The sequence below is a fragment of the Natronomonas gomsonensis genome (assembly GCF_024300825.1).
GTDB lineage: Archaea > Halobacteriota > Halobacteria > Halobacteriales > Haloarculaceae > Natronomonas > Natronomonas gomsonensis.
Genome location: NZ_CP101323.1, coordinates 1,434,503 through 1,543,364 on the forward strand (window position 1 = coordinate 1,434,503; position 108,862 = coordinate 1,543,364).

The 108,862-nt window shown below is 64.5% G+C and carries 120 protein-coding genes and 1 tRNA gene (2 of these 121 cut by a window edge); 50 read left to right on the top strand and 71 right to left on the bottom strand.

Annotated features, from left to right (window positions below; translation table 11 throughout):
* Window positions 1-824 carry the 5' portion of an ABC transporter ATP-binding protein gene (locus tag NMP98_RS07860; protein ID WP_254860963.1) on the bottom strand. The gene continues 88 nt to the left of window position 1, outside the view, so the window shows 824 of its 912 coding nt (coding positions 1-824); its start codon is at window positions 822-824; its stop codon lies beyond the left edge, outside the window.
* Window positions 825-971: 147 nt separating this feature from the next.
* The gene (locus NMP98_RS07865) at window positions 972-3,752 is read right to left on the bottom strand and encodes a DNA-directed DNA polymerase (protein WP_411911614.1); all 2,781 of its coding nucleotides are present in this window, start codon (window positions 3,750-3,752) and stop codon (window positions 972-974) included.
* A 160-nt stretch (window positions 3,753-3,912) separates the two neighbouring features.
* Here NMP98_RS07865 and NMP98_RS07870 point away from each other — a divergent pair, with 160 nt between their 5' ends.
* Genes NMP98_RS07870 through NMP98_RS07880 form a run of 3 tightly spaced genes read left to right on the top strand, consistent with a single transcriptional unit; the run spans window position 3,913 to window position 4,894 of the window.
* On the top strand, window positions 3,913-4,104 hold the full coding sequence (locus NMP98_RS07870) for a DUF7331 family protein (RefSeq protein ID WP_254860965.1): 192 nt from the start codon (window positions 3,913-3,915) through the stop codon (window positions 4,102-4,104).
* A gap of 29 nt (window positions 4,105-4,133) precedes the next feature.
* Window positions 4,134-4,484, top strand: a complete 351-nt coding sequence (locus tag NMP98_RS07875) for a DUF7322 domain-containing protein (RefSeq protein ID WP_254860966.1) — start codon at window positions 4,134-4,136, stop codon at window positions 4,482-4,484.
* Entirely contained in the window at window positions 4,481-4,894 is a 414-nt protein-coding gene (locus NMP98_RS07880; RefSeq protein ID WP_254860967.1) for a DUF7346 family protein, read from the top strand. Before NMP98_RS07875 ends, NMP98_RS07880 begins: the two co-directional genes overlap by 4 nt.
* A gap of 1 nt (window position 4,895) precedes the next feature.
* Here NMP98_RS07880 and rad50 read toward each other — a convergent pair whose 3' ends face one another.
* Genes rad50 through NMP98_RS07900 form a run of 4 tightly spaced genes read right to left on the bottom strand, consistent with a single transcriptional unit; the run spans window position 4,896 to window position 9,517 of the window.
* Complete coding sequence (gene rad50 / locus NMP98_RS07885) at window positions 4,896-7,559, bottom strand: DNA double-strand break repair ATPase Rad50 (RefSeq protein ID WP_254860968.1); 2,664 nt, start codon at window positions 7,557-7,559, stop codon at window positions 4,896-4,898.
* On the bottom strand, window positions 7,556-8,884 hold the full coding sequence (mre11, locus tag NMP98_RS07890; RefSeq protein ID WP_254860969.1) for a DNA double-strand break repair protein Mre11: 1,329 nt from the start codon (window positions 8,882-8,884) through the stop codon (window positions 7,556-7,558). Before mre11 ends, rad50 begins: the two co-directional genes overlap by 4 nt.
* Window positions 8,881-9,213 carry a DUF7966 family protein gene (locus tag NMP98_RS07895; protein WP_254860970.1) on the bottom strand — a complete coding sequence of 111 codons (333 nt, stop codon included), beginning with the start codon at window positions 9,211-9,213 and terminating at the stop codon, window positions 8,881-8,883. Before NMP98_RS07895 ends, mre11 begins: the two co-directional genes overlap by 4 nt.
* A 46-nt stretch (window positions 9,214-9,259) precedes the next feature.
* Window positions 9,260-9,517: a winged helix-turn-helix domain-containing protein gene (locus NMP98_RS07900; protein ID WP_156710386.1), complete on the bottom strand. Its 258-nt coding sequence runs from the start codon at window positions 9,515-9,517 to the stop codon at window positions 9,260-9,262.
* A 169-nt stretch (window positions 9,518-9,686) separates the two neighbouring features.
* Between NMP98_RS07900 and pan1 the strand changes: the two genes are divergently transcribed.
* Complete coding sequence (pan1, locus tag NMP98_RS07905; RefSeq protein WP_254860971.1) at window positions 9,687-10,901, top strand: proteasome-activating nucleotidase Pan1; 1,215 nt, start codon at window positions 9,687-9,689, stop codon at window positions 10,899-10,901.
* Window positions 10,902-11,191: 290 nt separating this feature from the next.
* Window positions 11,192-11,338 (top strand): hypothetical protein, encoded by a 147-nt coding sequence (locus tag NMP98_RS07910; protein ID WP_254860972.1) that lies wholly within the window; start codon window positions 11,192-11,194, stop codon window positions 11,336-11,338.
* Here NMP98_RS07910 and NMP98_RS07915 read toward each other — a convergent pair.
* The 3 genes from NMP98_RS07915 to NMP98_RS07925 are packed head-to-tail and all read right to left on the bottom strand — an operon-like array spanning window position 11,325 to window position 13,928.
* Window positions 11,325-12,089: an ABC transporter ATP-binding protein gene (locus NMP98_RS07915; protein ID WP_367997254.1), complete on the bottom strand. Its 765-nt coding sequence runs from the start codon at window positions 12,087-12,089 to the stop codon at window positions 11,325-11,327. The genes NMP98_RS07910 and NMP98_RS07915 overlap by 14 nt on opposite strands.
* On the bottom strand, window positions 12,080-12,886 hold the full coding sequence (locus tag NMP98_RS07920; protein WP_254860973.1) for an ABC transporter permease: 807 nt from the start codon (window positions 12,884-12,886) through the stop codon (window positions 12,080-12,082). Before NMP98_RS07920 ends, NMP98_RS07915 begins: the two co-directional genes overlap by 10 nt.
* Window positions 12,887-12,905: 19 nt before the next feature.
* On the bottom strand, window positions 12,906-13,928 hold the full coding sequence (locus NMP98_RS07925; protein ID WP_254860974.1) for an ABC transporter substrate-binding protein: 1,023 nt from the start codon (window positions 13,926-13,928) through the stop codon (window positions 12,906-12,908).
* A 233-nt stretch (window positions 13,929-14,161) separates the two neighbouring features.
* Between NMP98_RS07925 and NMP98_RS07930 the strand changes: the two genes are divergently transcribed.
* Complete coding sequence (locus NMP98_RS07930) at window positions 14,162-15,283, top strand: pyridoxal phosphate-dependent aminotransferase (RefSeq protein WP_254860975.1); 1,122 nt, start codon at window positions 14,162-14,164, stop codon at window positions 15,281-15,283.
* Between the two features lie 80 nt (window positions 15,284-15,363).
* Window positions 15,364-16,212, top strand: a complete 849-nt coding sequence (locus NMP98_RS07935) for a UbiA family prenyltransferase (RefSeq protein ID WP_254860976.1) — start codon at window positions 15,364-15,366, stop codon at window positions 16,210-16,212.
* Here the strand turns inward: NMP98_RS07935 and NMP98_RS07940 are convergent, their stop codons facing one another.
* From NMP98_RS07940 to NMP98_RS07950, 3 genes are all read right to left on the bottom strand, one after another.
* Entirely contained in the window at window positions 16,213-17,394 is a 1,182-nt protein-coding gene (locus NMP98_RS07940; RefSeq protein ID WP_254860977.1) for a redox-regulated ATPase YchF, read from the bottom strand.
* 139 nt (window positions 17,395-17,533) lie between these two features.
* Window positions 17,534-17,785 (bottom strand): hypothetical protein, encoded by a 252-nt coding sequence (locus NMP98_RS07945; RefSeq protein ID WP_254860978.1) that lies wholly within the window; start codon window positions 17,783-17,785, stop codon window positions 17,534-17,536.
* A gap of 42 nt (window positions 17,786-17,827) precedes the next feature.
* A complete protein-coding gene (locus tag NMP98_RS07950) occupies window positions 17,828-19,042 on the bottom strand; it encodes a polymer-forming cytoskeletal protein (RefSeq protein WP_254860979.1) in 1,215 nt (404 codons plus the stop codon).
* A 180-nt stretch (window positions 19,043-19,222) separates the two neighbouring features.
* Here NMP98_RS07950 and NMP98_RS07955 point away from each other — a divergent pair, with 180 nt between their 5' ends.
* The 3 genes from NMP98_RS07955 (at window position 19,223) to NMP98_RS07965 (ending at window position 20,674) form a co-directional block, all read left to right on the top strand.
* Window positions 19,223-19,420 carry a DUF5800 family protein gene (locus NMP98_RS07955; RefSeq protein WP_254860980.1) on the top strand — a complete coding sequence of 66 codons (198 nt, stop codon included), beginning with the start codon at window positions 19,223-19,225 and terminating at the stop codon, window positions 19,418-19,420.
* A 67-nt stretch (window positions 19,421-19,487) separates the two neighbouring features.
* On the top strand, window positions 19,488-20,483 hold the full coding sequence (locus tag NMP98_RS07960; RefSeq protein ID WP_254860981.1) for an alcohol dehydrogenase catalytic domain-containing protein: 996 nt from the start codon (window positions 19,488-19,490) through the stop codon (window positions 20,481-20,483).
* 47 nt (window positions 20,484-20,530) lie between these two features.
* On the top strand, window positions 20,531-20,674 hold the full coding sequence (locus tag NMP98_RS07965; protein ID WP_254860982.1) for a hypothetical protein: 144 nt from the start codon (window positions 20,531-20,533) through the stop codon (window positions 20,672-20,674).
* A 313-nt stretch (window positions 20,675-20,987) separates the two neighbouring features.
* On the opposite strand, the gene NMP98_RS07970 is transcribed toward NMP98_RS07965, so the two are convergent.
* The gene (locus NMP98_RS07970; protein ID WP_254860983.1) at window positions 20,988-21,956 is read right to left on the bottom strand and encodes a phosphoadenosine phosphosulfate reductase family protein; all 969 of its coding nucleotides are present in this window, start codon (window positions 21,954-21,956) and stop codon (window positions 20,988-20,990) included.
* A 157-nt stretch (window positions 21,957-22,113) separates the two neighbouring features.
* Here NMP98_RS07970 and NMP98_RS07975 point away from each other — a divergent pair, with 157 nt between their 5' ends.
* Window positions 22,114-22,323, top strand: a complete 210-nt coding sequence (locus NMP98_RS07975; protein WP_254860984.1) for a hypothetical protein — start codon at window positions 22,114-22,116, stop codon at window positions 22,321-22,323.
* A gap of 58 nt (window positions 22,324-22,381) precedes the next feature.
* On the opposite strand, the gene NMP98_RS07980 is transcribed toward NMP98_RS07975, so the two are convergent.
* Both NMP98_RS07980 and NMP98_RS07985 read right to left on the bottom strand, forming a co-directional pair.
* Window positions 22,382-23,029: a DUF7110 family protein gene (locus NMP98_RS07980; protein ID WP_254860985.1), complete on the bottom strand. Its 648-nt coding sequence runs from the start codon at window positions 23,027-23,029 to the stop codon at window positions 22,382-22,384.
* A 126-nt stretch (window positions 23,030-23,155) separates the two neighbouring features.
* Window positions 23,156-23,500 (bottom strand): glutaredoxin family protein, encoded by a 345-nt coding sequence (locus NMP98_RS07985; protein WP_254860986.1) that lies wholly within the window; start codon window positions 23,498-23,500, stop codon window positions 23,156-23,158.
* Between the two features lie 119 nt (window positions 23,501-23,619).
* On the opposite strand from NMP98_RS07985, the gene NMP98_RS07990 reads away from it, so the two are divergent.
* A complete protein-coding gene (locus NMP98_RS07990) occupies window positions 23,620-24,654 on the top strand; it encodes an NAD(P)/FAD-dependent oxidoreductase (protein WP_254860987.1) in 1,035 nt (344 codons plus the stop codon).
* A gap of 106 nt (window positions 24,655-24,760) precedes the next feature.
* Window positions 24,761-25,795 (top strand): phosphate signaling complex PhoU family protein, encoded by a 1,035-nt coding sequence (locus NMP98_RS07995; protein ID WP_254860988.1) that lies wholly within the window; start codon window positions 24,761-24,763, stop codon window positions 25,793-25,795.
* Between the two features lie 16 nt (window positions 25,796-25,811).
* Here NMP98_RS07995 and NMP98_RS08000 read toward each other — a convergent pair whose 3' ends face one another.
* Window positions 25,812-26,963: an LEA/WHy family protein gene (locus NMP98_RS08000; RefSeq protein ID WP_254860989.1), complete on the bottom strand. Its 1,152-nt coding sequence runs from the start codon at window positions 26,961-26,963 to the stop codon at window positions 25,812-25,814.
* Window positions 26,964-27,057: 94 nt separating this feature from the next.
* On the opposite strand from NMP98_RS08000, the gene NMP98_RS08005 reads away from it, so the two are divergent.
* From NMP98_RS08005 to NMP98_RS08020, 4 genes are read left to right on the top strand one after another with little or no spacing between them, the layout of a single operon-like run.
* A complete protein-coding gene (locus NMP98_RS08005; RefSeq protein WP_254860990.1) occupies window positions 27,058-27,246 on the top strand; it encodes a DUF7525 family protein in 189 nt (62 codons plus the stop codon).
* A 38-nt stretch (window positions 27,247-27,284) separates the two neighbouring features.
* Window positions 27,285-27,509 (top strand): DUF7123 family protein, encoded by a 225-nt coding sequence (locus NMP98_RS08010; protein ID WP_254860991.1) that lies wholly within the window; start codon window positions 27,285-27,287, stop codon window positions 27,507-27,509.
* A gap of 57 nt (window positions 27,510-27,566) precedes the next feature.
* A complete protein-coding gene (locus NMP98_RS08015; RefSeq protein WP_254860992.1) occupies window positions 27,567-27,989 on the top strand; it encodes an SRPBCC family protein in 423 nt (140 codons plus the stop codon).
* Window positions 27,986-28,792, top strand: coding sequence for a carbon-nitrogen family hydrolase (locus NMP98_RS08020; RefSeq protein ID WP_254860993.1), 807 nt, complete (start codon window positions 27,986-27,988; stop codon window positions 28,790-28,792). The genes NMP98_RS08015 and NMP98_RS08020 overlap by 4 nt, the downstream gene beginning before the upstream one ends.
* Window positions 28,793-28,997: 205 nt before the next feature.
* Here NMP98_RS08020 and NMP98_RS08025 read toward each other — a convergent pair whose 3' ends face one another.
* On the bottom strand, window positions 28,998-30,509 hold the full coding sequence (locus tag NMP98_RS08025) for an aldehyde dehydrogenase family protein (protein WP_254860994.1): 1,512 nt from the start codon (window positions 30,507-30,509) through the stop codon (window positions 28,998-29,000).
* 36 nt (window positions 30,510-30,545) lie between these two features.
* Entirely contained in the window at window positions 30,546-31,022 is a 477-nt protein-coding gene (locus tag NMP98_RS08030) for a hypothetical protein (RefSeq protein ID WP_254860995.1), read from the bottom strand.
* Window positions 31,023-31,097: 75 nt separating this feature from the next.
* On the opposite strand from NMP98_RS08030, the gene NMP98_RS08035 reads away from it, so the two are divergent.
* A complete protein-coding gene (locus tag NMP98_RS08035) occupies window positions 31,098-32,126 on the top strand; it encodes a DUF5787 family protein (protein ID WP_254860996.1) in 1,029 nt (342 codons plus the stop codon).
* Here NMP98_RS08035 and NMP98_RS08040 read toward each other — a convergent pair.
* On the bottom strand, window positions 32,123-32,608 hold the full coding sequence (locus NMP98_RS08040) for a DUF5797 family protein (RefSeq protein WP_254860997.1): 486 nt from the start codon (window positions 32,606-32,608) through the stop codon (window positions 32,123-32,125). The two genes, NMP98_RS08035 and NMP98_RS08040, sit on opposite strands and share 4 nt — an antisense overlap.
* Before the next feature lie 234 nt (window positions 32,609-32,842).
* On the opposite strand from NMP98_RS08040, the gene NMP98_RS08045 reads away from it, so the two are divergent.
* On the top strand, window positions 32,843-34,462 hold the full coding sequence (locus NMP98_RS08045) for a hydroxymethylglutaryl-CoA reductase (RefSeq protein ID WP_254860998.1): 1,620 nt from the start codon (window positions 32,843-32,845) through the stop codon (window positions 34,460-34,462).
* Between the two features lie 22 nt (window positions 34,463-34,484).
* On the opposite strand, the gene NMP98_RS08050 is transcribed toward NMP98_RS08045, so the two are convergent.
* On the bottom strand, window positions 34,485-35,768 hold the full coding sequence (locus tag NMP98_RS08050; protein ID WP_254860999.1) for an MFS transporter: 1,284 nt from the start codon (window positions 35,766-35,768) through the stop codon (window positions 34,485-34,487).
* A gap of 140 nt (window positions 35,769-35,908) precedes the next feature.
* Here NMP98_RS08050 and NMP98_RS08055 point away from each other — a divergent pair, with 140 nt between their 5' ends.
* Entirely contained in the window at window positions 35,909-36,235 is a 327-nt protein-coding gene (locus NMP98_RS08055) for a transcription factor S (RefSeq protein WP_254861000.1), read from the top strand.
* Window positions 36,236-36,248: 13 nt separating this feature from the next.
* Here the strand turns inward: NMP98_RS08055 and NMP98_RS08060 are convergent, their stop codons facing one another.
* A complete protein-coding gene (locus NMP98_RS08060; protein WP_254861001.1) occupies window positions 36,249-37,523 on the bottom strand; it encodes an amidohydrolase in 1,275 nt (424 codons plus the stop codon).
* A 93-nt stretch (window positions 37,524-37,616) separates the two neighbouring features.
* On the opposite strand from NMP98_RS08060, the gene NMP98_RS08065 reads away from it, so the two are divergent.
* Window positions 37,617-38,051: an Ig-like domain-containing protein gene (locus NMP98_RS08065; protein ID WP_254861002.1), complete on the top strand. Its 435-nt coding sequence runs from the start codon at window positions 37,617-37,619 to the stop codon at window positions 38,049-38,051.
* Here the strand turns inward: NMP98_RS08065 and NMP98_RS08070 are convergent.
* Entirely contained in the window at window positions 38,048-38,377 is a 330-nt protein-coding gene (locus NMP98_RS08070; protein ID WP_254861003.1) for an uS10/mL48 family ribosomal protein, read from the bottom strand. The genes NMP98_RS08065 and NMP98_RS08070 overlap by 4 nt on opposite strands.
* Window positions 38,378-38,517: 140 nt before the next feature.
* On the opposite strand from NMP98_RS08070, the gene NMP98_RS08075 reads away from it, so the two are divergent.
* A complete protein-coding gene (locus tag NMP98_RS08075; RefSeq protein ID WP_156709702.1) occupies window positions 38,518-38,952 on the top strand; it encodes a bis(5'-nucleosyl)-tetraphosphatase in 435 nt (144 codons plus the stop codon).
* A 9-nt stretch (window positions 38,953-38,961) separates the two neighbouring features.
* Here NMP98_RS08075 and NMP98_RS08080 read toward each other — a convergent pair whose 3' ends face one another.
* Entirely contained in the window at window positions 38,962-39,774 is an 813-nt protein-coding gene (locus NMP98_RS08080; protein ID WP_254861004.1) for an RIO1 family regulatory kinase/ATPase domain-containing protein, read from the bottom strand.
* A 120-nt stretch (window positions 39,775-39,894) separates the two neighbouring features.
* Between NMP98_RS08080 and NMP98_RS08085 the strand changes: the two genes are divergently transcribed.
* The gene (locus NMP98_RS08085; protein ID WP_254861005.1) at window positions 39,895-41,037 is read left to right on the top strand and encodes an acyl-CoA dehydrogenase family protein; all 1,143 of its coding nucleotides are present in this window, start codon (window positions 39,895-39,897) and stop codon (window positions 41,035-41,037) included.
* Between the two features lie 15 nt (window positions 41,038-41,052).
* On the opposite strand, the gene NMP98_RS08090 is transcribed toward NMP98_RS08085, so the two are convergent.
* Window positions 41,053-41,775 (bottom strand): GNAT family N-acetyltransferase, encoded by a 723-nt coding sequence (locus tag NMP98_RS08090; protein ID WP_254861006.1) that lies wholly within the window; start codon window positions 41,773-41,775, stop codon window positions 41,053-41,055.
* 111 nt (window positions 41,776-41,886) lie between these two features.
* A complete protein-coding gene (locus NMP98_RS08095) occupies window positions 41,887-42,492 on the bottom strand; it encodes a metal-dependent hydrolase (protein WP_254861007.1) in 606 nt (201 codons plus the stop codon).
* A gap of 167 nt (window positions 42,493-42,659) precedes the next feature.
* Here NMP98_RS08095 and NMP98_RS08100 point away from each other — a divergent pair, with 167 nt between their 5' ends.
* Entirely contained in the window at window positions 42,660-43,358 is a 699-nt protein-coding gene (locus NMP98_RS08100; protein WP_254861008.1) for an HD domain-containing protein, read from the top strand.
* Here the strand turns inward: NMP98_RS08100 and NMP98_RS08105 are convergent.
* Both NMP98_RS08105 and NMP98_RS08110 read right to left on the bottom strand, forming a co-directional pair.
* Window positions 43,353-44,018 (bottom strand): LysE family translocator, encoded by a 666-nt coding sequence (locus NMP98_RS08105; RefSeq protein WP_254861009.1) that lies wholly within the window; start codon window positions 44,016-44,018, stop codon window positions 43,353-43,355. The genes NMP98_RS08100 and NMP98_RS08105 overlap by 6 nt on opposite strands.
* Before the next feature lie 94 nt (window positions 44,019-44,112).
* Window positions 44,113-45,291, bottom strand: a complete 1,179-nt coding sequence (locus NMP98_RS08110) for a threonine synthase (protein WP_254861010.1) — start codon at window positions 45,289-45,291, stop codon at window positions 44,113-44,115.
* Between the two features lie 115 nt (window positions 45,292-45,406).
* Here NMP98_RS08110 and NMP98_RS08115 point away from each other — a divergent pair, with 115 nt between their 5' ends.
* Entirely contained in the window at window positions 45,407-46,666 is a 1,260-nt protein-coding gene (locus tag NMP98_RS08115) for an FAD-dependent oxidoreductase (protein WP_254861011.1), read from the top strand.
* Here NMP98_RS08115 and NMP98_RS08120 read toward each other — a convergent pair whose 3' ends face one another.
* Window positions 46,667-47,359, bottom strand: coding sequence for a metallophosphoesterase (locus NMP98_RS08120; RefSeq protein ID WP_254861012.1), 693 nt, complete (start codon window positions 47,357-47,359; stop codon window positions 46,667-46,669).
* An 80-nt stretch (window positions 47,360-47,439) separates the two neighbouring features.
* Here NMP98_RS08120 and NMP98_RS08125 point away from each other — a divergent pair, with 80 nt between their 5' ends.
* Window positions 47,440-48,213, top strand: a complete 774-nt coding sequence (locus tag NMP98_RS08125) for a DUF7839 domain-containing protein (RefSeq protein WP_254861013.1) — start codon at window positions 47,440-47,442, stop codon at window positions 48,211-48,213.
* A gap of 7 nt (window positions 48,214-48,220) precedes the next feature.
* Here NMP98_RS08125 and NMP98_RS08130 read toward each other — a convergent pair whose 3' ends face one another.
* From NMP98_RS08130 to NMP98_RS08160, 7 genes are read right to left on the bottom strand one after another with little or no spacing between them, the layout of a single operon-like run.
* Complete coding sequence (locus tag NMP98_RS08130) at window positions 48,221-48,424, bottom strand: hypothetical protein (RefSeq protein ID WP_254861014.1); 204 nt, start codon at window positions 48,422-48,424, stop codon at window positions 48,221-48,223.
* On the bottom strand, window positions 48,421-49,080 hold the full coding sequence (locus NMP98_RS08135; RefSeq protein WP_411911623.1) for a J domain-containing protein: 660 nt from the start codon (window positions 49,078-49,080) through the stop codon (window positions 48,421-48,423). Before NMP98_RS08135 ends, NMP98_RS08130 begins: the two co-directional genes overlap by 4 nt.
* A 47-nt stretch (window positions 49,081-49,127) precedes the next feature.
* Window positions 49,128-49,877 (bottom strand): proteasome assembly chaperone family protein, encoded by a 750-nt coding sequence (locus NMP98_RS08140; RefSeq protein WP_254861016.1) that lies wholly within the window; start codon window positions 49,875-49,877, stop codon window positions 49,128-49,130.
* A 50-nt stretch (window positions 49,878-49,927) separates the two neighbouring features.
* Window positions 49,928-50,107: an RNA-protein complex protein Nop10 gene (locus NMP98_RS08145; protein ID WP_156710115.1), complete on the bottom strand. Its 180-nt coding sequence runs from the start codon at window positions 50,105-50,107 to the stop codon at window positions 49,928-49,930.
* Window positions 50,108-50,908, bottom strand: coding sequence for a translation initiation factor IF-2 subunit alpha (locus NMP98_RS08150; RefSeq protein WP_254861017.1), 801 nt, complete (start codon window positions 50,906-50,908; stop codon window positions 50,108-50,110). It abuts the gene before it with no gap.
* A gap of 56 nt (window positions 50,909-50,964) precedes the next feature.
* Window positions 50,965-51,138, bottom strand: a complete 174-nt coding sequence (locus NMP98_RS08155; protein WP_254861018.1) for a 30S ribosomal protein S27e — start codon at window positions 51,136-51,138, stop codon at window positions 50,965-50,967.
* 3 nt (window positions 51,139-51,141) lie between these two features.
* Entirely contained in the window at window positions 51,142-51,423 is a 282-nt protein-coding gene (locus NMP98_RS08160) for a 50S ribosomal protein L44e (RefSeq protein WP_156710118.1), read from the bottom strand.
* 129 nt (window positions 51,424-51,552) lie between these two features.
* Here NMP98_RS08160 and NMP98_RS08165 point away from each other — a divergent pair, with 129 nt between their 5' ends.
* Window positions 51,553-51,822 (top strand): HAH_0734 family protein, encoded by a 270-nt coding sequence (locus NMP98_RS08165; protein WP_254861019.1) that lies wholly within the window; start codon window positions 51,553-51,555, stop codon window positions 51,820-51,822.
* Window positions 51,823-51,961: 139 nt separating this feature from the next.
* On the opposite strand, the gene NMP98_RS08170 is transcribed toward NMP98_RS08165, so the two are convergent.
* The gene (locus tag NMP98_RS08170; protein WP_254861020.1) at window positions 51,962-54,217 is read right to left on the bottom strand and encodes a DUF2298 domain-containing protein; all 2,256 of its coding nucleotides are present in this window, start codon (window positions 54,215-54,217) and stop codon (window positions 51,962-51,964) included.
* A gap of 95 nt (window positions 54,218-54,312) precedes the next feature.
* Between NMP98_RS08170 and NMP98_RS08175 the strand changes: the two genes are divergently transcribed.
* The 4 genes from NMP98_RS08175 (at window position 54,313) to NMP98_RS08190 (ending at window position 56,244) form a co-directional block, all read left to right on the top strand.
* Window positions 54,313-55,101, top strand: a complete 789-nt coding sequence (locus NMP98_RS08175; protein WP_254861021.1) for a glycosyltransferase — start codon at window positions 54,313-54,315, stop codon at window positions 55,099-55,101.
* Window positions 55,101-55,640 carry a GtrA family protein gene (locus NMP98_RS08180; protein ID WP_254861022.1) on the top strand — a complete coding sequence of 180 codons (540 nt, stop codon included), beginning with the start codon at window positions 55,101-55,103 and terminating at the stop codon, window positions 55,638-55,640. Before NMP98_RS08175 ends, NMP98_RS08180 begins: the two co-directional genes overlap by 1 nt.
* Window positions 55,641-55,700: 60 nt before the next feature.
* Window positions 55,701-55,775, top strand: a tRNA-Met gene (locus tag NMP98_RS08185).
* 268 nt (window positions 55,776-56,043) lie between these two features.
* Window positions 56,044-56,244 carry a hypothetical protein gene (locus NMP98_RS08190; protein WP_254861023.1) on the top strand — a complete coding sequence of 67 codons (201 nt, stop codon included), beginning with the start codon at window positions 56,044-56,046 and terminating at the stop codon, window positions 56,242-56,244.
* Here the strand turns inward: NMP98_RS08190 and NMP98_RS19660 are convergent.
* The 6 genes from NMP98_RS19660 to coaBC all read right to left on the bottom strand — a co-directional run bounded on the left by NMP98_RS19660 (window position 56,241) and on the right by coaBC (window position 61,443).
* Window positions 56,241-56,741, bottom strand: coding sequence for a DUF8106 domain-containing protein (locus NMP98_RS19660; RefSeq protein ID WP_497007563.1), 501 nt, complete (start codon window positions 56,739-56,741; stop codon window positions 56,241-56,243). The genes NMP98_RS08190 and NMP98_RS19660 overlap by 4 nt on opposite strands.
* A gap of 176 nt (window positions 56,742-56,917) precedes the next feature.
* A complete protein-coding gene (gene hpt / locus NMP98_RS08195) occupies window positions 56,918-57,487 on the bottom strand; it encodes a hypoxanthine/guanine phosphoribosyltransferase (protein ID WP_254861024.1) in 570 nt (189 codons plus the stop codon).
* Window positions 57,488-57,531: 44 nt separating this feature from the next.
* Complete coding sequence (locus NMP98_RS08200) at window positions 57,532-59,304, bottom strand: hypothetical protein (protein ID WP_254861025.1); 1,773 nt, start codon at window positions 59,302-59,304, stop codon at window positions 57,532-57,534.
* On the bottom strand, window positions 59,301-59,783 hold the full coding sequence (locus NMP98_RS08205) for a hypothetical protein (protein WP_254861026.1): 483 nt from the start codon (window positions 59,781-59,783) through the stop codon (window positions 59,301-59,303). The genes NMP98_RS08200 and NMP98_RS08205 overlap by 4 nt, the downstream gene beginning before the upstream one ends.
* Before the next feature lie 43 nt (window positions 59,784-59,826).
* Window positions 59,827-60,282, bottom strand: coding sequence for a type IV pilin domain-containing protein (locus NMP98_RS08210; RefSeq protein ID WP_254861027.1), 456 nt, complete (start codon window positions 60,280-60,282; stop codon window positions 59,827-59,829).
* Window positions 60,283-60,285: 3 nt separating this feature from the next.
* Window positions 60,286-61,443: a bifunctional phosphopantothenoylcysteine decarboxylase/phosphopantothenate--cysteine ligase CoaBC gene (coaBC, locus tag NMP98_RS08215; RefSeq protein ID WP_254861028.1), complete on the bottom strand. Its 1,158-nt coding sequence runs from the start codon at window positions 61,441-61,443 to the stop codon at window positions 60,286-60,288.
* Between the two features lie 147 nt (window positions 61,444-61,590).
* On the opposite strand from coaBC, the gene NMP98_RS08220 reads away from it, so the two are divergent.
* Window positions 61,591-62,022 carry an SCP2 sterol-binding domain-containing protein gene (locus NMP98_RS08220; RefSeq protein WP_254861029.1) on the top strand — a complete coding sequence of 144 codons (432 nt, stop codon included), beginning with the start codon at window positions 61,591-61,593 and terminating at the stop codon, window positions 62,020-62,022.
* A gap of 5 nt (window positions 62,023-62,027) precedes the next feature.
* On the opposite strand, the gene NMP98_RS08225 is transcribed toward NMP98_RS08220, so the two are convergent.
* Window positions 62,028-62,792 carry an FAD-dependent oxidoreductase gene (locus tag NMP98_RS08225; protein WP_254861030.1) on the bottom strand — a complete coding sequence of 255 codons (765 nt, stop codon included), beginning with the start codon at window positions 62,790-62,792 and terminating at the stop codon, window positions 62,028-62,030.
* Between the two features lie 84 nt (window positions 62,793-62,876).
* Between NMP98_RS08225 and NMP98_RS08230 the strand changes: the two genes are divergently transcribed.
* Entirely contained in the window at window positions 62,877-63,812 is a 936-nt protein-coding gene (locus NMP98_RS08230; protein ID WP_254861031.1) for an ArsA family ATPase, read from the top strand.
* 40 nt (window positions 63,813-63,852) lie between these two features.
* Window positions 63,853-64,353, top strand: coding sequence for an SRPBCC family protein (locus tag NMP98_RS08235; protein WP_254861032.1), 501 nt, complete (start codon window positions 63,853-63,855; stop codon window positions 64,351-64,353).
* A 25-nt stretch (window positions 64,354-64,378) separates the two neighbouring features.
* On the opposite strand, the gene NMP98_RS08240 is transcribed toward NMP98_RS08235, so the two are convergent.
* The 3 genes from NMP98_RS08240 to NMP98_RS08250 all read right to left on the bottom strand — a co-directional run bounded on the left by NMP98_RS08240 (window position 64,379) and on the right by NMP98_RS08250 (window position 67,060).
* Complete coding sequence (locus tag NMP98_RS08240) at window positions 64,379-64,996, bottom strand: halocyanin domain-containing protein (RefSeq protein ID WP_254861033.1); 618 nt, start codon at window positions 64,994-64,996, stop codon at window positions 64,379-64,381.
* Window positions 64,997-65,246: 250 nt separating this feature from the next.
* On the bottom strand, window positions 65,247-66,296 hold the full coding sequence (locus tag NMP98_RS08245; protein ID WP_254861034.1) for a M42 family metallopeptidase: 1,050 nt from the start codon (window positions 66,294-66,296) through the stop codon (window positions 65,247-65,249).
* A gap of 47 nt (window positions 66,297-66,343) precedes the next feature.
* Window positions 66,344-67,060, bottom strand: a complete 717-nt coding sequence (locus tag NMP98_RS08250) for an NAD(+)/NADH kinase (protein WP_254861035.1) — start codon at window positions 67,058-67,060, stop codon at window positions 66,344-66,346.
* 92 nt (window positions 67,061-67,152) lie between these two features.
* On the opposite strand from NMP98_RS08250, the gene NMP98_RS08255 reads away from it, so the two are divergent.
* Both NMP98_RS08255 and NMP98_RS08260 read left to right on the top strand, forming a co-directional pair.
* Window positions 67,153-68,214 carry a polyprenyl synthetase family protein gene (locus NMP98_RS08255; protein ID WP_254861036.1) on the top strand — a complete coding sequence of 354 codons (1,062 nt, stop codon included), beginning with the start codon at window positions 67,153-67,155 and terminating at the stop codon, window positions 68,212-68,214.
* 49 nt (window positions 68,215-68,263) lie between these two features.
* On the top strand, window positions 68,264-68,701 hold the full coding sequence (locus NMP98_RS08260) for a DUF7313 family protein (RefSeq protein ID WP_254861037.1): 438 nt from the start codon (window positions 68,264-68,266) through the stop codon (window positions 68,699-68,701).
* A 208-nt stretch (window positions 68,702-68,909) separates the two neighbouring features.
* On the opposite strand, the gene NMP98_RS08265 is transcribed toward NMP98_RS08260, so the two are convergent.
* From NMP98_RS08265 to NMP98_RS08300, 8 genes are all read right to left on the bottom strand, one after another.
* On the bottom strand, window positions 68,910-69,182 hold the full coding sequence (locus tag NMP98_RS08265) for a DUF7314 family protein (protein WP_254861038.1): 273 nt from the start codon (window positions 69,180-69,182) through the stop codon (window positions 68,910-68,912).
* Window positions 69,175-69,549 carry a DUF7315 family membrane protein gene (locus tag NMP98_RS08270; RefSeq protein ID WP_326494485.1) on the bottom strand — a complete coding sequence of 125 codons (375 nt, stop codon included), beginning with the start codon at window positions 69,547-69,549 and terminating at the stop codon, window positions 69,175-69,177. The genes NMP98_RS08265 and NMP98_RS08270 overlap by 8 nt, the downstream gene beginning before the upstream one ends.
* Window positions 69,550-69,576: 27 nt before the next feature.
* A complete protein-coding gene (locus tag NMP98_RS08275; protein WP_254861039.1) occupies window positions 69,577-70,359 on the bottom strand; it encodes a cytochrome b family protein in 783 nt (260 codons plus the stop codon).
* A gap of 4 nt (window positions 70,360-70,363) precedes the next feature.
* On the bottom strand, window positions 70,364-71,173 hold the full coding sequence (locus NMP98_RS08280) for a cytochrome b (RefSeq protein ID WP_254861040.1): 810 nt from the start codon (window positions 71,171-71,173) through the stop codon (window positions 70,364-70,366).
* A gap of 5 nt (window positions 71,174-71,178) precedes the next feature.
* Entirely contained in the window at window positions 71,179-72,027 is an 849-nt protein-coding gene (locus tag NMP98_RS08285) for a QcrA and Rieske domain-containing protein (RefSeq protein ID WP_367997267.1), read from the bottom strand.
* Complete coding sequence (locus NMP98_RS08290) at window positions 72,024-72,425, bottom strand: DUF7318 family protein (protein WP_367997268.1); 402 nt, start codon at window positions 72,423-72,425, stop codon at window positions 72,024-72,026. Before NMP98_RS08290 ends, NMP98_RS08285 begins: the two co-directional genes overlap by 4 nt.
* Window positions 72,422-73,087 carry a halocyanin domain-containing protein gene (locus NMP98_RS08295; RefSeq protein ID WP_254861043.1) on the bottom strand — a complete coding sequence of 222 codons (666 nt, stop codon included), beginning with the start codon at window positions 73,085-73,087 and terminating at the stop codon, window positions 72,422-72,424. Before NMP98_RS08295 ends, NMP98_RS08290 begins: the two co-directional genes overlap by 4 nt.
* Before the next feature lie 120 nt (window positions 73,088-73,207).
* Window positions 73,208-74,143, bottom strand: coding sequence for a DUF7319 domain-containing protein (locus tag NMP98_RS08300; RefSeq protein ID WP_254861044.1), 936 nt, complete (start codon window positions 74,141-74,143; stop codon window positions 73,208-73,210).
* Window positions 74,144-74,230: 87 nt separating this feature from the next.
* On the opposite strand from NMP98_RS08300, the gene NMP98_RS08305 reads away from it, so the two are divergent.
* A complete protein-coding gene (locus NMP98_RS08305; RefSeq protein ID WP_254861045.1) occupies window positions 74,231-74,713 on the top strand; it encodes a DUF7321 family protein in 483 nt (160 codons plus the stop codon).
* Between the two features lies 1 nt (window position 74,714).
* On the opposite strand, the gene nth is transcribed toward NMP98_RS08305, so the two are convergent.
* Window positions 74,715-75,398, bottom strand: a complete 684-nt coding sequence (gene nth, locus NMP98_RS08310; protein WP_254861046.1) for an endonuclease III — start codon at window positions 75,396-75,398, stop codon at window positions 74,715-74,717.
* A 110-nt stretch (window positions 75,399-75,508) separates the two neighbouring features.
* On the opposite strand from nth, the gene NMP98_RS08315 reads away from it, so the two are divergent.
* Window positions 75,509-76,033: a GNAT family N-acetyltransferase gene (locus NMP98_RS08315; protein ID WP_254861047.1), complete on the top strand. Its 525-nt coding sequence runs from the start codon at window positions 75,509-75,511 to the stop codon at window positions 76,031-76,033.
* Here the strand turns inward: NMP98_RS08315 and NMP98_RS08320 are convergent.
* From NMP98_RS08320 to NMP98_RS08350, 7 genes are all read right to left on the bottom strand, one after another.
* Window positions 76,030-76,500 carry an NUDIX hydrolase gene (locus NMP98_RS08320; protein ID WP_254861048.1) on the bottom strand — a complete coding sequence of 157 codons (471 nt, stop codon included), beginning with the start codon at window positions 76,498-76,500 and terminating at the stop codon, window positions 76,030-76,032. The two genes, NMP98_RS08315 and NMP98_RS08320, sit on opposite strands and share 4 nt — an antisense overlap.
* 48 nt (window positions 76,501-76,548) lie before the next feature.
* Entirely contained in the window at window positions 76,549-77,607 is a 1,059-nt protein-coding gene (locus tag NMP98_RS08325) for an NAD(P)-dependent glycerol-1-phosphate dehydrogenase (RefSeq protein WP_254861049.1), read from the bottom strand.
* A 37-nt stretch (window positions 77,608-77,644) separates the two neighbouring features.
* Window positions 77,645-78,640 carry an NAD-dependent epimerase/dehydratase family protein gene (locus NMP98_RS08330; RefSeq protein WP_254861050.1) on the bottom strand — a complete coding sequence of 332 codons (996 nt, stop codon included), beginning with the start codon at window positions 78,638-78,640 and terminating at the stop codon, window positions 77,645-77,647.
* Between the two features lie 51 nt (window positions 78,641-78,691).
* Complete coding sequence (locus NMP98_RS08335) at window positions 78,692-82,003, bottom strand: M14 family metallopeptidase (RefSeq protein WP_254861051.1); 3,312 nt, start codon at window positions 82,001-82,003, stop codon at window positions 78,692-78,694.
* Window positions 82,004-82,490: 487 nt separating this feature from the next.
* A complete protein-coding gene (gene gltB, locus NMP98_RS08340) occupies window positions 82,491-87,023 on the bottom strand; it encodes a glutamate synthase large subunit (RefSeq protein ID WP_254861052.1) in 4,533 nt (1,510 codons plus the stop codon).
* Between the two features lie 122 nt (window positions 87,024-87,145).
* On the bottom strand, window positions 87,146-87,802 hold the full coding sequence (locus NMP98_RS08345; RefSeq protein WP_254861053.1) for a DUF7344 domain-containing protein: 657 nt from the start codon (window positions 87,800-87,802) through the stop codon (window positions 87,146-87,148).
* Window positions 87,803-87,895: 93 nt separating this feature from the next.
* On the bottom strand, window positions 87,896-88,453 hold the full coding sequence (locus tag NMP98_RS08350; RefSeq protein WP_254861054.1) for a DUF7344 domain-containing protein: 558 nt from the start codon (window positions 88,451-88,453) through the stop codon (window positions 87,896-87,898).
* Between the two features lie 285 nt (window positions 88,454-88,738).
* On the opposite strand from NMP98_RS08350, the gene NMP98_RS08355 reads away from it, so the two are divergent.
* The 8 genes from NMP98_RS08355 to NMP98_RS08390 all read left to right on the top strand — a co-directional run bounded on the left by NMP98_RS08355 (window position 88,739) and on the right by NMP98_RS08390 (window position 96,966).
* Window positions 88,739-89,629, top strand: coding sequence for a SipW-dependent-type signal peptide-containing protein (locus tag NMP98_RS08355; protein WP_254861055.1), 891 nt, complete (start codon window positions 88,739-88,741; stop codon window positions 89,627-89,629).
* Window positions 89,630-89,655: 26 nt separating this feature from the next.
* On the top strand, window positions 89,656-91,377 hold the full coding sequence (locus NMP98_RS08360) for a SipW-dependent-type signal peptide and vWA domain-containing protein (RefSeq protein WP_254861056.1): 1,722 nt from the start codon (window positions 89,656-89,658) through the stop codon (window positions 91,375-91,377).
* Between the two features lie 88 nt (window positions 91,378-91,465).
* Window positions 91,466-92,797: a laminin B domain-containing protein gene (locus NMP98_RS08365; protein ID WP_254861057.1), complete on the top strand. Its 1,332-nt coding sequence runs from the start codon at window positions 91,466-91,468 to the stop codon at window positions 92,795-92,797.
* A 139-nt stretch (window positions 92,798-92,936) separates the two neighbouring features.
* A complete protein-coding gene (locus NMP98_RS08370) occupies window positions 92,937-93,722 on the top strand; it encodes a hypothetical protein (RefSeq protein WP_254861058.1) in 786 nt (261 codons plus the stop codon).
* A complete protein-coding gene (locus tag NMP98_RS08375) occupies window positions 93,719-94,786 on the top strand; it encodes a hypothetical protein (protein ID WP_254861059.1) in 1,068 nt (355 codons plus the stop codon). Before NMP98_RS08370 ends, NMP98_RS08375 begins: the two co-directional genes overlap by 4 nt.
* Entirely contained in the window at window positions 94,783-95,739 is a 957-nt protein-coding gene (locus NMP98_RS08380) for a signal peptidase I (protein ID WP_254861060.1), read from the top strand. The genes NMP98_RS08375 and NMP98_RS08380 overlap by 4 nt, the downstream gene beginning before the upstream one ends.
* Window position 95,740: 1 nt before the next feature.
* Complete coding sequence (locus tag NMP98_RS08385) at window positions 95,741-96,829, top strand: midas domain-containing protein (RefSeq protein WP_254861061.1); 1,089 nt, start codon at window positions 95,741-95,743, stop codon at window positions 96,827-96,829.
* The gene (locus tag NMP98_RS08390) at window positions 96,829-96,966 is read left to right on the top strand and encodes a hypothetical protein (RefSeq protein WP_254861062.1); all 138 of its coding nucleotides are present in this window, start codon (window positions 96,829-96,831) and stop codon (window positions 96,964-96,966) included. The genes NMP98_RS08385 and NMP98_RS08390 overlap by 1 nt, the downstream gene beginning before the upstream one ends.
* A gap of 28 nt (window positions 96,967-96,994) precedes the next feature.
* On the opposite strand, the gene proS is transcribed toward NMP98_RS08390, so the two are convergent.
* From proS to NMP98_RS08425, 7 genes are all read right to left on the bottom strand, one after another.
* On the bottom strand, window positions 96,995-98,446 hold the full coding sequence (proS, locus tag NMP98_RS08395; protein ID WP_254861063.1) for a proline--tRNA ligase: 1,452 nt from the start codon (window positions 98,444-98,446) through the stop codon (window positions 96,995-96,997).
* A gap of 52 nt (window positions 98,447-98,498) precedes the next feature.
* Window positions 98,499-98,720 carry a DUF2061 domain-containing protein gene (locus tag NMP98_RS08400; RefSeq protein WP_254861064.1) on the bottom strand — a complete coding sequence of 74 codons (222 nt, stop codon included), beginning with the start codon at window positions 98,718-98,720 and terminating at the stop codon, window positions 98,499-98,501.
* Between the two features lie 75 nt (window positions 98,721-98,795).
* Window positions 98,796-99,125: an AzlD domain-containing protein gene (locus tag NMP98_RS08405; RefSeq protein ID WP_254861065.1), complete on the bottom strand. Its 330-nt coding sequence runs from the start codon at window positions 99,123-99,125 to the stop codon at window positions 98,796-98,798.
* Window positions 99,122-99,808 carry an AzlC family ABC transporter permease gene (locus tag NMP98_RS08410; RefSeq protein WP_254861066.1) on the bottom strand — a complete coding sequence of 229 codons (687 nt, stop codon included), beginning with the start codon at window positions 99,806-99,808 and terminating at the stop codon, window positions 99,122-99,124. Before NMP98_RS08410 ends, NMP98_RS08405 begins: the two co-directional genes overlap by 4 nt.
* A 63-nt stretch (window positions 99,809-99,871) precedes the next feature.
* On the bottom strand, window positions 99,872-100,438 hold the full coding sequence (locus tag NMP98_RS08415) for a DUF4382 domain-containing protein (RefSeq protein ID WP_254861067.1): 567 nt from the start codon (window positions 100,436-100,438) through the stop codon (window positions 99,872-99,874).
* A 67-nt stretch (window positions 100,439-100,505) separates the two neighbouring features.
* Complete coding sequence (locus NMP98_RS08420) at window positions 100,506-100,988, bottom strand: cupin domain-containing protein (RefSeq protein ID WP_254861068.1); 483 nt, start codon at window positions 100,986-100,988, stop codon at window positions 100,506-100,508.
* Between the two features lie 30 nt (window positions 100,989-101,018).
* Window positions 101,019-101,498, bottom strand: a complete 480-nt coding sequence (locus NMP98_RS08425) for a DUF7984 family protein (protein WP_254861069.1) — start codon at window positions 101,496-101,498, stop codon at window positions 101,019-101,021.
* Between the two features lie 211 nt (window positions 101,499-101,709).
* Between NMP98_RS08425 and NMP98_RS08430 the strand changes: the two genes are divergently transcribed.
* Both NMP98_RS08430 and NMP98_RS08435 read left to right on the top strand, forming a co-directional pair.
* Window positions 101,710-103,629 (top strand): beta-CASP ribonuclease aCPSF1, encoded by a 1,920-nt coding sequence (locus NMP98_RS08430; protein ID WP_254861070.1) that lies wholly within the window; start codon window positions 101,710-101,712, stop codon window positions 103,627-103,629.
* 121 nt (window positions 103,630-103,750) lie between these two features.
* Window positions 103,751-104,275, top strand: a complete 525-nt coding sequence (locus NMP98_RS08435; RefSeq protein ID WP_254861302.1) for a YqaA family protein — start codon at window positions 103,751-103,753, stop codon at window positions 104,273-104,275.
* Window positions 104,276-104,395: 120 nt separating this feature from the next.
* Here the strand turns inward: NMP98_RS08435 and NMP98_RS08440 are convergent, their stop codons facing one another.
* Together NMP98_RS08440 and NMP98_RS08445 are read right to left on the bottom strand one after the other, a co-directional pair.
* A complete protein-coding gene (locus tag NMP98_RS08440; protein WP_254861071.1) occupies window positions 104,396-106,171 on the bottom strand; it encodes a hypothetical protein in 1,776 nt (591 codons plus the stop codon).
* A 62-nt stretch (window positions 106,172-106,233) separates the two neighbouring features.
* Window positions 106,234-107,580, bottom strand: coding sequence for a DEAD/DEAH box helicase (locus NMP98_RS08445; RefSeq protein WP_254861072.1), 1,347 nt, complete (start codon window positions 107,578-107,580; stop codon window positions 106,234-106,236).
* 99 nt (window positions 107,581-107,679) lie between these two features.
* On the opposite strand from NMP98_RS08445, the gene NMP98_RS08450 reads away from it, so the two are divergent.
* Window positions 107,680-108,309 carry a nucleotide exchange factor GrpE gene (locus NMP98_RS08450; RefSeq protein WP_254861073.1) on the top strand — a complete coding sequence of 210 codons (630 nt, stop codon included), beginning with the start codon at window positions 107,680-107,682 and terminating at the stop codon, window positions 108,307-108,309.
* A gap of 133 nt (window positions 108,310-108,442) precedes the next feature.
* A protein-coding gene (dnaK, locus tag NMP98_RS08455; RefSeq protein ID WP_254861074.1) for a molecular chaperone DnaK crosses the window boundary here: on the top strand, window positions 108,443-108,862 show its start. It continues 1,527 nt past the right edge of the window; the window shows 420 of its 1,947 coding nt (coding positions 1-420); its start codon is at window positions 108,443-108,445; the stop codon falls past the right edge of the window.

Consider the following 108,862-nt stretch of genomic DNA (forward strand, 5'->3'; position numbering starts at 1 on the left):
ATTTGGCCGTCGAGCATCACGTGAACGTGGTCCGGTTCGACGTAATCGAGGATGCGCTGGTAGTGGGTAATCTGGAGGATGCCGGTGCCCTGCTCGTCTCGGAGGGCGTTGATGCCGTCGGAGACGTCCTGCAGACGGTCGATGTCGAGCCCCGAGTCGATTTCGTCCAGCACCGCGATGGACGGTTCGAGGATGGCTGCTTGCAGTACCTCGTTTTGTTTCTTCTCGCCGCCGGAGAAGCCGGCGTTGAGATAACGGTGGGCGAACTTCTCGTCCATGTCGAGCAGTTCCATCTTCTCGGCGAGCAGTTCCTGGAACTCGGCGACGCCGACGGCGCCATCATCCATGTTGCCCTCCATCGGGGAGGTGTCGTAGCCGGCTTCGTCGTCGTCTTCGGCGTCTTCGTCGTCCTCGCCCTCGAACAGTTCCTCACGCTCCTCGAGTTTGGCGTTGAGTGCCGTTCGGAGGAAGTTGACCATCGTGACGCCTTCGATTTCGGCGGGGTACTGGAAGCCGAGGAAGATACCGAGCGCGGCGCGCTCGTTGGGTTCCAACTCCAGGAGGTTCCACGTCAACTGGTCGTCGTCGACGTCGATGCCCTCGAACTCGTCTTCCTCGATGTGGAGGAGTACTTCCCCGTCGGTGACCTCGTAGGCAGGGTGGCCAGCGATGATCTTCGCTGTCGTCGACTTCCCGGAGCCGTTGGGGCCCATCAGGGCGTGAATCTCACCGGATTTTACCTCGAGATCGACGCCGCGGAGGATGGTCTCCCCACCCTCTTCGGCGACCTCTGCGTGCAGATTGCTGATTTCTAACGTCGCCATAGTAGATGCTGACTGAACATGGGGGCGTGACGCTGATAATGGTTTCGGGTTCTGGTGGTTTGGGTTGTGGATTCGAAAAATAATTTTTCTTTGAGATAAGTCACCACGCCACGAACACAGCCGGAAACGACCCAGAGACAGACCTCGTCAGAAGTAGTTGCCCAACCCGGTCTGGGTCTGTCCGGTCTTGACCTCGTCCCATGAGATATCGAGGGCTTCGAGGATGCGGGCGATTGGGCCTTTCAGCGTCTTATCGAGCATCTTCTCGTAATCTACCTCGAAGGCGTCGGGAACCTGGTCGTCGAACTCGAAACAGATGACGTCCGGGTCGCGTTTGAACTCCCCGTAGAGGGGGTCCTCCGAGGGGTCGAGTCCCATCTCGGCCTCTACCTCCCGGAAGAACTCCGGGTGGACTTTCTTCAGATACAGCCGTTTCGGCTTCGACCCGCTGGCGAAGTTCGTCCCAAGGAGGAGGTTCGCGTACTTCGCGCCCCGCACCTGGGCCGTGTCGGTGTCGTAGTTGTCGAGTTTCTTCCCGATGCCGCCCGGAATCCCGATTTCGTCGAGGCTCACGTCGCCGGCCTGCACGCGCTCGATGACTTCATGGACGTACTCCTTGATGTCCTCGGGGTCGGCCCCGGTGACAATCATCTCCAAGACGCGCTTTTGGACCTCCTTCGTTATCGGCGCGATGTCCGAGCGCTTGTACTCGAAGCCCGTGATGTCGATGTCGTCGACGTCTTTGCCCTCCTTCCAGACGATGTGGCCGGCGTAGCGTTTCTTTTTGCCCGCCTGGAAGAACCGCCGGTACAGTTTCTCGAACTCGATTTGGAAGCGGTGGGAGTCGGCGTTGAGCTCCGCCGCGAACTCGTCGTAGGCGTCGTTGATGTGTTCCTCTATCTCGAAGGACTGCTCGATGGCCTCCTCTTTGGAGATGTCGTGCTCTAGTTCGAGCATGACGCTGTCAGTGTCACCGTAGATGACCTCCTTGTCGAGGTCGGCGGCAGCGGACTCAGTGAACTCGATGACATCCCGGCCGGTGGCGGTCACGGCCGCGCCCATCTCCTTGTCGTAGAGCCTGAATCGGTCCCATCCCAAAACGCCGTACAGTGAATTCATAATAACCTTGACAGCTGCCTGCTGTCGGTCGTAGGTCTCGTAGGCGTCGGTTCCGGGGTCGTTGTCGTTGCGGAGCGATTTCTTCTCCTCGCGCTCTTCGAGGAGTTCGTCGACCATCGCCCGTATCATGCCGTCCGGCTCTTTTCGGAAGTGGGTGCCGTTGGGAGCGACGTAGGTCTCACCGTCGTAGGATTGGGGGTTGACCTTCGTCTCAGGAGACGCGTTGATGGTCACCATACACATCGGGTAGAGTGACTTCAGGTCCAGCACGGAGACCATCTCCTTGACGCCCGAAATCGGGTCGAAGACGGCGCCACCTTCGTACTCCTCGGCGTCGACGGCGCCTTTCGAGGGGAGTGCGTACTCGCCGTGAATCTTGTGGAGGACGTACATGTCGACGGCGTCGCCGGGCGTCGTCGCGTCTTCGAGTTTACAGCCGACGAAGGAGGCGACCTCCTCCCAGAAGTCGACGATGTTCTGTTTGCGGTCCAACTCGACGCACAACTCCACGTCCCGGAGATTGTACTCCAGCAGGCGCTCGGGGTCATCCTCCCAGAGGTCGCCGATGTCGCCGGGGTAGCGCTCCTTGCCGACACCCAACTCCTCCTCGCCGACGGCGTCGAGGCGGTAGGAGTCGAGTTCGGAGAACTGCGTGCGCTGGTAGGCGTACAGGAGGTCGAAGACGACCCGTCCCTTTACGTTCGGGCCGCCCCATCCGGAGTCCCACACCTCGTTCACCCGGGAAAGACGGTTGGAGTTCAGTCGGTCATGTCGGGAGGCGAGACGGTCGATGCGGTCGATGAGGTATGGGGCGTCGAAGTCGTCGAAGTTCCACCCGGTCAGCACGTCGGGGTCGGTCTCGTCGATATAATCGAGATAGTCGACGAGCATTTCGGCCTCTTCGGAGAACGTACGGAGGTCGACGGCGATGTCGCCGTCGCCGATGGGGTCGTACTCGTCGACTGCTTCCGGCCCGGGGACGCCTTCCGGCGATTCGTACAGCCAAACGACGTACTCGTCGTCGAAGGAGTCGTGGGCGGTGAGACAGATGATGGTCTGTTCGCCGTCCTCGGGGAAGCCGTGGCGGTCGTCGACCTCGATGTCGAGGGTGTGGACGCGGGGCGTAACGGAGTAGTCGACAGCCTCCAGTTCGGTGTGATGTACTTTCAGACTGCCGTCGTCGAGTTCCCGGACCGGAATCCGAACGCCGCTGGTGATGTCCTTGTCGATGAGCAGGCGGTTGGGAAAGAGGATGTCCGCTTCGTAGTGGTCGAATCGGTCACGGAGTTGGCCCACGTCACGGGGCGTCTGGCCGAACACCTTACACAGTTTCTCGCCGCGGATGGACTCGTAGACGACGACCTCTTGTTCGTCGTGGGCACCGATGTCCTCGCCAGCGGCGGCACGGTCGCCGTAGGTTTCGACACCGGTCAGGCGGTCGTGGTCGAGCCTAGAATCGACGATGTCGGGGTCGGTCAGCGGGTCGTCGGCGTCGACCGCGAGGTCGAGGTCCGTGATTGGCGTATAAAAGTACGGCCGGAATCCGTAGACTCGGACGTGGACGGTGTCGTCGTCGGTGCGGCCGAAGACGTGGAGCACGGGATGTTCGTCGTCACCGCTTCCCTCGATGGTGTAGTCGACCTGCGTGACACAGCACTCGACGTGACCGTCGGCATCGGGAAACCGGTGGTCGGAGATGTCGATTACGTCGGCGCCAGTCTCCGACGATTCCGCGACGGCGGCGGCCTCCTCAGCGGGGCGGGCGTCGTCGCTCCCGCCACCGAAACTTCCGAGCGTTCCCTGCTCCATGCCCTGTTCCATAGGTTGACTGCTTCGCCCTCACCGGTAAAACCTCGGTGTTCTATCGGAGAAACATAAGCTATTCGCCCAACACAGCGCCCGTGTCACCGCATGTCACAGCCACAAGGGCTTTACAATGACACATCCTACCAAAGTTCGGTGACACACCATGCCCGAACCCAATGCGACGTCTGAGCAGGACAGTGCGGGCGCTTCCGAGCGCCCCGAACCGGTGGTTGCCGACGCCGTCGAGACGACGGAGTCGTACGAGACAGAGGAGGGCGTGGTGTTCTACGACGCGGAGAACCCCCTTGCGTGGATACAGACGGAACACGTCCTCGACCTCGACGAGGTCGCGTAGTTTTTGCTTTCGGGGGCCATTATCCCGCTGTGGACCCGTTCAGCGACGACGAACCGTGGCCCGACGAACCCGAAGAGTTCGACCCCGACAGCCTCGGCCCCGACGCACCCGACGCGACCGACATCGACGCGGAGACCTTAGAATCAGTCCCCGAGGGGTTGTTCCGGGCGTTCGTCGGCAGCGCGATTATGCTCAACGTCGCGCTGTTCGGCCTCTCGCTCGGCGCGCTGTTGATTTACTTCCGCGGCGACACTGAGGTCGGCGGCGCGGCGCTGGCCGCCGGCGGTGCCGCCGCCGTCTTCGCCGGGCGCTACTACTGGCAGTACAAACGCGGGGAGTTCACCGACGGTACGACTACCGACGGCGGTGATGAGTCGTGAAAGCCGTCGAACACGGCGGCGACCGTTATCTGCTCGTCAAGCAATCCGGCGAGTCGAGTCTCGTTTACGACCCCGAAACCGGCGAAGAGCGGTACCTCCCGAACGAGGAACTGACCATGACCGGCGACTCGCCGCTGGAACTCGCCGCAGGCGCCGTGCCCGAGGCGTCCCGACGAATCCTCACCGCCGTTCACTCCGAACAGGCGCTCGGGCTTCTCGTCGAGTTGGACGAGCGCGGCCCGATGTCCGTCCGGGAAGTTCTCGGCACGTACGACCTCTGTGAGTCCGACCTCCACGGCCTCTTCGGCGAACTCCGAGCGGCCGGATTGGTCGCCGAGGCCGACGTGGTCGGCGAGCGCGGCTACCAACTTACCGACCTCGCACGCGACGGACTGGCCGAACTCCGGTAGCCTACGACAGCGCCTCGACGGTCGCCGAGCGCTCGACAGAGGAGCGATTCGTCGTGGGATCTTTCCGTACCGCCACGAGGTCGTCGGCCGCACCGACCAACTCCTCGTCGTGGCTGACGACGACGATTTGGTCGACACCGTGGTCGGTCATCGATTCGACCAATTCGACGAGTTTCGAGACGTGACCCGAATCGAGGAACACCGTCGGCTCGTCGAGGATGAGCGGTGGCGTCGGTGCCTCGCCCTCGATGCCCTCCGACAGCAGCCGATAGATGGCACACCGCAGCGAGAGGTTGAACAGCGCCCGCTCGCCGCCGGAGAGTTGGTCGGGGTCAAGTGGCGTCCCGTCCTTCTGGTAGACGGTGAGTTCGTAATCGCCGTGGAGTTCGATGCGCGCATACGAGTCGTTCTGATACACCAACTCGAAGGTCTCGTTGAGCATCGCCTCCAATCTCTGAACGTTTCGCTGTCGGAGTTCCGCACGAAGGTCGGCGTAGGTCTGCTGGAGTTCGTGGGCCTCCTCGTACAGCGACTGGAGTCGGTCGACCGTTCGTTGGAGTTCCTCGCGCCGGTCCCGGAGTTCTTCGAGCTCCGACAGTTCGTTCTCGACCGCACCGATGGCGTTCTGGAGTTCGTCCCGGCGTTCGCGTTTCTCCTCCAGATACGGCTCTACGTCGTCGAGGTAACTCTCGGCTTTCTTCTTGTCCTGTTTGGCCCCTTTCATCGCCGATTCGTCGAAGGCCTCTTCGAGTTCGGCCTTCCGGTCGCGTTTGTCGGCCAACTGCTCGCGTCGGAGGTCGTTCTGTTCGGCCTTGTTGTCCCGCTCGGTCCGAAGCCGTTCGACCTCGCGTTCATTTTCGTCGATATCGTCGAGCAACTCCGCGACCCGTTGGAGCCGCTGGCGCCGTTCGTCCAGCGTCGCCTTCTCGGCGTTCAACTCTCCGATTGCTTCTCGGGCCTGCTGTGCCTTCTCCTCGGCGGTCTCGGCCGCCTCGATTGCCTCCTCGGCAGCCGTCTCGTGGTCGTCGGCCTCCGTCCTGAGTTCCTCGACGCGGTTTGTCTTCTCCTCGACCGATTCGGCCTTCTGTTCGACCAGCGTCTCGACGCTTTCCTTCGAGTCTTCGAGTCGGGAAAGCTCGGTTTCGGTTTCGACCAACTCGACGGCCCGCGTACGCTTCCGGGTCAGTTCCTCGACACGCTCCTCGGCGGCCTCCAGTTCGGATTCGAGTTCCTCGACGCGCTCTCGGTCCTCGTCGATGGTTTCGACGTGTGGCGAACCATCGACTGGCTGGCCACATTCGGGACATTTGCCCTCCTCCAGCAAGCGTTCGGCCTCGGCGACCGTTTCGCGGGCGTTCTTCAGGTCGGTCCGCAACTCCGCGACGCGCTCCTTGGCGGCCGTCAGTTCCTCGTCGATGTCGTCGCGGTGGGACTCGACGTTCTCGCGAGCGACCGGCGCGTCGGTCAGTTCCTCGCGTAGCGCCTCGATTTCCTCGCCGAGTTCGGCCACCTCCTCTCGTTTGGTCTCGAGTTCCTCCGTGGCCGTCTCGACTTCGGCTTCGAGTTCTTCGGCCCGTTCGCGGGCCTCGCTGGCTGCCTCGCGGTGTTCGCTGGCCCGTTCGCGGCTGGTTTCGGCGTCGCCCGCGTGGTCTTGGGCTTCGAGTCGACGCTCCTCGATAGCATCTCGGATGTCTTCGGCCTCGCCGTCGAGCGCCTCGAGGCGGTCCTCGACTGCCTCGGGGTCGGCCGCCTCGAGTTCGGTCTCGGCGAGTGTGGAGTCGAGTTCCTCGCGTAGCGTCTCCGTCGCCTCGCGAAGCGACCGGATTCGTTCGCTCAGGGCTTCGCGTTCCCCTTCCGTCTCCGAGATTGTCGAGGCGAGCGATTCGATTTCCTCGCCGAGGTCGTCTATCTCCTCGCGGCGCTGTTCGTACTCCTCGAGGACGCTCTCGGCATCTTCGAGCGTCTGGCGGGCCTCGTCGCGGTTTTCCTCCTTGTCGGCGATGTCGTCTTGGACCTCCGCCAACTCGCTTTGCAGCGCGTTGAGTCGGTCGTGGAGGTCCTTGTCCTCTTTCGCCTCGATTTGTTCTTCGATTTGGGTGAGCGCACCCTGTTTGTCGTCGCGGACGCGGCCGACGCCGACGCGGGCGTCGCTGGCGCGCTCGCGGTACTCCTCCAGTTTCCCCAACTGGAGGAGGTCGTCTATCATGTCCTGTCGCTCGCTCGGGGAGGCGTTGATGAGTTTGTTCACCTCGCCCTGCCGGACGTACGCGCAGTTGACGAACGCCTCGGCGTCCATCCGGAGCAACTGCTCGATGTGGCCCTCGACGGCCGTCACCTGCTCGATGGGTCCGTCCGGGGTTTCGAGGACACACGTCGTCGTCTGTGCAGTATCGCCGCGGAGTTTCACCTCCCGCTCGACGCGGTACTCCGAGCCGTTGTGCGTAAACCACAACTCGACGAGCATCTCCTCGGCGTCGTTGGAGATGACGCCGTCGAGCGTGCCGTCGATGGCGTCGGTGCCGTACAGTGCGAAGAAACACGCCTCCAACAGCGAGGACTTCCCGCTGCCGTTGACGCCGTGGATGACTGTCACGCCGGAGCGAAGCGACAGGTCAGTGTCGGCGTAGCACTTAAAGTTCCGGAGACGGACGCGTTCGAACCTCACAGATAATCCTCCATGGACGACTGACCGTCACCGTCGGCTGTGGCCGGTCCGGTATCCGTCGCGGTCGGTTCTGTCGGCGTGGCGTCGGCATCATCGGGCATCTCCTCGACTACTTCCGGGTCGGAACTGGGACCATCGTCGGCCTCGGTGTCGTCGCTATCGCCGTCCTCGAGTCGGTCGGCAACCGTTTCGGGGTCGGAGTCGGAAGCGGCGTCGAACGCTTCGGGAGTCTCCAGCAGTTCGCCGACCCGTCGTTCGACTTCGTCGGCGACGTTTGAGTCGGCCACCTTGCTCGCACGGATGGTCTCGTCGAGGTTTCGTGCGGCGTCGCTGAGTCCGAGTTCGCGAACCCGCTCTCGGACCGCCTCGTCGGGGTCGGCGAATGACACCTCCACGTCGGGGTCGTCGCTGACCTCCCGGCGGTCGTTGACGCGGGCGACGAGCGCCCCCCGCTCGTCGGCGAACTCCTCGATGCGAGCTGCCGAGACGTCCTCGCCGTCGCCGGCGAGGTCGACGATGACGACCGCGCCGTCGAGGTCCTGTTCGCGGAGGCGCTCGCGGACGCGCTCGAACCCCTCGCTTTCGGAGAGTTCGAGGTCGACGAAGACGAACTCCCGGGTATCGATGCCTCGCCGTGAGAGGTGGACCTCGCCGTCGAACTCGACGATGTTGTAGCCGCGCTCTTCGCGCTCACTGGCGCTGGCGCGTTCAGTGGAGCCACAGTAGGTGACCCAGACGCCGTCGACCTCCTGTCGAGTCGCGGCGTGTTCGTCGCCGAGCAACATCGCGTCGAAGTCGACGTTCGACGCCGCGAGGACTTCCGCGGCGTTCCACTCGACGTTGCCGTAGTTGGGGACGAGCGGTTCGAACAGCCCGTGGGAGACGAGCGCCGCGTGGTCGGCGTCGTGGGAGTCGAACTCGTATTCGAGGTCCTCCCGCTGGGCGCGCGGGACGAAATCGAGACCGTAGAAGGCGGTGTCACCTATCGTCACGGGCGCCGAGCCGAGTCGCGTCGCCAGCCCCATCGCCTCGAAGAGGTCCAGCCACTGGGCTTCGCGTTTCGTCTCGTGGTTGCCCACGATTGCGAGAAACGGGATATCGGCGTCGTCGAGCGTCTCGAGTACGTCGATGGTGCCGAGCAGGTCCCCCAGTCCGGGCCGGCGGTCGTGAAAGAGGTCGCCGGCGTGGACGACGGCGTCGACGCCGAGTTCGACCGCGTCCTCGGCGACCCGGCGGAAGGCCTCGAGGAAGTCCCGTTGGCGCTCCGGTCGGTGGTACTGCCGGTAGCCGAGGTGGGTGTCGCCGGTGTGAATCACCCGTGTCATTGGAACGGAGGTTCGCCGTCACGTCTTAAATCGGTTCCGCGACCGCGGTGAAAGTGGTCGGCGTCGAGGTCGCCGGCGGCCGCTCGCCGGAACCGACGGAACGCACGGAGCGCCCGCTTTCCGCGGGCTACCCGTGTGGGGTCCTCGGCGCGCTCGATGGCACACTCCAGTTCGGCCACGCCGACGGATTCGACAAACGCGAGTGCCGCATCGAGGTCGTCCGTGGCGGCGTCGGCGCGCTCGATGACCTGCTCCTCACGCGCTACGAGTCGGCGCAGCGCCGACCTGACGCGTTCGCTGTCGGTGTCTCGGGTATCGTCGGGCGCCACGGGCGCTGTGGCTGCGGCTTCGAATAAAAGCCGTCGGGCCGAGGTGTCACTCGGCGAGGGCGTAAACGCGCTTGCGCGCGTCGGTAAAGGAGAACCGCGAGTCGACTGCATCGACTTCCTCGAGCCGCGTGAGTGCGTATCGGACGGTACGGGGCGGAAGCATCGTCTCCTCGGCGAGTTGACTCTGCGTGAGCCGGTCGTTGTACTCGAGGACCTTCGCCACCAGTTTCGCGCTCGGTGGCAGGTCAGCGACGGCCTCCCAGTCGACCGCGTCTGCCTTCGACTGCACGTCGGTTACGCTCATCGTACCACCACCTATCCAATGATAGCGGATAATACTTACTATCCCAAAATATTCCCGATAGTAATCCTCCGTTTCGGTGGCTCGTTTTTCGTAACGAGGAGATTCGCCGGCATGCACCGGGTGTACCTACCCGAAACCTCTTATGACTACGGGCGCTACCGATGGGGTGATGACCGATACTGTTGACGACGTCGACCTCCCCTACGAGGACGGCGCGTCACAGCAGGAGAAAGTGGAGGCGCTGGAGGAGCGGCTCGAAATCCTCGAACAGCAGAACGAGGAAATGCGCGACAAGCTCCTCGATGCGAACGCAGAGAACAACAAGTACCAACAGAAGCTCGAGCGGCTGACCCACGAGAACAAGAAGCTCAAGCAGTCGCCGCTGTTCGTCGCCACCGTCCAAGAGATTACCGACGAGGGCGTCATCATCAAACAGCACGGCAACAACCAGGAGGCGCTCACCGAGGTCACCGACGAGATGCGCGAAGAACTCACGCCGGACTCCCGCGTCGCCGTGAACAACTCGCTGTCCGTCGTCAAGAAACTCGACTCCGAGACGGACGTGCGCGCCCGCGTGATGCAGGTCGAACAGTCCCCCGACGTGGCCTACGAGGACATCGGCGGCATCGACGAGCAGATGGAGGAGGTCCGAGAGACCGTCGAGATGCCCATCGAGAGCCCCGAGATGTTCGACGAAGTGGGCATCGACCCGCCGTCGGGCGTCCTGTTGCACGGGCCGCCAGGCACCGGGAAGACGATGCTGGCGAAGGCCGTCGCCAACCAGACCGACGCCACCTTCATCAAGATGGCCGGCTCCGAGTTGGTCCACAAGTTCATCGGAGAGGGTGCAAAACTCGTCCGCGACCTCTTCGAACTCGCTCGACAGGAGGAACCCGCCGTCGTCTTCATCGACGAAATCGACGCCATCGCCGCAAAGCGGACCGACTCCAAGACCTCCGGTGACGCCGAGGTCCAGCGGACGATGATGCAACTGCTCTCCGAGATGGACGGCTTCGAGGACCGCGGCCAGATTTCGATCATCGCGGCGACGAACCGCTTCGACATGCTCGACCGCGCTATCCTCCGTCCCGGCCGCTTCGACCGCCTCATCGAGGTCCCCAAACCCGACGCCGAGGGTCGCGAACTCATCTTCCAGATTCACACCCGCGACATGAACATCGCGGACGAGGTCGACTTCGCGGAACTCGCCGAGGAGACCCAGGAGGCCTCCGGCGCCGACGTCAAGGCCATCACCACCGAGGCCGGCATGTTCGCCATCCGCGACGACCGCAAGGAAGTGTGGATGCAGGACTTCCTCGACGCATGGGATAAAATCAAACAGACCGAAGAGGAAAGCGACGAAGTCTCGAAGACTTTCGCCTGAAACTTTTTGCACGGCACGCTGCGCGCGCCGGCAAAAACGTTCATGAAAAAGACACGGCGGCCCTCCCTCAGGAAGACTCCCTTCGGTCGTCTTCCAACGCTCCCGCTCACTTCGTTCGCGGGACCTACGGTCGGGCCTTGGTCCTGTGCGTGGCGGCCTGCGGCCGCCACGACAGTTCGGTTGCGGGCCTGCCCGCAACCCGCGCGCTTTGCACGCAGAGAACCGCTCGCGCCTTCGTCGCTCGCGGATGCTTGCGGTGATTTTTCCGTCCTGAGCGCAGAGACGAACGCATGACCGACAGCGACGCAGTCGAGGCGTTCCTCGAACAGGCCGATTCAACCTACGAAGAGTACGAACAGGGCTACGCCGACGCGGACGCGACGCTCCGACGTCTGGAGAAACACATCGAAGAGTTGCGGGACGCTACTCGCGAATGAGTCCGAGGACGCGCTCGTAGTAGGCGCCGAAGTCGGCGTCGGACCGCGACCGGGGCCGCGGAAGGTCGACCTCGATGACATCCCGGATGCGTCCCGGTTCCTTCGCCATCACGACGACTCGGTCGGCGAGTTTCACCGCCTCTTCGACGTCGTGTGTGACGAACAGGACCGTCTTTCCGGTCTGCTCCCAGATGTCGAGCAGTTCGTTCTGCAGCATCTCTCGGGTCTGTGCGTCGACGGCCCCGAACGGCTCGTCCATCAACAGGAGGCTGGGGTCGGTCGCGAGCGCCCGTGCGATGGCGACCCGCTGTTTCATTCCACCGGAGAGTTCCTTCGGATAGCTATCGGCGAACCCCTCCAGTCCGACGAGGTCGACGAGGGAGTCGACGCGTTCGCGCCGCTCGGCCGCCGAAACGCCCCCCTTCTCCAGGCCGAAGGCGACGTTGCCCCGGACGGTCCGCCACGGGAAGAGGTGGTACTCCTGGAAGACGACGCCCATGTCGGCGGTCGGTCCCGCGACCCGCTCGCCGCGCAACCGGACCGACCCGTCGGTCGGTTCCTCGAGTCCGGCGATGATGCGAAACAGCGTCGTCTTCCCACAGCCGGAGGGACCGACGATACAGACGAACTCGCCGTCCTCGACACCGAAGGACACCTCGGAGAGGGCGTGTACTGGGCCGCCCTTGCCGGCGTACTGTTTGGAGACGTTGTCGACACTGACCTGCGTCCCAATGGGGTCGTTCAGCGCCACGCCAGAACCCTCCGTTGGACCGCACGGAACGCCACGTCGACGAGTAGGAACATCAGGCTCAACACGAGAATGTAGGCGATGACTACGTCGACCTGCAGGTTCTGACCGGCACGCAGGATTCGCCGTCCGATGCCCGGAACACCGAAGATTTCGGAGGCGACGACGAGCATCCAACAGCGCCCCAGCCCAGTCCGAACGCCGGTGAGTATCTCGGGGGAGGCCGCCGGAATCACGACCGACCGGACCAACTCGAGGTCACCTTCGACGCCGAGACTTCGGGCGACGTCCAGAAGGTCCTCCGAGACACCTTCGACGCCACCGTAGGCGGCGTAGAAGTTTATCCAGAACGCCCCGACGGCGATGATGAACGCCGCGCCCGCGTCACCGATGCCGAACCACGCGATGGCGAAGCCGACGAGTGCAAGCGGCGGGACGGGTCGGAGAAGCCGGACCACCGGTGCCGACAGGTCATCGAGGAGCCGACTCCACCCGAAGGCCACGCCTGCAGCGACGCCGAGCGTGGTTCCGACGACGGCCCCCGGCAGCCAGTGGCGGATGCTCTGTCCCAACGCGATGAGCATCTCGCCGCTTTCGGCCTCCGCGCGAAACGTCTCGGCGACCGCAAGCGGCGAGGGCAGCACGTACGACGGCTGGAACAACGAGGCGACGTACCAGAGTGCGACGAAACCGGCGACACCAATGAAACCCAACAGGGTACCGCGAGCGTCGATACTTGACAGTGGGAGGTCGGCGCTCTCGGTCGCATCTTCGAGTTCCCGTCGGATGTCGGTCGCCATCTATCGGCCCTCCATGGCTTCAGAGCGAGTCGTAGACGCTGTAATCGAATATCTGCTCGCGCGACAGCTGTTGGTCTATCTGGCCGTTCTCGTTGGCGAATTGCGAGAAGATGTCCGCCCCGTTTTCGATTTCTCGCGGGTCGGTGACGAAGTTCGAAAGCGGGCCAGCCAGTGCCTCTCGGGCGAGGTCTGCGTCCATTCCGATGCCGCTTTCGACGATGTCTGCCGTCTCGCTGGGGTTGGCTTCGATGAACTCGGTCGCGCGGACGTGCTGTTCGAGGAACTCCCCTGCGAGTGCCGAATCCCGAACCTCGTCGCTCATGAGCGTGACGGCGGCGGGCTGTCCCGGCATGATTTCGGCGGCCGTCCGGAAGGTGCCGACCGGGGCGTTCGTGCCGTCTACGCGGGTCGGAACCGGCTCCATAATCGACGTGCCGTCGATTTCGTCGTTGACGATGGCCTGGAATACGGCGTTGGCACCGCCGATTTCGATGATTTCGACCGCCGACTCGGGGTCGACACCGACCTCCTCGGCGAGCCAATAGCGGAGCAACACGTCGGGCACCGACCCCTGTGGGAACGTTCCAAAGCGGAAGGGTTCGCCGTTCTCCTCTTCCCACACCGAGAAGGCGTCGGCGCCGTGTTCGTCCCACATCGCCCGGAGGTCGTCGTGGACCATCACCGCCATCGGCTCTTTGATGTTCGCGGCGGTCACCTTCGCGGGAATGCCGCGGTCGATGACTATCATCGACGGAACGATGCCGAACATCGCGATGTCGATTTCGCCGCCGCCGTAGGCCTGGATGATGGCCGGGCCATCGGTGAACTCCTGGCCGTTGATTTCGGCGCTGATTTCGTCGAAGTACCCCTGTTCGTCCATCACGAAGTACTGCAGGTCGGGGAAGATTGGCATGTACGCGACGGAGAGCTCCTCGGTACCGCCGGAACCGGAGCCCAGACAGCCGGCCAGTCCCGCCGTCGCGGCGGCACCGGTGCCGGCCAGATACGAACGCCTCGAGAGCGTGAAGTCGTACTCGGTCATTGGAGACGATAGGGGAGGCCCGTTTATGCCCGACAAGGTGCGGGTAATTTGGGCCTCCCTCGTTGACGGCGGAGCCAAGAGAAAAATCTGCCACCGTGTTGCGGTTTTCGCCATCTGTTTGGAAGTAGAGTCGTCCCATATACCAGCAACAATCTCCGATAAGTGTGTGAGAAATACCCCTGATTCCGATGGCATCCAGCAGAATTAACCCCCCAGCGGACGCCGTATCCGCCATGACGGAGTTCTCATCGCGCATCGAGAAAGTGTCCATCAGCGGTATCCGTGAGGTGTTCGAGGCGGCCGGCGAGGATGCCATCAATCTCGGCTTGGGCCAACCCGACTTCCCGACGCCCGACCACGCTCGACAGGCGGCAATCGAGGCCATCGAAACGGGAGCAGTCGACGCCTACACTTCCAACAAGGGGACTATCGAGTTGCGGGAGGCCATCGCCGCGAAGCACGACCGCGACAACGGCTTCTCGGTCGACCAAGAGGATATCATCGCCACCGCCGGAGGGAGCGAGGCGCTCCACATCGCCCTCGAAGCACACGTCGATTCGGGCGACGAGGTCATCTACCCCGACCCGGGGTTCGTCTCCTACGAGGCGCTGACCCACATCGCCGGTGGCGAACCGCGACCCGTTTCGCTTCGCGAAGACCTCACGATGGCGCCCGAAGCCGTCGAAGACGCCATCACCGACGACACCGCGGCCTTCGTCGTCAACAGCCCCGCCAACCCGACGGGTGCAGTCCAAAGCGAGGCCGACATGCGGGCGTTCGCTCGCATCGCCGAGGAACACGACGTGTTGTGTATCTCCGATGAGGTGTACGAGCCGTTCGTCTTCGACGGCGAACACCACTCGCCGATGTCCTTTACCGACTCCGGGAACGTCGTCGTCGTCAACGCCTGCTCGAAGGCGTACTCGATGACCGGCTGGCGGTTGGGGTGGGTAACCGGCGCCTCCGACCGCATCGAGCGGATGCTCCGGGCCCACCAGTACGGACAGGCCTGTGCCGCCGCACCGAGTCAGTACGCCGCCGAGGCCGCCCTGACCGGCCCACAGGACCACACCGTCGAGATGCGGGAGGCCTTCGAGGAGCGCCGGGACTTGGTCGTCGAGGAACTCGAATCGATGGGGCTGGACGTGCCGACGCCGAAGGGTGCCTTCTACGTGATGCCCCGGGTGCCCGAGGGGTGGGTCGACGAGGTCATCGACCGCGGCGTCGTCGTCGTTCCCGGCGAGGCCTTCGGCGAGGGGGGCGCCGGCCACGCCCGCATCTCGTATGCGGCGAGTATGGAAACGCTAGAGGAGGCCCTCGACATCATGCGGGAAGCGACCGAGGCACTCCGGTAGCAGCCGCCGACCCCGGAGACGAACCCCCGACAGCCTGCCGACGGGAGTAGAGTAATGAGACTCGCTACCGTACACCACGTATGGAAATCGCACGGCACGGCACGGGGGTGCGGGCCGACGTTGGGGCGTTGGTCTCCCAGATTCACCCGGTGTTCATGCTGCCGCCGGTGGCCGCCTCGGCGTTCGGTGCGGTGCTGTCCGGGCGACTCGACGTGACCCTGCTGGTCCTCCATCTCGTCGCTGCCTTCGCCGCCCTCTATACGGCACACATCAAGGACGGCTACGTCGACTTCCATGGCCGCGGCGAGGACGACGACCACCCGCTGACGGCCTCGGGGTGTCGCCTCGCACTGGCGGGCGCCTCGGCGGTCTTCTTCTCGTGTCTCCTCGCCATCGGCCTGCTCGTCGACGTGTGGGCCGCCCTTCTGACCCTTCCGGGGTGGGTCATCGGCTACCTTCACGCGCCACAACTCGATCTGAATCCCGTCGGCGCGACTGCCGGCTATCCCGCCGGAATCGCCTTCGCGTTGCTGGGCGGTTACTACGTGCAAGCGACTCATCTCACGCCCGCCGTCGTCGCTTTCGCCGTCGTCTTCCTCCTCGTTCTCTCGGGTATCAAGACGGTCGACGACGCCAAAGACTACGAGTACGACCGCTCCATCGGCAAGCGAACCGTCGCAGTCGTGTTGGGACGGCAACGCGCGCGTTTGTTCGCCTACGGCTTGATGACCGTCGGGATGGTGGTCGTCGTCGCTCTCGCCGTCGCCGGGGTGTTCCCACCAGCCAGCGTCTTCGCTCCCGTCGTTTTCGCCGTCGTCGCGGCCTTCGCGTGGCGCGCCGGCGACGACGCCAGCCTCGCGACGAAACTGCTCATCCGAGGGTCGTATCTCTTCCTCGCGGTGCTGGTGGCTGCGGTGTGGCTCGGCTAGTTATTTCGCCGTCGAGACTATTTTGATGACGTCTCCTTCCGTCAGCTCGTGGTCTTCGCCGATGCGGCGGCTCTCGCGGGCGTCGACGGCGTGGAGGTATCCCTCTCCGATGTCGGAGTGGACGGCGAAAGCGAGGTCCTTCGGGGTCGACCCCGACGGCAAAAGGAAGGCGTCGGGAAGGACGTTGCCCTGCCCGTCGGTCCACTTGGTGTCGTTCTGGACCGGGTAGACGGTGATGCGGTCAAGCAGGTCGTACACTGCCTCATCGAGGGCATCTTGCAGACCAGTGCCTCCGAATTCGCTCATGACGCCGCGGATTCGCTCCAGCCCCTCGGCTTGCGCATCCGAGAGGTCGCCGATACTCTCGAAGTCCTCGTCGCCGGGGTCGTAGTCGACGACGCCGGCCTCGACGGCCTGCCGGAGGGCAAGCTCACCCTCGGCGGTACAGGGTACGACGCGCTCTGCGGCCTCTTTTAGTCGCTCGACGTTCCCCTCGGGTGCGATGTCGGCCTTGTTGGCGACGACGACGATTGGCTTGGTTCGCTCCCGAATGCGGCGGGCGAGTTCCTCGCGGTCGCCATCCTCCCAGGCGAAGGGGTCGGCGGAGTACTCCATCGCCCGCAGGACGGCCATCACGTCGTACTCGCTGGCGCCGACGCCGGTGAGCATCTCGGTGAGTGCCTCCTCGAAATCGAACTCCGGGGACCGGGACTGCCGTTCGACCGTCTCCCAGTTGCGGTCGATGATGCCGGCTATCCAGAGGTCCATCTCCTCCTCGATGAACTCCACGTCGTCGACGGGGTCGTACGACCCCACTTCGACGGGTTCGCCCTCGGCGTTGGTGCCGCCGGAGGCGTCGACGACGTTGAGGATGGCGTCGGCGTTGGTCAACTCGTCGAGGAACTGATTTCCGAGTCCCTTCCCCTCGTGGGCGCCGGGGACGAGACCAGCCACGTCGAGTAACTCGATTGGGACGTAGCGCTTGCCGTCGTGGCAGTTGTCGTTGCCACAGCGGGCCTCAAGGTCGAGACAGGGACACCGCGTCCGGACGTGGCTGACGCCACGGTTGGCGTCGATGGTGGTGAAGGGGTAGTTCCCCACGTCGACATCGGCCATGGTTGCGGCCTTGTAGAACGTCGATTTGCCGGCGTTGGGCTTGCCGGCGAGCGCGACCGAGAGCATGCCTCATCTCCGGCGACCGGGCCGAATTGCCTTTCGGTTCACAGGGATTCTCGGAGGTATCCGTACATCTCAAGGAGAGAGATTCACCGTCGGGTGTCGATTTCCCGCCCGAAGCCGAGGATTCTCTACGAGAATCCTATCAGTAGGCGGTCCCGAATCGGACGCCGCCGAGGACGAACGCCCACCCGACCGCCAGCGACAGGAGCATCTCGCCGAAGTATGCGACGGGTGCAGGGACGGCGGAGTGAGCCTCGCCGGCGGCATAAACCCACGCGTCGTACGCCCCGGCGACGAGAAACGCCGTCCCGACGGCTGCAACGAAGCCAGCGACGGCGAGGGCTACGATGGTCGTGAACGTGTCGTCGGGTTGGGTGGAGGAGCCCGTTGCCATACGCCGGCGTTCAGTATGCGTCGAAAAAGACGTTGTGACTCACTAGGCGTCTTCGGCCTCGGCGATGACACCCGAGATACCATCGTCGTCGGCATCCGAATCCTGCGTCCCGTTCTTTGCGTTCCCGGGGGTCCGTCCGTCGCCGACCGACTCCCAGTCGAGGTCACTTTCCTCGGCCGGGACGATGGCCGCCGTCGGGTCGGGTTCCGGGAGCGTCCCTTCCCCGAGCGGGACGATTGCGGGCGTCGGGTCGGCGTCGTCCGCCGGTTCCGACGCCGAGTCGGCAGTTTCTGATTCCTCCGGTTGCGCCCACTCGAAGCCGTCCCTGTCGGCCGTCTCTTCTTCGGTCGCCGCCTCCTCGGCATCACCCTCGGGGTGTTCCGCCTCCGATTCCGCCGACTGCTCGGCGTCGGCCGCCGGCGCCTTTTTGAAGCTCATTTCGCCGCGGGCGCGAATCGCGCCGTCGACATCGGCGGCCTCCGAGAGTTCACAGTCCTCACAGGAGATGTCACCGCGGACGGACGCTCCGGGTTCGATGACCACGTCACCACCCTTCGTCGTTACATCACCGTGGACGACTGTCCCCTCGCCGACCCGGATGTCACCTTTCGCCCGAAGACTACCGAACACCTCGGTGTCGGTGCCGACCTCGATGGATGTCGCGCGGATGTTGCCGTGGAGTCGGCAGCCGTCGCCGATACTCGCCGGCGTCGAGACGCGCCAGGCGTCGTCGGAGACGCGCGCACCGCGCGGAATGAGCACGGGGTCGGCCTCCCGCTCTTCGGTCAGGAACTCGTCTGCGACCTCCTCTGCTGCCTCCTCCTCGCCGATTCTGAGCAACTGCGAGAGGTAGACGAACAGGAAGACGATGGTCGGCATCGGGTTGCGGATGACAATCCAGCCGTTGGCCTCGAATCCCTCCTCAATGTCCACGTCGTCGCCGGCGTCGAGGTCCCCGGAGACGATGAGTTGACCGGTGATGTGGACCCGCTCGCCGAGATAGGCGTTGTTGCCGACGAGAACGTTGCCGTCGACCTCACACCACATGTCGAGTCGGCAGTCACCGTCGGCTTCGATGTCGCCGCCGAAGCGGACCCGCTCGCCGGCGATGACGGTCCCGCCACGGACGCCCAACTCCACGACGCTCTGGCCGCCGACGAGCACGTCACCGTCGGTGACGAGGTCGTGCTCTTGGACGTGGGTGCCGTCGGGCACGGCGAGTTCTTCCAGCGGGTCCGAACCAAGCACGGTGTACATCTGCGTGCCACGGCTATTAAAACCTCCTCGGGCGTCAGACGGCCGGCAGACATTTGTCAGGTGAGCGCCTACTCCCGTCGGGGCCGTCGGTGCGCCACAGCGCGCGACCCCATGCGACGGGGAGGGGAAACCTCGTCGCGTTCTCGTGGCCCTTAAACCGTTCAGTCGCTAACCCGGTGTATGACCGTTCTCTCGTTCGACGAACAGGGTGTCGAAGTCATCTACGAAGGCACCGAGTTCCGACTGGAAAAGGACCTCATCGAGGAGGCGACCCGGAAGGACTACCCCGACGTGACCGACCACGAGGTGCTTCAACTCATCGAGGACAACCCCGCACTCTCCGGGGAACCCCGTCGAATCCAGGATATTCTGAACTGACCGACTCGGCGATTGCCCGTCCTGTCAGAACCCCAAACGCTTTGCCCGTGCCACGTCGTCTCGGCCCATGCACGCGGCGCGTTTCTACCCTAACGACGGACTGCGCATCGAAGACGTTCCGAGACCCGAAGTCGGTCCCGGCGAGGTGCTCGTCGAGGTCGCCGCCTGCGGCGTCTGTCACTCCGATTTGCACGTCATGGACGGCGACTTACCGCTCGTCGAACCGCGGACGCTCGGCCACGAGGTCGCTGGAACCGTCGCCGAATCCGGCGATGGCGTGGCGCTCGATGTCGGCACCGATGTAGCGGTATTCGGCGGGTGGGGCTGTCGGGACTGTTCCGTCTGTGCCCGCGGCGACGACCAGTTGTGTAACCTGACGAACTGGCTCGGCATCGGCAACGACGGCGGTTACGCGGAGTACCTTCGGGTGCCGACCGCGGAGTACTGCATTCCGCTGGACGGACTGGACCCAATCGAGGCCGCACCGCTGACCGACGCCGCCCTCACCGCCTATCGGTCGCTCCGGAAGGCCGACCTCGAGCTCGGCGACAGCGTGGCGATTTTCGGTATCGGCGGGTTGGGCGAATTCGGCGTTCAACTCGCCCGATTATCCGGCTATCGAACGGTCGCCGTCGACCGCGAGCCCTCGAAACTCGACCGCGCCGAGGAACTCGGTGCGGACGCGACGGTCGACACCTCGGGGTCGGTGCCCCGGGAGATACGTGAGGCTGCGGGCGGTGAGGTCGACGCAGTCGTGGATTTCGTCGGCGTCGACGAGACCCTCCAGTGGGGCAGTAACGTCCTCGGTCCCGACGGCCGACTCGTGTTGGCCGGCATCGGCGGCGGCGCAATCGACTTCTCGTGGAACCCGCTGGTTGGCAGCGAGGTGACCTACCGAACGGTCCAGTGGGGCACTCCCGAGGAGTTGCGGTCGGTGCTGGAGTTGGCCCGACAGGGACGACTCGAAACGACCGTCGAGGAAGTCCCACTCGAGGACCTTCCCGAGACGTTCGAACGCCTCGAGTCGGGGGACATCGAGGGCCGGGCCGTGGTCGTTCCCTAATCGGTCGGTAGCGGTACACCTAAGGGAACGCGCTCGAATCGCCGGATATGGACACCGCTGGACTCAAAGAGAAGTACAGCCACGACGCGTGGCTCACGGCAGCGGGCACGTTCGCCGCCTACGGACTGATTCTGTTGGCGATGACGCTGCTGCTGTTCGGAGTGCCATACGTCATCTTCTCGGTGCTGTAGCGCCACCGGAACGCCGATTTTCGGACATGCGATTTCGGTGGGGACGTGGCTCGGAGCAGGCGCCGTCTCGCACCCACTCAGTTTTATACCGAGGAGGTTAACGGAGAGCCATGGCTGGTGGCACCGAGACGACACTCAAACGCCACCTGATTGCGCTCGTGGTGTTTCTCGTCTTGCTACTCACCGCGCTTGGCTGGCTCACGTGGCTTTTTCTGCAGACGCTTCTGTAGCGTCGGCGAGTTCGACCACCAGCCCGCCGAGGCGTCGTAGAGAACTGTAGAAACCGGCGACGAAGCCACCGACGGGGGCCGGCTTACATGTAACCGAGGTCCCGAAGCCGCTCCATCAGGTCCTCTTTGTCCTGTGCGCGGCCGGCACGCTCGGTGGTGTTGTCGAGGTCCTGCAGCCACGCGGGCTCTTCGTCGGACTTCTCCGTGGAAATCTCGCTGCCGAGCGAGCGGAAGCCTGCGAAGTACTTCGGCGAGACGGGGATGTCGGCGTGGGTGAGGTCGTTCGGCAGGTCGTCGTAGTCCTGCGGGACGTAGCCGTCGTCGGGGAACTCGGGGACCGTCTCGGGGACGACGTAGAACCAGAAGGCATCCCACACGTCGGCCTCGTCGAACTGCAGAATCGGCTGGATGCGGTCGTGCGGCGGGTAGATGTCGGGGTCGTGTCGCGGCGAGAAGAACGTCTCGTCGGCGCGAGCCTCCTGTTCGTCCCAACGGATGCCCGAGATGATGCCGTCGATGTCGTGTTCTTCGAGGGTGTTGTTGAGCGCGACCGTCTTCAGCAGGTGGTTGCCGACGTAGGTGTCCAGCAGGAACGGGAAGGTGTCTTCCTCGTATTCGAGAATGTTGCGGATGTGGTGCTGGTTGTTCTCGTTGAGGGCGTCAACGGGAATGTCGTCGCCGGGTTCGAGGTCGTTTTCGTCGACGTACGCACCGACGTTCTCGTTGCGCGCGAAGATGACTTCGAGGTCCCACTCGTCGGCCCAGTGGTCGACGAAATCGAGCAGTTCGTCGAAGTGCTGGTAGTGGTCGATGAAGACCGTCGGCGGCATCTCGTAGTCGAACTGCTCGACGACCTCCTTGACGAAGTACAGCGTCAGCGTCGAGTCCTTCCCGCCGGTCCACATGATGGCGGGGGTATCGTACTGTTCGAGTCCCGTCTTGACGACCTCGATGGCCTTCTCGATTTTGTCCTGAATGCTCGGGTACTCCTCGGGGTCTTCGCCTTCGCCGTCCGTGTAATCAACGTCGACGTACTCCGGGAATTCGCTCATAGCGTGTAATTACATCTCATTAGAAGCGTAAAGGGTCTTTTGGGTTCGGCCAGTGTGGCGTCGAGCGCCGACGCTCCGTTCCAGAAAGCGGCAAAAGTTTCTTTCGCCGGATGAAACGGCCAGAAGTCACTTCCCGGCGGTGTTCATACCCCCACCAATGCCCGAGTGTCGGAACTGCGGTGACGAACTCGAAGCGAAACCGAGCGGGCTTACCGCGTTGCTGTCTCGGTCTGGCGTTGAGGGCTACGAGTGTGCTGGCTGTGGTGCGGCGCTGTGTACGGAGTGTCGCCAAGAGATGTCGATTAACGCCTTCGGTGGCGGGGAGGTAACGTGTGGGACGTGTGGCGGAACGTGGGAGCCACGATAGCGACCTCCTGGAGAACTATCTATCGAGTGTCGCAAGTGAACACCTAACGGAGAACTGTTCAGTCGTCGCTGATGAACTTGTTGTCGCGCCAGTTGACGGTGTTTTCATCGTCTCGGTCCCGTGGGTCGTCGATAACCTCGATGCTCGCCGAGCGCTCCTCGCCGTCGACGATGCGTGTCGCCTCGAGTTCTTCGTCGACCGCCGCGATGGCGGTGAGCGTTCCCTTCTCGGCGAACTTCGCGAGGTCACACAGTACCTCGAACATCGGATACTGTAGTGCGGTGTTCTGCAGTACGGTCTCGCGGTCGCCCTTGAAGCAGGCGTACTCGACGAGTTTGGAGTTCACTTCGGGTTCCTCTTCCTGCATCTGGCCGCCGCTTCCGAAGCTTCCCCACTGGGGGCCGTCATCGTCGTCGTCATCGCTGCCACCGGCTGCCCCGTTCTGTGGGTCCGGAGGCGTCTCCTGCCATCCGTCTTCCGTCTCGTAGAGACGGTTCTCCGTCACGCTCGCCTTCAGTTGGGCGGTTGGCGTGTACTTGGAGATGTTGTCTTCGGCGGCGACGGCGCTCACGATGAGCGTATTGTTCCGTCTGGTTACTTCGACGTCCTCGATTTCGACGGGTAGGTCGTACTCGTCGAAGAACTCGTGAACGTCGTCTAGTTTCAGTTCCAGGGTCGAGTGAAGTCTGTAAACGCGGCTGGTCATAGTATCCCTGTCCCACAGGGGGCAGAGCGCCCCTGACGCGAGTGGTCCGGTTGAACGTAAGGGTTCCTCACTTATATCACCTGTCCTTCCGCATGTGCCGCATTACCACGGTTTCCGCGAACGGAATCATTCGGCGTTCAGCGTCGCCGCCAACTCCCCTCGTTCGTCGAGTTCCTCCAACACGTCGCTCCCGCCGACGAACTCGCCGTCGACGTAGGCCTGCGGCGTCGTCGTCCAGCCGCTGTGTCGCTCCAAGGCGACCCGGAACTCGTCAATCGAGGTCAACACGTCGACATACTCCACGTCCTCGCGGTGTCGGCGGATGTGATTGAGCGCCTTCTCGGAGTAGCCACACTGCGGTGCCATCGCCGTCCCCTTCATGAACAGGACGACCTCGTTGTTCTCGATGACTTCGTCGACCAGTTCGTCGACCTCTGCCTGTGGAAGCCCTTCGTCTATTTCGAACGACATACCCGGTGTAAGAGCCGGTCTCGGAAAGCCGTTGCGTCGCGGTTTTCCTTTCGGAGAGATGTATCGACACGACACAACCGACCCGGGAGTTAAGCCGATGGGACGGCTATCGGACATCAATGACGGACCACTACCAAGTGACGGTCGTCGGCGGCGGACCCGCCGGGTTGACTGCGGCGCTGTACACGACGCGACTCGGCCACGACACCGCAATCATCAACCGCGGTGGCGGGCGGGCGGCGATGATGCTCGACACCCACAACGTCATCGGCGTCACGGAGGACGTTTCTGGCAACGAGTTCCTCGCGACGGCGACCGAGCAGGTGCAGTCCTACGGCGCCGACTACTTCCAGGATTTCGTCTCCGACATCGAACCGACCGACGAGGGCTACCACGTCACCGCCGGAAACGTCGAGGTGACGACCGACCACGTCGTCCTCGCGACGGGTTTCTCCGACGAGCGGCCGGACCCACCACTGCCCCGAACCGGCAAGGGACTGCACTACTGTCTGCACTGTGACGCCTACATATTCGTCGACCAGCCGGTGTACGTGATGGGGACGGGCGATTCGGCGGCCTACGTGGCGATGATTATGCTCAACTTCACGCCCGACGTGGACCTCCTGACCCGCGGCGAGGAGCCGGAGTGGTCCGAGGAGACCGCGACGATGCTCGAAAACCATCCCGTCGAGGTCATCCACGAGGAGATTACGGGCATGGAGAAACGCGAGGACGGCTGGCTGGAGGGCTTCGAGTTCGAGGACGGAAGTTACCGGGAGTACCGCGGCGGCTTCCCGATGTACGGTTCGAACTACAACACCGACCTCGCGGAGTCACTCGGCGTCGAGTTGAACGACGACGGCACCATCGCCGTCGACGACCACGGCCGGACGAACGTCGACGGCGTCTTCGCCGTCGGCGACGTGACGCCCGGACACAACCAGATTCCGACCGCGATGGGCGAAGGTGCCCGCTGTGGCATCGGCAACCACTACGACCTACGGAAGTTCCCGCGGTCGCTGGAGGACATCGAAGCAGAGGGAGCGGTCACCGAAGCAGACGTTCCCGGCAGTTCCGAGCGACTCCGAGAACAGGCCCGCAACCACGAGAGTTGGCCCGGACGCGAAGAACAGGCCGCCGCCAGCGACGACTGACCCCGCCGTTTCCGTGCCGAGCGTTATCTCTTCACAATATTATGTTTCGCGTTTCGATTGGTGCCCATATAGTGAGTATTAATACTTCGCAGTGCGAGGAGATGGTATGGAAACGCGTAAGGTACAGCGACTGGGGCCGTCGACGCTGGCGATGACGCTCCCCGCGGAGTGGGCGAAGAAACAGGACGTCGAGAAAGGCGACGAGGTCTCCCTGCGGATGGGGTCGAAGGGGACGCTCACGGTGATGCCCGAGTCCGTCCAACAGGAGGAAAGCGAGGCCGTCATCCACGCACAGAACCTCGACGCCGATGCCGTCGAGCGCGCCATCGTCGCCCAGTACGTCCTCGGGCGCCGCATCATCCACGTCGAAGTCGAGGAGGGCGGAACACTGGATTCGGCCCAAATCAACGCCGTCTACAACGCCGAAACGCAGTTGATGGGACTCGGCGTCATCGAGGAGACCCCGGAACGCATCGCCATCCGCTGTTCGGTCGACCCCGAGGACTTCACCCTCGACAACCTCCTCGAACGGTTGGAGTCGACCGGGTCGACGATGCGAAACGAGGCCATCAAGGCACTCGCCCACGGCAACCCCGACCTCGCCCAGCGGGCGCTCAATCGCGAGCGACAGGCGAACAAGATTTTCGTCCTCCTGCTTCGCCTCATCTTCACGGCGTATCAAAACCCCAATCTCGCGCGTGCGGTCGGCCTCGATTCGGGCTTTCCGCTCATCGGCTACCGCTCCATCGCGAAGAACCTCGAACTTACCGCCGACAACGCCGAGGACATCGCCGAAATCGTCCTCGAAACCGAGGGCCACACGCTCAACGTCGAGGACAGCACGATGCGGCGCATCCGTGAGTTCACCGACCAAGTGAACGAAATCACGGAACTCGGTGTCCGTGCGGCCGTCGAGCGGGACTACGACATGGCCATCGAAACTCGAGAGAAGTTCGCCGAAGTCCGCAACCGGGAAATCGAAATCCTCAACGACCTCGACGAGATGCCCAACGAGGACCTCCTTCGTGTTCGCGAGGTGCTCGTCAGCCTCGGACAGACCGCTCAGTACGCCGTCCGGAACGCCGAAATCGCGACCAACCTCGCTCTCAACGAGGAGAGCGAACACGTCACGATTCAGTAAGAAAGCGGTCCCGCGGTTAGATACCGATTCCGTCGTCGGTTTCCGTCGGCGTTGCCGTCTCCGATTCCGTTGCCGTCTCCTCCGTGACCGGCGTGGGAGTCTCGAAGACTCCATCGTCGGTTTCCGTCGGGGTCGTTGCGGGCGTCGGCGTTCCGTCCGTCGGCGTCGGTGTGGGCGTCGACTGGCTCCCGTTCGGCGCCGTACTCGCGTTCTTGTTGCCGAAGATGTCCGTCTCGATTGTCTCTTCGTAGGTTAGTTCGTCCAGCGGGACGCGAACGTCGGAGACGAGTTCCTCCCCGGAGATGACTGCGTAGAACTCGATTCGGAGTTGCGTGCGCTGGTCGTTCTGGAGGTGCGTGACCCACCACTCGTCGAGGTTCCCGTTGATGATGGCAGCGTCGGTCCGAACCGTCTCGGTCGCCCCGGGCGGAATGGCAGCGATGTCCTCGGTTTGGCCCTCCCCGACCAACACGCCGTTCATCGTTATCTCGTAGCCGAGTTCCGAAATCGTGTACGGCAGCGTTTGGGGGTTGTACAGTTGGAACGCCATGTCGATGGGCGTCTCCTCGCGGGTGACGGTGCCCCACTCGGCGCTGGTCCGGTTGACGTACAACACCGGATTCGACATGACCGGTGGCGGGTCGTCGGCGTTGACGGGCCGCGTCTCCTCGGAGTTGAACTGCCCGATGAGGTCGGTTTCGACCTCCCGCTTCTGTGTGATGTCGAACTGGCGTTCGCCGAGTATCGACGTTTGGACCGTTGCGTTGATGTTGACGGCCGTCCGCTCGCCGTTTTCGATGTGGGTTCGCCACCACGGCGGAATCTGCTCGTTGTCCATCGCCGTCCGGAAGGCCAGCGTGGAGTTGCCCTGCTGGAGGTCCAGGCCCGTCCGGTTGCCCGCGGCTATCGGCACGTCGTTCATCCGGACGGTGTAGTTGATGGTCGTGTTGCCGAGTTGGATGTCGATTGGGTTGGGGTTGTTCACGACGAGGTCGGTGTGAATAATCGTCGTTTCCTCGGTCACGTCGCCGAATCGGTTGTCGACGTCCTCGACGGACGGGGCGCCGACGGCGCCGAGTGCGACAGCGCCGACGAGCGACGCGACGACGACGCCGAGAACCACGGCGGCGATTTTCAGTTTGCCGAACGCGAGAATGCCGGACGCCATTTGTCGGCCCGACGCACCCGGAAATCAAATAGGCTGTGGCCCAGTCCCAGCGGAGACCGTCGGGATTTATAATCGCAGTGCCGTAGGCGTGGGTATGGAGACCGCTTCAGCTACGGACAAACGCGTCGGATTCCCGCTTCTGTTCGCCGTCGTCGCCGGCCTCGGCGCCGTCGGGATGGCAGTGTTCGGCATCACGGGCGACCAGGCCGCCTCCGGCCTGGCCTTCGGAGTGGCGATGCTGGCCGGCTCACTTGCCGTCACAGCCTACCACGTCTTCGAGTAAAGGGAGGGCCTTAAGCCGCTCCGTACCCAATGGAGAGTATGAGTGAACTGAGCGACGAAGACGAACGTATCCTCGGTTATCTCCGGGAGCGCGCCCACGGTGGTGACCGCTATTTCCGCGCGAAACACATCGCGGACGCCATCGGCCTCACCGCAAAGCAGGTCGGCGCCCGTCTCCCTCGCCTCGCGGAACACTCCGATGACGTCGACATCGAAAAGTGGTCCCGGGCACGCTCGACCACGTGGCGCGTCACGCCGGAGTGACCCCCACACGACGGCCGCAACAGTCGCTCTTTTGGTGACCCGCCACGTCGTTTCGATATGACCGTCCGCGTCGAACGCGTCTTCGAGTTCGCCGCCCCACCGGAGGCGGTGTGGGAGTTCATTGCCGACCCCGAGCGACGCGCCCGCTCGATTAGCGTCGTCGAGGAGTACGAAGTGACCGGCGCGGACACCGCGACGTGGCACGTCCGCCTGCCGATTCCGCGGATGAACAAGACCATCGCCGTCGAAACGGAGGAACTCAGACACGACGAACCGCGCTATGTGAAGTTCATCGGTCGCTCGAAAGCGATGCGCGTACAGGGCGAACACACCCTCGAACCGAACAACGGCGGCACTCAGCTGACGAACCGCTTCGTCGTCGACGGAAAAATCCCAGGTGTCGAGCGATACTTCAAGAAGCAACTCGACGGCGAACTGGAGAACCTCGAAGCCGCCATCCGACGCGACCTCGACCTATGAGACTCGCACTCGCCCAACTGGAAATCGAGGCCGCGGCGGTCGATTCGAACGTCGACCGTGCGGTCGCCGCAATCGAGCGCGCCGCCGGGAACGGAGCCGACTGCGTCGCGCTCCCGGAGATATTCGACGTGGGGTACTTCGCCTTCGACGCCTACGCCCGCAACGCCGAACCGCTGGGCGGTGAGACCCACCGACGAATCAGCGCGGCGGCGGCCGAACACGGCGTGTCGGTCCTCGCCGGAACGGTCGTCGAGGACCTCGCAGCCTCCGCCGATGCGGGGGAATCGGTCCCCGCCGAGGAAGGCTATGCGAACACCGCAGTGCTGTTCGATTCCGACGGCGAGCGGCGACTCGTCTACCGGAAGCGCCACCTTTTCGGCTACGACTCCGCGGAGGCTGAACTGCTCGTTCCGGGCGAAGACCTACAGACGGCAGAAATCGGCGGCCACACCGTCGGCGTGACGACCTGCTATGACCTTCGGTTTCCCGAACAGTACCGCCAGCTGGTCGATTCGGGCGTGACGCTGGTGTTGGTGCCGAGTGCGTGGCCCTACCCCCGCGTCGAACATTGGAAACTCCTCCCGCGTGCGCGAGCCGTCGAGAACCTCGTGTACGTCGGCGCGGTCAACGGCTCTGCGACGTTCGACGATGCCGCGCTCGTCGGCCGCTCGAGGGTCTACGACCCGTGGGGGACGACACTCGCGTCCTCCGACGACGACCCGACCATCGTCTACGCTGACTGCGACCCCGAACGCGTCGAGGCGGTCCGAGCGGAGTTTCCGGCACTGAAGGACCGGCGGTAGCGTCTGACACGCGTCGGCCGGCAAACGAGGGTTTATCAGGCACCGCGGCGTATCACCGTTTGCCTGAACGACGCTTTTCTCGTCGTGACGGCAGAACCAACGTCCGCCGCAAACCCGTCCACCCACCTGCGCCGGATTTGCCCGGTGTCCGGCGCCACCACCCCCCTCGTTCCGTCTTCGACGAACTACACCCCGAAAGCGACGGTTATTCTTCGGTCTTGATGTCGGCGGAGAGGCCCTGTGCCATCTCGATGTCCGTGGAGTTGTTCAGTGTCCACGCCGTACGCTCGGTGACTGCCTCGATGACCTCTCTGGCGGAGGGGTAGCCGTTGCCGGACTTCTTCACGCCGCCGAACGGCAACTGCACCTCCGCGCCGATACACGGGAGGTTCCCGTAGGCGAGTCCCACGTCGGCGCGGTCGCGGTAGTAATTGATTTGGCGGTAGTCCTCGCTGATGATGGCTCCAGCCAACCCGTACGGCGTGTCATTGTGAATCTCGACGGCGCGTTCGATGCCGCCGTCGTACTCGACCAACGCGACGTGAGGCCCGAACACCTCCTCGTTGAGACAGCGCAACTCGGGGTCGTAGTCGATTTCGTAGACGAACGGGCCGACCCAGTGACCGTCCTCGTGGCCGTCGGGTATCTCGTCGCCAGCGAGTTCCTCGCGGTCGACCAACACGTTCGCGCCCTCCTCGCGGGCGAGGTCGTTGTACCGGCCGAACTTCTCGACTTGGTCCTCGTCGACGACCGGTCCCATGAAGGTTCCCTCGTCGAGGGGGTCGCCGACGGCGACCGATTCCGCGAGGTCGACGAAGCGCTCCTTGAACTCGTCGTACACGTCGGTGTGGACGATGAGTCGCTCACTCGACACACAGCGCTGGCCCGTCGTCTTGAAACTCGACATCACCGCCGAATGGACGGCCACGTCAAGGTCGGCCCCCTCAGTGACGACGATACCGTTTTTGCCGCCCATCTCGCAGGCGGCGAGTTTGCCGGGCGTCCCGCCCACGGTGTCGGCGATGGAGTGACCCACCTCGGCGCTGCCCGTAAAGAGAACCGTGTCGACGCGCTCGTCGTCGACGATGGCGGCGCCGGCGTCGCCGAACCCCTGAACCATGTTGAACACGCCGTCCGGGATTCCGGCGTCGTCGAACATCTCCGCGACGATTTGGCCGCACCACGGCGTCTGCTCGGCCGGTTTCCAGACGACCGTGTTGCCCTCGACGAGCGTGACGGCCATGTGCCAAAACGGGATGGCGACGGGGAAGTTCCACGGCGTGATACAACCCACGACGCCGCGGGGTTTCCGGCGCATGTAGGCGTCCTTGCTCGCGATTTCGGAGGGCACTACATCGCCGTGAGGGTGGCGTGCGTTGCCCGCCGCCCACTCGACCATGTGCCAAGCCTCGGTTACGTCGGCTTTCCCCTCCGAGATTTCCTTGCCGCACTCCTTTGTGACGATTTCGCCCAACTCCTCGTGGCGGTCACGGAGTTCGTGGTAGATTTCCCAGAGGTACTCCGCGCGGTCGACGTACGACAGCGAGCGCCACTCCTCGAAGGCGTCGTCGGCCGCCGAAAGGGCGCGGTCGACCTCCGAGTCGGTGCCCCGGGGAAAGGTCCCGAGCGTCTCGCCAGTCGCCGGATTCTCGCTCGCGAAATCGTCGCCGTCGCCGCTCACCCACTCGCCGTCGATGTAGTGTTCGTACTCGGCCATGCGGCAATTATTGCACGGCAGTGGTGAAAAAGGTAGTCAGCCTCGGGAATCGCTTGCGCCCGAACGGTGTGCGACTGCAACGCCGAAGGTGTACGCGACTGCACAGGCGAGGACCGCGAACAACGCGGTAGCCACGGTCCAGACGATTGTGATTCCGAGTAATTCGCCGGAGAACGTCCAGACACGAGTGGCGAGGGAACCAACCATCGCGAGCAACGTCACAGCGCCCCCGAGAACGGTGGCCGCCTGCCCACCGACCGTCGCCAGATACCCGAAGGCGCTGGCGATTATCATCGCGGGAACCGCCATCCAGAGGTCGGGGACGGGACCGAATCCGAGCAACCCGACGGTCGCGAGGGCGGCCGTCGAGACGCCAACCGCGAGCGTCTCCGACTGTGTCGTCTCCTCGAAGCGGGTGGGAGGCAGAAGGGCGTACACCGCTCCGAACCCGAGCACGAAGAGCACCGACGGCGGACCGACGAGGAGTACGGCCTGTTTCGGCGGGAGGGACATAGGGATGGCCTCGGAAGTCGACCGCATATACTTTCGGTCGAACGGCTTACATCTCCCCGGTTCCCACCGCCGAGCGTGAAGGAGTTCGGCTTCGAGTTGCGGGTGTGTGCGTGGGCCGAACGGAACTGGCCACCCGTGGGTGTCGCAGGCGAGGACGCCACCGCGCTCGTCGCCCGGCAACTCGGCACCAAGCGGCGCCGCTGGGACACCGTCGTCGTCGAGACGACGGAGGCGACCCTCGACGCCCGCGCACCGTTCGGTGAGGACCGACTGGATTCGGATTTGCTCCACGTCGCCCGAAACGCTCCCGCCTCCTGGACGTACTACCGGGAGGCGCTCCCGGACCCCGGCTACCCCTGGCGCTACGTCCGGGAAGCGGTCCACAGGGCGGCCGACCGCGGGTTCGTCGAGACCCGAAAGGACGGCAACCGAATCGAGTTACGGCGGCGCTACCGGTATCCCGAATGGGTCGACCGCATCGTCGCCATCGAGAACAAACCGGACCTCGACGCCTCGGCGGCCCGCGTGCTGGCCGAACAACTCGAACACGACGTGGCGCTGGGACTGGCCGACGAGGTGTGGCTGGCGACGGAGGCGACCCGCGAGGAGTTCGAACCGGCGCTTCTGGAGGCGATGCCCGTCGAGGTGGGTATCCTCGCGGTGTCGGAAGGGCCAGAGGGCTGGCGTGCCGAACCGGTGTGGAACCCCCGCTCGCTTTCGGTGTCCGAACCGGGAACGCGAATTCTCGACCGACCTGAGGGGGACGAATACGACGCTTCAGCGGCGCGTTTCGAGTACGCCGACCCCGACTGGAAGCGCCGCAAACGGCTGGAAATCGCCGAACGGGCCTACGAGCGCGGCTGGCGCTCCTATGCCGACACGATGCGCCCCGACTGTCGGCACTTCGAGGTGGCCGAGCCGACGGGGCCGTTTCCACGGTGTGCGGCGAAGGGTCGCGAGCAGACCGCCGCGGAGTGTTCGGCCCGCTGTCGGTCGTTCGAACCCGAACCACCCGTCTGGCGAACGAAGGAGTGGCCCATCGACGGCGGACCGGGAGCGGCGATAACACGGCTGCTCGCGGAAAAGCGGCGGCGGCGCCGTTAGCTCTCGACGGGGTCTTCCAGCACCTTGACCTCGATGGCGTCGCGCTCGACGGCCAACCGGAACGTGGGGACGGTTTTGCGAATCAGCGAGACGATGCCTTTGTCCTTGAGGCTGCGCAGTCCGGAGCGGACGGCGTCGGGGTCGCTGTCCACGCCGACATCACGGAGGTCATGGAGGACGGAGACGACGCTTTGGGGGTCCTCGTCGGGACCGGCGAGGACGTCGATGATTCGGGCCTGCAGTTCGGGGACGCGGACGATTTCCTCGCTGTCGTCCATACCGACCAGGGCGGCGGCCTCCGGCGTCGCTCGGATGAGGCTGTCCTCGTCGCGGTAGTAGTACTCCTTCAGTTCGTTCTCGAGGTACTGGTGAACCTCGCTGCCGCTGTCCATGCCCCACCGCTGTTGTAACTCGCCGTTCTTCGTCGGTTGGAGGGCGACGATGTCCGCCAACCGGGATTCGGCCTCCTCCGAGAGGGTCATGTGGAGTTGGTAGGCGCCTACTCCTAGAAAAAGGGTCGGAGTCGTCCCGGACACGTCTGGCACACGACCGAACATCACGAGAGTCGGTACCGGACGGTACGAGAACAGCCTCCAAACCGTCTCATACCGGCCAATTAAGCGTTACACCAACCATATCAGAATTAATTCATTTAGGTAATAGTATGTTTTCCACACAATCTTTTTAACGGTATGCTCGGAGCATGAGGCACGCAAATGGTTATACCAACGCCAGACAGTGGGATTCTGAAGCGCATCTACGCCAACATCGTGGGGTCGGGTGGATTCGTCTCCCTCGACATCCCCGAGAAGATACTCAAACGGCTGTACACCTACGGGAGTTTGAAGGATACCGACCGGGGCGTCGAGTTCGAGGTGAAAAACCGCCTCCAAGACGCGAAGTTCGCTGGCATCAACCGCCTCGTCATCAACGGCGACGAGGTCGACCCCGAGCGGGTCCGACTGGAGACCGCCGACGGCGACTCCTTCCGACTCGACGAAGTCACCAAGGAGAGTCCGATTCAGTTCCCGGTTGGCCGGACCGTCACCGTCGTCGTCGAGGAGATGAACCTTCCGACCGGCGACCACGACATCCACGTCGACTTCGTCGCCGAACCGTTCGGCGAACTCACCCTGGAAATCGGCGACACCATCCGCGGGGAGGACGCCATCCCCGGCATTCCGCGCTCGGACGACGACAACTACAGCGAAGAGGCCATCGCCGAACGCCACGAGTACCTCGAGGAGAAGACCGGCACCGAACTCGAACACGTCCCGGAGTTCTCCTTCGACGCCGCCCGCGGCGAGGGCAACATCGAGAACTTCATCGGCGTCGCCCAGATGCCGCTCGGCCTCGCCGGACCGGTCAAAATCAACGGCGAGCACGCCGACGGCGAGTACCCGATTCCGATGGCGACCACCGAGGGGACGCTCGTTGCCTCCTACAGTCGCGGGATGAAGGCCATCAACCTCTCGGGTGGCGCGAAGACGACGGTCGTCGACGACCGGATGAACCGCGCGCCCGTGTTCGTCTTCGAGGACGCCCGCAACGCCCGCGACTTCCGCGATTGGGTGTTCGAGCACTACGACACCATCAAGGAGAAAGCCGAGGAAACCTCCAGCGTCGCCGAGTTGGTCGAAGTCGAGGACTACATGACCAACAACTTCGCCCACCTGCGGTTCAGCTATCGGACGGGCGACGCCGCCGGACAGAACATGGTCGGGAAAGCCACCTTCGCGGCGTGTAACTGGGTGCTGCAGGAGTACCCCGGCTACGTCGAGAACTTCTATCTCGAAGGGAACTTCGCGACTGACAAGAAGGCCTCGAAGGTCAACGACATGATGACCCGCGGCAAGCGCGTCACCGCCGAGGTGACGCTGGACCGCGACACCTGCATCCACCACCTCGGCGCCGAACCGGACAGCCTCGCCCACCACAGCAAAATCGCGACACTCGGCTCGTTCTTCTCGGGGGCGAACACCAACGGCGCCCACCCGGCAAACGGGTTGGCCGCGCTGTTTATCGCCACCGGACAGGACGAGGCCAACGTCGCCGAATCCTCGGCGGCTATCCTCAACACGACGCTGCTCGACGACGACTCGCTGCACATCTCGGTGACCATCCCCTCGCTCATCGTCGCCACCTACGGCGGTGGGACGGGGATGGCGACCCAACAGGAGTGTCTCGAAATCCTCGACTGTTCCGGGCCCGGCAACGTCAACAAACTCGCCGAAATCGCCGCCGCAACCGTGCTGGCCGGCGAAATCTCGCTCGGTGCCGCCATCTCGGCCTCCGACTGGGTGACCAGCCACGAGTCACTCGGTCGGAACCGGTGAGCGACTCGGCGTAGCCGTCTCGCTAATCGCCGCCGGGGACGAAATCCGGAACGACCGCGCCTTCGAGCGTTTCTTCGACCTGTGTTGCGACCAAGACGAGCGCCGCAAGCGCCAGCGCCGCCCCGAAGACGAAGGGGACGACGAAGCCGTAGCCGAACAACACTCCCGAGGCAAGCGGCCCGATTGCGGTGCCGAACCCGAACGCCATCGTCAGCACCGACAGCGTCGTTCCGGATTGCCCCTCCTTGGCGAGGTCGCCGGCCACCGCGAGGGCCGGCGCGAACACCATCGCCACCGAAATCCCGTGAGCGAGGCGGGCGAGGAGCATCGTCCACGGCGAGGTGACGAGCCCCTGTGCGAGTACCGACGGCGCGAGGATGACGAGGCCGCCGACGAGGAACGGCTTCCGGCCGATTCTGTCGGCGGCGCGACCGATGGGGACCTGCAGGACGACGTTGGCGACGACGACCGCCGAAAACTGGATTCCGAACCACGTCGAGCCCTGACCCAGTCGGGCGTTGACCGGTTCCTGTAACGTCGCGAACAGCGCAATCGAGATGGCCATGAACAGCGTGCCGACGCCGAGGACGAACACGGGGTCGAACAGTCTGTCTTCGCCCAGCACCGACACGGAGAGGTCGTCGGAGGCGTCGGCTTCCGTACTCGGCGGGTCGCTGATGAGCAGCGTCACGAGCGTGAAACTGAGCAGCGCGCCGAGGACGGCGACGCCGAAGGCGGCGTTGAACCCCGACAGCGTCACGCCGGCCGGAAGTGCGTAGGGGCCACCCTGGACGACGAGACCGGCGACGACGGGCCCAAAGCCGAAGCCGATGAGCCGGAAGGTGTTGAACACCCCGAAGTTGCCGCCGCGTTCGGCGTCGCTGCGGGCGAGGTCGTTGACCAAGGCGATGGTCGTCGGGATGACGAAGGCCCCACCAAGCCCCTGCAGCGCGCGGACGACAAGCAGCGCCTCGTAGCTGTCGACGACGGCGTAGGCGACCGAGGTGACCGCAAGCACCGTCAGCCCGAAGAGGATGTAGATTTTCCGGCGGCCGGTCCGGTCCGAGAGTCGCCCGGTAAAGGGCTGGGCGAAACTGTTCAGGAAGCCGAAAAGCGACAGCGCCACGCCGATGAGCAACTCGATGGTGACCGGAATCCCGAGCACCGAGACGCCCTCGAACCCCGGCAGAGCGAGTTCGCCACTCGCGATGTACAGCGGCAGGACGATGATGAGAAACGAGTTGGCAACGGCGTCGGCCATCCGCGCTAACGCGAGCACGATGACTCGACGGTCCGTCCCGAACATCTACCGAAACGACGGGGAGGAGTCGTATCACCTTTCCGAAGACGGAACGCCGACGGTGTTTGCCCACGGCGACCCGGCCAATCAGCGGGCGACGCTTGAACCCCGCCGCTTAAATACGGCCCGTACCGTCACACACGGATATGGAGTTCTGCGACGAGTGCGGTTCGATGATGCACAGCGAGGACGACACGTGGGTGTGTCAGTCCTGTGGCTTCGAGAAGGCCCGCGACACCGAAAACGAAGCGAGCATGACGACGACGGAGGGCCAAGACACCGACAGCGGCCCGGTCGACATGTCCGAAGTCGACGATGCCGAAATCGGTCCGACGACGAAGGTCAACTGCCCGAAATGTGGCCACGACCGTGCTCGCTACGAGATGAAACAGATTCGCGCGGCCGACGAGTCCGAGACCCGCTTTTTCACCTGCGTCGAGTGCGACCACAAGTGGCGCGAAGACGACCACTGAGGCAGACTTTCGATTACGGCCGCTCGTGGCAGACGGTCTCGATAGCCTCGCTCAGCACGTCGACGCCGATTTCTAGGGAGTCCTCGTCTACGTCGAACGTGGCTGTGTGGTGGCCGCCGGGGTGGTCGGTTCCGATGCCGACGTAGGTGGCGAGTCCGCCGTTGTCCTGGACGTACTGCATGAGGAACGTTGCGTCCTCGCTGCCGCCGAGAGAGCCACGACGAGTCGGTTGAGTCACCTCGGGGTGGGCCGACGACACCGAGTGAACGACATCGACGAGCGCCTCGTCGCTCTCGGCCGATGGGGCCTCCCCTTCGATTTCGATGTCGACCTCGCAGTCGTGGGAGGTCGCCGCGCCCTCGAACACCTTCTCGGCGCGTTCGAAGGTGAAATCGCGGATTTCGGTCGTCTCGCCGCGAACCTCGCCGTGAACGAACGCCTCCTCGGGAATGATGTTCGTCGCCGTACCGCCGCCGACACGGCCGGCGTTGACCCGCGAGGCACCCTCGCTGTGACGGGGAATCCCATAGAGGTTCTGGACAGCAGTTGCCATCGCCTGCACGGCGTTTCGTCCCTCCTCGGGACGGGCGCCAGCGTGGCCCGGATAGCCGGTGAACGTCGTGTAAAACTGCGTGACTGCGAGGATGTCACCGATGCCGGCGACGACCTCGCCGGTCGGGAAGTCGAGGCCGACGTGGAGGGCAAAGAGGTACGCCACGTCGTCGAGATGACCCGATTCCGACATCGGCTTGCCGCCGCCGATGACCTCCTCGGCGGGCTGGAAGAACACCTTCAGCGTCCCCGAGAAGTCGCTTTCCTTGATGGCCTCGATGACGCCGATGCCGATGGTGGCGTGGGCGTCGTGACCGCAGGCGTGCATCGCCCCGGTTTCCGAGCGGAACCCCTCGCGTGCGGGGTGGTGTTCGTCGTCGGTCGACTCCTCACGCGGCAGGCCGTCGATGTCGACGCGCAGTCCGACGACGGGACCCTCACCCTGCTCGATGACGGCGACACAGCCAGTCCAGCCGCCGGCCATCGCCTCCACGAGGTCGGGGTCAGCGCCGGCCTCGCGGGCGCGGTCGACCCACTCGTCGAGTTCCGCCTCGTCGGGTACCGAGAGGCGTTCCTCGCCGAGGGCGTCGCGGCCGACGTGCAGTTCGTCGACGCCGACGGAGCGCAGTTCCTCGACGATGCGGGCCGTCGTCCAGAACTCCTTCCATGCGGGTTCGGGGTGACGGTGGAGTTCGCGGCGCAACGCGACCAGCCGGCTGCGGCGGTCAGTGCTCATACCCGGACGTGAGTCCCCGCGAGTATAAGCCTCCGCGATTGGGTCGCCGACGGGACGCGACACGCTCTTTGAGTCCCGGCGGCTACATCGGGTATGGACGTGTCACGTCGGCGGGCGATGACCGCAGTCGGCGTCGCCGTCACCGCCGGATTGGCCGGCTGTGGCGACCCCGGGTCGCGACGAACGTCGACACCGCTTTTCGTCACCAACGAGTCCGACATGGAGCTTCGGGTGACGCTTCGCATCTACGAACTGCCCGAATCAAGCGACGGCGAAAACGGAACCGAGACCACGAACACGCCGGCGACGAGTGAACTCCAACAGGTCGTCGTCGAACGGACGACGCTCAGTGCGGAGGGTGGCGCCTTCAGCCTCGAAGCCGGGGCCGTCCCGAACGCGCCGCTGCGCGTTCGAATCGCGACCGACGATGGACCGACCGACAGCTACGACTGGTACCGACCGGACGCACAGTCGACGCTGGACGTTCGGATACGGCAGCGGTCGATTCGGTTCACGGAGTTGGCCTAACGGGAGCCGGGTGCGGAAACGCGCTCGACGTCGACATCGATGTGGACGCCGGGCGGGAACTCCTGGCCGGCGGCGTTGCGGGCGAACTCGTCGTGGCCGACGATTTCCATCGTCCGCGTGTAAATCGTGTACCGCCACGAACCGAAGGCCGCGGCGTCGGCGTCGAGACGCTTCGACTGCGGCACCGAGTGGTCGTCGGGCGACTCGGCGTGTGGCCCACGCAACTCGACGCCCTTGCGTTCCGCACGCTCCTTGATGTCCCCGGCGACGCGTTCGAGGACGTCTCGGTCCCCGCTTTGGAGCGTCAGGGTAGTGACGAAGGGCATGTAGCCTACTGCACGCTCGACACTCAAAAACGCATCTATCGGTTCGCAGTACCCCGAGGTGGGGCCAGCGGGCGCTGCCGGGACATGGCACCGTCGAGGCTCCGATATTCCTTTACGTAATGACCGACTACCCCGAGGTAATGATAGAGGCCACGAGCGCGGGAGCCATCCTCTTTCGCGATACGCGTGGCCGGCGCGAGTACCTGCTGCTCAAGTCCCGGCCCGGCGATTGGGAGTTCCCCAAAGGCGGCGTCGAGGGCGAGGAAGAACTCCAGCAGACCGCCATCCGCGAAGTGAAAGAGGAGGCCGGAATCGAGGATTTCCGGCTGTTAGACGGCTTCCGAGAAGATTACGACTACGTGTTCGAAGCGAACGGAAACACCATCCACAAGACAGTCCACCTGTTCGTCGCCAAGTCCTACGAGGCGTCGGCGGAGTTGTCCTCGGAGCACCGCGACCTGCAGTGGCGCGACTACGAGCAGGCCATCAACACCATCACACAGGACGGACCCCGGGAGATACTCGAAGACGCACACGACTTCATCGACGAGGCGCTCGAAGACGACGAGGAGTGACCCGCCCCTTCATGCGGCCAACTTCTCGATTTCGCCTTTGACGAGCGCGCCGTCGAAGTCGTGGTCGGGCCGCATCTTCACGAAGTCGAGAAACTCCCGGGCGGCGAGCAGTTGCTCGTCGGAGTACCACTCGCTGGCCGCCTCGACGGCCACCGTCGCCCCGAGATGTGGCGCCAGCGACGCCAACGCACACGCGAGGTCGTAGGCCGTCGCGTCCTCGATTGCCTCCTCCCGAACCCGGGTCGCATCGATGAAGTACAGCGCCTCCGCGCCGTCGTCGTCGGGCGCCACGAGGACGTTCTCCTCGCGTAAATCGCCGTGGGCGAGTCCCGCCTTGTGCATCCGCGAGAGGTTCTCGAACAGCTCGGGGGTAAACGACTCCGCCTCCGCCGGTGGCAGTTCGTCGAGCGTCCGAAACGAGGGGAGATACTCCAAGACGAGGACGCCGAAGCCGTCGTGTTCGAACGCCTCGATGGGGACGGGTGCGTTGATGCCGAGTTCGTGCATCCGACTCGTCGACTCCAGTTCGTGTTCGGCCATCTCGTAGGGCGTCGAGAAACGCTCGAAGAACCCCTCGGTCCCTGAAGAGAGCGCACCGAGGTTCCGACCGGTCGTCAACAGGCCGTGAAGCAGGGTGTGTTGGTCGGCGATGACCTTCACGAACCACTGCTCGTTGACGACGAGCGGGACCGACAGCCAGTTGTCGGCCTCCAGCGACTCGTACTCCGCCGACGACTCCCCGTAGCGGGCCGCCACCTCCTCGGCGACCGCTTGCAGCGCCGAGTCCGGAACGGTCGCCTTGAGGAGTCGTCGGAATGCCATTCACAGTCGGTACGGCAGCGAGCGTCATAAATGATTTCGCTCTGCAGAGTGCCGACCACATCGACGTGAGAGGGTTGCTCGTGGCGGCACGTTTATTTTTGCGCCGTCGAAGGTGTGTGTATGGACTTCACACTGCCTGACGAACACCGGATGATTCAGGAAGTCGTCCGGGACTTCTGTGAGGCGGAACTCGAACCCATCGCACAGGACATCGAGGACGAACACCGCTTCCCCGAGGAGATATTCGAGGAACTGGCGGACCTCGATTTGATGGGCGTTCCCGTCCCCGAGGAGTACGGCGGTGCGGGCGGCGACTACCTCATGTACGCCGTCGTCGCCGAGGAACTCGGCCGCGTCTCCGGGTCGGTCGGCCTCTCGTACGTCGCCCACACCTCACTCGGGTTGATGCCCATCGTCAAGTTCGGCACCGAAGAACAGAAGGAGAAATGGGCCCGGCCGCTGGCAGAAGGCGAGGGGATGGGGTCGTGGGCACTCACCGAACCCTCCTCCGGGAGCGACGCCTCCGATATGGACACCATGGCCGAGAAGGACGGCGACGAGTACGTCATCAACGGCACCAAACAGTTCATCACGAACGCAACCGTCGCGAACAGCGTCCTCGTGAAGGCCGTCACCGAACCCGGCGCGGGCTACGACGGCATCTCGACGTTCATCGTCGACCCCGAAAACGACGACGGCTTCGAGGTGTCGACGGTGTGGGACAAGATGGGACTGAACGCCTCACCCACCTGTGAAATACAACTCGACGACGTTCGGGTTCCCGAAGAGCGCCTGCTCGGCGAGGAGGGCGAGGGGTGGAACCAGACGAAGAAGACCTTAGACGGCGGTCGCATCTCCATCGCCGCGCTGTCGACGGGCCTCGGCGTCGGCGCCTTCGAAGCCGCCCGGCAGTACGCCACCGAACGCGAGCAGTTCGGCAGTCCCATCTCGAAGTTCGACGCCGTCCGCGACATGGTCGTCTCGATGGACCGGAAAATCGAGCGGGCGCGACTGCTCACCCACAAGGCCGCGACGATGTACGACAACGGCGAGGACGTGACGCGCATCTCCTCGCTCGCGAAACTCGACGCCTCCGAAATCTGCCGTGAAATCGCCGAAGACGCCGTGCAGGTCCACGGCGGCTACGGCTACACGACGGACTTCGCTCCCCAGCGCTTCTACCGGGACGCGAAGCTCATGGAAATCGGCGAGGGAACGAGCGAAATCCAACACCTCGTGTTGGGTCGAGAGCTCGGATTGTAACACCGAGCCGGCCGATTACATGTAGGCGGCGTCCCAGCGAGTCGGTTTTAGCTGGTTGCCACAGGAGTCACACTCCAGTCGCCCCATCGAGTCCATCGACGTGACGAGCGATTCACACGAGCCACAGTAGTAACCGTACTTGTTCTCCCGGTCTTCGTCGGAGTAGACGGTGTAGAAGGCGGCTTTCGAGCCGCGGTCGGAGTCGCTTCGGTCGACGTACAGTTCGCGGTCGTCGACGACGATGGGCTGGATTTCCGAGCCCTCGTGGTCGACGTAGATGTTTTCGACGAAGGCGGTACCGTCGATTTCGACGCTTCCTTCCCCGACTTTCGTGAGTCCGCGTTTCTCCCAGAACCGGTTACCCTCGGTGTTGTCCGCGAGAACGAGTCCGCGGATGGTCTCGGCGCCGGCGGATTCGAGTCGCTCGCGGGTCTCCTCGTAGAGGGCATGCCCGATTCCCTGTCCGCGGTATATCGCGGCGACGTGGAGCCAGTGGATGTCGCCGCGGTCGTCGACGAGGGCGCTCTCGGAGAACGCCACCGGTTCGCCGTCCTCCTCGGCGATGAGGAGCTGTACCTCGTCGTCGTCGAGTTTCTCGGCGAATTTGTCGACCCCGTACCACTGTCGAATCGCTCCCTCGATGGTGCTCGGACTCAACGAGTACGACGCCTCCATCGACCGGAGCGCGATAGACCGTACCGTCGGGCCGTCGTCAGCCGTTGCTTCGCGTACCTCCATACACGTGAGGTACGACCCGCGGTGTCATAAAACCGGACGCCACCGCTAGGCGTTGCACGGATGTTCACCGGTGGTTCGAACAGCGGGGCGAAAAGACGACTCCGAACGGGGTCAGTTCGTCCCGTAGCGCTCGGGCACGTAGGCGGCGAACGGTTCGGGGACGTACCGGAACACCCTCGGCGCGAGGTTGGCGAGTCGGCGCCGCAGCGTGACGTACGCCGCCGCCACCGCGAGTGCGGCGACGACAGCCCACGCGAAGGCGCCGTCAAGGACGACGAAAAGCGGCACGCCGACGGCGGCCGATAGCGCGAGGTCACCGGGAGACCCGTCGTAGGCGACTGCCCGACGGGGCGGGAGCCACTCCTTGCGAGTGTGGTCGTACACCGCCCGCTCGGAGGTGCCTTCCCACGGCCGAAGTTCGAGCCCCCCACCGTAGACGTCCATCCGACAGTGGAGGGTGGCACCTAGGAGGAACAGGGCGACGGCGACCGAAATCGGCCCCGTCCAGACGAACGCGGCGAGGACTGCCGGGAGCGCCGCAACCGGGTACAGCGTCGGGTAGTGCAGCGTCTTCCGGTGGCCCGAGTACAAATCGAGGTCGGGGAATATTCCGCCGAGGAGCCCGCCGAGAAGCGCCGCTGGCGCCAGTTCCGGGGCGTACACCGCAAGCGGCGCCGCGAGCGCAAGCCCGACGAGCGCGTGCGTCGGCAGCATCATACAGTTCAACGAAGACGGTTCGGTCGTATAAGCACATCGGGAGTCTCGACACCGTTTCCCTCGCCCCTCGACACGCTATGACATTGTCGTAAGCCTAAAGAGTCGAACCTGCCTTTTTTCGGGCAAGATGACCGACGCATTCGACTCTTTCGTTCGGAGGGGGATACATGGGTGTTGAAATAAGGGAATCGCCCGTCTCCGATGACGAGTTCGAGGAGATGAAGCAGTTCGTCCACGACTACCTCGCGGCGAGCGTCGAGGGCGAAGACGAGGGAGGACGGATGCGGTGGTACCCGTGGCACTCCGCGGAGTACCGGTACAACCACATCCTCAACGTGACCGAACTCGCCATCGAAATCGCCGAAAAGGAGGGGGCGAACGTCGACGTGACCCGCGTCGCGTCGCTGTTCCACGACATCGCGAAACTCGAAGCCGACCAAGACGTCCACGCCGAGGCGGGGGCTCGCGTCGCCTGCGAGTACCTCCGCTCGCGGACCGACTACCCCGAATCGTTCATCGAGCAGGTGTGTGACGCCGTCGAGACCCACTCCTATGAGGGCGACCTCGAAAACGTCCCACTCGAGACCCAGTGTCTCATGGAAGCCGACCTCCTCGATAAGGTCGGCGCCAACGGAACGACGCTGATGTTGCTTCGGATGGGATACGAGGCCCGAACCCACATGGACGCGAACGAGATGGTCGGACGCGTCCTCGAACGCGGCGAGGACGCCATCTCCCGGGTCCGTTCGGACACCGCAGAGAGCATCGCCCACCAGCGAATCAAACGCGTTCGGTGGTTCAAGGAGTGGCTCGAAGGCGAAATCGCCGAGATGGAGCCACCAGACCCAAACACTGACCTCTTATAAAAAGAGGGCGTCGGCGAGGAAGTACACGCCGAACCCAGCGAGTACGACCGCACTCCCGTAGGCGATAGCCGGCGCCAGCGACTCCATGCGCTGTCGAGCGGCCGTAAGCGTCGCGGGGAAGCCAGTTATCCAGACGCCGATACCGCCGAACAGGCCGGCTAACAGGACCGGACTACCGGTCTCGACGACGACGAGGCCGGCAAGCGCCTCGCTGGCGTACGACAGCACGTCGACGGTTCCGGGTGTCAGAAGCGCCGTGCCCGCGGTGACCCAGAACAGTATCTGATAGGGATTCGTCAACGCGAGGATGAACGCCTTCGAGAAGCCACGGCTATCCTCGTCGCCGGGCGTCTCGGCGGCCCGAAAGCTCTCCTGTGCGCCGCGGGCGGCGCCGTAGGCGAAATACAGCATCAACAGCCCACCGACCCCGACCATGACCGACTGCAGCGTCGGCATCTCCTCGATAGCGGCGACGACGCCGAGCAGCGCCAATCCGAGGAAGACGGCGTCGGCGGTCATCGCGCCCAGTCCGGCGCGGAACCCGGCGGTCCACCCCCGCAGGACCGACTCCTCGGCGATGACGGCGTTCATCGGCCCCGGCGGCGCCGCCAACGCCAACCCGAACAGCACGCCCGCCGAAAGCGTCGAAAGGAGAGTCATCTCCCTGCAGTATCACGCCGCTAAACAAAAGCGTGGCGTGATGAGAGTTCGTGACACGATTCTGGCGACGAGTACCGCGGTCGCCAGCGAGCGCCTACATCCCCCGACCCATGAGTCGACTGCGGACGATGTCGGCGTCTTTGTTTCCAGTTCCCGTGTTGAGGAGGACGACGGTGTCGTCGGAATCGAAGGCGCCGGTGTCAGCGAGGTCCCACGCACCCGCGGCGGCCGCTCCGCAGGCGACGCTGACCTCCAGTCCCTCGTGTTGGGCGACCGTCGCGGCGCTGTCGAGGAGGTCTTCGTCGTCGACGGCGACGCCCGACCCGCCGCTGGCGCGGACGGCCTCGACGGCGGGCAGTCCGCCGGCGGGGTCGGGCACTTCGAGACTGCCGACGACGGTGTCGGGGTACTCCCACGGTTCGGGGTCGTCGCCATTCTCTGCGGCCTCGACGATGGGCGCACAGCCGTCCGGTTGGGCGGCGTACAGACGGGGCGTACCGTCGACGAGGTCGAGTTCGTCGAACTCCCGGGCACCCTTCCAGAGCCCCGAGACGGTAGCCCCGTGGCCGACGGGCACGACGACGGCGTCGGGAGCCGTCCAATCGAGGGATTCTGCGAGTTCGTGGTACACCGATTTCAGTCCCTCGTGGCGGAACGGCGAGTCGAAGGCGGCGGCGGGGAACCACTCCTCTTCGTCGGCCGCCGGCAGTTCCTCGCGTTCGCGCTCGTAGGTCTCGCGGGCGTCGTCGAAGCGCCCCTCGACGACGCGCATGTCGCCGCCGTGGACGTTTATCATCGCCTTGTTGATGAAGTTCGCGCGACTGGGGACGAACACCCGCGAGAGCAGGCCGGCGCGGGCGGCGTAGGCCGCAGCGGACTGTCCCCCGTTGCCCGTCGTTGGCAAGGCGAGCGTATCGGCGTCGGCCCGGTTGGCGGCCTCGGCGACGACGGCGAGACCGCGGTCGGTCACCGTTCCAGTCGGGTTGTGGGCCTCGTTTTTGATGTAGACCGAATCGACGCCCAACTCCTCGGCTAGCCGTGGGGCTTCGACCAGCGGCGTCGCTCCCTCGCCCATTCCGTCGGGAACGACCGGGAACAGTTCGCGGGCCGCCCACGCGCCGGTGCGGCCGGCGAGCGTCTCCCGACTCAACTCGGCGGCGTCGTAGTCGTAGGTCGCATCGAGCGTCCCGCCGCAGTCGGGGCATCGGGTCGGAGCCTCGTCGTCGACCGTCTCACCGCAGTCAGTACAGCGAAAGCCCTCGAAACTCGTCATACGTGAAGTTTGGACGGCGGTGGCAAAGCCCTGTCCTTCCCGGTCAGACGGACCCACCCTCACTCGCGGTGTCGGGACGGAAAGGCGTTTGAGGTGGCCGGTCGAATTCGATGGTATGCACGTCGTCGTCGCCGGTGGCGGACTCGCCGGACTGGTCGCCGCCCGACGCCTCGCGGAGGCGGGCGCCGAAGTCGAACTGTTCGAGGAACGCGAGGAAGTCGGCGGCCGCGTTCGCTCCCGAACCGTCGACGGGTTCACGCTGGACCGCGGCTTTCAGGTGCTGTTCTCCGCCTATCCCGCCGCTCGACGCGAACTCGACCTCGACGCGCTGGACCTCCGGCGCTTCGCCCCCGGCGCGACCATCGCCCGGCCGAACCACCGCTCGACGCTGTCGGACCCGCTCGGCCAACCGACTGCGGCGGTGCCGACGCTTTTGAACCGCGACGTTCGGACGGGCGACAAACTCCGCCTGTTTCGCCTCCAGCGGGAGTTGAAGCGTCGCGAGTGGGAGACGCTGTTCGACGGCGACGACGCCTCGATACGGGAGTACCTCGCAGGGCAGGGCTTCTCGAAGGCGTTCGTCGAGAACTTCGCGGCACCTTTCTACGGTGGCATCACGCTGGACCGCTCGCTGTCGACGTCGAGTCACGTCTTCGAGTACACGTTCAAGGCGCTCTCGGAGGGCAAGACGGTCGTTCCCGCGGCAGGGATGGGTGCGATTCCGGCGCAACTCCGGAAGCGGGTGGAGGCAGCGGGTGCGGTTATCGAAACCCAAGACGCAGTGAGCCGAATAGATGCCGACGAGGACCGCGTGAGTGTCGAGACGAACGACGAACACCGCTCACCCGACGCCGTCATCGTCGCCACGGACCCGAAGTCGGCCGGTGACCTGACGGGAATCGAGACGCCCACGGAGGCGAAAGCCTGCGTCACCGTCCACTGTTCGGTGCCGGACCACCAGACGCTGGACACCGGGTCACGCATCCTTCTCAACGCCGCCGACGACCGTCCGAACACCGTTGCGCCGATGTCAGCCGCCGCCCCGGAGTACGCACCCGAGGGCCGTGACCTCCTCAGCGCGACGTACCTCGGCGAACAGGACGAAAGCGACCAAGAACTCATCGAGACGGTTCGGGAGTCCCTCGATTCGTGGTATCCCGAGAACCACTTCGGCGAACTCGAAGGCGTCGCCGTCGACCGAATCGAGTTCGCACAGTTCGCCCAACAGCCGGGGTTCCGCTCGTCGCTCCCCACCGCCGATGCCCCGGAGGGACCGGTGTACCTCGCCGGCGACTACACCCGGTGGTCGTCGATTCAAGGCGCCTTGGAGAGCGGAAAGCGGGCCGCAGACGCGGTTCTCGCGAACGAGGACTGACTACAGCAGTCGGCGGAACTCCCCGAGCGGCGGGAACTCGTGGGTTTCGTCGGCGTCCTCGTCGCGGACGACGGGACGGAGTCCGTCGGCATCGGTGACGAACGGCGATTGAAATTCGCTTGCGGTCATTCCGTTGACGGCGACGCCGGCCGGCAACCGACTGAACGACGGTAGCATCAACACGTCCGCATCGCCGTACTGTTCGGGACCGTACAGGAAACAGGGCCAGCGTTGTCCCTCGATTTCGATGGTCGGGTGGTCGTGGCCGACGACGTAGCAGTCGGCGTCCGTTTCCGGTCGTTCGTGGCCGTGAATGACGACGACGCGGCCGAGGCGGTACTCCTCGGCTATCGGGCCGTCCCACAGTTCCTCAAGCATCGTGTCGTGGTTGCCCGGCGTGGCGAGGAGTCGGGTCTCGGCCGCCTCCGCCACGCCCTGGAGTTCCTGAACCGTCTCAGCCGTGCCTCGCGGGAGGCTATTGAAGGCGTGGAGCACGTCGCCGGCTATTACGGCTTCCGACGGGGTGAACCGCTGAAGCAGCGCCTCGAACCGCTCGACGAGGGTCGTGTGTGCGTGTTCTCCGAGCCCCCACTCGACGTTCGAGGTGGCGGCGCGGCCGACGTGGAGGTCCGCACAGACGAGCACGTCGGCGGCCGGCAAATACACCGCTCTGTCGTGCGGTTCGAACTCCATGTCGGCCGTACGGTCGGCGGCGGCAAAGCGCTGGCGGGGGTGTCGCCGGGGTTTATAAATAATCGTCCCGAGAGACCGGTATGGTCGATGTCCTCGACAACAAGCGCTCGGCGACGAAGTTCCGCGTTCTCGTCGAGATAGCGGACCGCCAGCCGGCGGTCAATCAGGGGGAAATCGCAGACGCCGTCGGCGTGACGAGTCAGGCCGTCTCGGAGTACATCCGCGAACTCGTCGACGAGGGGTTCGTCGAGAAGGAGGCCCGCTCGCGGTACCGCGTCACCAAGCAGGGCGTCGACTGGCTGTTCCAGCAGGCCTCCGACGTGCGCCGCTTCGCCGACCACGTCACCGAGGACGTACTCGGGAGCATGCAGGAAGACGCCGCCCTCGCCACCGCCGACATCGAATCCGGCGACTCGGTGTCGCTTTTCATCGAGGACGGCCTCCTCCACGCCGCCCCCGGCGAGGAGGGCCCTGCCACCGGCGTCGCCACGACGGACGCGGGCGAGAGCGAAGTGGTCGGCGTCACCGGCTTTGCCGGCATCATCGACCTCGAACCCGGCGAAGTGACGGTGTTTCAGGTCGCACCGATTCGGTCGGGGACGCCGGCAGGGTCGGAGTCGCTTCGAGCGGCCGCCGACGCCGCCGACGTGGTCGCCGCCGCTGGCGTCGAGGCCGTCGCCGCCCTCCGGGATTCCGGCGTCGACGCCGACGTGACCTTTGCGGCCGGCGAAGTCGCCGCCGACGCCGCAGGCCGTGGCCTCGACGTGGTCGTCGTCGCCACAACCGACCTCGCCGGACGGGTCACCGACGCGCTTCGTGACGCCGGATTGGCCTACGAAGTCGACGACGTGTAGAACGCTACTACGTGTCGCTCTGTGCCCGTTCGACGGCCTCGTAGTACGTCGCCGCGTCGGCTTCGTAGATGAACGTCGCCAGTTCCTCGTGGCCGAGGTCCTGTGCCGCGAACTGTGCGGCCATCCAGTTGTGTGGGGCGTCCAGTCGACCCGAGTCCAGTACCTCGCGGAGTTGTTCGACGACCGTCTCCGTGATGGGAACTCGGGTCACGACGAGGCGTGTTGCTTGGCGGTGTCGTACGCCTCACGGACTCGTTTGAATTCGGCCTCGTCACCGCCTTGGTCGGGGTGGACTTCCTTGACGCGGCGGCGATAGGCCTGCTGGACCGCGTCCTCGCTGGCTCCACTCGGGAGTCCGAGGACGGCGTAGGCAGTCTCCGCCGGGTCGACGCTCCGGTTCGAGCGGTGCGAGCGGCGTCCGGAACCGCGGCCGGTGTCGCCGAACTCCACGTCGGGCGTCTCGAAGGGGAGTCGGTTGCCGAGTGCGATGCCGGGCATCTCGTGTTCCATGAGGATGGCGTACGTCGAGGTGTGTTCCAGGGCGTAGAACGTGCGTGCGTCGAACGTGACGGCCACGTCACGGTGGGGGAGATAGAAGGCGACCGGTTCACCGTGGGCACGGGTGTCTTCGGCGAAGCGCTCGCCGATAGCGTCGAGATAGCGTCGAATTTCGGCGCGACGGCGGCCCTCGCTGGAGGGCCACGTCGACCGGCTCTCGTTGCCGTCCGGGAACATCCGGGAGGCGACGACGAACGTCGCCGCGACGACGAGGCTCACGAGCGCGCCGACGGACACGCCGAGGAGGAGCCATCGCGGCAATCCGAGTAGCGATTCGACGACCACACCCACTCTAGGGGAGAATACCATAAGAGCGTGTTGGGATTCGGCAAACCGTGCGGTTATCGTGGCGAGAATCAGCCGATGTACCGGAGGTCCTCGTCGCTCGGGGCGGCGCCCTGTTCCATCTGCCGAATGCGTTTTACGACCTCTTCCATCTCCTCGGCGCGCTCTTCGAGGGAGTCGTAGCCGATATCGAAGCCGACGGCCTCCTGGAGAACTTCCAACACTGCACGCGCACTCTTGGGGTCGACGAGATAGCCGCTCGTCTCGCCCATCAGACAGGCGGCCTCGTAGCCGCGGCGCTCGCCCAATCCGAGGAGGAGTCCGGAAATGCCGACGATACCGCCGGCGGGTTCGTCCTCGCGGAACTCGACGCCGACGCCTTCGAGGTCCTCGATGAACTCGTCAGTCGTCGCCGCCCCGACCACATCCGGTTCGTCGACCAACTCCCCGGTCGGGACGCCGCCCAGCGCGAAGATGCGGTCGGTCTCGAAGGACGCCGCCACGTCGAGGAAGGCGTCGGCGAGGCGGTAGTGGCCGGGACCGTCGCCGGCCTGGTGGTCGCCGGTCAACACCAGCATGTCGTGGCCGGCGTCGCGGATGGCGTGGACCTCCGCACACGCCAGCGTCGTCTTGCCGTCCTCGACGGTTACCTGCGGCGGGAAGTGCTCGGAGTACACCCGGCGTACCAACTCGGCGTCGAACTCCTCAAGTAGGTGTTCGGCGGCGAGTTTGCCGACGTGGCCGACGCCCGGGAGCCCTTCTATCAACACCGGGTCGTCCAAATCGGGGTCGGCAGGTCGCTCGATGTCGAACTCGTCCATGCGACTCACTGGCGGTCCACCGACTTAAGAACGCGGCGATAGTCGACGGTTCAGGAACGCCGGCGCCGTGCCCGCCGCCGGTACTCCCCGTAGGGGTCCTCCGGCGAGAACGGGGCTGGCGCGCTGTTTTCGGCGTCGGCACCACACTCCGGACACTGCTCCCCGAGCGTGTACACCGGCCGGTCGTGTTCGGTCTCCCACGCCGAACACACCCGGATGTCGGCTTTCATCTACTCCTCGTCGGTGCGGCGCTCACGGTGGAACTCGCCGGTGCCGCCGACGGCCTCGATGGCCTCGCTGGCCCGTGTCGCGCTTTCCTCCAGTTGGGTCTCGGCAGTCTTGTAGTTCGGCGCCTTCACCTTGATGCGGTACTCCGGTGCGCCGACGTAGGTCACGTCGAGTTCGACCTCGTCGGGGACTTCACCGTTGCCCTCGGCGGCTTTCAGCGCCTCGCGAACGTCCTCGACGCCGTCGGTGCCGGGGGCTTCGAGGTCGACGTAGCCCGTCACGGTGACGTAGGGGACGGAGACGTTCTCGCGGGCCGTCTCGACGATGGCCTCGAGTTCCGCATCCGAGAGGTCGGTTCCCTCGAGGGCCTCGGGGCCGTGGATGGCGGCCTGCTCGAAGCCGGCGTACAGCGAGCCGTGAACGTCGATGAGTTCGTTTGCGATGTCGCGGAACGTCTCGTCTTCGACGTCCTCGCCGAAGGCCAGCTCCATCCACTTGTCGGCCTTCTGTTCGCTCTTCCACTCCTGGACCTTCTCGGAGCGCTGGTGGTCGTTGACGTCCTTAATCGAGAGGTCGACCTGTTGGGCGTCCTCGTCGACTTCCAGTACCTTACAGACGACGAGTTGGTCCTCGTTGACGTGGTCGCGGACGTTCTTGATCCACCCGGAGGCGACCTCGCTGACGTGGACCAGCCCCCGTTTGTCTTCGTACTCTTCGAGGTCGACGAACACGCCGAAATCCTCGATCTCGTCGACGCGTCCGACGACGAGTTCTCCCGGCGTAGGCCAGCCACTGTATTTCATACCCTTCGCTACCCGTCTGACGAGAATAAAAGCACCGTTCGCCCGCCGGTTGCCGTCTATCGCGCTTCGACGGTCTCGACGACCTCGCCGAGGATGTCTGCCTCGCCGCCGGTCGGCGTCGCGAGCGTCGAGCCACACACCGCACACGTGACGGTGCTTGCGGCCTTGCCGAAGACGACCTGCTCGTTCTCACAGTCCCCACATTGGACGCGGAAGAAGTTTCCTGCCATCGTTTACTCCTGGAAGGTGAGTCGGCCGGCACGCCATCCTTCGCGGAGGTGGGCCTTGCCACAGTCACTGCAGCGGTACTTGAGGTCCGTCTTCTTGGTGGGCTTGTCGCCACCGGGCACCTTCGAGAACCGCCCGGCGTTGCCGATGACGGCTTTCCCGCGCCGAGTGCGGCGGGCGTCCCACTTCGTCCCCGAGGAGCGGCCCGTTCGGACCTTCTCCACCTCGTGTTCGTGGTGGGTGTTGCAGTGCGGACAGTACGTGTTGAACCGGCGTGGCATTTCCATAGTTATCGACGGCTAACGCGTCGTGGGTTAAAACGGGTTTGGTTTTGCGGCCGAACGGCTGCCCACAGACGGTCGGCGATGCGTGGGGGCTTCGAAGCGCTTAACCCGAACTCTCACGAAGGCCCGCCCATGAAGCGGCTCATCATCCGCGGGGACCCCGGCATCCGCAAGGGCGCCGTCATCGACTACGACGGCGAGGAGTACGTCTGCTTCGGCATCTCCCGGCAGGGCGAGTGGCACGGCCCCGACCGCGTCCAGCTGTGGTGTACTATCGGCAAAGAAGCCGAACGCGAGGACTTCGCTAAGCGAAACTTCGTCCCGATGCACCTCGACGTGGACAACGTCGACGCCGATGCCGTCGAAGTCATCAAAACAAAGGCCGAACCGGCGACGTCCTGAGTCGGCCACGACCCTTCCTCCGACGATTTATATACGAGAACGCGGCCACGCCGCGTATGCGCTGAGTAGCCACCGACGGCCATTCGGATACCGCGCGGCCGGCCGTCGGATACGACGCCGCCTGTTCGATACCCCCACGTCAGCGCCGAACTTCGTAGACGACCACGTCACCGCGCTGGAAGGCGGCTTCCAGTGCCGGATGCTCCTCGATGGTCACATCGTAGCGGGCGCGTTCGGCAGGACCGACGTAGACGTATTCGACCCCGTAGCGGTCGAGTAGTTCGGTCTGTTCGTCCGTCGACCCCTCGTAAATCGTCGTCACGTCTCCGAGTCGCTTCTCGTAGGCCGCTTCGCCGCGGTACTGCTCCTCGTGGAACCACCCCAGTACCGTCGGATTACCGGTGAGACTCGCCGGCGCGGAGGCGCCGTCTCCCTCCTCCGGTCGCCACCAGTATCCGCCAGGCGCCGCGGTGACGATTGTCGGTTGCCCCTCGCGGGCGTCGAGCCACTCGATCGCCTCGGCCTCCTCGGGGAAGACGGTGTGCGTGTAGGCGGTGCCGTCCAGCGTCGGGCTATCGGTGCCGACCGGTTCGCCCTCGAAGTGGGAGGGCACGGCGAACCCCGCATACAGCCCCGTCGTCAGGAGAACGACGCAGGCGACGGCGACGCCCGCGGTTCGCCACGCCGAACTGTCGACCGAGGAGAGTGCTTCGGCCGGGTCCAAAAGCCGTGCCAGCGCGACGCCGGCCGCCGGCGCCCACAGTACCCATACCTGCATGTACGTCTTGAACACCGTGTTGAGGCGTTCGAGGTTCGACCCCTGATACTGCGGTTCGACGACGTGAGCGAACTCGACGATGAGGACGAGCCCGAAGCCGGCGAGCATCAACAGCGTCTCGAAGCCCACATCGGTCCGGATTCGGAGCAACAGCCACGCGACCGCCAGTAGCAGCCCGAACAGCGCGAGCGCGGCGAACCCGGCGAACCAGACGCCGAAAGCGAGGAGTGTGGTTCCGCCGACGACGGCGACGCCCCTGTCGGTTGGAATCCCCTCAAGGGGTTTCGAGAGCCGCCCAGCGAGATACGGCGCGAAGACGAGCAGGAACCCACCGTGGACGAGCAACAGCGGCCCGAGTCCGCTCCGTGGCGGGAACAGTCCGACACCGCGAGAGGAGGCGCTGCCGAGCCAGAACGGCAACACCAGAAGGCCAGCGAGCAGAAGGGCCACGACGGCGACGGCGAGTGCGAGGCCGTCCCGTCGGAACTCTTCGGCCAGTCCCGACCGGGTCGGAAGCCGAGCAGCCACCGAAGCGGGCAGCAGGGTCGCCGGGTCGGACGGTGCGAACGCGACGGTCAAAAGAACCAGCCCGCCTGCGGTGGGGAACGACCACGTGTTGACAATCGCGAGCAGCCCGGCGATGGGAACGACGGCGGCCAATCGGAGCCGACGGCGCGTCCGTTCAGTTTCGGGCGTTCGCCAGTAACTGTAACACAGCGCCGCGGCGAGAAGCAGGAACGGCGTGCTCATCATGTGGGCGTGTAAGTCGCCGTTGAGCCACGCGAACAGCGGGAACTCGTTTATTGTGCCGTCGATGACGCGGCTCGAGTCCCAGTAGGAGAAATCACTCGGTGTCCACGACAGCACCTCCGCGTCGGCGGGGATGTCGGTCGCCGCGACGACGGCCGAATCCGGGAGGAGCCACACCAACATCCGCCCCGTCGTTTCGAGGTTGCCGGCAACGCCGACGAAGAACGCTCCCAATCCCGCCGCGAGCCGACGTGGAGCGTCGTGGTTCGCCGCGATAGCCCCGGCCAGCCCGTAGGCGCCGGTGACGAGCGACGCGTAAAACCCCGCCAACGCGAGGTTGTAGGCGAACCGGGGCGCGGTTCCGGTGAACAGCGTCAACAGCGCGGCGAGCATGTGGCCGCCGTAGTAATATCGCACCGACTCGCCGGCGAACCACATGTCCTCCGGTGGGAGCGTCCCGGCCTGAAGGAGCGTCCGGAGCAGTCCAAAATCGAGGAACTTCTCGCCGGTCGACAGCGGCAGCGGTGCGATGGCCGGTGACACCGACCGAATCGCGACGACGAAACAGAACGCGACCGCGAACACGGCGGCGGCCTCGGCGAACGCGCGCTCGTCTATGTCGGCGTAGTCCCGAAGTGCGGCGCTTGCGAGAACGAGAACCGCGAGAGCCACAAGAAGCGCGGGCCAGCCGAAAGCGACGTGTCCGACGAGATAGCCGACGACGGCGACGGTCGCGAGACCGACCGGAATCGCGAACGCGGCACCGCCGTCGTGAAACCGTGAAAACAACGCCCCGGACAGCGGCAGGGCGGCGAGACCGACGGCGAGATACATCACGAGCCAGAGCGCGACGAGCCCGTATTCCATCATCCGTACGGCGGACGTGAGCCCCTATACCTCTTGTGGAGTCCGGATTCGAACGAGCCGAACGGTTTTTCATCGCCCGGGCGCGAGAGAGGGGTATGTCAACGCTCGGGGTCGTCGTCCCCGCCTTCCGCCCCGACCGCCGCCGCCTCGAAGCGTACCTCCGTGCGGTTGCCGAGGAACTCCAGCCGGACGTGCTGCGAGTCGAAATCGACGATCCACGACCGGCCGTGTTAGAGGACATCGCCGGGTTCGGTATTCCAATCGTCGAAACCAACGCGGTGCCGTACCGACGCGGCAAGGGCGCCGCCATCACCGCCGGGTTCGAGGCGCTCGAAACCGACCGCCTCGCATTCGCGGACGCCGACGGAAGCACCGCCGCTACCGAACTGCGCCGCATCGTCGGCGCACTCGACGATGCGGACGTGGCTGCGGGGTCACGCCGCCACCCCGATGCGACGGTCACCAGCCACCAGACCCTCGCCCGGCGCTATCTCGGCGACGGTTTCGCGTGGCTGGCCCGCCGATTGCTCGATGCCGACCTTTATGACTACCAATGTGGCGCGAAAGCCATCACCGCAGAGGCGTGGGAGACGGTTCGCAGCCACCTGTATGAACCCGGCTTCGCGTGGGACGTAGAACTGCTCGCGATGGCCGCCGCGCTCGGATTAGACGTCGAAGAGGTCCCAATCGAGTGGGAGGATAAACCGGGGTCGACTGTCGACCCGCTCTCGACGGCCGTCGACCTCGGGGCCGCGCTGTTGACCGCACGCCACCGCTCGAAACGGATTCAGGACAGTAGATTTCACGACGCAATCGCCGCGACACGGGACGAGACGGCGCTCGTCGACCGTCCCAACGAGGGTCGAGGAGGACACGGCCAGTGATGACGACAGCGGAGTCTGACACCCCAGACGACGAGCCGAGCACGGCAGACGAAGAGTATGGACTGCTTCAGCGCATCCAGGGCCGACTTCGCGCCCTCGTCGCCGCCGAGCGAATCGGCCAGTTCGTCTCCGTCGGCGTCGCCGGGGCAGGACTCGAAACCGTCATCGTTGCCCTGTTGACCTCCGGCATCATCGCGGGACTGACGGCCCCACCGCTGGCCGGCAAGGCGGTCGGCGCCGAGGCATCCATCACCCTGATGTTCCTCCTCAACGACCGCTGGACGTTCGCCGACGAGGGCGACAGCGGTGTTCGCTCGTTGATACGGCGTTACGCGAAATCTCACGCCGTCCGCCTCGGCGGCCTCTCGGTGGCCTTCGGCGTCCTGTATTTCCTCACCTCGTGGACCGACGTTCGACTCGTCGTCGGCGGGATAAACCTCTGGCCGACCGTCGCGAACGTCATCGGCATCGGCGTGGGGATGACGCTGAACTACGTCGCCGAGAGTCTCATCACCTGGCGGGTCCACGACTCGCGGTAGGATTCCACAGACGGCACGCACATCACAACCCTTAATGGTCGGACCCAAGTACGAAGATGTAGCGGGATGGGATAGCCAGGAGATTCCGCCGGGCTCATAACCCGGAGATCGGTAGTTCAAATCTACCTCCCGCTATCTTCTCCGAACGTTTTGCACGACGAGCTTTCTGCACGCCGGCAAAATCCATGCGAATCGCCGCTGGCGATTCGCTAGATGACGAGAGTCACCAGAGGCGACTCTCGAACCACTTCGATGAAAAAGACACGTCAGGCCTTCGGTCCCGCACCTCAGTTCGTTCGGCGCGGTAGAACCGTGAGCGCTCCGCGCTCACCGATACTCGAATTCGGCTGGGGCGGACAGATAGTGTGTTAACTTATTATCAGCGAGAGGATAGTACGCCGCCATGGCGGAGGACCTCCGACAGGTAATCAAAGGAAACGCACCGTCCCTATCGCTATTCATCATCGGCATGATACTCCTTACGGACCCGATTTTTGGTTTCTCACAAATGTTTCCCGATGGGGTATTTAGCCTGATATTCGGAACCCTGCTTCTCGCTAGTGGCGTTTTCCTGTACTGGTCTGAAAGGGGCTCAAGCGGTTAGTAAGTAGGTTTACTGACCGACTCTTTTAGCGGGTTCTCTCCGAAATCGTCTGTAATCGGAGCCTTCCACAAATCGGTCGATACAGGACATCTAACTGCCTTTTTGAGAAGAAAGCATCGTCTATATCCGGAATATTTTTTGCAGCAGCCGAATGTTTGTCTGCCACGTCTGCCAAGGGCCATAGTTGGAGAACGGTGAACGGGCGTTTCCGGGGGAGGTCGTGACGTGATTTCTGTTCGACAGTCTGGACAAAGGTAGCGGGAGCACTGGCCACTCGTAACGACATTCCAGTCACCGTCATACTGACTCTGGTGACTGCAGTTCGGACAAAAGAGCTCCCCCTTCGGAGAAGCATCCTGCTCGATTCGAGAATCGGTTGTCTGCTTGGGACTACTGACCATGTATTTTGGTCGTTTCGTACCGGTATACCTCGCTCGTTTTTTCACCCCCACAAATTTGTGAGCAAGTGAGTAACAGAACTCAACAAGACCCTCCATTCGGAGATATATTCACCCGATTCACAGGTCTATTGGCCGCTCTACAGAGGGAGTCGTTTTCTCCACGTTTTGCCGAATCGAACGGGACTTCTGGTTCCGCTGACCGTGCGAACGGTGACTCCGCCGCCGTGAGCAGAGTGGTTCGCCGAACGCGAACCCGGTGAAATAAAAAGTGGTTAGTAATCGCCGTCTTCGTCGACGATGACGACCTCGCCATCGATGACATCGACGTTGATGAGCGTCTTGGCGGTGTAGGGAGAGTCTTCGAGTTTGTTCTCGCCGCCGACCTTCTTGATGACGGCGACCACGTCGACGATGTCGGCGCCGATATCTTCGAGGGCGCCGCAGATAGCGGTGAGGGTGCCACCCGTCGAGAGCACGTCGTCGAGGACGAGAACGTTATCCCCGGCTTCGACATCGTTGATGAACATCTGGTTCTCGGAGTAGCCGGTCTCTTGGAACAACGGCGTCTCGCCGTCGAGTCCGTACTCCCGCTTTCGGATGACGACGAGCGGGATGTCGGTCATCAGCGAGACGGCCGTCGAGATGTGGATACCCATCGCGGCGGGCGTGACGATTTTGTCGACGTCTTCGAGTTGGGCCTTGCGGATGATTTTGATGACGATTTCGCGCAGGAGGCTCGGTTCGAGCATTGGGACGCCGTCGCTAATGGGGTGGACGAAGTAGTGATACCCCTCCTTCTCGATAATCGGCGCTTCGAGCAACGACTGCCGAAGTTGGTCCATGTCCGCCGTACTGGAAGCGAGCGGTAAAAGTTGACGATAGCGATTTACCCGAACGGGAGTGCGCGTCCACCGACGAAGGCGAAGTGCCACAGTCCTGCGAGAACGAGGAAAACGGTACTCGAGGCGGCCGCGAGGCCAAATGCGACGGCACCGACGCGGTCCGCACGGCGGCCGGTGGCGTCGAAGAGTACCCACGTCGCCAGCAGGCCGGCAGTGCCGAGACCGACGAGGGCGTGAGTCTGGACCGCCTCACCCCGGGTCGCATCGACGACCCACAGGTAGACGACGAGCAGTTGGCCGCCGACGAGGATGCCCGAAACGTAGGTGAACCCGAGCAGAACAAGCCGTTCCGAGAGAACGCGCCTGACGGACTCCATCCGCACGAGGGCATAGATAGCGATAGGGAACAGCGCGATGAGATACCGGACGGTGATGGTCGCATGGAGCGGGAGCCGCGGGAGATAGACCAGCGTCAACGCCATGGCGTAAACGGCGACGAAGGCGTCGACGGTGCCAATCGCCGAGAGTCGGCGGCGTTCGAGGACCGACCGAAGGCCAGCGCGGAGGTCCGTCCGAACGGCGATGATGGGGACAGCGAGCAACGCCGCCGCCAGCGGCATCGCTTCGAGAAAGGCGAGTCGAATCGCTTCGCCGGCGTCACGGGCTGCAACGTCGGCGATGTAGCCTCCTCGAACGAAGGTGTGATACAGCCGTCCGGACTCGCCGACGAGTGTCCGGACGCCCCTGCGGTACAATCCCAGGACGACATCGAGGGCGCCGGCGAAGGCGTCAACGGAGTCGGAACCGGAGCCTGCCGCCGAGTCACCCCTGCGAGCGAGACTCCCATCCCCGCCGGCGCTGAGCACCCGTGGAGGTTGTGCAGCGTTGCCGCTGATGAGATAGTTCGTCACGAACATCGGGACGACGGCGGCGACACACGTCGCCCCGGCGGTCGCGAGCGACCGGAGGTTTCGGCCGGCCGTCGGCACGTCGACCGCGAGAACGGCGAGGAGGAGAATCATCCCTTCGGCCGCGCTGACCCATGCCGCGACGCCGACCGGTGCGTAGGCGGCGGCGCGAAACCGAACGTCGACGGCGTCGCCCTCGCGACTCCGATACAGGAGGTACATCGAAGCGACGACGCACAGCGTGACGAGGACGTGGCGCTTCGGGAACTGTGCCCAGAAGCCGACGGGAGTCGCCAAACTCGCGGCGAATCCGGCGGCGAAGCCGATTCGACGGTCGTAGGCGCGCGCGAGGAGGCGATAGCAGACGACACCGACGAGTGCGGCAGCGACCATCGTCTGCATCTGGAGTGCGATGAGGTAGTGGCGGTCGGCGTCGATGGCCGTCGCCCCGACGATGATGATGACAAATCCGGTTAGTGCGAGGACGCTTCCGGCGTAGTTAGCGTGTTTCGGATACGCCAGTTCCTGCCCGACCAAGCGAGCGAGGCCGACGACGAGGAGTGCCCAGATGCCCGCCAGCGCGACCCGGAGATCGGCGACGGCGGCCATCGCCTCGACGAACAACAGGAACGGCACGGCGAGAAACACCTGCCCGTAGTTGCGGCCATACAGCCGTCCGTCGACCGTCCCGGTTCCAGGCGTTTCGAGACCAGCCCCGTAGACGGCCTCGTCGAGATATAGATGCCCGTCAGCGACCGCAACGAGGGCGTTCGCGACTGTGTAGCTGTCCGTGATGACGATGCCGATTCGCCAGTAAACGGCGTACACCGAAAGCGTCGCGAGGAGGAGGATAACACCGTATCGGTCGCCAAGGACGGCACGGCCGAACCGTCGGAGCCGTCGTTTCACCGTTTCACCTCGATAGTGACGTTACGCTCGACGAGCAGTCGGTCGCTCCGCTCGTCGTAGACGTAGACCCGAACCATCCCGTCGTATCGCGTTTCGTCGACTCGGTCCGGCGCTATCGTGGAGGGCGAAAAGGCGAGGTCATAGCGGCCTTCGTAGCCATCGTCGAGGAACGTGACGCTCGTTCGGGAGTGGTTCAAACCCTCAACAGCGAGTTCGTAGGCGATTGTGGGTTGGCCGGACACCGTCGAGACGCGAATCCGAGCGGGGTCGAGACGGAGGGTGTAGGGACCGGAGCCGTAGTTCGACTGCGTGAGCGTCGCGGTGTCGGGAACCGTCTCGACGGTGACGTTCGCGGTTCCGGACCCCGGAGCGAACGACTGCTCGTCGGTCAGCGAGAGACCGACGAGTGGTCCCGACGCCACGGACACGCCGATGACGACGGCGATAGTGGCTGCGACGACGGCTCGGTCCGAGCGCATCGATACCCCCAAGCGGTCCTGCCGGTATAAAAACTCCGAGCGACTACGAACTCGACCCGTCCCACCGACCGATGACGTAGGTCCGTTCGCCGGCGCCCGCTACCCAGACGATGCGAACGCTCGCACCGCGTTCGACCCCGTTGACGGTGATAGAATCTCCCGAACTGATTGTTCCGGTGCCACCCCACGCCCGGGTGCCGGTGACGCTCCCGTTGGCGTCGCGGACGAGGACGAACACCTCATCGGCGGCGAAGGAGTCCCCAGTGTCGTGGGTAATCGTGAGTTCCCCGGCCACCTCGTCGTGGATGTAATCGAAGGCGACCTTCGGAACGTCGTCGCCGGGCGTCGTGAAGTTCTGGAAGACGACGAACCCGAAGAACAGCGACAGAATGACCGCTAAGCCGACGATGACGACCATTCCGGTCACCTCGTTTTGTGCGCGGTCGTCGAACACGCTTGCGCGTTCACCACCGACCAGCAAAAGTCCTCGTTCGAGCACTGCTCACTCGGTCAACTCGGCCGCGAGCGCATCGGCGATGTGCCCGCCGATTTCGGTCTTGCTGCCTCGGTGGCTGGCGACGGAATCCGGCCGGACCAGCAGGATTCGGCTGGTGTCGTTGCCCATCACGCTCGCGTCGTTGCCGACGACGAAGGCGAGGTCGGCCCGTTCGAGCGTCTCGCGGGCCTTCTCGACGAGGGCGTCGTCGTCGCCCGACGTTTCGACTTTGAACCCGACGATGGGTAGCTCCGGGTAGTCGGCGCGAATCGTATCGATGAGTTTCGGCGTCGGTTCAAGGTCCAGCGACAACTGTTGACCCGAGCGTATCTTCTCGGGCGCCGCTTCGACGGTGTAGTCGCTGATTGCGGCCGCCGAGACGAGCGCGTCGGCATCGTCGACGACCGAGCGGACGCCGTCGAGCATTTCGGCAGCGCTTTCGACCTCGATGACGTCGGCGTACGGTAAATCCGGGCCGTCGTGAACGACGGTCACCTCGGCACCGCGGACGTAGCAGGCCTTCGCGACCGCCCGGCCGGTCCGACCCGACGACCGATTCGACAGCACCCGGACCGGGTCGATGGACTCGCTCGTCGCACCGCTGGTGACGACGACGTGTTGCCCGGCGAGGGGGTTCTCGCCGGTCGCGCGGGCCACGTCGAGGACGATGGATTCCTCGGTCGCTATCTTCGCTTTCCCCTCTTCGAGTCGCGGGTCGACAAAGTCGACGCCCCACGACTCCAGCGTCTCGATGGCATCGAGGACGCCGGGGTGGTCGTACATCGGCGCGTGCATCGCCGGGGCGACGACGACGGGGAGGTCAGCACCCAGAGCGGTCGTCGCGGTCGTGGTCACGGGCGTGTCGTCGACGGCGCTCGCGACCTTTCCGATGGTGTTGGCCGTCGACGGCGCCAGCAGCAACACGTCGGCCCACCCGTCGTACCCGCCCAACTCGACGTGTTCGACCGACCCCGTTATTTCGGTGACGACCGGATTGTCGGTGGCGAACTCCAGGGCCCAGGGGTGGATGATACCGGTCGCCGCGTCGGTCATCACCGCGCGCACGTCGGCGCCCTGCCGTCGGAGTTCGTGGGCCAGTTCGACCGTCTTCACCGCCGCGATGGAACCCGACACCCCGAGCGCGACGTTGACACCATCGAGCATCGGCGGATGTTCGACGCCCCCGAATAAAAACCATCGTGCCGTCCTCGGGCGTCACGACCCGAATCCTGACACGTTCACCCACGGGGCTTAAACCCACGCCGCATGCACGGGAGAACAGCCAATCCGTTGTGGAGTTCCACGACATGTATGGCGATTCAGTTCCCAAGCGACGGAGACGCCTGGATTTCAGAGTACGGCGAGTTGCTCAACGACAACGACGACTACGACAACGCCAGCGAGGGCTGGGGCGACGGCTTCAACGGTGATTTCCTCTTCGTCGTCGAACCGGACGACGCCTACGACGGCGAGGAGGTGTACTTCTTCCTCGGATTGGTGAACGGCGAGTGTACGGACGCCTACGAGGTCGAAGACCCCGAAGAGGAGGACTACGGCTTCGTCTTCCGTGGCCCCTACTCCAACTGGGTTCGACTGTTCGAGGGCGAACTCGGCCCCGTCGACGGGATGATGTCCGGGGAGTTCGAAATCGAGGGCGACATGCAGAAAGTACTGCAGTACAGCGAGGCCGCCGTCGAGATGACCGAAACGGGCCGGGACATCGACACCGACTTCGAGTACTGAGTTCGTTACTCCCCTTCTTCGCGGCGCTTCTCGACGACGCTCGGATGCATCGTCGGTTCGTCGGGGTGGTGGTCTTCGAACGCCTCGACCATCACTTCCATCGACTCCCGCTCGCGGCGGCGGCGCTCTTCTTCGTCGATTTCCTCACACCCCGGCGGCACCTCCCGGCCGCGTTCGGTGAAGTACCCCTCCGGGGCGACCCAGTCGTGGTAGTAGGGCACTTCGGAGTCGTCGACGAGCGTCAGCGCCACGTCGGCGCCGTGGCCCGCACAGACGACCGTCTGGTGGGCTTTTTCGGCGATGCGGCCGGCCGCGTACAGGCCGTCGACGCCCGTCCGGCCGTCGTCGTCGATGTCGACGTAGGTCTTCGAGCCGCGTTTGGTGAGGCCGACGCCGTCGATGGCCTCGAGGTAGTCCGTGTCGGCCCACGACGCCACGAGGACGTAGTCGGCCCGGAGGTCGAACTCCTCGTCGCCCTCGACGCGGAGTTGAAACCCCTCCTCGCCCAGTTCGAGGTTCGTCACGAGTCCCTGTTCGAACAGACAGCCGTTGCGGCCCGCCTGGGCTTCGAGTAACTCGATGAACAGCCGGGAGTTGACGCCGGCCGGAAACCCGGGGACGTTTTCGAGGTGGGCGTTCCGACGGAGCAGGGATTCGCCGTGGTCGACGACGACGGTGTCGAATCCAGCTCGTGCGAGGAACGTTCCTGCTGTCAGTCCGGTGACGCCGCCGCCGACGACGGCGACGCGGGGAGATTCGGCTTCGCTCATACCCGGCCGTTTTCATCCACCCCCTACAAACGCCCCGGTTCGGACCGGGGGACGGTTTAAGCCGACGGCGCCGTACAAGCGCACGTGACGCAGTACGTACTCTACGGCGGGAAAGGCGGCGTCGGCAAGACCACCTGTGCGGCCGCGACCGCGTTGAAGTACGCCCGCGAGGGCCACTCGACGCTCGTCGTCTCGACGGACCCCGCACACTCGCTTTCGGACGTCTTCGACGCGCCAGTCGGCGACGAACCGACGCGAATCCACGACGATGTCGACCTCTGGGGCGTCGAAATCGACCCCGAGGACCGAATCGGCCAGTACCGCGGCCAGGTCGGCGCCGCACTCGAAGAACTCGAAGACCTCGGCATCTCCCTGGACCAAAGCGATGTCGACGACGTTCTCGAAGCCGGCGTCGCTCCGGGCACCGACGAAGCCGCCGCGTTGGACCTCTTTCTGGACTACATGGACGACCCCCGCTACGAGTACATCGTCTTCGACACCGCACCGACGGGGCACACCCTTCGGTTGCTCAAACTCCCCGACGTGATGAGTTCGGCGATGGGGAAACTCATCTCCGTCCGTTCGCAGGTGTCGAGTCTCGCCGACTCCGTCAGGAGCTTCATGGGGTCGGGGGAGGACGACGAGGACGACGATACGGAGACCGACATCGACCTCGAAGAACTGCAAGACCGCATGGAACGCGTCGCCAAGGTGTTACGCGACCCCGAGCGGACGGAGTTCCGCGTCGTACTCATCCCCGAGACAATGGCGGTGTTGGAGACCGAGCGCCTGCTCGCGGAGTTAGAGAGCTACGACATCCCGGCGAGTCGAGCCATCGTCAACAAGGTCATCGAGGACCCAACCCCCGGCTGTGAACTCTGTCAGGACACTCACGGGAGCCAGCAGAAACGCATCGAGGAGGCCAAAGAGCGCTTCGAGTTGCCGCTGACGCTCGTGCCGCGACTCGGCGGCGAGGTCCACGGCATCGAGGCAGTCGAAACCGTCGCCGACCGCCTGTAGTCGGGCCAACGCTTACCACATCGCCGCCCTAACGAGGGGTGTGGACACCGTCGAGGTCACGACCGTCGTCTATCTCCCGCCGGAAGAGGTCTACGAGTTCCTGCTCGGCTTCCAAAGCTACGCGGAGTACTCCGAACATCTCACCGGAGTCAGGCAGTTCGGGGACGGTGAACCGGGGACCGAGTACGAACTCGACTTCTCGTGGTGGAAACTCACCTACACCGCACGCTCCCGCGTCACCGACGTCGACCCGCCGAACCGCATCGACTGGCACATCATCAAGGACATCGACGCCGTCGGCCAGTGGCTCGTCGAACCCCACGCAAGCGGGGAGGGAACGGAGGTGACGATGCGCATCAGATACGCGCCGGATTCCGCCAACGGAAACGCGTTGAACCTGCCGCGGTTCGTCTCGCTGGACTGGGTCGTCGACAAGATAACGCCGAAGGTGAAGTCGGAGGCCGAACGCGTCGTCCGACGCATCGTCGCCGACCTCGAAGGCGATCACCGGAACGTGGAACTAGAAATCGAAACGTCCTGAAGACACCACCGTTCGCTCGCGGTGGTTATTCCTCGTAGTCTCCTCCATATTTCATGAAGAAGTAGCCGAGTCCGAGCGTCGTCGCCAGCCCGATGAACGTCGCGACAGTCAGCGCCAACGCGCTGTCGGGAATGATGATGGCTGGCCCTTCGCTGCCGCCGACCTCGATGGTCGAGACATCGTCACCGACGGCGATGCCACCTCGCATGCCTTGCGGTTCGTGAGGAATACAGCGGTACTCCGTGATACCAGCGTCCTCTTCGGTGAACTCGTACTCGTAGGTCGCCCCTTCCTCGTCGACGGGGTCCCCGCTGTCGAGTGTGGCCGCTCCCTCGTTGGTGTTGACGTTGTGGGCGCCGCCTTCGCCGGTCCACTCCCACGTTATCGTCGTTCCGGGCGAAATCCACACCGTCGCGGGGTCGAACGCCAGTCCGTTGTCGCCCGCGCCGACGCTAATCGTCAGTTCCTCCTGTCCGCGGGCGTCCTGAACGCCGTCCTCCGAGTAGAGGTTCGCTTCGCTGAGATACCCGCTGAACTCGGGAACCTCCGTCTGTGCGGCAGCCGTCCCCGCGGCGGCAGCAACGGAGGCCGTCCCCGCCGCTGCCGTCATGAACCCACGACGGCTCATGTCGTTCGTGCTCATACCGACCTTTTGCCACCACCCCGTACTGAATCTGTTCATTCGCGCCGACCTTTTTGCACGGACCGGCAGAGCCGGTCCGGCAAAAACGTCGACGAAAAAGACACATCGGGCCTCCTTACAGTCGGCCCTCGGTCCTGCGCGCCAAAGGCGCGCAGTGAACCGCTCGCTCCCTACGGTCGCTCTCGGATGCTACACTAAACCAATCAAAGACCGGGACTCTTGTGGTCCGGGATAGCTTCAGCTCAGTCGGCTACAGCGTGTAGTCGTGACTCCCGTCCTCGCTATCGAGGAACGCGACGAGGAGGTCGACGACCGCATCCACGTCGTCGACGTGGACGCTTTCGGTCGGCGTGTGGAGGTACCGCGTCGGCACTGAGATGGCTCCTGCCGGCGTCGCCCCGGAGGTCCGCTGGAGGCCACCGGTGTCGGTACCGCCGGCCGGTAATACCTCGAACTGGTGGTCGATGTCGCCGTCTTCGGCGACCGAACGGAGCCGACGGTGGACCTTGTGGTTCGTGATGACGCTGCCGTCTTTGAGTTTGATGCCGGCCCCCTCGCCGAGTCGCGTCACCTGCTCGCCCGGTTCGAAGCCGGGCACGTCGTTTGCGACGGTCGTATCGAGGGCGACGACGAGGTCCGGGTCAAGGTCGACGCCGAGCGCCTCCGCGCCCCGGAGGCCGACTTCCTCCTGTGTCGTCGCCGCGAAGTGGACGGTCACATCGGGGGCTTCGAGACGGCGGGCAGCCTCCAGCATCGCGAACACGGACACGCGGTTGTCAAGCGCCTTGCCGGTGACGAACTCGCCGACGCGTTCGGTGGTCTGGTCGATGGTCACGAGGTCGCCGACGGAGACGCGCTCGGAGACGGCCTCGGCGTCAAGGCCCAAATCGACGTGGATGTCGTCGACATCGGGCTGTTTCTCGCGCTCCTCATCGGACAGCGTGTGTGGCGGCACCGATCCGATGAGGCCCGGAACGTCGCCGTCGTCGGTGTGGACGGTGACGCGCTGGGCGCGGAGGATTCTGGGGTCCCACCCACCGAGAGCGTCGAGTTCGAGGAAGCCGTCGTCGTCGACGTGACGAACCATGAAGCCGATTTCGTCCATGTGGGCCGCCACGACCACGTCGTACTCTCCCGACCCGACACTGCCGACGAGGTTGCCCATCGCATCGGAGCGAATCCGGTCGACGTGCGGTTCGAGTTCCTCGCGAACGAGCGCGCGCACGCGGTCCTCGTATCCCGGGACGCCGCGCGCTTCGGTAAGTGCGACGAGCAGGTCGTCGTCGAAATCGTCCGTCATGCCTTCGAATCGGGGCGCGAGCGATTTAAGCGGCCAGATTCCGCCGTTCAAAAGAACCGCGCCGATTCGGATACGACCACCGTCTCGAAGGCGTCGGTCGTCGACAGCGTGACGGGTTCGCCGGCGGCGACGGTGCGCTCGGTTCGGCCGTCTGCCAGCAGTTCGACTGGCGTCTCGTCGCGCTCGACGGAGAGGGTCACCTCTTCCAGCGGCAACACCCACTGATCGGCGTCAGTCGCGAAGGGCGCGAGCGGAACGACGGACACCACGTCGGTTCCGGTCGCGACCACCGGCCCGCCCGCGGCGCTGTTGTAGCCGACGCTTCCGGCGGGCGTCGAGGCGACGACGCCGTCGGCCCGGAACCTGGCGACGCTCTCGCCACCACACCGAACCGAGAACTCCGAAATTCGGGCCGGTTCGGCGGCTACGAGCGTCACGTCGAACAGCGCGCGGACGCCGTCGAAGGCGCGCTGGGCGGAGACGACCGGATGGCGTTCGGTTCGATAGGCACCGTCGAGGACGCGTTCGAGCGCCGGTTCGAGGTCCGACGAGGGAACCGAGCGAACGCCACTACCCGCCTCGACCGGGAGGACGGGAACGCCGACCTCCGCTCGCAGCAGGTCGACGACCGCGGCTTCGCCGTCCGCGACCACCACCTCGATTCCGTCGAGGTCACTCGCCGCCCCGACGACCGGGTCGCCGCCGGCTGCTTCGACGGCCGCCGCGAACGTCTCGTCACCGACGACACCGACGCGCTGACTCATCTGCCCGAAGGGACGGCCGGGGAGGGCAAAAAGGCCCCGTCCGCGACCGGCGCACGGGAGGGTTTTTGTCCCGCCACCGCAACGGGGGAGATATGCGTAGCGTACTCGACGAGTGGCGGCCGATAGTCGACGAGACCATCGAGTCGCTGCTTCCCCGCGAGGTCGACGAGGCGTACCTCACGGATTTCTTCGGCGCGGCGAGTTTCGCTTACGACCCGACGGCGATACAGAACGCCCTCGCCGACCCCATCTGGGATTTGCTGGACCGCGGCGGCAAGCGCTGGCGGGCCGTCCTCTTTCTGCTGTTCGTCGATGCATTCGGCGAGGACCCCGAGGCATTCCTCGAGTACGCCACGATCCCCGAAGTGTTGCACAACGGGACTATCATCGTCGACGATGTCGAGGACGGTGCGACCCACCGCCGGGGCAGTCCCGCACTCCACCACACCCACGGGACTGACGTGGCGCTCAACGCCGGCAATGCGATGTACTTCCTGCCGCTGAAGGTCATCACGCGCGACCCGGCGAACCTGTCCCCCGAAACCCGACTGGCCGCCTACGAGATGCTGACGTTCGAACTCAATCGGACGCATCTCGGCCAGGGAATGGACATCTGCTGGCACAACGAAAAGGAGGTCCGCATCACCGAACCCGAGTATCTCGAAATGTGTGCCTGCAAGACCGGCTGTCTCGGGCGCATCGTCGCTCGGTTGGCCGCCATCGTCACCGAAAACCCCGACGCCGAGGACGCCGCCGCGAACTACGCCGAGGACATGGCTGTCGCTTTCCAAATCGCCGACGACGTACTCGACGTCGAACACGCGATGGAAGAAGGCGGCTCCTTCGGGAAGGGCGTCGGCAACGACATCCGCGAAGGGAAGAAGACCCTGATGGTCATCCACGCCGCCGACAACGCGTCCCCGGAAGACGTGGCGCGCCTCGAGGAACTGCTGTGGGCCGAAGAGAACACCGACGAGGAAGTCATGGAAGCCATCGACATCCTCGAATCCGCCGGCAGCGTCGACTACGCACGCGGTGTCGCCGAAGACCTCTCGGCGGAGTCGAAAGCCCACCTCGACGGTGTCGACCTCGAAGCCGGGCCGGAACGGAAGCTCCGGTCGTTCGCTGAGTTCGTCGTCGAGCGGGAACGATAGCGCCCCGGATTTGGAAACACATTAATGGGCTCCGTGCCGACGCCAACGTATGGACCCATCGGTTACGCTGTTCGGCCCGGTCGATACGTATCTCGCCCCGGTCATCGGGTACGTGTTGCTGGCGCTCATCCTCCTCAACGTTCTCGGCCGGGGAATCGAGTACAAACGAATCGCAAAACAAGCTCAAGACGGCGCCGAAGCCGTTAGCCGCAACCCGCTCCGCGTCGCGACGAACTTCCTGCTGGTCGCCGGGGCGTTCTACTACCTCACGGTGAACCGCCACGCCGGCCTCGTCGTCTCGCTGTTCGTCGTCGCGATGGTCGTCGCCGATGTCTTCGAGTTCGAATCCCGAAAGGTCGAAGCACGACAGGAGTGGGACGTCGAACGGCCGTGGGGCTCCATCGCCGCCTCCGGATTCGCGCTCGCGTACATCGCCTACCAGACGCTGTTCTTCCTCATTCAGCCGTTCTGGAGCGCTATCGTCTAACTGGCGGCTCGCGGCTCTCGTCTCTTTTCACGCCGAACCGCATCCACCCGATGGACCCACCGAATTCGGCTTCGATAGCTGTCCGTCGACGCCACGCGTCGCTTCGAGTGTCGACACCGACTTCCGGAGGGACGTGCCCGCCGCTGTCCGTATCGAACTCCCCTCAGAAGAATCCGTGTTCCGTGCTGCTGTCGAAGAAGAGTCGACGTTACGCCTCGGCGCTTCGCTCGTCGAAGTAGTCGCGCAGTTCGTAGAACGCCGGGATGAGGAACCAGAACGTGATGACTCCGATGATGACGAACCCGGCGGTCACGTCACGGAGGAGCAACACCAACTCGGCGTACGTGCCGGGGTCCTCCGGCGGCGCCGCGATGAGCTGTGTCCCTTCGAAGCTCTCGGTCGTCAGCCACGCGGAGATAGCCATCCAGACGAGCCCTCCGCCCGTGAGGATGGCGAGTCCCTTCGCGAATTCGTCAGCCATTATCCGAATCTTCGGCGGTGTCGTCTTTAGACTTTCCCATTCCCGCCGTCCGGAAGCGAGTCGAGAACGCATACACTGCGCTCCCGCCGACGATGAGCGCGAGCCCGACGGCGACGAGAAGTAGGTTCACGTCCTCCGGACTCGCCGTCGCACGCTGGGTGCCCCGGTCAAGCAGGACGAACCCCCCGAGAATCGAGACGATGGCGATGAGCGTCGAGAAGACGGTAACCGTCTTGTACAGCCGCAGTGGAACCACGATGTCCCGACCCGAGGCGCCGACTGCCACCTCCGCATCGGAGACGCGAGGGTCGTCGTCGGAGGCAGTGCTGTCGCTGTTGTCGTCGTCGGGAGTGTCGTCTGAAACCATGAGAGAACGAAAAGACGGCGAGCCGCGTTACTTCGGCGGGCGGAGCCGGTAGTACCGGCGGTTGAGTTCGAACATGTACCCCTCACGCATCGTCTTCAGCACCGAGTAGGCGACGAAGGCGAACGCGAACGGGAGCATGAACGTCAACACGAACAGCTCACCGGACGTCATCGGGAGCAGGTCCGTGATGAGGTTCTGGACTGCGAGCACCGCGATGGTGAACGCGAAGATGACGCCGCCGACGCCGACGGCCGCCCAGAACGGCTCCTCGACGGGCCGCCGTGCGCTCCCTTTGTTCAGGAACGGGACGATGGCGATGACGCCGACGACGACGAGGTTCGCGAGCACGCCGTACGTTCGGTCGGACATCAGTTTCTGCCCGCCGAGCAGCGACAGTTCGGGGTTGATGGGCGTCAGCTTCAGCAGGCCGAACGACCAGTACAGATACCAGTCCGGCAGGATGACCGCCGGCGTGGAGTTGGGGTCGGCCGGGCCCGGGATGTGCGGCGGAATCGCCGCCGAGATGAAGAACATCGCTCCGAGGAAGAACGACGTAATCGCGAGGTTGCGAATCATCTCGTGGGGCCACGTCGGGAACGCGAGCACGTCGCGTTCGACGTAGTCGGAGGCACGACGGAGGTCCTCGTCCTCTCGTCGGGACCGCTCAAAGTACTCGTAGGTCAGCCGAGCCAGTCCTTGCGTGCGCTCCTTCCGTTCGCTCCACGTCGGAGCCTGGTCGTCCTGCGGGACGATGCCGCTTCCGTCCGTCTTCGGTTCGCCGCCGTCGGTTTTGGGTTCGTCGTTGCTCATTGTATCAGTGCGGTTCAGCGATGCCCTGCATCCAGACGATGCCGATGTGGATGGCGATGACGAGCGTCACCACGAACGGCAACAGGAACACGTGCAGGATGTACATTCGTTGCAGCGTCGCCTCACCCAACGTGAAGCCGCCGAAGATGAGCTGTGCGACCCAGTCGCCGATGAGCGGAATCGACAGCGCCATCTCGACGCCAATCTGGCCGGCCCAGTACGACAACTGGCTCCACGGCAGCAGGTAGCCGGTGTATCCGAACACCATCGTCAGCGAGATGAGGACGATGCCGATAATCCAGTTGAGTTCACGCGGCTCCTTGTAGGCGCCCGTGAAGTACACGCGGAGCATGTGCAGGAACACCGCGGCGGTCATCACCTGCGCCGACCAGCGGTGGAGGCTCCGCAGGAACGTCCCGAAGTTCAAATCGCCCATGATGAACAGGACGTTCGAGTAAGCGACCGAGGCGGCCGCATCCGCAGACGGCGCGGCCGTCGAGGGGGCATAGTAGAAGCCCAACAGCGCGCCCGTGATGGCGGCCACCACGTAGGCGATAGTACTGAACGACCCTAACGCGTACAGTGGGTACCAGTACCAGAACTTGTTGTCGAGGTTGTACTGCTCGGTGTGGCTCTTCGGCATCTGGAGGTTCGTCTTGTAGTACATGTCCTCCAGCAGCTCCAGGTAGTCGACGATGCGGAGCCGTTTGTCGAGCCAGATGAGGGTGGTCAGGTAGACCTCCTCGATGGGAGAGAGGTCCTTCGTCTCCATCCACCCTTCGTGGTCGTGTTCGTCTTTTCGTTCTAGGCTCATGGTTGTTAGTCAGGTCGTGGAAGTGCGACGAACGTCCCAAACTCGGGGGTGAAGGGGTCGTACGTCGACTGGTGGCACTGACAGTACACGCCGTTTTCGGCGTCGTACTGGGCTGCACTTCCGCTTTCTTTGTATCCCGGGACACAGCAGAAGTGCGTACAGACGTTCAGGTACGCGATGATGCCGTTGGTCGAGGCCGCCTCAATCCAGTTGCCAGCCTCGCTGTCCTCTTGGGCCAACTCTTCGACTCGCTTACTCCGGATGAGTACGACGGGAAGGACGTTATCCGTGCCCTCGGAGCGCCACGTTGCCTGAGCCGGCTTGCCAACGCCATCGTCGCCGAAGCCGTTGCCCCAGTCCTCGTAGCCCGCAAAATCGTCGACGTGGATTTGGTCGCCCTCGCTGAGTTCCTCCGCCTGCCACTCGTAATCAGGACTCCCCGCCGAGAGGAAGTAGTTATTCTGGTCTGCAGACGGCTGGACGCCCGGTGCGTTCTGCCGACCGCAGTACTGGTACCACGCCGAGGAGTACGTCTGTCCGCCCAGTTCCATCTGGGCGACATCGTAGGTGACACCCTCCTCGGTCACCGTCTCGACTTCCGGCCAAACGCCGCGGAGGTAACCCTCCTCGTCAGTTTCGACGGGGATGTACGGCATCCCACGGGGTGCTGGACCGCCGAGTTGCTGGATGGCGGCGAACTGCGTCGGACCACCGCCACCGCCGGCCGGTTGGGTGGCGATATCGATTGTCGCAGCGCCCCCGACGCCGACGCCGGAGAGCGCAGCACTCCCGACGACGCCTTTCACGAAGCGACGACGACCGGATTCGCTTGGATACTTGTCACTCATTGTTATTTCTTGTAGTATGGGTAGATGGCACGCTTCAGTTTGTCCAGCGTGCCGTCGGTGATTTCCTCACCGTGCATGTCCTCTTCGCGGATGTAGAGGTCCTCCCACTTGCGACGGCGCTTCTTGACGACCATCACGTCCGGAAGGAACTCCTTGCGGTACAGCAGCAGGATGAACGCGAGGTTGATGAAGATGGCCGCGAGCAGGAGTCCAAGGAGGACGTTACCGGCTTCCGTGCCGGTGGAGGTACCGACGCCCCACCCGGCGGTGAAGCCGTAGGTGAACACGCCGACGAAGACGATTTGGATGACCGACAGCAACACGATGGTAATCGCGGCGACGGTGCTCTCCCGCGCCGGTTCGTACCGGTGTATTGCGCCGTAACTGTTGTCGGACATGGTCAGTTACCTCCGCTCGTGTGCGGCGATTCGCCGTACTTGAGCATGAAGAACGTGAACAAAAGCGACACCGTAATCATCAGGATGACGCTGACGCCGACCCAGTGTTCGTGGATGTCCACGCCGAAGTGCGAGGGGTCCTTCAGCGACGGCCCGCTCGTGTCGATGGTGGGCACATCGTCGCCGACGGCAATACCGCCCTTCATGCCGGACGTTTCGTGTGGGTTGCAGTAGTACGTCGTGATACCGGCGTGGTCTTCCGTGAACTCGAACTCGTATGTCGCCGAACTGGAGTCGACGGGGTCCCCGCTGTTGAACTCTGCCGGCCCTTCGTTGGCGACGACGTTGTGGGCACCACCCTCGCCGGTCCACTCCCACGTCACCGTGGTCCCCGGCGAAATCCAAATCGCCGGCGGGTCGAACGCCAGTCCGTCCCCGCCACCGACGGAGATGGTCACTTCGTCTTGGTCACGGAGGTCCTCGGCCGACTCGTACAGATTAGCATCGTCGAGATAGGCTCCGAAGTCCGGCTCGAGGTTTCCGCCGCCGCCCGAGCCGCCTTCTCCGCCTTCCGCGGATGACGCTGCGGCTGGCTGTGCCGCGCCCGCGGCCGCCGTCGCGGCCACCGACGCACCACCGGCAGCACGCATGAAGTCCCGCCTTTTCATACACCTGTTGGTCAGGACTGTTTGTGCTTAAACCCACCGATGGCGCCTTCGTGAGAGGCCCCTGTAGCGGCGTCTAAACGCCTGTCTCTGCGTTCTCCTCTCCTCGCAAAGCACACACTCCTATCGGTCCCCCGACTGAATCTCGCTCGGGTCGTCGGCCTCCTCGATGGCCTCTCGGTGGATTCGCTCCATCGCCGTCTCGAGTTTCCGGCCGCCGGCCTCGAAGGCCTCGTCCGGCAGAAACGACGGCCGCTCGTCGGAGCCGGCGCCGACCGCACGCAACCGGTCTCTGTACTGCTCGGAGCGCATCCGGTCGGAGAGTCGCGCGTTCGCCACCGTCAAAAAGAGGAAAAAGCCGATGGCGAGGAAGAACAGCCCGAGCGTTACGATGATGGCGCCGCCGAAGCCGATGTCGAGCAAGCCGACGACCCCGGCCAGCCACACGAGGAGGAACAGGACTCCCGACAGCGTCGTCGCGCCCGCGACGACCTGCAACATTCGATTGCCGAAATCGCCGCTTCCCTCCGGGACCGTATCGGGGTGCGGTAGGCCGGCGTCGTCGTCGACCTCCGGGACGTCGTACTCTTCCATCGCACACAGCGCAATCATCGGCTCGACGTCGCGGAGAATCGTCCCGGTACCCTGAATCGACCCGTCCGGGCGGACGATGACGTACCCCTCGTCGGAGTACGCGACCACCCGGTCGTCGTCGCCCTCGCCGACGCGCTCGACGACGGCGAACACCTCCCGACGCTCGACGTTCGCCCGGAGTTCGTCCTCGACGCGGTCGAGCAGTTCCGACCCCGTTATCCACGAATCGGAGTCGAAGACGGCCTCCCACTCGTCGGCGGACATCTCCGCCATCTCCGCGGGGCCGAAGTCGTCGAAGTCGTACTGTGCTTCGACCTGCTGGCGCAGTTCCTCCGTCGAGAGGGTTTCCGTCTCGCCGGCGCCCTCACCCGGCTCTGCGCCGCCGGATTCGGTTGCGTCGGTGTCCCTCGACGCCGAATCCGTGGCGTCCGCTGCCTCCTCGGTTGGGTCCCGCGAGTCGGCCATTGGCGGATGTTGGGCCGTCGAAGGCTTACGCTTTCCGACCGCGGACGACACGGCACACTCAAACCCTCGCCGCACCTACCGCCGACAATGGCCACGGACGCACAAATCGCGACCCTCGTCGTCGTCTCCGTCGCCGCCAGTTTCCCCTGTTTTCTGTACGGCGCGTGGATAATGATAGACAACGAGAAGATTACGTGGGGGATTCTCACCTATCATCTGAAGTTCATCCTCACCGGCCTGACGCTGACGACGGTGCCGCTTCTGTTCTGGATGCTCCCGCGCCTGCTCGAACAGTTCGGCGGGTTCGCCGCCGCCCACGCCTTCTTCGGCCTGCAGGCGTACGCGTTCCTCGCGTTCGGCTTCACCGGCATCGTCCGCATCTTCCGGGCGAAGTACGAACACGACCTCTACAGCGAGTACGACGAGGACGTGCTGCTCGACGAAATCGGCGGCGACAACATGGAGTTTTGGCGCCGACGCCTCCGCATCGGCGTCTTCGGCTACGTCGGCTGTTGGCTCATCGCCTTCCTGACCGGCTTTACGCGGTACCTCGGCGCGTACGTGTTCTGACTCACCACTCGCTGCCGTCCGCCAAGTCGACGGCGCTGTCACCCTTCTCCGAAGGGCAGATATCCGCCAACACGCAGTCGTCACAGTCCGGGTTCCGGGCAGTGCAGGTATCCCGTCCGTGACTGATGAGCAAGTGGGTGTACTCCTTCCAGTCGTCTTCGGGGACGATACCCATCAAATCCTCCTCGATGTTCTCCGGGGACTGTTCGTCAGTGAGGCCGAGTCGTCGCGAGATGCGCTGGACGTGGGTGTCGACGACGATGCCCTCGGTGAGGTCGTGGCCGTGCTGGAGAACGACGTTGGCCGTCTTCCGGCCGACGCCGGCGAGGTCGGTCAGCGCCGACATCGTGTCGGGGACCTCACCGCCGTGTTTCTCGACGATGTCTTCACACGCCGAGCGGATGTACTTCGCCTTGTTGTTGTAGTAGGTAATCGAGTTGATGTCCTCGGCGAGTTCCTCCTGGTCGGCCGCGGCGTAGGCCTCAGGCCCGTCGTACTTCTCGAAGAGTTCCGCGGTGACCTTGTTGACGCGTTCGTCGGTACACTGCGCAGACAGCATCACCGCGATGAGCAACTCCAGTCGGTTCGAGAAATCGAGTGAAATCTCGGGGTCGGGGTACTGCTCGTACAGTCGGTCGAGCACCTCGATTGCCTGTCCCTCGCGTGACTCCAGCGGCGTTCCCATACCCGATGGGTGGGTGGCTCCCCCTTTTCGCTATCGGGTTGACGACGTTGTGTGCCATACTGTAACATACTCCCGGTGGTTTCAATTCACTCTCCGCCCACGGGGAGAGTATGCCCGGTCCAGCCTTCCTCCGTGGCGATTCGGTCGACCTCCACACGGTCGAGGAAGACGACCTGCCGTTCCTCCATCGGCTCGTCAACGACCCACGCGTCTGGCGGTCGCTGTTCAACGCCGACCCACAGACGATGGCCGACGAGCAGGCGTTCTACGAGAACGTCGTCACCGCCGACGGCGAGGTCCACCTGCTCATCTGTGCCGACGGCGACCCCGTTGGCATCATTGGCCTCAACGGCATCGACCCGAGTTGGGGCATCGCCGAGGTCGGCTACTACGTCGACCCCGACGCCCACGGGCAGGGGTATGCGACCGCTGCAGTCGCGTTACTCGCCGAGTACGCCTTCGACCAGCGACGCCTAGAAAAACTGAACGCCGACGCCCTCGCGACCAACGAGGCGAGTCAGCGCGTCCTCGAGAAGAACGGCTTCGTCGAGGAGGGTCGCTTCCGGGAACACGGCTACGTCGACGGCGAGCGCGTCGACGTGATTCGGTACGGATTGTTGGCCTCGGACCGCTAGAACGCGGCCGACGACTCCGAGACGCTCTGGCGCCACGAAGCACCCTCGACGGGCGTCGGGGTTTCGGCGTCGCCGTCGGCGCTCGCCTCGAACAGCGCCGAGAGTTGCCACACCTTTCTCCCGGAGTCGTCACACTGCAGACAGACCAACGAGACGCGGTCGAGCGCCTCGATTCGGCAGTCGACGCCGGTCTGTCGTTCGACGAGTTCGCTTGCCGCCGCCGGCAGTGACTCGCTCTCGACGACGCCGCCGGGAGTCACCCACTCGTCGTCGCCGCTGACGGCCAAAACGCCGTCGGCGCCTTCGACGCGAACCCGAACCTCTGCGATGTTACCGCGGCCCTCGATTGATTCGAACTCCTCCCTGTCGACGGACACCGTCGTCTGCTGTACGTCGAATCCTTCGTATCGCTCGTAGAGCGCATCCAGATACGCGGAGACGCCGCCGGAGATATCGGGAGAACTCATTGACGCGTCGACGTTCGGGAGCCACATAAACCCGTCCAATCCGGAATCTCACAGGACGCCGGTAACCGTCGCCGCCTCGATGGCGGCGTCTTCTTCGATGCCGTCACCCAAGATGGTGTAGCGGTCCCGTATCTCGTGGGCCGTCGTCGTCGCTTCGATGAACTGCTCGGGGTCGATGCCGAGGTCCTCGGCGGTCGTCGGCGCGTCGATGCCGGCCAGGGCATCCCTGACGCGGTGCCACTCGCCGCCCTCGCCGCTGTGGAGGTACTCCGTGACGATGGAGGCGACGCCGACCTGATGGCCGTGCAGCGCCGCGCCGGGGGCGATGCGGTCCAACTGATGGGAAATGAGGTGTTCGGCACCCGAAGCGGGCCGCGAGGAGCCCGCAATCGACATCGCCACACCCGAAGACACCAGCGCCTTCACGACCACCCATGCCGATTCCTCTAAGCCGCGTTTGATGGACTCCGACTGTTCGACGAGCATCTCGGCGGTCATCTGTGAGAGCGCGCCGGCGTACTCGCTGTACTCGACGTTCTTCAGCCGGTGGGCCAACTGCCAGTCTTTCACCGCCGTGTAGTTGGAGATGATGTCGGCACAGCCGGCGGTCGTCAGCCGCCACGGCGCCTCCGCGATGAGTTCCGTGTCGGCGATGACCGCAAGCGGCGGGTCGGCGGCGACGGAGTGGCGACTGTCGCCGTCGGGCACCGACCCCCGACCGGAGACGATGCCGTCGTGGCTGGCCGCCGTCGGCACCGAGACGAACCCACACCCGCGCTCGTCGGCCGCCATCTTCGCGATGTCGATGGGCTTGCCACCCCCCAACCCGATGAGGAAACCGGCATCGACCGCTTCGGCTGTCTCCAGAACATCCTCGACGGCGGAGAAGGTGGCTTCCTCGACGATGGCGGTCGCGGGGTCGAAGCCGGCGGCCTCGAAGGCCTCAATGAGGCGGTCTGCGGCCAACTCCTCCGGCGTCGGCGAAGTGACGATGAGCGGCCGCCCGGTGAGATACAACTCGTCGATGACCTCGACGGCGCTGTCGAGGACGCCGTGACCGACGACGACGCTTCGCGGCAGGCGAATCCACGACGACTTCTCGAACATAGCGGACGTGTGCGAGGACGGGTAAAAACCGTTCCCCCTACTGGACCGTCTCCAGTACGTCGAGTAGGCGCGCTTCCGTCTCGCGGTCCGGGCCGTTGTCCTGCCCCGTCCGGTCGGAGTTGCGGTAGTCCTCGACCGTCTCCGCCAACGCCGTCTCGTGGGGCGTCGACTCCCAGCCCAGCGCCCGGAGTTTGCTCGTCTCCAACAGATGCGGGTAGCCGCGATAGATGGGGAAATCGCCCAGCGACAGTCCGACCGCGCCGAGTTCCCGCTCGCTTGCGTGAACCGTCTCGACATCGGTGTCGCAGGCGTCGGCGAGGGACTCGACCCACTCGCCGAGGACGGGCGCGTGGCCGTCGCCGACGTTGTACGCCTCGCCGGCCGCACCCTCCTCGGCGACGGTTCGAAGCGCCGAGGCCACGTCCTTCACGTAGACGAGGTGCCGGAGATTCGTCCCGTCGCCGGGGACGACGATGCGGTCGTGGCTCTCGACGCGGTCTATCCAGTAGTTGAACCGTTCGGTGTAGTCGTAGGGGCCGTAGACGACCGGTGGCCGGACGCTCATCGCGTTCACACCACGGTCGGCGGCGGCGAAGACGGCACGGTCGCCTTCTGCCTTCCGGGGGCCATAGGAGTCCATCGAGTCGTCGACTGCCTGCTCGGTCGAACAGTCACACAGTGCCGTTTCCCCCTCGCGTTTCGGAACCCGCTCGTCGCCGTAGGCCGCCCCCGAGGAGATGTAGACGTAGGCGTCGACATCGCTGAAGATATCGGTCGCCGTGTGGACATCGCGTGGGTAGTAGGCGACACAGTCGACGACCATGTCGGGGTCGATATCGAGTCCCGCCCGGCGGAGTTCGGCCTCGTTGGTCCGGTCGCCGGAGACGTGGGAAACCCGGTCGTCGGCGGCGAAGGGATCGTCGTGGTTGCCGCGGTTGAACATCGTCACGTCGTAGCCGGCATCGAGGAACTCCTCGACGGTGTGTCGGCCGATGAATCGCGTGCCGCCGATGACGAGTGCGTGGTCTGTCATACCGGTGGCTGGTCCCGCGCGGCGAAAAAGGGTGTGGACGGCGAGCGAAGCCTACAGAGAGACGCCGACCGCGACGACGTTCGCCGCCGGCGCGAAGGTTGCAGAGTGCTCCTCGCCGTCGATCATCGCCAGCACTTCGGCGGGGCCGACCTCGTAGGCGTTGGTGTCCTGGGGACTGTCGGGTGATTCGATGAAGTAGGTGAACGTCTTCGAGTCGCCGTCGCCGTCCGGCAAGTCCTCGGCGTCGAAGGTGCCGAAGGAGACGACGCCGTCGCCGTCTTTCTCGCCATCACCGAACGATTCGAGCAGTTCCCACTCCGGCGGGAACGAATCCCGGATTTCGACCGACTCGGCGTCGGCGTCGACCGAATCGACGGTGACGGTGACGCGGTTTGCGCGTCCGCCGGGCGTCACCGACGCATCCACGTTCCGACTCCCGGACGCGGCGAGAGTCGCACCGACGCCGCCGGGCTCGACGCTCCAGTCGTCGACACGGCCGTACTCGCGTTTCGTCTCGCCCGTCTCACGAATCTGTTTAAACCCGAGTGCCGAGGTGAACACGATGTTCCCGAGGAAGGTCACCGCGTAGTTCTGCAGGCCGAAGGGATGGAGGTTCGCCTGCGTCGCCGGCGGGAGCAGCGAAGAGATGTAGTGGATTCCGCGGCCGCTGTCTGTGCTCTCGGTGACCGAGCCGGTCGCTACCAGCCCGTTGGTTCGCGCTGCGACGGAGGCGACACCCTGGTTGGCCGCCGAGAGGAAGGCAGACTCATCGAGGAGGTCCATCGGTGCCGAACCGCTAACTTGGTAGCCGAGCGGCTGGACCTTCCAGAGTTGGTCCTGGATGGGTCGGACGCTGTCGTCGAACAGCGGATGGTCGAGGTTCTTGTCGCTGTACTCGGCGACGTTGAGGAACTGCCGCTGGACGTTCGACTCGCCGATGGCAGACCCATCGAACAGGTCGTTGTCGAGTTCCGGCAGGACGTAGGTTCCCGTGTCGGTGACGACGAGGTTGCCACCCGAGTCGACGAAGTCGTCGAGGGCGCCGGTGTAGGTGTCGTCGGTGACGCCCTCGGCGATGTCGGCGTTCGCGTTGACGTTCCCCGAGACGCCCTCGGAGATGCGGTCGGTCGGCGAGACGTAGTCGTGGATGAGGACCGCGTGGTCGTACTCGGCGAGTGCTCCCTGTTTTACCTCCTCGACGGTGACCGGATCGACGGTACCATCGTCGATGAACGTCCGCAGGGTTCCGCGCTTCTCGGCGGACTGGTAGTCCTCGAAGAACTGGAACGGCGTCACGTCGTAGGCAATCTGTTCGTATCCCTCGTTGCCCCAGTTGTCGACACTCTTGGGGTCGGGGTTGCCCTGAGCGGCCAGCGTCCACCGCTGCATCTCGACGAGTTGGCCGGCCTCCTGGTAGTTGGCGATGCGGAGCGTCCACGTGCCGGGTTCGGGGTCGCTGACGGTGAACTCCGGTAAGCCACAGCACTTGCCGCCGACACGCTCGTCGGTGACGCCCTCGAACTCGTACACCGTCTCGCCGGACGGCGAGAGGAGTTCGAGGTCCGCGATGACGTCCTGTCCGTGGAGGTGGACGCCCATGCTGTTGAGGTTCGTCTCCGTCACGTCGAAGGTCAACTCGGTTCGGTCGGCCGCGAGTTCGGTCTCCTCGGTCGTATCGTAGAACTGGGTTTCGGGGTCGAAACTGAGTTGACTCTCCGTCCGTCGCAGGGCGTCGTCGGCACTGCCCGGTTCGCCCGTCGTGATGTAGGCAACCGACTCGCCGCCGGTCTCGGTTTCGGTGCTGAACTGCTCTTCGGTCGTCGGCGTGTCGGTGTTGTTGACCGCGAACTGCGTGATGGTTCGGATGGCTGCCCGGTAGCCAGTGACCTCCATCTCGAACAACTCGGGGTTGTAGACGTTGCCACCGAGCATGTGGTTGAACGACATCTCGAAGTCCAGCGTCGTCATGTCCAGCCCGATGGGTTCGGGGTGAGCCATCCAATCGAGGAACGCCCCCGAGACCGTGTAATCGAGGGTGTCGTAGATGGTGGCGTAGTCGAATGCGCTCTCCGGGACGACGCCGAACAACACCGGAGATATCTGTTCGTCGCCGATGAGGTCGACACGGGCCTGTCCGACGGTCTCCCAGGTGTCGAGGGCCTCCGCCAGCGTGTCGTTGATGTTGAGACACATCTCGTAGACCTCATGCAGTTCACGGGTGTTGAACTGGTCTTGGCTGATGAGCCCCAACACGAAGTTGTTGAACACGGGGCCGCCGTGGAGGTCCGCGCCGTAGTTGAGGTTCTCGTAGCCCTGGAAGTAGTCGACGAGCGCCTTCGCGTCCGGAACCTTCTCGTTGACGAAGGTGGGTTCCTCGCCCTCGTAGTTGGCGGGTGCCGCCGGGTAGTGTGAGGGGTTGATGTAACCGACGGCCGGATACTGTCGGTTCGTGTCGAACACCTCGGCGTTGCCGCGTTCGTACAGCGGTGCGGCCGGTGCCCGTGGAAGTCCCGTCCCCGGACCGCCGACCTGCCATCCGGAGTCGTACTGGGGGTTCCGAACCGCCCAGCCGTCGGGGTTGACGAAACCGATGATGACGACCACATCGTCGAGTAGCGGTTCGAGTTTCGCGTCGCTTCCGGGCACGTCCGGCTCGGAGCCGCGGGCGGCGTTCTCCAACACCCGAGCGCCAGTCTCGCGGCCCGCCATCTCCAGCCCGTGCAGCGAACACGAGAAGAACACCTTCTCTTTGTCCTCGAAGTCCGTCGTCGAATCGAAGTTCGTCAACTCGACGACGTACATCCCCTTCGGGTCGGGGCGGTCGGTGATGGTGTTGGTGTGGCCCGGCGACTGACCGACGTTCTTCACTCGGATTCGGTCGGGGTAGCGCTCTTCGAGCACGCCGAGGCCGTCTTTCAGTTGCTCGAAACCGATGTAGTCGACCGACCGCCGCGGTTCCGGAAAGACGCCGAGCGGGTAGTAACCAATTCGCCAGAAGGGGTTCGACCCCGGCGCGAACTGGAACTCCGATGCCGACGGCAACTCCGCGAGCGTCGAGGCCTGTGTCGTCGTCAACTGGGCGTAGCCGGCCGGCTCCGGCGACGTGATGGTCTCCGTCTCGACATCGAGGAGCCCCTCCATCGCTGTCGGGCCGCTGGCGTCCGAAAACCGGACCAGCGTCGGTACCTCGTAGTCCTCGGGCGTGTGGTTCAGTACGTACTGATACTCCGTCGAGAACGCCGAGGCGCTTGCGTCGGCCGTCGCGTTCCCGGGAAGCGTCAGGGCGGCACCGGTCGCCGCCGACAGTTGCATGAACCGCCGGCGCGACACCGGCGAACCGTCGAATGGGTCGTCGTTGCTCATGGGTCTCTCACACGAGCAGACCCACTATCACTTACAAAACGTTGTGACAAACCTATCCAAACAAACCCACTTTTTGCACGAGAACCGGTGTCGCGCGCCGTCCGGCGCGCGACCCGCGTTCTCGGCAAAAACGTGGGGAAAATAGCGCGTACTCCTTCTGCTCGCTTCGCTCGCGCCAGTCCGTGCGCGCTACCGATGCCGAACGCCGAAGGCGTGAGGCATCGGGGAAACGCCTCGTGGTTCGAAAGACGCCGCAGGCGTCTTTCGTCATCACGAGAGAGCTGCGCTCTCTCGAACGACTTCGCTCGGCGTACATCACCATCCGTTGTATGTCCAGCATCCGCGAGCGACCGTAGGGAGCGAGCGGTTCGCCGGCGACGAGGCCGAAGGCCGAGTCGCCGGATAGTTTTTCCCCAAGTTTTTGCGAGGTGGGGTTCCCGCAGCGAGCGAAGCGAGCGAGGAAACCCCACCTCGTAAAAAGTGGGTGTTAGTCGTCGCTCGCCACGTGACCCGTCTGGTCGGCGGCGGCGTCGGGCGTCGCCGAATCCGGCAGGGAGTTCCGCACGTCGGCCTCCTCGCGCTCTTCGATGATGTCGGCGTAGGCGTCGGGCAGCACCTTCACGAACTTCGGCAGTTCCTCCTCCCAGTTGTCGAGGATGTACTCGGCGCGGTCCGAGTCGGTGTAGGCGACGTGGTTCTCCAGCAGGCGCCGGAGCATCTCACGGTCCTTCGCGTCGAGTTCGTCCATCGTCGACACCATGCCGTAGTTGACCTTCTCCTCGAAGTCGCCCTCGCGGTCGAGGACGTAGGCGACACCGCCGGACATCCCGGCGGCGAAGTTCTTGCCCGTCTGGCCGAGGCAGGCGACGACGCCGCCGGTCATGTACTCACAGCCGTGGTCGCCGACCGATTCGACGACGGCCTTCACGCCGGAGTTGCGGACGCCGAAGCGCTCGCCGGCCATCCCGTTGATGTAGGCCTCACCCTGCGTGGCGCCGTACAGCGCGACGTTGCCGATGAGGATGTTCTTTTCGGGTTCGTAGGGGGCGTCGTTGGGCGTGTTGACGACGAGTTTGCCGCCGGAGAGCCCCTTGCCGACGTAGTCGTTTGCGGTGCCGGTCAACTGCATCGTCACGCCGTCTTGCAGGAACGCGCCGAAACTCTGTCCGGCGGTGCCGCCGAAGTCGACGGTGATGGTGTCGTCCGGCAAGCCCTCGGTGCCGTAGGCCTTCGAGATGTGGTTCGACAGCGTCGCGCCGACCGCCCGGTTGACGTTCGAGATGTCGCTGTCGATGTGGACCGGTTCGCCGGTTTCGATTGCGTCCTCGGCCTCCTCGATGAGGTCCCAGTCGAGGGCCTCGTCGATTTCGTGGGCCTGGGGGTCCGTCTTCGTCCGCTGGTCGCCCGCGGGTTCGGCGAGAACCGCCGAGAGGTCGAGTTTCTTGGCCTTCTCCTGTTCGACATCGTCGCGCTGTCGAAGCGTATCGACCTGTCCGACCATCTCCTCGACGGTCTCGAAGCCGAGGTCGGCCATGATTTCTCGCAGTTCCTGAGCGATGAACGTCATGTAGTTGACGACGTGCTGTGGTTCGCCGGGGAACCGCTGGCGGAGTTCTTCGCGCTGGGTCGCGACGCCGACCGGACAGGTGTTCTCGTGGCACTGTCGGGCCATCACACAGCCGGAGGTCACGAGCGGTGCGGTGCCGAAGACGTACTCCTCGGCGCCGAGTAAGGCGCCGACGGCCACGTCGTAGCCGGTCTTCATCCCGCCGTCGACGGTGACGCGGATGCGCGAGCGCAGGTCCGTCGAACAGAGCATCTGGTTGGCCTCCGCGAGGCCGAGTTCCCACGGCAGGCCGGCATTTTTAATCGAGGTTTTCGGTGAGGCGCCGGTCCCCCCGGAGTGTCCCGAGATGTGGACCACATCAGCGTTGGCCTTCGCAACCCCCGCCGCAATCGTGCCGATACCGGCCTCCGAGACCAGTTTGACGTTGATGTCGGCCTCGGGGTTTGCGGCCTTGAGGTCGTGGATGAGTTGCTTGAGGTCCTCGATGGAGTAGATATCGTGCAGCGGCGGCGGCGAGATGAGACCGACGCCCGGCGTCGAGTACCGGACGTGGGCAATCATCTCGTTGACCTTCCGGCCGGGAAGGTGGCCGCCTTCACCGGGTTTCGAACCCTGTGCCATCTTGATTTGAATCTCGTCGGCGTTGGTGAGGTAATCAGAGGTGACGCCGAAGCGGCCGGAGGCGACCTGTTTGACGCTGCATTCCTTTTCAGTGTTGAACCGCTCGGGCGGTTCGCCACCCTCGCCGGTGTTGGATTTGCCGCCGAGGCGGTTCATCGCGATTGAGTTGTTCTCGTGGGCCTCCGGCGAGAGGCTGCCGAGGCTCATCGCGGCCGTCGAGAACCGCTTGACGATGTCTTCGACGGGTTCGACCTCGTCGATGTCGACGGGGTCGCGGTCGGAATCGAACTCCAGCAGGCCGCGGAGCGTCTGGAGGTTCTCCGTCTGGTCGTTCATCAGTTCGGCGAACTCCCGGTACTGCTCGTAGTCGCCCTGTCGGACCGCCTTCTGGAGCGTGCCGACCGACTCGGGGTTCCACTCGTGGAACATCCCCGAAGACCGGTGTTCGTACTCGCCTTGGTGTTCGAGGTCGGGGTCCTCGCCGAAGGCGACCTCGTAGCGCTTCCGGAGGTCCGACTCGATGTCCTCGATATCGACGCCTTCCGTCCGGGCCGTCGTTCCTTCGAAGTACTCGGCGACGAAGTCGGAATCGAGACCGACCGCCTCGAAAATCTGGGCGCCCTGATAGGATTCGACCGTCGAGATGCCCATCTTCGCCATCGTCTTGAGCAAGCCGTCCTCGACGGCCTTGATGTAGGCCTCGATGGCCTTCTCCTCGTCGGCGCCGTCGGGGCCGGCGACGAGGTCCGTGATGGACTGATAGGCGAGGTAGGGGTTCACCGCACCGGCACCGTAGCCGATACACGTCGCGACGTGGTGAACCGCACGCGGGTCGCCGGATTCCAGCACGATACCGACGTGGTTTCGGAGGCCGTTGCGGACGAGGTGGTGGTGGACGCCGCCGGTCGCCAACAGCGCGGGAATCGGAAGCGCCTCGGGGCCGGCCTCGCGGTCCGACAGCACGATGATGTCGTTGTCCCGTGCGGCCTCGGTGGCTTCCTCGCGGATGGCCTCGACGGCCGCTTCGAGGTCGCCGTCGGGGTCGTAGGTGATGTCGAGGACGTACGTCGAGAGTTCGCCGTCATCGCCTGCGAGGTTCTTGATGGACGCCGTCTTCGCGTCGGTCAGGACTGGCGAGTCGACGACGAGCTGTCGGGCGTGGGCTGGCGTCTCGTCCAGTAGATTCCGCTGGTAGCCGAGACGCGACTCCAGTGAGGTGACGAGTTCCTCCCGGATGTAGTCCAGCGGCGGGTTCGTCACCTGTGCGAACAGCTGTTTGAAGTAGGTGAAAAGCGGGCGGTTGAACTGCGAGAGAACGCTGAGCGGCGTGTCGTCGCCCATCGAGCCGACGGGGTCCTTCCCGTCTCGGGCCATGGGCTCCAAGAGGTGGTTCATCTCGTCGTGAGTGTAGCCGTACAGCGCCTGATGGGCGCGGAGGCTCGACACGTCGTCTCGCGGCAGCGCGTCGTCGGATTGGGCGATGTCGTCGATGGTGACCTGCTCGTCGTCGACCCATTCGGCGTACTTGTCGTCGACGAGGTCGTCGAATATTTCCTCGTCGGGGATGACACGGCCCTCCTCTGGGTCGGCGAGGAACAACTGGCCGGGCTGGAGGCGGTCCCGTCGCACGATATCACCGAAGTCGTGTTCGAGGGCACCGGCCTCGCTGGCCATCACGAGCGTGTTGTCGCTGGTCACGTCGTACCGGCAGGGGCGGAGGCCGTTGCGGTCGAGGACGGCACCGACGCGTTCGCCATCGGTCGCGGCGACGAGGGCGGGCCCGTCCCACGGTTCGACCAGCGAAGCGTGGTAGTCGTACCACTCTTGGCGCTCCTCGGGGACGCGGTTGGCCTCCCCACGCCACGCCTCGGGGATTAGCATCCGGAGGGCGTGTGGCATGTCGCGGCCGCCCTGCATCAGGAGTTCGAGGGCGTTGTCGACGGAAGCGGTGTCCGATTGGTTCGGGTCGTTGATGATGGGTCGCAGCGTCTCGATGTCGTCGCCGAAGGCCTCGTCTTCGAGGTCGTCCTCGCGGGCGCGCATCCAGTTGATGTTGCCTTGGATGGTGTTGAACTCGCCGTTGTGGATGATGTTGCGGTAGGGATGGGCGAGGTGCCACGCGCCGAGGGTGTTCGTCGAGAACCGGGCGTGGACCATCGCGAAGACCGATTTCACGCGCTCGTCTCCGAGTTCGGGATAGTAGGCGGGGAGTTGCTCGGCGGTCAGAAGTCCCTTGTAGACGACGGTGTCGCGGTCCAGAGAGCAGACGTAGAAGCGACCGGAGCCGTCGGGGCGACGCTCTTCGATGGTGTTTTCGAGGTCGCGGCGGCCGACATACAGCGCGCGGTCGAAGGCGTCGCCGTCGAGGTCGGAGCGGACGAAACACTGAACGACGGCGGGTTCGGACTCCGTCGCGGTTTCGCCCAACTCGCTGTTGTCCGTCGGCACCTCGCGCCAAGCGAACACGTCGAGTCCGTGGTCCGAAAGGACGGATTCGACGAGGTCCTGTAGATGTGCGGCCTCGTCGGTGTCCTGCGGCATGAACAGCGAACCGACGGCGTACTCGCCGGGCTCGGGGAGGTCGTCGATTTCGTCGGCGAAGAAGTCGTGGGGCGTCTGGAGCATGATGCCAGCGCCGTCGCCGGTGCCTTCGTCGGCACCCGTCGTTCCGCGGTGTTCGAGGTTTTCGAGCAGTTCGATACCGTCCGCGACCGTTCCGTGGGTGACACCGCCGTCGAGGTCCATGACGACGCCGACCCCACAGTTGGCGCGGTAGTCGTCGGAGTCTACGAGTCCGGCCGAACCCGTAGAGGAGTCGATTCGCTCAGGCATACCACACAGTGACGGACACCTCAATAAGAGGCTTCCCCTCAAAGACTAAAGGTTAGTTTACCCCATATAAGGCAATATAATGTCATATTTTTGAATAAACTCAGGCTCGACGGATGGACGGCTCAATCGTCACCGGTGGCCGAATCGGCCATCTCCCGAGACTCCGGCGGCGGGACGATTTCCTCGACGGGGTCGTCGTTGCCGCCGAGTCGTGAGCGGCCGTCACGGACCGTGTGATACGCCGCGATACCCGACACCGTGAGCGCGATACACAGCGCGTATCCGAACCCTGGGACCGAATCGAACGGCGGAACGCCGAGCGCCGCGACGGTGACGAGGGCGGTAAACACGGCGCCGAGGCCGAGGTAGAACTGATTCCACGGGAGGTCGTTCGACGGCACGATGTCGAGGTAGATGTCGAGTTGGCTGACGCGGGGGGTCATCCCGACGACACCGCGGTCGCTGTCGTACTCAACGACGTCCAGTTTCGACATCTTCGGGAGATGGGTCTGATGGAGCGCCGTGTACACGCGTTTGCGCAGTTTCGGCGTCACCGCCTCGCGGTCGATGCCGTTCTCCCACGCCGCGACCTGTTCGGAGAGGTCCCGAACCGTCACCGGTTCCTGTCGCTGTTTGAGGTAGTGAAGTGTGTACCGCCGACGCTGACTACTCAGCGTCTCGAACACCGCTTCCGTCGAGAGCGACTCCGGCACGGAACCGTCTGTGCCGTCTGCGCCGTCGGGGTCGCTCCCCCCAATCCCCCTCTCGTCTGCGGCCATTGCTACCATGTAACTATTCCCCTGTTCGAACCAAACGCGTCCATGTGGTATATACACCACTTATAAATGGTTGCCATATCAGGTGTGAGCGGGTTACGGCCCCCCGGGTTCGGTGAGCGAACGCAGGCTACGTCGGTCCGCGAGCAGGTGACACAGCGAAGTCCCCGCGAGAAACGCCAGTGCCGCGCTGGCCCACAACAACGGGTCCAGAAACGATACCACCGGAATGCCCGCCAGTGCGCCGACGACGAGACAGAGGCCGACGATGCCGATGCCACGATACAGTTCCGACCACGAGATGCCGAACAGCGCGACGGGCGTGGCGTAGTGTCGAACCGACCGGGCCGCGGCGAGCACCCGAACCTCCCGTCTGTCGGCGTCGTAGGACACCAACCCGAGGTCGGCCAACCGCGGGACGTGGGTCTGTCGCAGCGAGTTGTACACGCTCTCACGAAGCGGCGACGGGGGCTGGTCACAGCCCGCTTCGGCCGCCGCGACTGCGTCAGCGAGTCGCGAAACCGACATCGTCCCCTCATGGCTGAGCAGCCGAAGCGCCGTTGCCCGGCGCGGACTGCTCAGTACGCGGTGTACGGTCGTCTCCGAAATACGGTGCTCGGGGTAGCGCCCTGCTACCGTGTCCCCACTCGACATGCACCAACAGAGGCCCACGGGGTAATAACCATGGGGAGCATACCGGTTTCGACCGGTCGGTTTCGCCAGACGGAGAGCCGCCGGAACGGTGACCATACCGGGACGAAAACCGAGCGTTTAGCCGGGTAGGGCCATCGTACCGCTTCGACGAACGGGGCGTTCAGCCGGTCTCAACGCCGCGTTCCGTGCATGGTCCGCTGTCTTTACCTATGCCCCCTCCCCCCAGAGGGAAACCTATCCCGAGGCGTCAGGGAACGACCCACGACCCGCGGGGAGTGAACCAACATGACCGACGACAACAAACCCACGACGTACAGCCTCTCGCGCCGCAAGACACTCGCCGGACTCGGGGCCATCGGCCTCGCCTCCGCCGGCGCCGGGCTCGGCACCTCCGCGTTCTTCAGCGACACCGAGACCTTCGAGAACAACACCCTCACGGCCGGCACGCTCGACATGAACGTCACCGCGACCATCGAGGCAGCCAGCGAATACTTCGAAGACGCAGTCGGGATGAGCCTCACGGCGGACGACAGCGAGGCCGTCGCCGGTCTCGTCGTCGATGACATCAAGCCCGGCGACTGGGCGGTCATCTGCTTCGACATCGAAGTTGGCGACAACCCCGGCTACGTGATGGTCTCGACGGAGAACTTCTCGGAAGACGGCGGCGAGAACCCCGAACCCGAACAGGAAGCCGAAGGCGATACTGACAACGACGCTGACCTCGGCGAATTCCTCCTGACCACGGTCTGGCAGAACTTCCCGGGGTCCGGCAGTTCCAAGGGCGACCTCGCGAACCTCGACCCTGTCTTCAACAACAGTTCGAGCGACGTGGAGCTGTCGGGCGGCTACCAGCCACCCACCGACCTCGACGGCGTCGTCGACGGCGACGTGCACTACACCACCGCACGCGAGGCCAACGACGCACTCGAGAACTACATCATCAAGGACACAAACGGCGACCCGCTTCCAGTCAATGACACCGAAAGCGAAGGTGTCTACTCGTTCTGTCTCCTGCTCGAACTTCCCTTCGAGGTCGGCAACGTCATCCAAGGCGACAGCCTCGGCTTCGACCTCGTCTTCGAGACCGAACAGGTCCGGAACAACGACGATCCGTTCAACAACAGCGTCAGTACGCCGACGCCCACTCCGACCCCCACGCCGACTGGACCCCAATAATCCACCATTAGCATAAACAGACTATCATGACTCAAGACCCAGAACCGAAACTGTACGACCTCTCTCGCCGCAAGATGCTCGCGGGCATCGGCGCGGTCGGCCTCGCTTCGGCGGGTGCCGGCTTCGGCACCTCGGCGCTGTTCAACGACACCGAGACCTTCGAGGAGAACTCCCTCACAGCGGGGGAACTCGACTTGCTCGTCGACTGGCAGCAGACCTACAGCTACTCGATGGGGGGTGAGGAAATCACTACGTTCGTCAACGCACACCCCGACCACGACGGCGACGGTGAACAGTCCATCATCGACCCCCAGACCGAGGAGGTCTCTCGATACACCGACGAGTCCCGCAACCTCGCGGGGCTGAACTGCGAGAACATCCCGCCGCTGTCGGAGGCCGACTTCGGCACGGACCCCATCACCGAAGAACCGATGGAGACGCTCATGCAGTTTAGCGACATCAAGCCCGGCGACGAGGGCGAGGTAACGTTCTCGCTGCACCTCTGTGACAACCCCGGCTACGTCTGGATGCAGGCCTCCGATGTCTCCGAGAGCGGGGGGGACCACCCCGACCCGGAGATGGCCGTCGACGCCGACAACCTCCCGGACCTCGCGGAGGAAATCGCCGTCCGTCTGTGGTACGACGCCGACTGCGACAACGTCTACGACGAGGCCGAACCGGCCGATATCATACTGACGCTGGATTTCTCCGGGTCGATGCTGTACGACCAGTTCGGCGGCGTCGTCAACGAGGAGGAAATCGAGGTCGACGGAGACACCTACGACGAGACGACGAAAATCGATCTCGTCGAGTTGGGCGTCAAGCAGTTCATCGAATACCTCGACGAGTCGAACGCCGACGTGGAGGTGGGCGTCGCCTACTTCGACGGCGAAGGCGCCGACAACGTCGGGCCCCGAGTGGGCCTCCTGGAGGGACTCACCAACGACCTCAGCGCCGTCGACACCGCCGTCTCCGGTCTCCGGCAGAAACTCGCCAACGTCGTCTCCGGCGCGAATAACGACCCGTTCATCAACGACGGCAACGCCGACCCCTCCGCTGGCGGCGGTATCGCCACCGGTACCTACATCGGGGAAGGCGTCAACGAAGCGCAAGTCGAACTCCGTGACAACGGTCGTTCCGGCGTCGAGTACGTGAACATCGTTCTCTCGGACGGCGAGTCGTTCAACGGGCAGGGACCGACGCAGTTCTCTGACCCGACGGAAGCCGCGGACAACGCCCGTGACCCGCAGGGGTCACCGACCCACGGCAGTCCGACGCCGGCCTCGCCCGCGACGAACCTCTACACCATCTCCGTCGGGAGCGCAAACGACAGCGTCCTCCAGTCGATGGCTGGACCCGCCGGCGGCGCGGGCGGTGCGACCGCCTACTTCTTCGACGTGAACGACCCGACCAATATTCCGACCGTCTTCGGCATCCTCTCGAACGCCGTCGGTCCGGAGTCGGAGATATTCAACGGGTCGCTGGCGGATGCACTCGCCGTCCTAGAGAGCGGAAACGGACTCCCGCTCGACGGCAACGTTTCGACGCCGTTCGATGAGTTCGTTGAATCGGCGACCGACGACGACCGTGAACCGTTCGCCGGCGGACAGATGTACTGTCTTGGATTCTCGTGGGAACTGCCCTTCGAGGCCGGCAACGAGGTGCAGGGCGATACGCTGGGTTTCAACCTCGGCTTCTACACCGAACAGGCGCGGTACAACGACGGAAGCGGGTCGGCACAGGCCTGACCCAACGGCACACATCCTACTACCTTCCCACGCTGGCGTACGGGGGTTCGACTCCTCCGGTGGGCATCTCCGCACGCGGAGAACACCTATGACACGAGACAACCAACTGTACGATCTAACCCGGAGAAAGCTACTCGTGGGTGCCGGTGCCGTCGGCCTCGCTTCGGCGGGTGCTGGGCTCGGTACCTCCGCGTTCTTCAGCGACACCGAGAGTTTTGAGGGCAACACCATCACGGCCGGTACGCTCGATTTACTCGTCGGTTACGAGTCGACGTACAACGGCGCTCCAGCCGAGAACCTCGCTCAGATGCCGTCGGGAACGGCCGACGGCCCCGCGGGACTGTTCTACACGCTTGACGACGTGAAACCCGGCGACTCCGGGTCGTTTCAGTTCTGTTTCGAGTTGAACACCAACCCAGCCTATCTCTGGCTGTGCACCGAGGGGACGGAAGACGCCGAAAACGGACAGAACGGCCCCGAAATCACTGCAGAGGGTGTCGACACCGACGGACTCGGTGAACTCGACGACAGCATCCTCGTCGACGCCGCTTACTGCGATTCTGACGGTACGCCGCTCGAGGGGGGCGAAATCGCCTCGGGCGTGACGTTCGCGGGACTCCTCGCGGCGTTCGAATCCGGTACGCCCCTGAACGGCGACGGCGTCGACGCCACCCCGGGTGAGCAGTCGCCGTACCCGGCCAGCAGCGAGCGCGGCGCAACCACCGGACCATGTGTCTGTTTCGAGTGGGAACTCCCCTTCGAGGTTGGCAACGAGGTGCAAAGCGATTCCTTGGCGTTCAACGTCGAATTCCACGCGGTGCAGGCGCGCAACACCAACGGGACGCAGAACCCTTGTGGTGAGGACATCGAAGCGCCGGCCGACGAGCCCCCGAATACGGACTTCGAGGACGGACAGGACAGCGGCTGGCAGCTCTTCGGAGACGCCACGACTTCCGAAGCACAGGTCGTGAGCACCGGCGGTAATCTCGGGGCATACCTCGAGGGAGTCGACACGGCTACCGGCGGTATCTGGTACTTCGATGCCCCGGAATCGTTCCTCGGTGACCAATCCGCGTTCGCCGGCGGAAGTCTAGCCTACGACCTCACACAATCTCCGGCGGGGTCGTTGGTTCGCGACGACATAGTCCTCGTCGGCGGTGGAACGACGCTGACGTACCGCTACGACTCTTCGGCGGATTTCCCAGCGCTAACACCCGCCTGGTCCGAGTACGAGATTCCGCTCGATACGAGTGCAGGCTGGCGAATCGGTACCAGCGGGTCGTACGGGAGCCGAACACCGGCGACATCAACACAAATCGCCGCCGTTCTCGGCGATTTGACGGCGCTCAGGATTCGCGGCGAGTTCGTTAACGGGAACGACACTGGCGGGCTGGATAACCCCCAATTCGTCGCACCGTAGGACGATTTACAGCCGACTTCAACACCGGTACGGATACCCTACCGCTCGCCGACGGAGCGACACTCGACCCATACCTATGCGATATCCTCCCCAGTGGGAGAGCAACACGAGCGGCCGACTGCGGCCGGAGACTGATGAAATGCAATTCACACGACGACAACTGCTGGCAGGAATCGGAGGGGGGACGCTCGCAGCCGGCGGCATCGCCGCGGCTCGGCCAGCCGACCCTACGTTCACGAGATACACCTACGCGGCACCGGATACCGACGACCGCCGGCTCCGCGTCGCGTGGTACGAGCGATACAACGGCGCGTTCCTCGAACACCAAAACGGGACCGAGGCGGTGACGCTCACCGACGCCCTCGACCCGGCGATGGACCCCGAATACGTCGTCGAAGCCAACGGCCCGGTCGTCTCGCTTTCGAACGTCGTCCCCGGGGATAGCGGTACCTTGGTCGTCGGACTCGAAGTCGTCGACGAAGCGGGCGCAGAGGCACTCGATGTCTACGTGCGCGCGGCGCTGACGGAGAATGCGGAAAACCGCGTCAACGGACCCGAACTCGCGGCCGGGGACGACCCCGACAGTGGCGAGGGAGAACTCGGTGCCACGACCGAAGTCGTCCTCTGGCGCGACGACGTGCCGGGTGGCAGTTGTGACGGCCAGTTCCAACCGATGGCCGGCTTCGGCGAGACCGCCATCGCCAAGGGGTCGATGAAGGCGGCGTTCGCGGGGGAGTTGGCAAACGATGGCAAACTCGCAATCGACTGTCTGTCCGTTGGGTCGACCCGGTGTCTCTCGCTGTCGTGGCAGGTCCCACTCGAGGTGGGAAACGTCGTCCAGACCGACAGCATCGGCTTCGACGTCGCCTTCGCCGGTGTCGCCTGTGGCGGCGAGAACCCATTTAGCATGGAGGTGGCCGAATGACGCTCAGCAGACGCCGCGTGTTGGCGGCGCTCGCGACCGCCGGCGGCGCGGGCGTTGTCACCGGTGGCGGGACGGCCGCCCTGTTGAACGACGGCGAACGTCTCACGGGTGCCGTCGGCGCCGGTGCCGTCGACCTCGCAGTCGGCTACGAGGTGTTGGCCGGACCGAACGCGGGAACCACCGGGCGTGACAACGGACCGACGCTCGAACTGCCCGTCGCCGGACTCACCGCGAGCGACGACAGCGGGACGGCACTCGTCAGCGTCTCCCTTCCGGACCTCCCACAGAGCGTCAACAATCCGGCGGCTATCTGGCTTCGGTTGGACTGTGCGGCGGCGTCGGCGCTGTCGGAACACCTCTCGGTTCGGCTCTCGTATGCCGACTGTGAGACGGGTGCTCGCGGCGCTACCATCGCCGACGGCTCGCTTCGCTCCGTCGCCGACGGACTACGGAACGGTGAACTCCTCGACGCCGACACCTCGACGGGGTCGGTCGACTGTCTGACCGACGAACTGTGTTTCCTCGTCGAGTACTGGCTGGACGATGAGTACGTCGGAACCGACGCCACCGCGCTGTCGTTCGACGTCTACGGCGTCCAGTGTCGCAACGACGAGACGAGAGCGAACCCGTTCCCACGGCGGCCGAGTTGTGACACCTACGACCCCTGTGTGTGCTGTGACCGGCTCGGAAAGCTGGAGTTCGAGGACGGAGAGGCCCCGGGAATCGGCGATAGCTACATCGAACCGGGTGTCTACGCGTTCAGCGAAGGGGGCGACGGCTACGAAATCGAGATATACGACACTGTAGAGAAAGACGGTAGCGCCGAAACCACGGCGGTCGCGTTCCGCCTCCGCCGAACCGACGGTGGAACGCCCCCAGCCCTGTGTGAGGTGGGAATCAAGGCGGGCCCCGGTGACCCACGGCTCTACGCCGCCGGGAGCCAGCCGACCAACGACACGGCGTCGCTCGAAGACGGCGGCCTGCTGTACGCCGACGACGACAGGGGAATCAGCCACGTCACCGTCGCCGTCTGCTCGACCGACTGTGAGGAGGAGAACCAATGACCGACGGAACCACCGCAACCGAGGAGGCGACGATGAGCGACACCCAACCGGAACGGGAATCGGCACCGGAGGAGTCCAGACCGGCCACCAGCGGTCGGGTACGCCGTATCGCGGCCGTTCTCGGGTTCGTCCTCATCGTGGCGCTCGTCGTCCCCTTCGTGGTGTTCGCGGTGCCCCAGACCATCGGCGCCGACCACGGGTTCGTCGTCCTCTCGGGCAGTATGGAACCGGCCATCTCGCCCGGTGACGTCGTCATCGTCGCTAGCGGCCCGGTCGCGGTCGGCGACGTCATCACCTACCGGATGGGCAACGAGGTGCCGACGACCCACCGAATCGTCGAGGAAGTCGACGGCGCCTACCGGACGAAAGGCGACGCCAACGAGAACGTCGACGCCGGACTCGTCGACCCCTCGCAGGTCCTCGGGAACGTCGTCGTCGTCATCCCGCTCATCGGCTACGTCATCCTGTGGGCGAACACGACCGTCGGGTTCGCGCTGTTGGTCGTGGTGCCGCTGGTCCTTCTCGGTGGCATGGAGGCGTACCGCTTTCTCCGTGACCCGGAGGAAGAACACGCCACCGCGACCGCGGCGACGGACGGTGGAGCGGGCGCCCCGGACGGAAGTGTGCCTGCCGAGGTGGCTGTGACCGAAACTGAAGACAGCCCCTCTGAAACGTCACCACAGAAGACCGTCGAGGTCGCTGGACTCGACCTGTCGCTGACGCTCTGGGTGCTGTTGGCCTTCGCCGCGTACGCCGGCTACGTGCTCTTCACGGAAGTGAGCCGAACCGGCGTCCCGAGCGCCGTCGGCGTCGGCGTGTTCACCGGCGCACTCGTCGGATTCATGCTGGTCGCCGCGTTGGTGGGCCGAGAGCGTCTCCGCACTCGCCGGCAGGACGCCGAACCGGTTGCCATGACGGACCCGGACGCCGACGGAACCCCCGGAGGTGACTGAGATGGCAAACGACATCGCCGTCGTCGTCGCCGTCGTGGCGGTGTTCGTCGCCGCGACGGTCGGTTCCGCCGGCGGAACGGCTTCGCTGCTGTCCGACCAGGAATCGGTGACCGTTCCCGTCAGTGCCGACGTGGCGCCGCCAATCCAGCCAGTCGAGGACGACAATGACACAGGCCCTTCGGCCGAAGGGTTCTCGCCGCCGTCAGCCGGTCCACCCGGAGGACCGACCGCGTTCGCACGCGGAGGTGGCCCCGGTGGCGACAGCCTCGATAGCGATACCAGCGCCCCGACGACGGTATCGGCCGACGACGAACAGCCGGACGGCGAGCAGCCACCCACCGAACAGGCTGACGACTCACCGACGGTCGAAAACGGCTCCAGCGACGGAACGGCCCCGGACGGAGAACCCACCGAGGAACCGGGCGAAAACACGCCCGAGTCGAACGACGAGGAAGACGGTTCGACGACCGAGGACGAATCGGATGCCGGTTCACAATCCACTGACGGGTCCGGTGATGCCGAACCCGAGGGCGAGACGTCGGAAGACGCCGGCGAGGCGGACGCTGACGGTGCCGACGCCGACAGTGCCGACGATACCACGGACGACGAGGACGCCGGTACCGACGCCGAGACCGAAGAGCAGACCGACGACGGTGCTGACTCGACCGACGGTGACACGGAGACGCCAGAAGCCGACGAACAGTCCACCGACGATGGCGAGCAGTCTCCCGACGATGGACAAGCCACCGACGAGCAAGCGGACGACTCGACGGAGGACGATGTCGAAACCGAGTCGACCGACTCCGACGACGAATCCGCGAACGACACCTCATCCACCGACGGTAGCGACACTGACGGGGCAGTCACCGACGATGAGACGGCAGATGAGGATACGACAGACGGCGGGACGGAAGACGACGGGACGACCGACGGCGACACTTCGACCGACGGGACGACTGATGGAGAGACCTCCGGAGCGACCGCCGACGAAACGGACGCCTCGACGAGCGACGCCGAAAGCGAGTCCACGGACGAAGACACCGACGAGTCAGACGCCGCCGCTGACACAACCGTGTCCGGCGAGTCCTGATGCGTATCCGCGGGGTTCCGACCGTCGGCTTGCTCGTGACGCTCCCGGGGATGCGCCCCGGGGCGAATCGCCGCAACGCGCTGGTGGCGCTGACGTATCTGTTCGCGCTGCTGCTCGTGATTTCACGGCTGTTGTAGGTACCGGCCGAAAAATCGAACCGCGCGCTCAGTAACTCTTCGCGAAGTACGCCGTCTCGACGGCTTCCTCCTCACAGATACCGCAGGTGTCGTGGACGGGCCCTTCGTCCTCGTCGAGGGGGAGCATCACGATTTCGGCGGCGATTTCGTCCTTGATGGCCGTCTCACAGTCTTCGTCACCACACCAGCCGGTCTTGACGTACCCGCCGTGTTGGCCGATGGTGCCGAGGATTTCGCCGCGGCCGTGGGCCTCGCGGATGTTCTCTTCGAGGTTCTCCTCGGCGGCGGCGTACAGTTTGGCGTACACCGTCTCCAGTGCTTCGTCGACCGACTCGACGATGCTGTCCGCGTCGGCAACCTCGCTTTCGCCGTCGGGGCGGTGGACGAGCGTTGCTTCGCCGTCTTCGACCTCGTTGGGGCCGATTTCGATGCGGAGCGGGATGCCGTTGAGTTCGTGTTCGTTGAACTTGAAGCCGGGGTTGCGCTCGTCGCGATCGTCCAACTCCACGCGGAATTGCTCGTCGAGGTCGGCGGCGAGGCCGGCGGCGTACTCCTTGACCTCGTCTTCGGTGTCGGCTTGCCAGATGGGAACGACGACGACCTGCGTGGGCGCCAGCGCGGGCGGGATGACCAGTCCCTGGTCGTCGGAGTGGGTCATGATGAGCGCGCCGAGTGCGCGCCACGACAGCCCCCACGAGGTGGTGTGAGCGATGCGTTCTTCCTCGTCTTCGTCGGTGAAGGTGATATCGAAGGCCTCCGCGAAGGAGGTGCCGAGGTGGTGGGAGGTGCCGGCCTGTACCGACTTGCCGTCGGGCATCAGCGCCTCTATCGTGGTGGTCGTGTCCGCGCCGGGGAACTTGTCATGTTCGGGCTTGCGGCCGGTCATCCCGGGGATGGCCATGACCTCCTCGTACAGTCGCTCGTACTGGCCGAGGCGGGTCATCGTCTCCTCCCAGGCGTCCTCGCTGGTGGCGTGGGCGGTGTGGCCCTCCTGCCAGAGGAACTCCTTGGTCCGGAAGAACGGCTTCGTCTCGGTGGCCTCCCAGCGGACGACGCTACACCACTGATTCAGCCGCAGGGGCAAATCCCGGTAACTGCGGACCCACTCGGCCATGAACGGCGCGATGATGGATTCGCTGGTCGGTCGGACGGCGAGTCGCTCTTCGAGTTCGTCGTGGCCGCCGTGAGTCACCCACGCGACTTCGGGGTCGAACCCCTCGACGATGTCCTTCTCCCGTTCGAGATACGACTCGGGGATGAACATCGGGAAGTAGGCGTTGTCGACGCCTGTCTCCTTGAACCAGCCGTCGAGGTGGTCCTGTAGTCGCTCCCACAGCGCGTAGCCGCGGGGACGGGTGACGATGAACCCGCCCATCGGCGCGTAGTCCGCGAGGCCGGCCTTCTGGACGACCTCGGCGTACCACTCGCCGGGACTGTGCTCCTTGCTCTCGGTGATGCCGAGTTCCTGCTCGCCGCTCATACCTGAACGTCCTGCAGGCTGGTATTAAACCCGGCGTATCCGTGGGAACGGCTCAGATGCCCCACTCGATTCGGTCCCACGCCCGCTCGTAGGCGAAGTACGTCCCCGTCTTGAGGACGTTCGCGACGAGGCCGATGCTGAGCGCCTCGCCGACGTTGCCGACGACGAAGAAGGCGACGGTCACGGTGATGACGACCATGAACAACCGGTAGCCGACCGTCTTGACGACCGCCCGCGAGAGTCGCTGGTGTGGTCGCCGCCGGAGCGCGTCCATATGAGGAGTCGTTCCGCCATCTACGTAACTCTAGGGAATTGATTTTCGAGAATTTGTAACTCTATTTGGTTACGCTTACAAGAGCATCTGCAATCCGACGAGCACTACCATTCCGACGACGATGGTCGCGAAGATGCTCTCGGTCCGCCAGGCGACGACTGCAGCGACAGTGCCGGCCAGCAGGCGCTCGTTGCCGAGCGAGACGGACGGAGTGCCATCGACGATGACGAGGGCGGGGAGGACCAGCGCCGCCAACACCGCCGCCGGGACGAACCGAAGCGCCCGTTCGACGCCGTCAGGAACCTCCGAGAGGTACTCGAAGAGGAAGATAAAGGAGAACCGAATCAGGAAGGTCCCGACGCCCGCCACGGCGATGGCGAGCCACACCGTCGCGGAGTCAGTCATCGAAACCACCCCGTTTCGACGACCAAGCCGGCAACGACGCCGGTGACGGCGCCGGTGATGAGACCGAGATTGAGGGGGAGGCCGGCCCCGATGACCGCGATGGACCCGCCGACCCCGGCGGCGACCGCACTCGGAGAGTCGGTAATCGTCGGCACCAAGATAGCGAGAAACGTCAACGGCACGGCGAACTCAAGCGGCAGGGATTCGGGGACGCGGGCGCCCACGACGACGCCGATGACCGTACAGATTTGCCAGACGACCCACAGCGGCACCGCCGTCCCGAGGTAGTACCACTTCCGGTCGACCGACTCGTCGGCGCGGAACTCCGTCACCGACAGCGCATACGCCTGGTCGGTCAGGACGTACGCCATCCCAGCGCGCCACCGCGTCGAGAACTCCTGTAGATACGGCGCCAGCGAGGCGCTGTACATCGTCATCCGGAGGTTGATGACGAGAATCGTCACGACGACGACTGCTGCGGGTGCGTTCTCACCGAGCAACTCGATTGCGGCCAACTGGGAGGCGCCGGCGAAGACGAGAACGGACAGTCCGACCGCGTGCAACCCGGAGAGGCCGACCCGGACGGCCGCCGCACCGGCGACGAGACCGAAGGGAACGATGCCGACCATGACCGGCGCGACGGTCCGGGCGCCATCCAGAAACGACGCACGTCGCGAAGACATTACGTCCCGCTACCGGTGGCGGGAATACATGTGTTGTCTTTCGGGGAAAGACAGTCAGTCGGCCTACTCTTCGTAGGAGACTTCGGTGCCGTCGGCGACCGGTTGGAGCACGTAGCCGCCCGACTGGCCCTGCTTGACCGGCGTGAAGTCCGCGGTGAACACCGTTCGGGTGTCCTCCCGAATCTCGAAGGGTTGGTTGAACTTCAGCGGCGCGTCGCCGGGCGTGCTCACGTCGGCGTCGCTGCCGTCGTCCAGCGTCGCCTCGACGTTCGAGACCGCTATCTTCAGGTACTCGTAGTCGCCGGCGTCGAGTTCCTGTTCGTCGACGAGCTGGGTGTTGCCGTCCTGCAGTTCCACGAGGTCGGCCTCGGCGTCATCGACCTCGTAGGTCTCCTCAGCAGCGTCGTCCGTTCCGTTGCCGTCCGTCTCGTTGCCGTCCTCGCCGTCGTCGGAGGCCGGCTTGATTCGCAGTTCCGTGATGGTGACGACACACGACTCGAAATCCGAGATATCGCCGGGTTGGTCGGTGACCTGCGTAGCGAGCGTGCCAGTCGCACTGCCGATACAGCCAGCCAGCGAGGCGCCTGCGGCAACGCTTCCGGTCGCGATGAGGTATTCCCGTCGTTGCATATGCGTCAAAAAGGGCCGCATCGAGTGATAGGTCTGCTGGCCGATTCACGGGAAGGTACAGCAGCACTCAGGCCAGTTGCATCTCGTTGCCGCACTCCTTACAGAAGATGGTGAAGCCGTCGACCGGTTCCTCGACGCCGTGAGGGGTCACCTCGCCGCACTCACCGCAGGGCGCGAACGATTCGAGGTCTTCCCAGTTGTGTTGGCTGCCGGGAGCGGCCAACGCGAGGCCGACGACGGTGTCGTCGCTTTTGTTCCGGCCACACTGGAACTCCCCTGGTTCGAAGTGGATGACTTCGCCGGCTTCGACCTCGGTTTCCTCGCCGTCGGTTCCGTGTTCGAACGTGGCGACGCCATCCATGATGTAGAAACACTCCTCTTGGTCGTGGTGGGTGTGGAGGCCCCCCGAGAAGGACTCTCCGGGTTCGAGTTCGTAGTGGACGGCACTCATCTCCTCGGCGCCGAGGGCGTCGCTGACGTTGCGGCGCTCGCGGTTGACGCCCATCGGGTGCGGTTCCGGGTCGATGTCGTCGATGGTGACACGTTCCATACCGCCACCAGCGAGGGCCCGACCAAAAGCCTACTCCACGGCGAACGGGCTGTCGCCCTCGGTCCACTCCCAGCCCGGCAGACGCGTCTGAAAGCCGGCGGCGAGGGCGGCATCGAGGTCGTCTGCGCCCGCAGCGTCTCCCGCTTCGCCGTGGGTGTGTACGTCCGCAAAGTGAAACGTCGCCTCCGCGAGGGTGGCGTGCGGTTCGCCGCCGGCGATGGTCGCCGCGAGTTTGCGGCCGAGGAACTCGTCGACGACGAATCCGGGGTAATCGCCATCACAGTCGAGGTCACGGAGGATGCCACAGAGGGCGGCGACGTTGACCGCGCGGTCACCGTCGGAGAACACCGCGTCGACCTCCCGACGATACTGCTCGGCCGTCACGCGGTCGACCTCGACGCCGAACAGCGGACCCAGACGGGACCGAACGTCGTTCATCAGCGCCGGAATCGTCTCGTTTTCGCGGACGCGGGCGCGTTCGGCCGCGACGGTTTCGGGTGTAAGCTCCATGTCTTCCGTTTGCGAAGGATTTTATATGAGTGGTGGGTTACGTCCGGGTACGAGCGGGTTTTCCGGTCGTTCCCGCGGTCGAGAGACCACAGTTACCCGTAGATACGACATCCATGACCTGTTGTCACACCGCACGCCGGTCGGGCCATCGGCCCACACGACAAGCGGTGCACCGCGGCGCCGGAACCCCACAACCGAGGCTTTCTACATCATGAGTGCAGTAGAGCGGAAACTCGAAGACATCAAGGAAACGATAGTGAGCGAAGTCCCGAACGACATCTCCATCTCCGACGTGAAGTACGAGGGGCCGGAGCTCGTCGTCTACACGCGGGACCCCAAGAAGTTCGCCGGCGACGGCGATTTGATTCGGCGGCTGGCGTCGAAACTCCGGAAGCGCATCACGGTGCGACCGGACCCCGACGTTCTCTCCCGACCCGAGGAGGCCCGAAAGAAGATACGGGAGGTCGTCCCCGAGGAGGCAGGCATCACGGACCTCGATTTCCACGCCGACACCGGCGAAGTGGTCATCGAGGCCCAGAAACCCGGGATGGTCATCGGTCGACACGGGTCGACGCTCCGGGAAATCACCCAGCAGGTCGGCTGGACCCCGGAAGTCGTCCGCACGCCGCCCATCGAATCCGCGACGGTGTCGAACGTCCGAAACTTCCTGAAACAGGAACGCGACGACCGACGAGATATCCTCGAACGGGTCGGCCGGCAGATTCACCGCGAGGAGATGTCCGACGACGAGTGGGTCCGCATCACCACGCTGGGTTGCTGTCGGGAGGTCGGCCGCGCGGCGTTCATCCTCAATACCCCCGAAACGCGCGTCCTCATCGACTGTGGCGACAAACCCGGCGCGGAGGGCGAGGTCCCGTACCTGCAGGTGCCGGAGGCGCTTGGCGCCGGCGCACAGAACATCGACGCCGTCGTCCTCACTCACGCCCACCTCGACCACTCGGCGCTCATCCCGCTTCTGTTCAAGTACGGCTACGACGGCCCCATCTACTGTACGGAACCAACCCGCGATTTGATGGGACTTTTGACGCTGGACTACCTCGACGTGGCCGCAAAGGAGGGTCGGGCACCGCCGTACGAATCCGAGCAGGTCCGAGAGGCCATCAAACACTGTATTCCGCTGGAATACGGCGACGTGACCGACATCGCGCCGGACCTCAAACTCACTTTCCACAACGCCGGCCACATTCTCGGGTCGGCCGTCTCGCACTTCCACGTCGGCGACGGCCTGTACAACGTCGCCTTCTCCGGTGACATCCACTACGACGATACGCGGCTGTTCAACGGCGCAGTAAACGAGTTCCCCCGCGTCGAGACGCTCGTCATGGAGTCGACCTACGGCGGCCGCAACGACTTCCAGACCGACCAGGAGGACTCCGAAGAGGAACTGAAGCGCGTCATCCGCGAGACGACCGAGGAAGGCGGGAAGATACTCATCCCCGCCTTCGCGGTCGGCCGCTCCCAAGAAATCATGCTCGTCCTCGAAGAGGCGATGCGTAAGGGCGAGATTCCGGAGGTTCCGGTCCACCTCGACGGGATGATTTGGGAGGCCACGGCCATCCACACGACCTACCCCGAGTACCTGCGTGACGACCTCCGGGACCGCATCTTCCACGACGACGAGAACCCCTTCCTCTCCGACCAGTTCAACCACATCGACGGCGGCGAGGAAGAACGACAAGAGGTCGCCGACGGCGGCCCCTGTATCGTGCTGTCGACCTCCGGGATGGTCGAGGGCGGCCCCATCATGTCGTGGCTCAGCCACGTCGGCAGCGAGGAGGATTCGACGCTCGTCTTCGTCGGCTATCAGGCACAGGGGACGCTTGGCCGACGCATCCAGAACGGTTGGGACGAGATTCCGATGGACGACCGCTCGAACGGCCGCGGCACGCTGTCTCTGAACATGAACGTCGAGACGGTCGACGGCTTCTCCGGGCACGCCGACCGACAGGGGTTGATGAACTTCGTCCGGACGATGAACCCACGGCCCGAGAAGGTGCTGTGTGTCCACGGCGACGAGTCATCGGTACAGGACCTCTCCTCGGCGCTATACCACGAGTTCAACATGCGGACGTTCGCGCCGAAGAACCTCGAAACGTTCCGGTTCAAGTAACCACTCGAAGCCGCCACCCGTGTCGACTCTCGCCCTCCCCGTCGAGTTGTTCGAGGTCGCCCTGATAGCCCTCGAAACGTCGTCGCCGCTGGTTTCGGACCTCTCGAAGGAAGTTGCATCTATCGTCACAGCGTTTCTCGATGCGGTAGTACACGCCGTCGAAACCGCAACTGGGTGGACGGGACTCGGCATCATCTTCGTCTACTCGTTTCTCATCGCGTTCATCCTTCCGGGGCCGAGCGAAATCGTCCTCGTCGCGCCGCTGGAACTGGGGCTTTCGGGGGCGGCGACGCTCGCGCTCATCGTGTTGGTGAGTGCGGTCGGCAAGACCGTCGGCAGCGTCGTCGCCTTCCGGGTCGGACAGGGAGTGAAACACTCCGACCCGGTGGTACAGCGACTCCGGCGTTCGCGGTTCAACGTCATCGAGTGGTCGGAGAAACAGACGGTCAGAATCGCCCGCAGGTGGGGGTACGCCGGCCTCGCCGTCGCGCTCTCGGTGCCCTTCTTCCCGGATACGGTATCGATATACGCCTTCGCCGTCCTCGAAGAGGACGACCTGAAGTTCGCGCTGGCGACGTTTGCGGGGAGTCTCGGCCGGTTCCTCGTCGTCCTCGCGCTCGTCGGCGGCCCGGCGACCCTGCTGTGAGCGGTGGCGAGGAACCGAGGCGGTTCGGGACTGACTCGGTCAGCCGACAGGCCAGTGGACGTTGGCGCTGACCGAAGGCGTCATCTGTATCGTGTTGTATCTCCCGTCGTTTTTCATCGGCTAGGTGCGGTCGTCGAGCCACAGGATGCCGGCGCCAATCATCCCGAGGGCTATAACGACCGTGCCGCCGGCGACCGCGAACAACCCTAATTGCTGTTCGAAGAGGTACAGCACACCACCGAACAGGACGAGAACACCCCCGGAAAGCCCCGTACCGAGAACCAACTGCACCGTACCGTTATCGGTGGTCCGGTCGGTTCGGGACAACAGGTCCGGCATAAAAAACATGACAACGCCACCGACGGCGACGGCCACGAACTCGGCCGTCGGAAGCAGTGGTTGGTCCAAGGCGTCGAACAGTACTTGAACCCACAGGAGTTGGAGGAGGTACGCCCCCGGGAGCGCGTAGGTCTCCGTCCACGGCGGTTGGGGGTCCGCTCGAAGCGTCCAGCGAACGGCCCACACCGTGAGGCCGAGTGCGAGCGGCCACGCGACTGCGAACGCCGCATTCGGCAGGAACGGCACCGTCTCTTGGCGGCCTATCCAGAAGAAAACCGGAAACAGCGAAACGAACGCCGTCGGTACGAGCAACACGCCCGGCGGTCTGGTCGCTGGAGCGGGAAGCGATTCCTCCGCCACGCTCGCTGTTCCGGGACGGCGTCGCTCCCAGTCCTGTAGAAACTGCGGGACGCGTTCGGTCTCTCGGACCCAAAACCAGAGGCTGAACAGGCCGGGGACGGTGGCACACAGCAGATACCCAGCAATGTTCCACCGGGTGAGAACCGAGATGCGCGCAGAGAGGAACACGTCGGGCCGGTAGATAGCGATGAACACGAACAGTGCAATCGCCACGAATGAGAGTAGCGTAAGAAGCATCGAAAGCAGCGTTCCAACGACGAAAAACGGCGCCACCATCATCCCTTTTCGACTGGTTGAGGTGTATTTCAACACCCGGTAGAATCGCATCTCGATGTCGACTGCTCGGTTTCGGATTCCGGTGCCACTCGAGATGACGCCGTCGGGCAATCGCTTGCCAACCGCGGGCGCCGCCACACCGACCAACACGACGACCTGCGGTAGCGGGAACAGGATACCGATGAACCCAACGATGAAAGAGAGGAACAGACAGACCGCGACGAGGATGAGGGCACAGGAGGCGACCCCCAGGCCGTTGCTCACGGGGGCGACCCAGTTATCCCGCGAGAGGTCTTCGCGCATGCTCTCTTTCTGTTCGTCGGTCGGAGACCCGGGGCGAATCTGGTCCATGAACGCGACACGTTCATCGATGGTGGCCTCGCGCCACCACCAGCGGTGGATGTAGAGGCCGATGAGCGTGCTGCTTGCGAGAATCCATCCGACGAGGACAGAAACGAAGACATCCGATTGATTCACCACCGATGTGACCACCGACGGGAGCACCGACCGGCTGAACGCACCCGGCATCTGGTCGGCAATGGGGATGGCGAACACACAGACGAGAACGGTGGTCAGCAGACGGAACCGCCGGCGCCCGACGACCGAGGCCGCTGGGTCGGCATCCGAGAACAACCGCGGAAGGAGTTGATACACGAGATAGCCCAACAACAGCCAGTCGAACCCGGCACCGACGAGACGGAGTTCCTCCCCCCGAACAGCCAGTACAGCGAGGACAAAGGGAATCAGGGCGGTGTCGGCGAAGGAATCGGCGACTCTGCCGATAGTCGGGAGGAGCGCGTCGGGAACGACCCGAAAGAGCAGACTGTTGCCCGCCAGCGTCGCCAGAGCGCGTCGCGGCGTCGCGACGGCCGCCGTGAGCGCGCCCGTGACGGCCGTCGCCGAGACGTTCCACCGTCCCATCGGATGTGACTCACAGCACCAACAGCAAAAGCCTACGGGACGTTCCGTGCCGTGAACGTCCGTCAGCGCCGCCGTCTCGCCACGCGCTCTTCGGCCGTCTCACTCGTGACGACCTCGTACAGCAGAGCGCGTCCCCCATCCTCCTTCGGTCGGAGAACCCGGCCGAGACGCTGGGTGAACTCCCGTTCGCTACCGGACCCCGACAGCACGACGGCGACGTTGGCGTCGGGCACGTCGACACCCTCGTCTAAGACGTTCGCGGCGACGACGCGGGAGTACTCGCCCCGGCGAAAGCGCTCCAGAATTTCGCGTCGTTCCTCCGCGCCGGTTTCGTTGGTAATCGGCGGGATGAGAAACCGCTCGGCGAGGTCGTAGACGAGGTCGGTGAAGGCGGTGAAGACGATGACGCGGTCCTCGCGGTGGCGGTCGAGGATGTCGGCCAATTTCTCGACCTTCCGGTCGGCGTTCATCATCACCTCGCGAGCGCGCTGTTTGGCGAGCAGCGCCTCACGGGCCCGGGGGTCGGTTCCCGACCGCTTGACGAGTTCCTGATAGTCGCTACCGCTTCGGAGTTGAATGTTCGACTGCTTGAGATAGTCGGTGAAGGTACCCTGGTGTTCCTCGTAGCGTTCTCGCTCCTCGACGGTGAGTTCGACCTCGATACGGCGGATATCGTAGTCAGCGAGGTGCTCGCCGGCGAGGTCATCGGCCGAGCGGCGGTAAACCACCGAACCGACCAATTCCTCGATTGCCTCGTGGGCGCCGTCGGGGCGTTCGAAGGTCGCCGTGAGGCCGAGGCGGGCCGGAGCCGCCATCAGGCGCGCGATATCCCGATACCCCTCGCCGCCGAGGTGATGGACCTCGTCGAAGACGAGTAGGCCGAAGCGGTCGCCCAACTCGTCGGCACGAAGGTACGCCGAGTCGTAGGTCGCGACGGTGACGGCCTCGACGCGCTGTTTTCCGCCGCCCAACTGACCGATGGGGCAGTCGAACTCCGCACGGAGTTCGCTCCGCCACTGTTCGAGCAAGTCGATGGTTGGCACGACGACCAGCGTCGCGGTGTCGAGGGCAGCCATCGCGGCGATGGCGACGACGGTCTTGCCGCTGCCGGTCGGGAGTTCCAACACGCCGCGGTCGTTGGCCTCGCGCCAGGCGTCGAGGGCTTCCTGCTGATAGGACCGGAGTTCGTACGTCGTCGAGAGGTCATCCACGTCGGGCACATCGAGAGCGCGGTCCTCGACGGCGAAGCCGCGATTGTGACACGTCGACAGCAGGAACGGATACCGGAAGGCAGGGGCGCGGCGGCTCTTCGAGCGCTCGTCGACCTCGACGAACGACAGGCCATCGAGTGCCTCGCCGTCCGACCCGTCGACGCGTATCGTCCCCTCGTCGTAACGCAGCGTGACCACACCGGCGTTCGGCGACCGGCCGGCTTAATTCCACGGTTCACCGACTGCGGTGCGACCGCTTTCTCAACCCTTATTGCCGGCCGAGAACACGTTCGGAGTATGAGCGATACGGAGCGCGAGGAGTCCGCCGACGGTGACGGGCAGGCACTCGACGCCGAGGAGCCAACGGCCGAGGCCGACGCCGCCGAATTCGTCGACGAGGAGACGGCCGATGTCGACGCCATCGCCGAGCGCATCGCCGACACCGACACCGAGGAAATCGCCGAGGAAATCGCCGCGCTGCGGGAGCGAAACGACGAACTCGAACTCGAGCGCGACGACCTCGAATCCCGGCTGAAGCGCAAGCAGGCGGAGTTCCAAAACTACAAGAAACGACAGGAGAAGCGCCGCGAGCAGGAACGCGCCCGCGCGACCGAGGACCTCGTGACGCGACTGCTGGAGGTCCGGGACAACCTCAAGCGCGCACTCGAGCAGGACGACGACGCCGACATCCGCGAGGGCGTCGAGGCCACCTTCCGGCAACTCGACGAGACGCTCGCGTCCGAGAACGTCGACCCCATCGAACCCGACCCGGGTTCGGAGGTCGACCCACAGCGCCACGAGGTGCTCCTGAAGGTCGGAAGCGACCAACCGGCCGGCACCGTTGATTCCGTTCAACGGCCCGGCTACGAGATGGCGGGGAAGGTGCTTCGGGCCGCGCAGGTGACCGTCGCCGAGGAAGGCGAATAGCGCTTCTGTTTATATTTCTCGGTCGCCAATACCGGAGGTTCGGAAAACCGCCAGAAGGAGCCACGACGGTAGCGAGCGTGAGTCACCGTATCTAGCAACTTTTAACCGATTCAGACCGATAGGTACGGCCAACATGGCGAGCAACAAGATTCTCGGTATCGACCTCGGTACCACCAACTCGGCGTTTGCGGTGATGGAGGGTGGGGACCCCGAAATCATCGTCAACGGCGAGGGTGAGCGGACGACGCCATCCGTCGTCGCCTTCACCGACGACGGCGAGCGACTGGTCGGCAAGCCCGCGAAGAACCAGGCCGTCCAGAACCCCGAGCGGACCATCCAGTCCATCAAGCGGCACATGGGCGAAGACGACTACACCGTCGAAATCGAAGGCGACGACTACTCGCCGGAGCAGATTTCGGCGATGATTCTGCAGAAAATCAAACGCGACGCCGAGGAGTACCTCGGCGACGACATCGAGAAGGCCGTCATCACGGTGCCGGCGTACTTCAACGACAAACAGCGACAGGCCACGAAGGACGCCGGCGAAATCGCC

Excerpts from the sequence above, each read along its gene's own strand:
- NMP98_RS08325 (WP_254861049.1), bottom strand. The coding sequence starts at position 77,607 with ATGTTCGAGAAGTCGTCGTGGATTCGCCTGCCGCGAAGCGTCGTCGTC.
- NMP98_RS08440 (WP_254861071.1), bottom strand. The coding sequence starts at position 106,171 with ATGGGACGGTGGAACGTCTCGGCGACGGCCGTCACGGGCGCGCTCACG.
- NMP98_RS08175 (WP_254861021.1), top strand. The coding sequence starts at position 54,313 with ATGTCAACGCTCGGGGTCGTCGTCCCCGCCTTCCGCCCCGACCGCCGC.
- NMP98_RS08170 (WP_254861020.1), bottom strand. The coding sequence starts at position 54,217 with ATGGAATACGGGCTCGTCGCGCTCTGGCTCGTGATGTATCTCGCCGTC.
- NMP98_RS08350 (WP_254861054.1), bottom strand. The coding sequence starts at position 88,453 with ATGTCGAGTGGGGACACGGTAGCAGGGCGCTACCCCGAGCACCGTATT.
- NMP98_RS08155 (WP_254861018.1), bottom strand. The coding sequence starts at position 51,138 with ATGGCAGGAAACTTCTTCCGCGTCCAATGTGGGGACTGTGAGAACGAG.
- hpt (WP_254861024.1), bottom strand. The coding sequence starts at position 57,487 with ATGGACCAACTTCGGCAGTCGTTGCTCGAAGCGCCGATTATCGAGAAG.
- NMP98_RS08100 (WP_254861008.1), top strand. The coding sequence starts at position 42,660 with ATGGGTGTTGAAATAAGGGAATCGCCCGTCTCCGATGACGAGTTCGAG.
- NMP98_RS07900 (WP_156710386.1), bottom strand. The coding sequence starts at position 9,517 with ATGAGCGTAACCGACGTGCAGTCGAAGGCAGACGCGGTCGACTGGGAG.
- NMP98_RS08370 (WP_254861058.1), top strand. The coding sequence starts at position 92,937 with ATGCAATTCACACGACGACAACTGCTGGCAGGAATCGGAGGGGGGACG.
- NMP98_RS07910 (WP_254860972.1), top strand. The coding sequence starts at position 11,192 with ATGACCGACAGCGACGCAGTCGAGGCGTTCCTCGAACAGGCCGATTCA.
- NMP98_RS08380 (WP_254861060.1), top strand. The coding sequence starts at position 94,783 with ATGACCGACGGAACCACCGCAACCGAGGAGGCGACGATGAGCGACACC.
- NMP98_RS08405 (WP_254861065.1), bottom strand. The coding sequence starts at position 99,125 with ATGACTGACTCCGCGACGGTGTGGCTCGCCATCGCCGTGGCGGGCGTC.
- pan1 (WP_254860971.1), top strand. The coding sequence starts at position 9,687 with ATGACCGATACTGTTGACGACGTCGACCTCCCCTACGAGGACGGCGCG.
- NMP98_RS08410 (WP_254861066.1), bottom strand. The coding sequence starts at position 99,808 with ATGTCTTCGCGACGTGCGTCGTTTCTGGATGGCGCCCGGACCGTCGCG.
- NMP98_RS08330 (WP_254861050.1), bottom strand. The coding sequence starts at position 78,640 with ATGACAGACCACGCACTCGTCATCGGCGGCACGCGATTCATCGGCCGA.
- NMP98_RS07990 (WP_254860987.1), top strand. The coding sequence starts at position 23,620 with ATGACGGACCACTACCAAGTGACGGTCGTCGGCGGCGGACCCGCCGGG.
- NMP98_RS08415 (WP_254861067.1), bottom strand. The coding sequence starts at position 100,438 with ATGCAACGACGGGAATACCTCATCGCGACCGGAAGCGTTGCCGCAGGC.
- NMP98_RS08280 (WP_254861040.1), bottom strand. The coding sequence starts at position 71,173 with ATGAGCCTAGAACGAAAAGACGAACACGACCACGAAGGGTGGATGGAG.
- NMP98_RS08180 (WP_254861022.1), top strand. The coding sequence starts at position 55,101 with ATGACGACAGCGGAGTCTGACACCCCAGACGACGAGCCGAGCACGGCA.
- NMP98_RS07925 (WP_254860974.1), bottom strand. The coding sequence starts at position 13,928 with ATGACCGAGTACGACTTCACGCTCTCGAGGCGTTCGTATCTGGCCGGC.
- NMP98_RS07980 (WP_254860985.1), bottom strand. The coding sequence starts at position 23,029 with ATGACCAGCCGCGTTTACAGACTTCACTCGACCCTGGAACTGAAACTA.
- NMP98_RS08220 (WP_254861029.1), top strand. The coding sequence starts at position 61,591 with ATGGCGATTCAGTTCCCAAGCGACGGAGACGCCTGGATTTCAGAGTAC.
- NMP98_RS08450 (WP_254861073.1), top strand. The coding sequence starts at position 107,680 with ATGAGCGATACGGAGCGCGAGGAGTCCGCCGACGGTGACGGGCAGGCA.
- NMP98_RS08140 (WP_254861016.1), bottom strand. The coding sequence starts at position 49,877 with ATGGACGAGTTCGACATCGAGCGACCTGCCGACCCCGATTTGGACGAC.
- NMP98_RS08260 (WP_254861037.1), top strand. The coding sequence starts at position 68,264 with ATGGACCCATCGGTTACGCTGTTCGGCCCGGTCGATACGTATCTCGCC.
- NMP98_RS08045 (WP_254860998.1), top strand. The coding sequence starts at position 32,843 with ATGGTTATACCAACGCCAGACAGTGGGATTCTGAAGCGCATCTACGCC.
- NMP98_RS08020 (WP_254860993.1), top strand. The coding sequence starts at position 27,986 with ATGAGACTCGCACTCGCCCAACTGGAAATCGAGGCCGCGGCGGTCGAT.
- NMP98_RS08425 (WP_254861069.1), bottom strand. The coding sequence starts at position 101,498 with ATGGAGCTTACACCCGAAACCGTCGCGGCCGAACGCGCCCGCGTCCGC.
- NMP98_RS08205 (WP_254861026.1), bottom strand. The coding sequence starts at position 59,783 with ATGCGCTCGGACCGAGCCGTCGTCGCAGCCACTATCGCCGTCGTCATC.
- NMP98_RS08305 (WP_254861045.1), top strand. The coding sequence starts at position 74,231 with ATGGCCACGGACGCACAAATCGCGACCCTCGTCGTCGTCTCCGTCGCC.
- NMP98_RS08125 (WP_254861013.1), top strand. The coding sequence starts at position 47,440 with ATGGTCGATGTCCTCGACAACAAGCGCTCGGCGACGAAGTTCCGCGTT.
- mre11 (WP_254860969.1), bottom strand. The coding sequence starts at position 8,884 with ATGACACGGGTGATTCACACCGGCGACACCCACCTCGGCTACCGGCAG.
- NMP98_RS19660 (WP_497007563.1), bottom strand. The coding sequence starts at position 56,741 with ATGGAGGGTCTTGTTGAGTTCTGTTACTCACTTGCTCACAAATTTGTG.
- NMP98_RS07865 (WP_411911614.1), bottom strand. The coding sequence starts at position 3,752 with ATGGAGCAGGGAACGCTCGGAAGTTTCGGTGGCGGGAGCGACGACGCC.
- NMP98_RS08420 (WP_254861068.1), bottom strand. The coding sequence starts at position 100,988 with ATGGAACGTGTCACCATCGACGACATCGACCCGGAACCGCACCCGATG.
- NMP98_RS08165 (WP_254861019.1), top strand. The coding sequence starts at position 51,553 with ATGAAGCGGCTCATCATCCGCGGGGACCCCGGCATCCGCAAGGGCGCC.
- NMP98_RS08430 (WP_254861070.1), top strand. The coding sequence starts at position 101,710 with ATGAGTGCAGTAGAGCGGAAACTCGAAGACATCAAGGAAACGATAGTG.
- NMP98_RS08225 (WP_254861030.1), bottom strand. The coding sequence starts at position 62,792 with ATGAGCGAAGCCGAATCTCCCCGCGTCGCCGTCGTCGGCGGCGGCGTC.
- NMP98_RS08005 (WP_254860990.1), top strand. The coding sequence starts at position 27,058 with ATGGAGACCGCTTCAGCTACGGACAAACGCGTCGGATTCCCGCTTCTG.
- NMP98_RS08120 (WP_254861012.1), bottom strand. The coding sequence starts at position 47,359 with ATGGAGTTCGAACCGCACGACAGAGCGGTGTATTTGCCGGCCGCCGAC.
- NMP98_RS08025 (WP_254860994.1), bottom strand. The coding sequence starts at position 30,509 with ATGGCCGAGTACGAACACTACATCGACGGCGAGTGGGTGAGCGGCGAC.
- NMP98_RS07920 (WP_254860973.1), bottom strand. The coding sequence starts at position 12,886 with ATGGCGACCGACATCCGACGGGAACTCGAAGATGCGACCGAGAGCGCC.
- NMP98_RS08270 (WP_326494485.1), bottom strand. The coding sequence starts at position 69,549 with ATGGTTTCAGACGACACTCCCGACGACGACAACAGCGACAGCACTGCC.
- NMP98_RS08010 (WP_254860991.1), top strand. The coding sequence starts at position 27,285 with ATGAGTGAACTGAGCGACGAAGACGAACGTATCCTCGGTTATCTCCGG.
- NMP98_RS08095 (WP_254861007.1), bottom strand. The coding sequence starts at position 42,492 with ATGATGCTGCCGACGCACGCGCTCGTCGGGCTTGCGCTCGCGGCGCCG.
- NMP98_RS08110 (WP_254861010.1), bottom strand. The coding sequence starts at position 45,291 with ATGACGAGTTTCGAGGGCTTTCGCTGTACTGACTGCGGTGAGACGGTC.
- NMP98_RS08315 (WP_254861047.1), top strand. The coding sequence starts at position 75,509 with ATGCCCGGTCCAGCCTTCCTCCGTGGCGATTCGGTCGACCTCCACACG.
- NMP98_RS08275 (WP_254861039.1), bottom strand. The coding sequence starts at position 70,359 with ATGAGCAACGACGAACCCAAAACCGACGGCGGCGAACCGAAGACGGAC.
- NMP98_RS08060 (WP_254861001.1), bottom strand. The coding sequence starts at position 37,523 with ATGAGCACTGACCGCCGCAGCCGGCTGGTCGCGTTGCGCCGCGAACTC.
- NMP98_RS08300 (WP_254861044.1), bottom strand. The coding sequence starts at position 74,143 with ATGGCCGACTCGCGGGACCCAACCGAGGAGGCAGCGGACGCCACGGAT.
- NMP98_RS08015 (WP_254860992.1), top strand. The coding sequence starts at position 27,567 with ATGACCGTCCGCGTCGAACGCGTCTTCGAGTTCGCCGCCCCACCGGAG.
- NMP98_RS08070 (WP_254861003.1), bottom strand. The coding sequence starts at position 38,377 with ATGCCCTTCGTCACTACCCTGACGCTCCAAAGCGGGGACCGAGACGTC.
- NMP98_RS08295 (WP_254861043.1), bottom strand. The coding sequence starts at position 73,087 with ATGAAAAGGCGGGACTTCATGCGTGCTGCCGGTGGTGCGTCGGTGGCC.
- NMP98_RS08255 (WP_254861036.1), top strand. The coding sequence starts at position 67,153 with ATGCGTAGCGTACTCGACGAGTGGCGGCCGATAGTCGACGAGACCATC.
- NMP98_RS07945 (WP_254860978.1), bottom strand. The coding sequence starts at position 17,785 with ATGGCAACGGGCTCCTCCACCCAACCCGACGACACGTTCACGACCATC.
- NMP98_RS07870 (WP_254860965.1), top strand. The coding sequence starts at position 3,913 with ATGCCCGAACCCAATGCGACGTCTGAGCAGGACAGTGCGGGCGCTTCC.
- nth (WP_254861046.1), bottom strand. The coding sequence starts at position 75,398 with ATGGGAACGCCGCTGGAGTCACGCGAGGGACAGGCAATCGAGGTGCTC.
- NMP98_RS07935 (WP_254860976.1), top strand. The coding sequence starts at position 15,364 with ATGGAAATCGCACGGCACGGCACGGGGGTGCGGGCCGACGTTGGGGCG.
- NMP98_RS08240 (WP_254861033.1), bottom strand. The coding sequence starts at position 64,996 with ATGAGCACGAACGACATGAGCCGTCGTGGGTTCATGACGGCAGCGGCG.
- NMP98_RS08320 (WP_254861048.1), bottom strand. The coding sequence starts at position 76,500 with ATGAGTTCTCCCGATATCTCCGGCGGCGTCTCCGCGTATCTGGATGCG.
- coaBC (WP_254861028.1), bottom strand. The coding sequence starts at position 61,443 with ATGCTCGATGGTGTCAACGTCGCGCTCGGGGTGTCGGGTTCCATCGCG.
- NMP98_RS08055 (WP_254861000.1), top strand. The coding sequence starts at position 35,909 with ATGGAGTTCTGCGACGAGTGCGGTTCGATGATGCACAGCGAGGACGAC.
- NMP98_RS08385 (WP_254861061.1), top strand. The coding sequence starts at position 95,741 with ATGGCAAACGACATCGCCGTCGTCGTCGCCGTCGTGGCGGTGTTCGTC.
- NMP98_RS08245 (WP_254861034.1), bottom strand. The coding sequence starts at position 66,296 with ATGACGGACGATTTCGACGACGACCTGCTCGTCGCACTTACCGAAGCG.
- NMP98_RS07970 (WP_254860983.1), bottom strand. The coding sequence starts at position 21,956 with ATGAGCGAATTCCCGGAGTACGTCGACGTTGATTACACGGACGGCGAA.
- NMP98_RS08080 (WP_254861004.1), bottom strand. The coding sequence starts at position 39,774 with ATGGCATTCCGACGACTCCTCAAGGCGACCGTTCCGGACTCGGCGCTG.
- NMP98_RS07965 (WP_254860982.1), top strand. The coding sequence starts at position 20,531 with ATGGACACCGCTGGACTCAAAGAGAAGTACAGCCACGACGCGTGGCTC.
- NMP98_RS08365 (WP_254861057.1), top strand. The coding sequence starts at position 91,466 with ATGACACGAGACAACCAACTGTACGATCTAACCCGGAGAAAGCTACTC.
- NMP98_RS07975 (WP_254860984.1), top strand. The coding sequence starts at position 22,114 with ATGCCCGAGTGTCGGAACTGCGGTGACGAACTCGAAGCGAAACCGAGC.
- NMP98_RS08150 (WP_254861017.1), bottom strand. The coding sequence starts at position 50,908 with ATGAAATACAGTGGCTGGCCTACGCCGGGAGAACTCGTCGTCGGACGC.
- NMP98_RS07985 (WP_254860986.1), bottom strand. The coding sequence starts at position 23,500 with ATGTCGTTCGAAATAGACGAAGGGCTTCCACAGGCAGAGGTCGACGAA.
- NMP98_RS08190 (WP_254861023.1), top strand. The coding sequence starts at position 56,044 with ATGGCGGAGGACCTCCGACAGGTAATCAAAGGAAACGCACCGTCCCTA.
- NMP98_RS08250 (WP_254861035.1), bottom strand. The coding sequence starts at position 67,060 with ATGAGTCAGCGCGTCGGTGTCGTCGGTGACGAGACGTTCGCGGCGGCC.
- NMP98_RS08355 (WP_254861055.1), top strand. The coding sequence starts at position 88,739 with ATGACCGACGACAACAAACCCACGACGTACAGCCTCTCGCGCCGCAAG.
- NMP98_RS08000 (WP_254860989.1), bottom strand. The coding sequence starts at position 26,963 with ATGGCGTCCGGCATTCTCGCGTTCGGCAAACTGAAAATCGCCGCCGTG.
- NMP98_RS07995 (WP_254860988.1), top strand. The coding sequence starts at position 24,761 with ATGGAAACGCGTAAGGTACAGCGACTGGGGCCGTCGACGCTGGCGATG.
- NMP98_RS08115 (WP_254861011.1), top strand. The coding sequence starts at position 45,407 with ATGCACGTCGTCGTCGCCGGTGGCGGACTCGCCGGACTGGTCGCCGCC.
- NMP98_RS08075 (WP_156709702.1), top strand. The coding sequence starts at position 38,518 with ATGATAGAGGCCACGAGCGCGGGAGCCATCCTCTTTCGCGATACGCGT.
- NMP98_RS08050 (WP_254860999.1), bottom strand. The coding sequence starts at position 35,768 with ATGTTCGGGACGGACCGTCGAGTCATCGTGCTCGCGTTAGCGCGGATG.
- NMP98_RS07930 (WP_254860975.1), top strand. The coding sequence starts at position 14,162 with ATGACGGAGTTCTCATCGCGCATCGAGAAAGTGTCCATCAGCGGTATC.
- NMP98_RS08160 (WP_156710118.1), bottom strand. The coding sequence starts at position 51,423 with ATGGAAATGCCACGCCGGTTCAACACGTACTGTCCGCACTGCAACACC.
- NMP98_RS08135 (WP_411911623.1), bottom strand. The coding sequence starts at position 49,080 with ATGGTATTCTCCCCTAGAGTGGGTGTGGTCGTCGAATCGCTACTCGGA.
- NMP98_RS08345 (WP_254861053.1), bottom strand. The coding sequence starts at position 87,802 with ATGGCCGCAGACGAGAGGGGGATTGGGGGGAGCGACCCCGACGGCGCA.
- NMP98_RS08090 (WP_254861006.1), bottom strand. The coding sequence starts at position 41,775 with ATGGAGGTACGCGAAGCAACGGCTGACGACGGCCCGACGGTACGGTCT.
- NMP98_RS08085 (WP_254861005.1), top strand. The coding sequence starts at position 39,895 with ATGGACTTCACACTGCCTGACGAACACCGGATGATTCAGGAAGTCGTC.
- NMP98_RS07960 (WP_254860981.1), top strand. The coding sequence starts at position 19,488 with ATGCACGCGGCGCGTTTCTACCCTAACGACGGACTGCGCATCGAAGAC.
- NMP98_RS07955 (WP_254860980.1), top strand. The coding sequence starts at position 19,223 with ATGACCGTTCTCTCGTTCGACGAACAGGGTGTCGAAGTCATCTACGAA.
- NMP98_RS07940 (WP_254860977.1), bottom strand. The coding sequence starts at position 17,394 with ATGCTCTCGGTCGCGCTCGCCGGCAAGCCCAACGCCGGCAAATCGACG.
- NMP98_RS08375 (WP_254861059.1), top strand. The coding sequence starts at position 93,719 with ATGACGCTCAGCAGACGCCGCGTGTTGGCGGCGCTCGCGACCGCCGGC.
- proS (WP_254861063.1), bottom strand. The coding sequence starts at position 98,446 with ATGAGCGGCGAGCAGGAACTCGGCATCACCGAGAGCAAGGAGCACAGT.
- NMP98_RS08040 (WP_254860997.1), bottom strand. The coding sequence starts at position 32,608 with ATGACCCTCTCGGAGGAGGCCGAATCCCGGTTGGCGGACATCGTCGCC.
- NMP98_RS08145 (WP_156710115.1), bottom strand. The coding sequence starts at position 50,107 with ATGAAAGCCGACATCCGGGTGTGTTCGGCGTGGGAGACCGAACACGAC.
- NMP98_RS08400 (WP_254861064.1), bottom strand. The coding sequence starts at position 98,720 with ATGGACGCGCTCCGGCGGCGACCACACCAGCGACTCTCGCGGGCGGTC.
- NMP98_RS08265 (WP_254861038.1), bottom strand. The coding sequence starts at position 69,182 with ATGGCTGACGAATTCGCGAAGGGACTCGCCATCCTCACGGGCGGAGGG.
- NMP98_RS08360 (WP_254861056.1), top strand. The coding sequence starts at position 89,656 with ATGACTCAAGACCCAGAACCGAAACTGTACGACCTCTCTCGCCGCAAG.
- NMP98_RS08030 (WP_254860995.1), bottom strand. The coding sequence starts at position 31,022 with ATGTCCCTCCCGCCGAAACAGGCCGTACTCCTCGTCGGTCCGCCGTCG.
- NMP98_RS08390 (WP_254861062.1), top strand. The coding sequence starts at position 96,829 with ATGCGTATCCGCGGGGTTCCGACCGTCGGCTTGCTCGTGACGCTCCCG.
- NMP98_RS08335 (WP_254861051.1), bottom strand. The coding sequence starts at position 82,003 with ATGAGCAACGACGACCCATTCGACGGTTCGCCGGTGTCGCGCCGGCGG.
- NMP98_RS07950 (WP_254860979.1), bottom strand. The coding sequence starts at position 19,042 with ATGTACACCGTGCTTGGTTCGGACCCGCTGGAAGAACTCGCCGTGCCC.
- NMP98_RS08105 (WP_254861009.1), bottom strand. The coding sequence starts at position 44,018 with ATGACTCTCCTTTCGACGCTTTCGGCGGGCGTGCTGTTCGGGTTGGCG.
- NMP98_RS08065 (WP_254861002.1), top strand. The coding sequence starts at position 37,617 with ATGGACGTGTCACGTCGGCGGGCGATGACCGCAGTCGGCGTCGCCGTC.
- gltB (WP_254861052.1), bottom strand. The coding sequence starts at position 87,023 with ATGCCTGAGCGAATCGACTCCTCTACGGGTTCGGCCGGACTCGTAGAC.